The 99,134-nt window shown below is 68.3% G+C and carries 88 protein-coding genes and 1 riboswitch; of the genes, 42 read left to right on the top strand and 46 right to left on the bottom strand.

The genetic code is table 11. The annotated features are described in order from the left end of the window. Nucleotides 1-212 (bottom strand): DUF6764 family protein (locus HOV91_RS09500; protein ID WP_312884535.1); only part of this gene is annotated, 212 nt, incomplete at its 3' end. Between the two features lie 187 nt (nt 213-399). On the opposite strand from HOV91_RS09500, the gene lppU reads away from it, so the two are divergent. Both lppU and HOV91_RS09510 read left to right on the top strand, forming a co-directional pair. After that, on the top strand, nt 400-1,023 hold the full coding sequence (gene lppU, locus HOV91_RS09505) for an LppU family putative lipoprotein (RefSeq protein ID WP_174185078.1): 624 nt from the start codon (nt 400-402) through the stop codon (nt 1,021-1,023). 56 nt (nt 1,024-1,079) lie between these two features. Further along, nucleotides 1,080-2,531: an MFS transporter gene (locus HOV91_RS09510; RefSeq protein ID WP_174185079.1), complete on the top strand. Its 1,452-nt coding sequence runs from the start codon at nt 1,080-1,082 to the stop codon at nt 2,529-2,531. 51 nt (nt 2,532-2,582) lie between these two features. On the opposite strand, the gene HOV91_RS09515 is transcribed toward HOV91_RS09510, so the two are convergent. After that, a complete protein-coding gene (locus HOV91_RS09515; protein WP_174185080.1) occupies nt 2,583-3,257 on the bottom strand; it encodes a S1 family peptidase in 675 nt (224 codons plus the stop codon). Nucleotides 3,258-3,773: 516 nt separating this feature from the next. On the opposite strand from HOV91_RS09515, the gene HOV91_RS09520 reads away from it, so the two are divergent. From HOV91_RS09520 to HOV91_RS09560, 9 genes are all read left to right on the top strand, one after another. Next, nucleotides 3,774-4,628, top strand: coding sequence for an MlaE family ABC transporter permease (locus tag HOV91_RS09520; RefSeq protein WP_174185081.1), 855 nt, complete (start codon nt 3,774-3,776; stop codon nt 4,626-4,628). A 4-nt stretch (nt 4,629-4,632) separates the two neighbouring features. Then, on the top strand, nt 4,633-5,496 hold the full coding sequence (locus tag HOV91_RS09525; RefSeq protein ID WP_174185082.1) for an ABC transporter permease: 864 nt from the start codon (nt 4,633-4,635) through the stop codon (nt 5,494-5,496). Between the two features lie 8 nt (nt 5,497-5,504). Then, nucleotides 5,505-6,995: an MlaD family protein gene (locus HOV91_RS09530; RefSeq protein WP_174185083.1), complete on the top strand. Its 1,491-nt coding sequence runs from the start codon at nt 5,505-5,507 to the stop codon at nt 6,993-6,995. Then, nucleotides 6,992-8,035 carry an MCE family protein gene (locus tag HOV91_RS09535; protein ID WP_174185084.1) on the top strand — a complete coding sequence of 348 codons (1,044 nt, stop codon included), beginning with the start codon at nt 6,992-6,994 and terminating at the stop codon, nt 8,033-8,035. The genes HOV91_RS09530 and HOV91_RS09535 overlap by 4 nt, the downstream gene beginning before the upstream one ends. Continuing rightward, nucleotides 8,035-9,033: an MCE family protein gene (locus HOV91_RS09540; RefSeq protein WP_174185147.1), complete on the top strand. Its 999-nt coding sequence runs from the start codon at nt 8,035-8,037 to the stop codon at nt 9,031-9,033. The genes HOV91_RS09535 and HOV91_RS09540 overlap by 1 nt, the downstream gene beginning before the upstream one ends. Beyond that, complete coding sequence (locus HOV91_RS09545; protein WP_174185085.1) at nt 9,030-10,139, top strand: MlaD family protein; 1,110 nt, start codon at nt 9,030-9,032, stop codon at nt 10,137-10,139. Before HOV91_RS09540 ends, HOV91_RS09545 begins: the two co-directional genes overlap by 4 nt. An 8-nt stretch (nt 10,140-10,147) precedes the next feature. After that, complete coding sequence (locus HOV91_RS09550; RefSeq protein ID WP_174185086.1) at nt 10,148-11,239, top strand: MCE family protein; 1,092 nt, start codon at nt 10,148-10,150, stop codon at nt 11,237-11,239. Further along, the gene (locus tag HOV91_RS09555; RefSeq protein ID WP_174185087.1) at nt 11,236-12,414 is read left to right on the top strand and encodes an MlaD family protein; all 1,179 of its coding nucleotides are present in this window, start codon (nt 11,236-11,238) and stop codon (nt 12,412-12,414) included. The genes HOV91_RS09550 and HOV91_RS09555 overlap by 4 nt, the downstream gene beginning before the upstream one ends. A gap of 133 nt (nt 12,415-12,547) precedes the next feature. Next, nucleotides 12,548-13,348, top strand: a complete 801-nt coding sequence (locus HOV91_RS09560) for a hypothetical protein (RefSeq protein ID WP_174185088.1) — start codon at nt 12,548-12,550, stop codon at nt 13,346-13,348. Between the two features lie 76 nt (nt 13,349-13,424). Here the strand turns inward: HOV91_RS09560 and HOV91_RS09565 are convergent, their stop codons facing one another. The 6 genes from HOV91_RS09565 to HOV91_RS09590 all read right to left on the bottom strand — a co-directional run bounded on the left by HOV91_RS09565 (nt 13,425) and on the right by HOV91_RS09590 (nt 19,109). Continuing rightward, nucleotides 13,425-13,997: a ribonuclease H family protein gene (locus HOV91_RS09565; protein WP_174185089.1), complete on the bottom strand. Its 573-nt coding sequence runs from the start codon at nt 13,995-13,997 to the stop codon at nt 13,425-13,427. 10 nt (nt 13,998-14,007) lie between these two features. Continuing rightward, nucleotides 14,008-14,478: an SRPBCC family protein gene (locus tag HOV91_RS09570; protein WP_174185090.1), complete on the bottom strand. Its 471-nt coding sequence runs from the start codon at nt 14,476-14,478 to the stop codon at nt 14,008-14,010. Between the two features lie 128 nt (nt 14,479-14,606). Then, the gene (gene lhgD, locus HOV91_RS09575) at nt 14,607-15,791 is read right to left on the bottom strand and encodes an L-2-hydroxyglutarate dehydrogenase (protein ID WP_174185091.1); all 1,185 of its coding nucleotides are present in this window, start codon (nt 15,789-15,791) and stop codon (nt 14,607-14,609) included. Nucleotides 15,792-15,813: 22 nt separating this feature from the next. Further along, nucleotides 15,814-16,494, bottom strand: a complete 681-nt coding sequence (locus HOV91_RS09580) for a hypothetical protein (protein WP_174185092.1) — start codon at nt 16,492-16,494, stop codon at nt 15,814-15,816. Between the two features lie 357 nt (nt 16,495-16,851). Then, nucleotides 16,852-17,643, bottom strand: a complete 792-nt coding sequence (locus tag HOV91_RS09585) for a TIGR03084 family metal-binding protein (RefSeq protein WP_174185093.1) — start codon at nt 17,641-17,643, stop codon at nt 16,852-16,854. Nucleotides 17,644-17,753: 110 nt separating this feature from the next. Then, nucleotides 17,754-19,109: a DUF445 domain-containing protein gene (locus tag HOV91_RS09590; protein WP_174185094.1), complete on the bottom strand. Its 1,356-nt coding sequence runs from the start codon at nt 19,107-19,109 to the stop codon at nt 17,754-17,756. A 285-nt stretch (nt 19,110-19,394) separates the two neighbouring features. On the opposite strand from HOV91_RS09590, the gene lon reads away from it, so the two are divergent. Continuing rightward, nucleotides 19,395-21,725: an endopeptidase La gene (gene lon, locus HOV91_RS09595; RefSeq protein WP_246349953.1), complete on the top strand. Its 2,331-nt coding sequence runs from the start codon at nt 19,395-19,397 to the stop codon at nt 21,723-21,725. A gap of 227 nt (nt 21,726-21,952) precedes the next feature. Here lon and HOV91_RS09600 read toward each other — a convergent pair whose 3' ends face one another. Together HOV91_RS09600 and HOV91_RS09605 are read right to left on the bottom strand one after the other, a co-directional pair. Further along, nucleotides 21,953-22,405, bottom strand: coding sequence for a PaaI family thioesterase (locus HOV91_RS09600; RefSeq protein ID WP_174185095.1), 453 nt, complete (start codon nt 22,403-22,405; stop codon nt 21,953-21,955). Further along, a complete protein-coding gene (locus HOV91_RS09605) occupies nt 22,402-22,986 on the bottom strand; it encodes a TetR/AcrR family transcriptional regulator (RefSeq protein ID WP_174185096.1) in 585 nt (194 codons plus the stop codon). Before HOV91_RS09605 ends, HOV91_RS09600 begins: the two co-directional genes overlap by 4 nt. A gap of 216 nt (nt 22,987-23,202) precedes the next feature. Between HOV91_RS09605 and HOV91_RS09610 the strand changes: the two genes are divergently transcribed. The 3 genes from HOV91_RS09610 to HOV91_RS09620 all read left to right on the top strand — a co-directional run bounded on the left by HOV91_RS09610 (nt 23,203) and on the right by HOV91_RS09620 (nt 27,112). Further along, nucleotides 23,203-24,273: a DNA polymerase IV gene (locus HOV91_RS09610; RefSeq protein WP_174185097.1), complete on the top strand. Its 1,071-nt coding sequence runs from the start codon at nt 23,203-23,205 to the stop codon at nt 24,271-24,273. A 37-nt stretch (nt 24,274-24,310) separates the two neighbouring features. Then, nucleotides 24,311-25,306, top strand: coding sequence for an oxidoreductase (locus tag HOV91_RS09615; RefSeq protein ID WP_174185098.1), 996 nt, complete (start codon nt 24,311-24,313; stop codon nt 25,304-25,306). A gap of 321 nt (nt 25,307-25,627) precedes the next feature. Then, complete coding sequence (locus HOV91_RS09620; protein WP_174185099.1) at nt 25,628-27,112, top strand: alpha/beta hydrolase; 1,485 nt, start codon at nt 25,628-25,630, stop codon at nt 27,110-27,112. 12 nt (nt 27,113-27,124) lie between these two features. On the opposite strand, the gene HOV91_RS09625 is transcribed toward HOV91_RS09620, so the two are convergent. After that, on the bottom strand, nt 27,125-29,005 hold the full coding sequence (locus tag HOV91_RS09625) for an ABC transporter ATP-binding protein (protein ID WP_174185100.1): 1,881 nt from the start codon (nt 29,003-29,005) through the stop codon (nt 27,125-27,127). Nucleotides 29,006-29,188: 183 nt separating this feature from the next. Between HOV91_RS09625 and HOV91_RS09630 the strand changes: the two genes are divergently transcribed. The 5 genes from HOV91_RS09630 (at nt 29,189) to HOV91_RS09650 (ending at nt 34,645) form a co-directional block, all read left to right on the top strand. Next, entirely contained in the window at nt 29,189-31,978 is a 2,790-nt protein-coding gene (locus tag HOV91_RS09630; RefSeq protein ID WP_174185149.1) for an FAD-binding and (Fe-S)-binding domain-containing protein, read from the top strand. A 348-nt stretch (nt 31,979-32,326) separates the two neighbouring features. Continuing rightward, on the top strand, nt 32,327-33,268 hold the full coding sequence (locus HOV91_RS09635) for a DNA-3-methyladenine glycosylase family protein (RefSeq protein WP_217440032.1): 942 nt from the start codon (nt 32,327-32,329) through the stop codon (nt 33,266-33,268). A gap of 311 nt (nt 33,269-33,579) precedes the next feature. Beyond that, nucleotides 33,580-33,942, top strand: a complete 363-nt coding sequence (locus HOV91_RS09640; RefSeq protein WP_246349950.1) for a DUF1616 domain-containing protein — start codon at nt 33,580-33,582, stop codon at nt 33,940-33,942. Nucleotides 33,943-34,142: 200 nt separating this feature from the next. After that, the gene (locus tag HOV91_RS09645) at nt 34,143-34,367 is read left to right on the top strand and encodes a DUF397 domain-containing protein (protein ID WP_051047084.1); all 225 of its coding nucleotides are present in this window, start codon (nt 34,143-34,145) and stop codon (nt 34,365-34,367) included. Between the two features lie 80 nt (nt 34,368-34,447). Beyond that, nucleotides 34,448-34,645: a hypothetical protein gene (locus HOV91_RS09650; protein ID WP_174185102.1), complete on the top strand. Its 198-nt coding sequence runs from the start codon at nt 34,448-34,450 to the stop codon at nt 34,643-34,645. 48 nt (nt 34,646-34,693) lie between these two features. Here HOV91_RS09650 and HOV91_RS09655 read toward each other — a convergent pair whose 3' ends face one another. From HOV91_RS09655 to HOV91_RS09685, 7 genes are all read right to left on the bottom strand, one after another. Next, nucleotides 34,694-35,440, bottom strand: coding sequence for a succinate dehydrogenase/fumarate reductase iron-sulfur subunit (locus tag HOV91_RS09655; RefSeq protein ID WP_174185103.1), 747 nt, complete (start codon nt 35,438-35,440; stop codon nt 34,694-34,696). Nucleotides 35,441-35,442: 2 nt separating this feature from the next. After that, on the bottom strand, nt 35,443-37,383 hold the full coding sequence (locus HOV91_RS09660; protein WP_174185104.1) for a fumarate reductase/succinate dehydrogenase flavoprotein subunit: 1,941 nt from the start codon (nt 37,381-37,383) through the stop codon (nt 35,443-35,445). 25 nt (nt 37,384-37,408) lie between these two features. Further along, the gene (sdhC, locus tag HOV91_RS09665) at nt 37,409-38,239 is read right to left on the bottom strand and encodes a succinate dehydrogenase subunit SdhC (protein WP_174185105.1); all 831 of its coding nucleotides are present in this window, start codon (nt 38,237-38,239) and stop codon (nt 37,409-37,411) included. Between the two features lie 730 nt (nt 38,240-38,969). After that, nucleotides 38,970-39,257, bottom strand: a complete 288-nt coding sequence (locus HOV91_RS09670) for an Rv0250c family protein (RefSeq protein ID WP_174185106.1) — start codon at nt 39,255-39,257, stop codon at nt 38,970-38,972. A gap of 188 nt (nt 39,258-39,445) precedes the next feature. Then, a complete protein-coding gene (locus tag HOV91_RS09675) occupies nt 39,446-40,408 on the bottom strand; it encodes an alpha/beta fold hydrolase (protein WP_174185107.1) in 963 nt (320 codons plus the stop codon). 310 nt (nt 40,409-40,718) lie between these two features. Beyond that, nucleotides 40,719-42,668 carry an acyl-CoA dehydrogenase family protein gene (locus HOV91_RS09680; protein ID WP_174185108.1) on the bottom strand — a complete coding sequence of 650 codons (1,950 nt, stop codon included), beginning with the start codon at nt 42,666-42,668 and terminating at the stop codon, nt 40,719-40,721. 156 nt (nt 42,669-42,824) lie between these two features. After that, nucleotides 42,825-44,006, bottom strand: coding sequence for an ATP-binding protein (locus HOV91_RS09685; RefSeq protein WP_174185109.1), 1,182 nt, complete (start codon nt 44,004-44,006; stop codon nt 42,825-42,827). A gap of 165 nt (nt 44,007-44,171) precedes the next feature. Here HOV91_RS09685 and HOV91_RS09690 point away from each other — a divergent pair, with 165 nt between their 5' ends. The 3 genes from HOV91_RS09690 to HOV91_RS09700 all read left to right on the top strand — a co-directional run bounded on the left by HOV91_RS09690 (nt 44,172) and on the right by HOV91_RS09700 (nt 45,902). Beyond that, nucleotides 44,172-44,429 carry a hypothetical protein gene (locus HOV91_RS09690; RefSeq protein WP_174185110.1) on the top strand — a complete coding sequence of 86 codons (258 nt, stop codon included), beginning with the start codon at nt 44,172-44,174 and terminating at the stop codon, nt 44,427-44,429. 221 nt (nt 44,430-44,650) lie between these two features. Continuing rightward, nucleotides 44,651-44,819, top strand: a riboswitch (cyclic di-AMP (ydaO/yuaA leader). Nucleotides 44,820-44,897: 78 nt separating this feature from the next. Then, a complete protein-coding gene (locus HOV91_RS09695; protein ID WP_174185111.1) occupies nt 44,898-45,494 on the top strand; it encodes a C40 family peptidase in 597 nt (198 codons plus the stop codon). Nucleotides 45,495-45,497: 3 nt separating this feature from the next. Beyond that, a complete protein-coding gene (locus tag HOV91_RS09700) occupies nt 45,498-45,902 on the top strand; it encodes an RNA-binding S4 domain-containing protein (RefSeq protein ID WP_312884537.1) in 405 nt (134 codons plus the stop codon). A gap of 97 nt (nt 45,903-45,999) precedes the next feature. Here the strand turns inward: HOV91_RS09700 and HOV91_RS09705 are convergent, their stop codons facing one another. Genes HOV91_RS09705 through HOV91_RS09715 form a run of 3 tightly spaced genes read right to left on the bottom strand, consistent with a single transcriptional unit; the run spans nt 46,000 to nt 53,206 of the window. Further along, nucleotides 46,000-47,856, bottom strand: coding sequence for a fatty acyl-AMP ligase (locus HOV91_RS09705; RefSeq protein ID WP_312884538.1), 1,857 nt, complete (start codon nt 47,854-47,856; stop codon nt 46,000-46,002). Then, a complete protein-coding gene (locus HOV91_RS09710) occupies nt 47,853-52,913 on the bottom strand; it encodes a type I polyketide synthase (protein ID WP_174185112.1) in 5,061 nt (1,686 codons plus the stop codon). The genes HOV91_RS09705 and HOV91_RS09710 overlap by 4 nt, the downstream gene beginning before the upstream one ends. Further along, a complete protein-coding gene (locus HOV91_RS09715) occupies nt 52,910-53,206 on the bottom strand; it encodes an acyl carrier protein (protein ID WP_174185113.1) in 297 nt (98 codons plus the stop codon). The genes HOV91_RS09710 and HOV91_RS09715 overlap by 4 nt, the downstream gene beginning before the upstream one ends. A 151-nt stretch (nt 53,207-53,357) precedes the next feature. On the opposite strand from HOV91_RS09715, the gene HOV91_RS09720 reads away from it, so the two are divergent. After that, nucleotides 53,358-54,329 carry an MBL fold metallo-hydrolase gene (locus tag HOV91_RS09720; protein WP_312884539.1) on the top strand — a complete coding sequence of 324 codons (972 nt, stop codon included), beginning with the start codon at nt 53,358-53,360 and terminating at the stop codon, nt 54,327-54,329. 6 nt (nt 54,330-54,335) lie between these two features. Here HOV91_RS09720 and HOV91_RS09725 read toward each other — a convergent pair whose 3' ends face one another. Continuing rightward, nucleotides 54,336-55,313 carry an NAD(P)H-dependent flavin oxidoreductase gene (locus tag HOV91_RS09725; protein WP_174185114.1) on the bottom strand — a complete coding sequence of 326 codons (978 nt, stop codon included), beginning with the start codon at nt 55,311-55,313 and terminating at the stop codon, nt 54,336-54,338. A gap of 341 nt (nt 55,314-55,654) precedes the next feature. Between HOV91_RS09725 and fadD5 the strand changes: the two genes are divergently transcribed. Next, nucleotides 55,655-57,226: a fatty-acid--CoA ligase FadD5 gene (gene fadD5 / locus HOV91_RS09730; protein WP_174185115.1), complete on the top strand. Its 1,572-nt coding sequence runs from the start codon at nt 55,655-55,657 to the stop codon at nt 57,224-57,226. A 67-nt stretch (nt 57,227-57,293) separates the two neighbouring features. Next, nucleotides 57,294-57,899, top strand: a complete 606-nt coding sequence (locus tag HOV91_RS09735) for a cysteine hydrolase family protein (RefSeq protein ID WP_174185116.1) — start codon at nt 57,294-57,296, stop codon at nt 57,897-57,899. Between the two features lie 40 nt (nt 57,900-57,939). Here HOV91_RS09735 and HOV91_RS09740 read toward each other — a convergent pair whose 3' ends face one another. Beyond that, nucleotides 57,940-58,512: a TetR/AcrR family transcriptional regulator gene (locus HOV91_RS09740; RefSeq protein WP_246349951.1), complete on the bottom strand. Its 573-nt coding sequence runs from the start codon at nt 58,510-58,512 to the stop codon at nt 57,940-57,942. Nucleotides 58,513-58,607: 95 nt separating this feature from the next. On the opposite strand from HOV91_RS09740, the gene HOV91_RS09745 reads away from it, so the two are divergent. After that, entirely contained in the window at nt 58,608-59,291 is a 684-nt protein-coding gene (locus HOV91_RS09745; RefSeq protein WP_174185118.1) for a class I SAM-dependent methyltransferase, read from the top strand. A 60-nt stretch (nt 59,292-59,351) separates the two neighbouring features. On the opposite strand, the gene HOV91_RS09750 is transcribed toward HOV91_RS09745, so the two are convergent. Continuing rightward, nucleotides 59,352-61,724 carry a lysylphosphatidylglycerol synthase transmembrane domain-containing protein gene (locus HOV91_RS09750; protein ID WP_174185119.1) on the bottom strand — a complete coding sequence of 791 codons (2,373 nt, stop codon included), beginning with the start codon at nt 61,722-61,724 and terminating at the stop codon, nt 59,352-59,354. Nucleotides 61,725-62,056: 332 nt separating this feature from the next. Between HOV91_RS09750 and HOV91_RS09755 the strand changes: the two genes are divergently transcribed. After that, entirely contained in the window at nt 62,057-62,956 is a 900-nt protein-coding gene (locus HOV91_RS09755; RefSeq protein ID WP_174185120.1) for a polysaccharide deacetylase family protein, read from the top strand. Nucleotides 62,957-63,062: 106 nt separating this feature from the next. Here HOV91_RS09755 and HOV91_RS09760 read toward each other — a convergent pair whose 3' ends face one another. Together HOV91_RS09760 and HOV91_RS09765 are read right to left on the bottom strand one after the other, a co-directional pair. Then, nucleotides 63,063-63,821: an SDR family NAD(P)-dependent oxidoreductase gene (locus tag HOV91_RS09760; RefSeq protein WP_246349952.1), complete on the bottom strand. Its 759-nt coding sequence runs from the start codon at nt 63,819-63,821 to the stop codon at nt 63,063-63,065. Further along, nucleotides 63,808-64,605 (bottom strand): 2OG-Fe(II) oxygenase family protein, encoded by a 798-nt coding sequence (locus tag HOV91_RS09765; protein WP_174185122.1) that lies wholly within the window; start codon nt 64,603-64,605, stop codon nt 63,808-63,810. Before HOV91_RS09765 ends, HOV91_RS09760 begins: the two co-directional genes overlap by 14 nt. An 83-nt stretch (nt 64,606-64,688) precedes the next feature. On the opposite strand from HOV91_RS09765, the gene HOV91_RS09770 reads away from it, so the two are divergent. Then, nucleotides 64,689-65,288, top strand: a complete 600-nt coding sequence (locus tag HOV91_RS09770) for a DUF459 domain-containing protein (RefSeq protein ID WP_174185123.1) — start codon at nt 64,689-64,691, stop codon at nt 65,286-65,288. A gap of 133 nt (nt 65,289-65,421) precedes the next feature. On the opposite strand, the gene HOV91_RS09775 is transcribed toward HOV91_RS09770, so the two are convergent. Continuing rightward, on the bottom strand, nt 65,422-66,912 hold the full coding sequence (locus HOV91_RS09775; protein WP_217440021.1) for an ABC1 kinase family protein: 1,491 nt from the start codon (nt 66,910-66,912) through the stop codon (nt 65,422-65,424). Between the two features lie 105 nt (nt 66,913-67,017). Here HOV91_RS09775 and HOV91_RS09780 point away from each other — a divergent pair, with 105 nt between their 5' ends. After that, nucleotides 67,018-67,794, top strand: a complete 777-nt coding sequence (locus HOV91_RS09780; protein ID WP_174185124.1) for a GntR family transcriptional regulator — start codon at nt 67,018-67,020, stop codon at nt 67,792-67,794. 147 nt (nt 67,795-67,941) lie between these two features. Here the strand turns inward: HOV91_RS09780 and HOV91_RS09785 are convergent, their stop codons facing one another. The 4 genes from HOV91_RS09785 to HOV91_RS09800 form a co-directional block, all read right to left on the bottom strand. Continuing rightward, the gene (locus HOV91_RS09785) at nt 67,942-69,066 is read right to left on the bottom strand and encodes an NAD(P)H-dependent flavin oxidoreductase (RefSeq protein ID WP_174185125.1); all 1,125 of its coding nucleotides are present in this window, start codon (nt 69,064-69,066) and stop codon (nt 67,942-67,944) included. Nucleotides 69,067-69,284: 218 nt separating this feature from the next. Next, on the bottom strand, nt 69,285-70,628 hold the full coding sequence (locus HOV91_RS09790) for a WS/DGAT/MGAT family O-acyltransferase (protein ID WP_174185126.1): 1,344 nt from the start codon (nt 70,626-70,628) through the stop codon (nt 69,285-69,287). A gap of 134 nt (nt 70,629-70,762) precedes the next feature. Then, on the bottom strand, nt 70,763-71,428 hold the full coding sequence (locus HOV91_RS09795; protein ID WP_312884540.1) for a class I SAM-dependent DNA methyltransferase: 666 nt from the start codon (nt 71,426-71,428) through the stop codon (nt 70,763-70,765). Between the two features lie 263 nt (nt 71,429-71,691). Further along, nucleotides 71,692-72,609 (bottom strand): DMT family transporter, encoded by a 918-nt coding sequence (locus HOV91_RS09800; RefSeq protein ID WP_174185127.1) that lies wholly within the window; start codon nt 72,607-72,609, stop codon nt 71,692-71,694. A gap of 218 nt (nt 72,610-72,827) precedes the next feature. Here HOV91_RS09800 and HOV91_RS40805 point away from each other — a divergent pair, with 218 nt between their 5' ends. Continuing rightward, nucleotides 72,828-74,060 (top strand): phthiocerol/phthiodiolone dimycocerosyl transferase family protein, encoded by a 1,233-nt coding sequence (locus HOV91_RS40805; protein ID WP_174185128.1) that lies wholly within the window; start codon nt 72,828-72,830, stop codon nt 74,058-74,060. 288 nt (nt 74,061-74,348) lie between these two features. Here HOV91_RS40805 and HOV91_RS09810 read toward each other — a convergent pair whose 3' ends face one another. Then, on the bottom strand, nt 74,349-76,016 hold the full coding sequence (locus tag HOV91_RS09810) for a cutinase family protein (protein ID WP_174185129.1): 1,668 nt from the start codon (nt 76,014-76,016) through the stop codon (nt 74,349-74,351). A 244-nt stretch (nt 76,017-76,260) separates the two neighbouring features. Between HOV91_RS09810 and HOV91_RS09815 the strand changes: the two genes are divergently transcribed. Then, nucleotides 76,261-77,016, top strand: a complete 756-nt coding sequence (locus tag HOV91_RS09815; RefSeq protein WP_174185130.1) for an SDR family NAD(P)-dependent oxidoreductase — start codon at nt 76,261-76,263, stop codon at nt 77,014-77,016. Nucleotides 77,017-77,102: 86 nt separating this feature from the next. Further along, nucleotides 77,103-78,026: an RNA polymerase sigma-70 factor gene (locus HOV91_RS09820; RefSeq protein WP_174185131.1), complete on the top strand. Its 924-nt coding sequence runs from the start codon at nt 77,103-77,105 to the stop codon at nt 78,024-78,026. Between the two features lie 16 nt (nt 78,027-78,042). On the opposite strand, the gene dnaB is transcribed toward HOV91_RS09820, so the two are convergent. The 5 genes from dnaB to rpsF all read right to left on the bottom strand — a co-directional run bounded on the left by dnaB (nt 78,043) and on the right by rpsF (nt 82,740). Beyond that, a complete protein-coding gene (gene dnaB / locus HOV91_RS09825) occupies nt 78,043-80,415 on the bottom strand; it encodes a replicative DNA helicase (protein WP_312884541.1) in 2,373 nt (790 codons plus the stop codon). Between the two features lie 627 nt (nt 80,416-81,042). Next, nucleotides 81,043-81,495 (bottom strand): 50S ribosomal protein L9, encoded by a 453-nt coding sequence (gene rplI / locus HOV91_RS09830; RefSeq protein WP_174185132.1) that lies wholly within the window; start codon nt 81,493-81,495, stop codon nt 81,043-81,045. Nucleotides 81,496-81,512: 17 nt separating this feature from the next. After that, nucleotides 81,513-81,764 carry a 30S ribosomal protein S18 gene (gene rpsR / locus HOV91_RS09835; RefSeq protein ID WP_043734341.1) on the bottom strand — a complete coding sequence of 84 codons (252 nt, stop codon included), beginning with the start codon at nt 81,762-81,764 and terminating at the stop codon, nt 81,513-81,515. 57 nt (nt 81,765-81,821) lie between these two features. Further along, complete coding sequence (locus tag HOV91_RS09840) at nt 81,822-82,364, bottom strand: single-stranded DNA-binding protein (protein WP_174185133.1); 543 nt, start codon at nt 82,362-82,364, stop codon at nt 81,822-81,824. Between the two features lie 88 nt (nt 82,365-82,452). Continuing rightward, entirely contained in the window at nt 82,453-82,740 is a 288-nt protein-coding gene (gene rpsF, locus HOV91_RS09845; RefSeq protein ID WP_039803204.1) for a 30S ribosomal protein S6, read from the bottom strand. A gap of 214 nt (nt 82,741-82,954) precedes the next feature. On the opposite strand from rpsF, the gene HOV91_RS09850 reads away from it, so the two are divergent. Next, entirely contained in the window at nt 82,955-84,346 is a 1,392-nt protein-coding gene (locus HOV91_RS09850) for a glycosyltransferase family protein (RefSeq protein ID WP_174185134.1), read from the top strand. On the opposite strand, the gene HOV91_RS41040 is transcribed toward HOV91_RS09850, so the two are convergent. From HOV91_RS41040 to HOV91_RS09870, 4 genes are all read right to left on the bottom strand, one after another. Continuing rightward, nucleotides 84,343-84,423 (bottom strand): CGNR zinc finger domain-containing protein, encoded by an 81-nt coding sequence (locus HOV91_RS41040; protein WP_369009318.1) that lies wholly within the window; start codon nt 84,421-84,423, stop codon nt 84,343-84,345. The two genes, HOV91_RS09850 and HOV91_RS41040, sit on opposite strands and share 4 nt — an antisense overlap. Continuing rightward, entirely contained in the window at nt 84,424-85,047 is a 624-nt protein-coding gene (locus HOV91_RS09860) for a TerD family protein (protein ID WP_174185135.1), read from the bottom strand. It lies immediately after the preceding gene. Between the two features lie 92 nt (nt 85,048-85,139). After that, nucleotides 85,140-86,240 carry a DUF475 domain-containing protein gene (locus HOV91_RS09865; RefSeq protein ID WP_174185158.1) on the bottom strand — a complete coding sequence of 367 codons (1,101 nt, stop codon included), beginning with the start codon at nt 86,238-86,240 and terminating at the stop codon, nt 85,140-85,142. A gap of 158 nt (nt 86,241-86,398) precedes the next feature. Next, nucleotides 86,399-86,974 carry a TerD family protein gene (locus HOV91_RS09870; protein ID WP_174185136.1) on the bottom strand — a complete coding sequence of 192 codons (576 nt, stop codon included), beginning with the start codon at nt 86,972-86,974 and terminating at the stop codon, nt 86,399-86,401. A gap of 145 nt (nt 86,975-87,119) precedes the next feature. On the opposite strand from HOV91_RS09870, the gene HOV91_RS09875 reads away from it, so the two are divergent. The 6 genes from HOV91_RS09875 to HOV91_RS09900 are packed head-to-tail and all read left to right on the top strand — an operon-like array spanning nt 87,120 to nt 93,832. Then, complete coding sequence (locus HOV91_RS09875; RefSeq protein WP_312884542.1) at nt 87,120-88,334, top strand: hypothetical protein; 1,215 nt, start codon at nt 87,120-87,122, stop codon at nt 88,332-88,334. Between the two features lie 14 nt (nt 88,335-88,348). Beyond that, nucleotides 88,349-89,563, top strand: coding sequence for an HpcH/HpaI aldolase/citrate lyase family protein (locus HOV91_RS09880; RefSeq protein ID WP_174185137.1), 1,215 nt, complete (start codon nt 88,349-88,351; stop codon nt 89,561-89,563). After that, complete coding sequence (locus HOV91_RS09885) at nt 89,560-91,020, top strand: phosphoribosyltransferase domain-containing protein (RefSeq protein WP_174185138.1); 1,461 nt, start codon at nt 89,560-89,562, stop codon at nt 91,018-91,020. The genes HOV91_RS09880 and HOV91_RS09885 overlap by 4 nt, the downstream gene beginning before the upstream one ends. Next, on the top strand, nt 91,017-92,156 hold the full coding sequence (locus HOV91_RS09890) for a cysteine protease StiP family protein (RefSeq protein ID WP_312884543.1): 1,140 nt from the start codon (nt 91,017-91,019) through the stop codon (nt 92,154-92,156). The genes HOV91_RS09885 and HOV91_RS09890 overlap by 4 nt, the downstream gene beginning before the upstream one ends. 59 nt (nt 92,157-92,215) lie before the next feature. Further along, nucleotides 92,216-93,004: an HAD family hydrolase gene (locus tag HOV91_RS09895; RefSeq protein ID WP_174185139.1), complete on the top strand. Its 789-nt coding sequence runs from the start codon at nt 92,216-92,218 to the stop codon at nt 93,002-93,004. A gap of 30 nt (nt 93,005-93,034) precedes the next feature. After that, entirely contained in the window at nt 93,035-93,832 is a 798-nt protein-coding gene (locus HOV91_RS09900) for an esterase/lipase family protein (protein ID WP_217440025.1), read from the top strand. A 72-nt stretch (nt 93,833-93,904) separates the two neighbouring features. Here the strand turns inward: HOV91_RS09900 and HOV91_RS09905 are convergent, their stop codons facing one another. Next, nucleotides 93,905-94,303 (bottom strand): MerR family transcriptional regulator, encoded by a 399-nt coding sequence (locus HOV91_RS09905; RefSeq protein ID WP_174185140.1) that lies wholly within the window; start codon nt 94,301-94,303, stop codon nt 93,905-93,907. A gap of 47 nt (nt 94,304-94,350) precedes the next feature. On the opposite strand from HOV91_RS09905, the gene HOV91_RS09910 reads away from it, so the two are divergent. Further along, complete coding sequence (locus HOV91_RS09910; protein ID WP_174185141.1) at nt 94,351-95,148, top strand: MBL fold metallo-hydrolase; 798 nt, start codon at nt 94,351-94,353, stop codon at nt 95,146-95,148. A gap of 9 nt (nt 95,149-95,157) precedes the next feature. On the opposite strand, the gene HOV91_RS09915 is transcribed toward HOV91_RS09910, so the two are convergent. From HOV91_RS09915 to HOV91_RS09930, 4 genes are all read right to left on the bottom strand, one after another. Continuing rightward, on the bottom strand, nt 95,158-96,003 hold the full coding sequence (locus HOV91_RS09915; RefSeq protein WP_174185142.1) for a class I SAM-dependent methyltransferase: 846 nt from the start codon (nt 96,001-96,003) through the stop codon (nt 95,158-95,160). Between the two features lie 205 nt (nt 96,004-96,208). Next, entirely contained in the window at nt 96,209-96,973 is a 765-nt protein-coding gene (locus HOV91_RS09920) for an AIM24 family protein (RefSeq protein WP_174185143.1), read from the bottom strand. Between the two features lie 2 nt (nt 96,974-96,975). Continuing rightward, nucleotides 96,976-97,677 carry an AIM24 family protein gene (locus HOV91_RS09925; protein WP_174185144.1) on the bottom strand — a complete coding sequence of 234 codons (702 nt, stop codon included), beginning with the start codon at nt 97,675-97,677 and terminating at the stop codon, nt 96,976-96,978. 9 nt (nt 97,678-97,686) lie between these two features. Continuing rightward, the gene (locus tag HOV91_RS09930; protein WP_174185145.1) at nt 97,687-98,310 is read right to left on the bottom strand and encodes an AIM24 family protein; all 624 of its coding nucleotides are present in this window, start codon (nt 98,308-98,310) and stop codon (nt 97,687-97,689) included. A gap of 179 nt (nt 98,311-98,489) precedes the next feature. On the opposite strand from HOV91_RS09930, the gene HOV91_RS09935 reads away from it, so the two are divergent. Next, nucleotides 98,490-99,134 (top strand): TerD family protein (locus HOV91_RS09935; RefSeq protein ID WP_174185146.1); only part of this gene is annotated, 645 nt, incomplete at its 3' end.

Consider the following 99,134-nt stretch of genomic DNA (forward strand, 5'->3'; position numbering starts at 1 on the left):
GCGTTGGCGTAGCCCACCCCATCGATGCCGGTGGCCCCGGCTCGGCCGTAGCTGTCGGTCGCCGCGCGGCAGGCCGTCTCCCCATCGATGACGGTGACGTCGGTCCCGTGTTCGGAGCGGCAGTGCACATCGGTGGCACCGGCCACTCCCGGGAAGACGAGGGAGCCTCCGATCGCGGCGGTCGAGCAAACGATTGCGCTGATCAGCTTCACCGGGAACTCCTCTCGAACCAGAAATCCCACCATACCCAGAGCGATTGGCCGCGCGTCGTTTCCGGCTTCGGCTCGACGGGCGCTCGGTCGATGGTGTATTCATGGCGTGGTATTTCAAGCACAGCCATGGCAACTGCGGTTTACGGGGGCGTGAGTTCGCCGGCGTTACAGCTCGGGAGGACTGTACGTGTCTCGTCAACTGCCCTGGGGTCGTCTCGCCCTCGCCGGGCTCGCCGTAGTGGCGGGACTGTCGCTGGTCGGGTGCAGTTCCACGATCAACGGCACCGCGCAGCCCGCGGTGGACAACGGGACGATCGACGCGGTCGTGACCAGCACCCCGAAGCCGTCCTCGGGCAAGCCGACGCCGAGCACCGGCAAGCCGACCACGAGCAAGCCGAGCGGCAGCACCGATTTCGACGCGAACATCAACGACTGCGTGAAACTCGGCGGCACCACCACCAACGCCACCATCGAGAAGGCGTCGTGCGGTAGCCGCGAGTCGAACTACAAGGTGATCGACAAGAAGTCGAAGAGCTCGCAGTGCAGCAGCGATGCCGACAACTACTACGCCGAGACGATCAACGGCATCGAACAGGGTGCGCTGTGCCTGGACATCGACTGGGTGGTCGGCGGCTGCATGGACGTCGGCGGTGACGATCCCAAGCGCATCGACTGCACCGGCGCCGCGCCCTCGAAGGGCGTCAAGGTGGTGAAGCGCGTGGAGAACGCCGATGACGTCAGCGTGTGCGGCAGCGGCACCGGGTACGTCTACGACAAGCGCCGTTTCGTCGTCTGCGTCCAGGAACTCTGACCGGCACTTCCCGGTGACGGCCGCGCCCTGACGGGAGCGACCGCTAGGTTGGGTCGGTGAGCACCACCGAGCTTCCCCGGTTGCGATCCGGTACCGGTCGCTGGATCCTGGTCGCCACCATCCTCGGATCGTCGGTGGCCTCGCTCGACGCGACGGTGGTGAACATCGCGCTGCCGCGCATCGGGGAATCGCTGGAGACCGATGTGGCCGGGCTGCAGTGGACCCTGAACGGCTACACCCTCACCTTGGCTTCGTTCATCCTGCTGGGCGGCTCGCTCGGCGACAAGCTCGGGCGTCGCCGCGTCTTCGTGTGGGGAACCATCGCTTTCGCGATCGCTTCGGTGCTGTGCGGGGCCGCGACGACCATCGAAGTGCTGGTCGCGGCGCGGATACTGCAAGGTGTCGCGGGCGCGATGCTCACGCCGGGCAGCCTGGCCCTGATCTCCTCGTCCATCGATCAGCGCGATCAGGGCGCGGCGATCGGCCTGTGGTCCGGCTTCGGCGGTGTCGCGGGCGCGCTCGGACCTTTTCTCGGCGGCTGGCTCATCGAACTCGCGGGGTGGCGGGCCATCTTCTTCCTCAACGTGCCGCTGGCCGTGGTCGTCGTGCTGGTCGCGCTGCGACATGTGCCGGAGAGCCGCGATCCCAACGCGGCCGCCCGGCTCGACGTGCCCGGCGCGCTGGTGGTGGCGCTGGCCCTCGGTGCGCTGACCCTCGGATTGATCGACACCATGCCCTTGCTCATTGTGGCCGGTGTCGGCTTGCTGGGGGCGTTCGTCCTGATCGAGCTGCGCAGCGACCACCCATTGGTGCCGCCATCGCTGTTCGGCTCGCGGGTGTTCACCGCGGCCAACCTCGTGACGTTCGCGGTCTACGCCGCGCTCGGCGGCGTGTTCTTCCTGCTGGTGCTGGAACTGCAGCTGGTGGCGGGATACTCGCCGCTGATGTCCGGCGTCGCGACCGTGCCGGTCACGCTGATCATGCTGTTGCTCTCGGCTCCCGCCGGGCGCTGGGCGCAGGTGCACGGGCCGCGCATCCCGATGACCGCCGGTCCGCTGTTCGCGGCAGCGGGCCTGGTGCTGTTGCTGCGCATCGGACCCGACACCACCTACCTGATCGACGTGCTGCCCGGTGTCCTGGTCTTCGGGCTGGGTCTCGCGGTGCTGGTGGCTCCGCTCACGGGTGCGGTGCTCGGGGCGGTGCCCGCGAGCGAGGCGGGCATCGCCTCGGGCGTGAACAACGCTGTGGCGCGCACAGCGCAACTGCTCGCGGTGGCGGCGCTGCCCGGCCTCGCAAGTATCTCGGGCGCTCTGGGCGACCCGGCCGCCTTCGACGACGGCTTCGCCACCGCGATGTGGCTGTGCGTGGGACTGCTGGTGCTCGGCGCGGCCCTCGCCGCCGTGCTGCTGCGGCCCCAGCGGCGCCCGGCCACCTTGGACAACGTGGATTGCATGCCGCAGTGCGCGGTCGCGGGTCCGGCGCTGGCCCCGGCATCGAGCGAGAAATGAGCGGCCCGAACGGATCGCTGTCCGTTCGGGCCGCTCATCGGACGGTGTCCGTCAGATCGGGATGTAACCCGCGCCGACGCCGCCGCGCGCGTTGACGTCGGCCATGATCGCGCTCAAGTTGGTACCGACCTCGGGACCGAAGCAAGCGATGGCCAGGTAGGCGTTCACCATGCCCACCAGCGTGCTGCCGACGACGACCGGCGCACCGGAGTCGCCTTCCACCACGCACATCTGGCTCCAGGTCTCGACGTTCGTCCGGAAGATGTCACCCCAGGCGATACCGCAGGTGTTGCCGGTGGTGCGCCCTTCCTTGCAAACGATCTGCGGGAAAGTGGCCGGTCCGCCGATTCCCGTGATGGTGACGTTGCCGACCCGGTTCACCGGGGTGATCTTGCCCGGATCGAACTGGATGACGGCGTAGTCGAGATCATGGTTGGAGTAGGCGAACCGGCCGATCACGCCCGCGCCCCGATCGGCCTCGGCATAGACCTGTGCGCCCGGGTCGCCGCAGTGCCCTGCGGTCAGTCCGACCAGACGTCCCGCGTTGTCGTGGCCGACAGTTGTGACCGTGCACTCGAACTGGTTGTCGATGATGATCCCGGATCCACCGCCCAACACCGGCGGGCCCGTTTGGGCGTTAGCGGCCCCTGCGCCCGTGCCGAGCAGCGCCGCGCCAAGGGCGACGGCGAAGGCGGCGTTGGCCACCTTGGCGAGTTTGCTGAACATGTCCCTCCAGACGTCGGAAGCCCGCACGATATCAATCTGTCGCACCCATCGTGTCAGTAAACGACCTCGGGCGCGTCACCTACTACCGGGTTGTCCCCACTGTTCGGCGCTTCAACCTCACTCCGTACATCTGTGATCAGATGTATCCCATGCGCCCATAGCATTCCGCTATCGCAATTGTGAAAATCTCGTGTCCATTAGTGTCCGGGTGATAGTAAGGAGGCGATGTGTTGGTCTTCGGAAACAAATCTGATTTTCGATGACTACCCTCCGAAATAATTCGCCGAACCACCGGGATAGATCCGGGATTCGCGCAGCTAGGGCTGTAGCTTGTGCCAGAGCTCGGGTCGCTACCTTTGGGGTCGTTCCCAATGTTTCACGGCCTTTCCGGAGACGGTGAGCGACATCTATGACTGCGATCACAAGTCGGTGGTGTGTTCTGCACTACTCCGTAGTAAGGTGCGTCAAGCAAACGAGTCGCCGGGGCAGCCAACCGGCGCCGAGGAGGGTTAGCCAGTGCAGTCGACCGAGAGTCCACCATCAGGGTCACGCTTCAGTGATGCGGCCGATTGGACGAGGTCTTACTGGCAAGATCATCCCAAGCGTTCGCTGGAGACCTTCGGCAGGCAGATCACGATGGGTTTCGCGGCCGTCGCGGAACTGTTCGTCTCGATTTTCCGCAGGCGCTTTCCCTTCGGCGAGTTCGTCCGGCAATGCGCGTTCATGGCCAGTGTCTCGGCGGCACCGACGCTGCTGGTCGCCATCCCCATCGGCGTGATCGTCTCCATCCAGGTCGGCTCGGTCGCAGGCCAGGTGGGCGCCACCTCGTTCATCGGCGCGGCCAACGGCCTCGGCATCATCCAGCAGGGGGCCCCGCTGGTCACCTCGCTGATGATCGCGGGCGCGGTCGGTTCGGCGGTCTGCGCCGACCTCGGCTCGCGCACCATCCGCGAGGAGATCGACGCCATGAAGGTCATGGGCGTCGACCCGCTGCGCAGGCTGGTCGCACCGCGGCTCGGCGCCGCGATGCTGGTGAGTGTGCTGCTGTGCGGCTTCGTCGTCTTCGTCGGCTTCTTGACCGGCTACATCTTCAATATCTTCGCGCAGAACGGTACGCCGGGTTCCTATGTCGGCACCTTCTCGTCGTTCGCCGTGACCACCGATCTTCTTGTCGCGCTGGGGAAATCGCTGATTTTCGGTCTGCTCGCGGCAATCATCGCCTGTGATACCGGATTGAACACCCGGGGTGGTCCGGGCGGTGTCGCGAACTCGGTGAATTCCGCGGTGGTGAGCTCCGCCATCATGCTGTTCGGGGTGAACCTCATCATCACCCAGGTTTACAACGCACTATTCCCGTCACAGGTGGTATGAGCCGGTGTCATCAACCTATGTTCCGCCGCTGCTGCGGCCGCTCCAGACGTTCCGGAAAACCGCGCAGGCGCCGGTCGATCTGCTCGCCAGGCTCGGCCACCAGGTGTTCTTCCTGTTGCGCTCGATCGGCTCCATTCCCCTGGCGCTCAAGCACTACCCCAAAGAAGTGTGGCGCCTGCTCTCGGACGTCACCTGGGGCAACGGCAATCTCGTCGTCGGTGGCGGCACCATCGGCGTCGTCCTCATCCTGAGCGCCTTCGGCGGCATGACGGTCGGCATCCAGGGCTACAACTCGCTGAACCTGCTCGGCCTGAGCCCGATCACCGGTGCGATCTCGGCGTTCGCGACAACCCGTGAACTCGGCCCGCTGCTCGCGACGCTGGCCTTCGCCGCCCAGGCGGGCTGCCGGTTCACCGCGCAGCTGGGCGCCATGCGCATCTCCGAGGAGATCGACGCGCTGGAGTCCATCGCCATCCGGCCGCTGCCCTATCTGATCAGCACCAGGATGTTCGCGGCGATGGTGGCCATCATCCCGCTCTACTGCCTCGGCCTGACGATGGCCTACGTCTCCTGCGCGGTCACGGTGCAGCTGATCGGCGGCACCGCCGCAGGCACCTACCAGCACTACTTCTATCAGTTCCTCATCCCGACCGACGTCATCTATTCGCTGATCAAGGCGATCCTGTTCGTCGCGATCACCACGTTCATCCAGTGCTACTACGGCTTCTTCGCCTCCGGTGGCCCCGAGGGCGTCGGCGTGGCCGCGGGCCGCGCGATCAAGATGTGCATCATCGCGGTCGTTTTCGCGAACCTGTTCATGACATTGGCGATCTGGGGTGTCAACCCAGGCATTCGGATCTCGGGGTAAATACCAAGATGATCATCGATCCCAGTGGGCGCGGGCCCACCATGCGGCAGCTGCTGATCGCGGGAGTGTGCGGTCTGGTCGTCTTCGCGCTGGTGCTCGGCTTCCTCATGCTGCGCTACCAGGGTTACTTCCAGGAGAAGATCAACGTCACCGCGAACCTGACCACCACAGGTGACGGACTGCCCGAGCAGGCCGACGTCAAGTTCCGCGGCGTGCTCGTCGGCGCAGTGAAGACCGTCGACGTCGCGGCCAAGGGCGAGCTGCAAAAGGTCCGGATCGAGATGAAGCCGGAGTTCGCCGGCGACATCCCGGCCAACGTGACCGCTCGCGTGGTGCCGAGCAACCTGTTCGCCGTCACCTCCGTGGAGCTCGTCTTCAACGGCCCCGCCGACCAATACCTGCACGAGGGTTCGGTCATCGAGGAAGACCGCAGCAAGGGCACCATCGCGCTGCAGGACACGCTCACCACGGTGCGCAACATCCTCGACAAGATCGATCCGGTGCAGTTCGGCCGGGTGCTCGGCACCCTGTCGCAGGCGCTGGACGGCAGCGGCCGGATGCCCGGCTCCACCGTCGAACGGCTGGACCGCTGGCTGCTGGCCGTCGACGAGTCGATTCCCGACCTCGGTGTGCTGCTCGGTGACTTCTCCGCGTCGTTCAACGCGCTCAACCAGTCCGCGCCGGAGCTGGTCGACGTGCTCGGCAGCTCGGTGCAGACCGCGCGCACCATCGCCGATCGCCGCAGCGAGCTGGTCTCGCTGATCACCGGCACCGGCGGGACCATCGACACGGTGAACGACCTGTTCGCCCGTAATCCCAACGTCGGCATCGAAGTCACCGCGGGAACGAACGACATGTTCGGCGCCCTCGCCGCGGACCCCGAGGCGATCACCAGGTCGCTGCTCAACCTGAGCGAGACCATGCGCCGGATGGACACCACGTTCACCTGGGGTCCGCAGAAGCAGCAGGTCTGGGACGCCGGTATCACGCTCACCCCGTACCGTCCCTACACGGTGGCCGACTGCCCGCGCTACGGCGAGATGGCCGGCCCGAGCTGCTTCACCGCTCCCGCCGTCGCGGACGTCGGCGAGCTGCCCGAACAGCTGAAGCCGCGGGCGCTCGAGTCGGCCGCCGGACTGCCGCCGGTGGTGCCGATGCCCGGTCTGCCGCTGATTCCGGGTGTCACCACACCGGACCCGAACCGCGCCACCGCGGCCGCTCCGACCGGCGGCGTGCCCGCGCCCTTCGCGGGCACCCCGCTCGAGGGCCTGTTCCCGATGCTGCCGCCGGGCCTGCTGCCGCCCGCCGCCGCTCCGGCGCCCGCCGCTCCGGCCGCCGCGCCCGAGGGCACGCCGTCGGCCGCGCCGATCTCCTACCGGGGCGACTCGGCGATCACCGCGCTGCTCGGCCGCAAGCCGACCACCGCCGAATATCTGCTGCTCAGTTCGATTCTGAAGGGCGGAACCATGCAGGTGTCCGACAACGGTGCCCGACGATGAGCATTCGCAAACCGCTGATCGGATTCAGCATCTTCGCCATCGTGTCCGTCCTGGTCACGGTGGTGGTGTGGAACACGCTGGCGCGCATTGTCAGCGGTGACACCTACACCTACTCCGCGACGTTCTCCGACGTGCTCGGTCTGCACGAGGGCGACGACGTGCGCATGGCGGGCGTGCGGGTGGGCAAGGTCGAGAAGATCGAGCGGGCCCGCGACGCGAATCTGAAGAAGTCGGTCGCGAAGGTCACCTTCGTGGTGCAGCGCGACCAGACGATCTACAACGACACCAAAGCGCTGGTCCGCTACCAGAACCTGATCGGCCAGCGGTACGTGGCGCTGGCTCCGGGCACGGCGCCCGACCCGGCGCCGCTGAAGGACAACGGTTCGATCCCGATCGACCGGACCGAGCCGTCGTTCGACGTGTCCGGTCTGCTCAACGGATTCCAGCCGCTGTTCCAGGTGTTGCAGCCCGAACAGGTCAACCGGCTGTCGGAGACCTTCATCCAGGCGTTGCAAGGTGACGGCGTCTCCTTGAGCGCGTTCATCGTGCAGGCCGCTCAGCTGGCCACCGACTTCCAGCGCCGAGACGCGATCCTGTCCGATGTGATTACCAACCTGTCCGGCGTGATGTCGGGGTTGGCCAAACGAGGTGATGAATTGGAGACCCTGGTGACCCAGACCCGGGCCTTGATCGGCGGGTTGTACGAGCAAGGGCAGTCGTTGCTCGCCTCGACCGAGCAGATCGCCACCGCCACCACGTCGCTGGTCGGCATGATGGACCAGATCCAGCCGAGCCTGCGCACCGCGCAGAACTCCACCAGCGCGGCGCTGACGCTGTTGATCGACAACGGCGCCAAGCTCGACCAGGCGGCGATCGACCTGCCGAACGTGCTGTCGGCGGCGGGCAGGCACACCTCCGAAGGTGGTTACGCCAACGCCTACCTGTGCGGGCTCGACCTGTCGCTCTACGGCGTCCTCTTCCCGCGCGGTCTGTTCTCCCAGATCGGTGGCACCTCGCACTCGGCGGTGTGCCGCCCATGATGACGAAGCTCAGGTCCAGGTTCGACAGCAACCGGTACTTCTGGTTGGGCATCGTCGGCGGCGTCCTCATCGTGGTGCTGCTGCTGGTGTCCAGCGTCTACAAGCTCATCGGCGTCGGCGAGCAGTCGATCAAGGCCGAGTTCGTGCAGGCCGCGGGCATCAAGGTCGGCGACAAGGTGAACGTCGCCGGGGTGTCCTCCGGCCGGGTGGTCGGCGCCGAACTCGAGGGCAGCCACGTGCTGCTCACGCTGAGCGTCAGCGACGACGTGAAACTCGGCCCGGACGCGCGCGCCTCGATCAAGATGGCCACGCTGCTCGGCGCCAGGTACGTCGATCTCGAGCCGGGTGACGGCTCGGGCCTGAAGGGCAAGCGCATCCCGGTGTCCAACACCGCGGTTCCGTACAACTTGGCCGACGTGGTGCAGTTCGGCACTCCGAAGTTCGAGGCGCTCGACACGAAGAAGCTGTCGGACTCGCTGAACCTGATCAACGCGCAGATGAACGGGTCGCCGCAGCTCACCGCGCAGGCGCTGGACAGCGTCGGCGCGCTGGCGAAGGTGATCGACAGCCGCAGGGCCGAGGTGGACAGCCTGCTCAAGGACCTGGACCGGGTCACGAGGATCCTCGGCGACAACCGCAACAGCATCCTGCTGGTGATCACTCAGGGCGAGGCCATCGCCAACCGGGTGATGGAGCGTCAGGCGCTGCTGCGCCAGCTGCTGGACAACATCGCGTCGCTGACCAAGCAGCTGGAGGCGATCGGCGCGGAGAACAACGAGCAGCTCGGCCCGACCATCGCGCAGCTGAACACCATGGCCGAGGGCCTGCAGAAGAACAAGGACAACCTGGATCGGATGCTGTCGATCATGCCGCCGACCCTGCGCTACCTGGCGAACTCCTGGGGCGGCAGCGGTCCGTACGGCGATGTCGGCCTGCCGTGGCTGTTCCCGGACAACTGGTTGTGCTTCGCCCAAGTTATCGAGGGGTGCCAGGGATGAAATTCCGCACGGGCTTTCCGCTGAGGACCGTCGCGAGGGCGCTCATGATCAGCGCCGCGGCTCTGACGGTCGGCAGTTGCTCATTGCTGCCGAGTTCGGTGAACGACGCGCTGGGCACCACCTTGCAGATCACCGCGGATTTCGACAACATCGCGGGCATCTACGAGGGCAATCCGATCACGGTGCTCGGGCTCGACGTCGGCAAGGTCGACAAGATCGTGGCCAAGGGCACGCTGGTCGAGGTGCACATGTCCATCGACAAGGACGTGAAGATCCCGAAGGACGCGATCGCCGCGATCGTCTCGCCGTCCATCGTCACCGATCGGCACATCGAACTCACGCCCGTCTACACCGGCGGCGCGACCCTGAGCGACGGTGCGCACCTGCCGAAGGCTCGCACCAAGACGCCGGTCGAGCTGGACACGATGATCAAGACCATCGACCAGTTCGCCGCCGCGCTGAAGCCGGAACCGGGCCAGGAGGGCATCGGCCCGCTGTCGGGCCGGGTGCTCTACCCGATGCTCAACGGCAACGGCGAGAAGATCCGCGACACTCTCAACGCGCTGTCCAACGCGCTGAAGGTCGGTGTGGACAACAAGGACGCGGTCTCCAGCATCATCATCAAGCTGAACGACCTCACCACCATGCTGGCCGAGAACGACCAGTCGGTGCGCGATTTCAGCAACCGGGTGACCCAGATGACCGGCCTGCTCGCCGAGCAGGCACCCGGCCTGCAGGCCACGCTCGATCAGCTGCTCGCCTTCCTGCAGAACACCAGCACCACGCTGACGCAGTACCAGGATCAGCTGTCGGGCAGCGTGACCGGCCTGACCAACGTGACCCAGCAGCTGCGCGACAACGCCTACGGCCTCACCGAGGTCGCCGACCTGGCGCCGATGGTCATGCAGAACGTCGACAACATCGTCAACCGCGAACACGGCTACGTCCGGCTGCACGCGGTGATCGGCACCGCGCTGTCGGGCGAGATCGTCAGCCTGTTCTGCGAACGCATCCAGATGAAGGCCGACGGTTGCCGCACCGGAAACATGCAGGACTTCGGACCCGACTACGGGCTCACCGCCGCACTGCTCGGACTGACGAAATGACGTACCGAATGACGATCAAGGCACGCAGGGCGCTGGTCGCCGTCGCCGCGGTGGCCGGTGTCGCGGTCACCTCCGGTTGCGGGCTCACGGTGGAGAAGCTGCCGCTGCCGAAACCGGGGATGGCCGGGGAGACCTACACCATCCACGCGGTGTTCGAGAACGCGCTGAACCTGCCCGACCAGGCGAAGGTGAAGATCGGCGGTTCGGACGTCGGCGTGGTCACCGACATCAAGACGAAGAACTTCCAGGCGATCGTCGACCTGACCATCAGCAAGGACATCGAGCTGCCCAAGGGCAGCACGGCGGAACTGCGCCAGGCCACCCCGCTCGGTGACGTGTTCGTCGCGGTGTCCAAGCCCAAGACCGAGCCGGGCGCGGACATGCTGCGCGACGGCGACACGCTCACGATCGACAGCACCTCCGCGGGCGCGACCGTCGAGCAGTTGCTCATCTCGGTCTCCATGCTGTTCAACGGCGGCGGCATCGCGAGCCTGTCCAAGCTGGGTTCGGAGCTGGATTCCATTGTCGGCGGCCGTGGCGAGCAGCTGGCCCACCTGATCACCGAGATGACCGGCGTGGTGGGCAGTCTGAACGCCAACTCGGCCCGGGTGGACAGCGTGCTCGGTGAATTCAGCACCCTCGCCAACACCATCGAGGCCCGGCGGTCCGAACTCGGCGAGGTGGCCGACACCCTGCCCCAGATGATCGGCGCGATCGCCGAGAACAACCGGGCCATCGGCGATCTGCTGGACAAGTTGTCCATCGCCAGCGCCGCGCTGGGCAATTACGCCGACACCTCCACCGCGCAGCTGAACGGCCTGCTGGAGAACACCCAGCAGCTGATGGACGCGATCGCCAAGACCGGTGACAACTTCGGCGTGCTGCTCGATCGGCTCCGCGTGCTGCGGCCGAAGGTGGACGCGACCTTCCGCGGCAGCAGTTTCGCGGTGTACGCCACCGCGACCAATCTCGACATCAGCGCGCTCACCGATCCGGAACACGGCAAACTCCAGGACCTGCACGACCTGCAGGACTTCGCGGGCAGCCTGCTCCAGGTATTGCAGCTGGTGCAGGGCCGGGTGCAGGGAGGACACCGATGACCTCGGTGCGCAAACTATTCGGAAGCAAGATCTTCCTGTCGAACCTGGGTTTGGTGCTCGTACTGCTGGTCGGCGCCGCCTACCTGATGGTGAACGTCATGCGGGTGAACCCGCTGCGGTCGGACTACACCGTCACGGTGAACCTGGACCGCTCCGGCGGTCTGCAGCCGGGCAACGACGTGACCCTGCGCGGGTGGCGCATCGGCAAGGTGACCTCGATCGAGCTGACCGATCGCGGGCAGGCCATCGCCGCCACCGCGCAGATCGAGTCGAAGTACAAGCTGCCGGTGGACACCCAGATCGCGGTGCAGGCGCTGTCCGGCGCGGGTGAGCAGTACATCGATTTCCGGCCGAACACCGAGCAGGGGCCGTACCTGGCCAATGGCGCGGTGATCAAGTTCGATCCGGAGAAGATCCACACGCCGACGCCGGTGTGGTCGGTGCTGGACAACTCCAGCGCCCTGATCGCGCAGATCAATCCGGACCACTTCCAGGTCATCCTGAACGAGCTGGACATCGCGCTCAGCGGAGGGCCGGATCAGCTGCGCGGCCTGGTCAACGGGATCAGCTTGGCGATGGCCGGCTTGGACTCGTTGCTGCCGCAGACCACGAATCTGATCACCAACCTGCGCACCATCGCCGCCACCACGTCCAACGCGCAGCCCGATCTGGCCACGCTGACGCGCAACTCCGGGGTGCTGTTCGAGCAGTTCAACAACGCGAACGCGGAGCTGCAGCGGGTACTCGACCAGGCGCCGGGCCAGCTCACCAGCCTCGGCGCGGTGGTGGACCGGACCGCCGACCCGATCACCAGTCTGGCCGTGAACTTCCAGGCGATCACCAAGGCGGCGCAGCTGCGGCTGCCCGCGCTGCGTGCGCTGTTCCCCTCGCTCGCGCTCGGCGGCGAGGCGCTGGGCGTCCCGGCGCACGGGAACGAATTCCACGCGATGATCGATATCTGGCCCCGGCCGTTCTGTACCTACAACACGCCGAAGATCCGCAACGAGGTCGTGCAGGACGGCACGATTCCGAAGTGGAACTACTGTGAGAACCCGCCGCCGGGTCAGCAGATCCGCGGTGCGGCGAACGCACCGCGGCCGGACGTGCCGAACAACGGCGCGCACATGCCCCCGGGCGTGGATCCGAACGAGCGGACCCTTCCTCCGGTGCGGTGAGTCGTACCCGGCCAGGCGGTCCACCCGTCGGCCGGGCATACTCGCCGGTGGAAGCCCGTAAGGTTCGCTGTCGCGGGCCGCTGAAGCCAATCGGTGCGCACCGACGCGCTCCGGGAAAGTGCAGGTTTTATCGATGTCTACCGACGACGCCGAGAACGACAAGGACGCCGAGACCAAGGCCGCCGCCGACCAGGACACCGACGCGGTGGCCGGGAAATCGGAGGATGCCGCAGGCGCGGCGAAGCCCGAGCTGTCCAAGGCGGAGAAGGCGGACAAGCCCGAGGCGGGCAAGAAGTCGACAGCGAAAAGCGGCGCCCCCGCGGCGGCCGCACCGGCACCGTCCGGCAAATCCACCTCGCTTCCGCTCGTGGCCGCCTTCGTGGCCGGCGTGCTCGCGGTCGCGGCGATCACCGCCGTGGTCGTGTTCTTCCTGCAGGGCAAGGACCGCGGCGACAAGCTCGACGCGATCCGCGATTCGACCAGCGCCGCGTGCGCGTTCGGCAAGGACGTCTCGGTCTACGACTACTCGAAGAACCTCGACGACTACTTCACCACGGTGAAGGCCGGTTCGACCGGCGAGTTCCTCAAGGAGTTCGACGACGCCACCAAGGCGCTCAAGGACGCCATGGTGCAGGCGCAGGTCAAGTCCTGGGCCGACGACGTGCAGTGCGGTTACCAGTCCGGTGACCAGACCTCGGCGAAGGTGCTGGTGACCCTCACGCAGTACCGGACCAACTTCACCCAGGCCAACCCCGAGCGGCAGTTCGTCGTGGTGATCGCCCAGCTGCAGAAGTCGGGCGACAAGTGGCTGGTCGAGAAGCTCGATTCGCCGATGCTGAAGGGCGCGGGCACCGGCCTCCCCGGCGCTCCCGCGCCGGGCGGCACCCCGCAGCCCGCACCGTCTGGTCAGCCCGCACCGCAGCCGGGCAACTAGCCGAGCGCCTCCGGCGGTGGGCCGAGCCACCACCGCCGGAGGTCATTCGGGCGGCCTTCGGCGATTCGCGCACGAATCAGAACAGCGTCAGAGTCTGTGGCGCCGACGGCGCGGCCGCCTTCCCCGCGGCCTTGTCCTTCGGCGCTTCCGGCGCCGTCGACGCTTCCTCCACAGTCACCGCGAGCATTTCCACGGTGTTCGCCTCGGCGACAGCCGCGGTGACCGCGGCCTGCCGAGCCGCTTCTCCGGCCAGCGCATCGGCTTGCTCGTTGAAGTAGTTGCCGACATGGCCGCGGACCCAGCGGAAGCGGACCGGTCCCGGCCTGCTCGAGATGGCCCGATCGATCTGCCGGACGAGTTCGACGTTCTTCACCGCGCCGCCGGTGGACGTGCGCCAGCCGTTGAGCCGCCACCCCGATACCCACTCCGACGCGCACTTGATCGCGTAGAGCGAATCGCTCTCGATGAGCAGAGGTTCGGACCCGGGATGGGCGACGATCGCTTCCAGCACCGCGCGCAGTTCCGCGACCTGGTTGGTTCCGGACGCGGCTCCTCCGCTGGCGGAGGAACCCTGATGATTGACCCAAGCCCAGCCGATGGCGCCGCCGGGATTGCGGAGGCAGGATCCGTCGGTGCTCACGATGATCATGGGTGGCACCCTACGCAATCCGACCGACAAGATCGGTACCGTGGAATTCCTCTATCTCCCTCCGTAACCGGGATTCCGTACGCCGTAACGCCGATTTGGCCATCGCGTCGACCAACCCCGCGCCCAGGCGCCCCACCACTGTGCGCGGCGGACTGTACTCCACCTCGGAGGTGAGCACCGAGCGTCCGTAACCGAGCGGGTCGAAGCGCAGCCGCAGCGTGCCGGAGAAGCGCCCGCGCAGTGTGTACCCGATCACCGCGTTGTGGCGGTATTCGGTGATCTCGCAGGTCGAGGCGGGCTGTAGGAGCGCGAGACGGGTGGTGGTGGCGAAGACCGCGCCGAGTCCGCGTTCCTGGTCGCCGGTCGGCACGAAGTCCGCGATGCCGAACATCCAATCCGGTACGAAGAGATGGTTGTCGGTGTAGCTGAAAGCGACCTCGACCGGCGCTCCGACGTCACTCGCGTACTTGATGTGGCCCATAGGCCCTCCCTGTCCCACGACTGGCGTTAAAAGTACTACAGCTCTCCTATTTATTCGAGGGCTCGGCATGATTTGGTATGCGGTAATGCCAGATAGCGACCGGGCGGTCGTTCAGGGAGCGCGGTCGGTCAGAGCTGGTCGACGATGTGCTCCGCGATCGGCATGGCCGAGGTCGCCGCAGGTGAGGGGGCATTGAGCAGATGAACCGTTCGCTCGGTGCGCTCGATCATGAAGTCGTGCACCAAGGTTCCGTCGCGCAGCACGGCCTGCGCGCGAATACCGGCCTCGCGCGGAAGCAGATCGGCGAGCGTCAGCTCCGGACAGTAGCGTCGGCACTGCGCCAGGTACCCGCGTTTGAACAGCGAGTTGCGCAGTTCGCGCAGCCCGGTGCGCACGTTCGCCTTCGCCACCCGGTGAAATCCGGGGAACGCGAGCACCTCTCGCGCGTCCCTGGCATCGAAGCTGCCTTTGCGATAGCCCTCCCTGGCAAGACCCAGCACCGCGTTCGGCCCCACGGTCAGCGTCCCGTCGATCGTCGGACTCAAATGCACGCCGAGGAACGGCAATTCGGGATCGGGTATGGGATAGATCAAGGTGCTGACCAGGCCACTGCGCTCCCTCGGCAGCTGGTAGTACTCACCGCGGAAGGGCACGATGCGAAAGTCGGTGCGCAGCCCGGCCGCCCGTGCCATCCGGTCGGCCTGCAGACCGGCGCAGACCACGAGTCTGCGCGCCGTCCACGAGCCGGTCGGCCCGGCCGCGGTCACCGCGTCCGTGGTCTCGGTGAGCGTGGTGACCTCGGCGCCGAACACGAATTCGCCACCGGCGCCGCGCACTTCCTCGGCGAGCGCCTCGGTGACCCGGGTGAAGTCGATGATCCCGGTGCCCGGGACGAACAGTGCGCCGACACCGGTGACGCGCGGTTCGCGTCGCCCGAGTTCGGCGGCATCGATCAGCTCGACGGCCACGCCGTTGGTGATCGAGCGTTCGTGCAGCGCGAGCATGCGTCCGTACTCGACGTCGTCCGTGGCGACCAGCAGTTTGCCGCAGATCCGGTGCGGAATATCGTGCGCCGCCGCGAATTCCGCGGTCCAGCGCGCGCCACGGCGGCACAGTGTTGCCTTCAGGCTGTTCGGCGGATAGTAGATCCCGGAGTGGATGACGCCGCTGTTGTGCCCGGTCTGATGCGTGGCAAGGTGCTGCGCCTTCTCCAGTAGTACCAGTCCGGCGCCGGGATAGCGTGCCAGGATGCGGTGCGCGGTCGCGACGCCGACGATTCCGCCGCCGATGACGCAGAAGTCGTAGGCGCTCATGCCGAGCAGGGTAAGCGGTGGGTCACACCCGCACGGAATCCCCTGCGTTCTGCGGTGTGGCGAGCACCGGTTCGGTGGCGTCCCGCTTCCGGTCGCCGACCGGAGGTGGCGTCGGGGCGGGCGTGGCATGACGATTCAGGCGCAGGTCGTGCTCGCCGATCGTCGGGTCGGACAAGGCCACGCGCACTTCGCCGCTCCGGGTGTCGAGATCGGTACGCATGGTGGTCACGGTGGACGCGCCCGGCTGCTCCGGAGCGGGGGCGGAGGGGAGGAAACCGGTGAGCACCGTGATCGCGTTCGTATCCACAGTGACCGAGACGGTATCGGTCTCGACCTTCGCGACCTGCGCGCCGAGGTACGCGTCACCGAGGCGGAGTTTGCCGCCGAGTGGCACGGGCGCGATCGGCGAATCGACGGGTGCCTCAGCGGTTTCCGGCTCGAGGGCACGCGGAGCGGAGACCGCGGCGGGCAATACGGAACTGCTGGCGGTGAGTACCGGATAGGAGATGGTCGCGCGCGGATGGCCGGGCGCATCCGGGGTGACCGGGACGACCGGTGCGGCGAGCCGGGTATCCGGGCGCTGGGTATCGGCGATTTGGTGCACGACGTAGGCGCCGGCCGCGGCGGTCAGGCTCAAGCTGGCGGCGCCGGCGAGCACGATGGCGGCATGCCGAGCGACTTGGCCAGGTCGGTGTGCTGTCACGATGTGCTCCTTTCCCCGCGACGCTGCTCCCCACAGACGCCCAGCTCCTCTGGAGCTGTACGCCCGTTCAGGCTACCTCCGTTGTCGCGGAGTCTGTCGCGTCGAAGAGAGCAGGATCACACGGCGGGACCTGCTCCGCACGAGCCCGCACGAGCAAACGGCACCGGCCTAGGTGGCGTGGATGTTTCCGTGCGCACACCGGGGGGTAAATATTCGTTTAGCTGGCGAGCGCCATTCTCGACTGCCACCTCGAGACACCCGGCCAACGGCGTCCGGCCGTCGACATGAACACGGCGCACCCAAGTGTGGCGCTCGCCCGCTCCCGAATCGTCGCCGATCGGGTCGGGTGTGGGCGGGTCAGGCGAACTGGCCCGCTGTCCTTCCCGCACCCGTCGGGCCCGCGAAAGCCTGTGCGATCGTGAGCCATTCCGCGGCGTCGTCGCCCTGCGTCACGATCGCCAGGTCGTCCGGATGGCGGCGCTGGGTCACCAGCAGGCAGAAGTCCAGCGCCGGTGCGGTCACCCGCTGCTCGGCATCCTCGGGACCCCATGCCCAGATCGTGCGGTCCGGCGCGGTGAGTTCGACGCGGAACTCCGCTGCGGGCGGGGTCTTTCCGTGCACCGTGTAAGCGAAGTTCCTGGTACGCACGCCGATATGGGCCACGGTGCGCAGCCGCGCGGTGGGCGTGCGGTGCACGCCGATGGCGTCGGCCACGTCCTGGCCGTGCGCCCAGGTCTCCATGATGCGGGCGGTGATCATCGAGGCCGGGCTCATCGGCGGGCCGAACCAGGGCAATTTGACGCCCGCGGGCGTCGCGCGCAGCGCGGCGGTGAGCGAGGCGCGTCCGCGCCGCCAGCGGTCGAGCAGGTCGGCGGGGGGTTCGGTCGCGGCTTTCTCGGCGGCCTCGTCGACGAACGTGAGCGCGCGGGGCCCGGCCTCGGCCAGCAACTTCTGGAAGCCGTCGGCGTCCGCGGTGGCGATCGTCGCGATCTCGTCGGTCCAGGCCAGGTGACCGATCTGGTGGGCGATGGTCCAGCCGGGCGCGGGTGTGGCCAGCGCCCACTCCGCCGGCGCCAGCGGGCCGACGAGTCGTTCCAGGTCGGCGCATTCGTCGGCGAAGTCGCCGAGCAGCGCCTCGAGGTCAGCCATCTGTTCCCCTGCCGTTCCGGGCACACCGCCTCGTGTGCCGCCGGAACCAGCATCGCAGCGAGGTCAAAAAAAGGCAAGCATGCTTGTTTTATCTTGCGGCGACGGCTCGGCTACCAGCCGAAAACCACCAGGTGGACAGCTCCCACGGCGAGACCGAGCACCGCACCGTGCAGATACAGCAGCCAGGCGTCCTGTTCCACCGACGCGTAGAACATCTCCATGAACTCCCCCGGCGTGAGGTCCCGCAACTTGCGCGCCGCGAAGTCGTCGATGGTCTTGGCCTGCTCGCGGGTGAACTCCTCGTCTTCCACCAGGGTCGGCGCCAAGCCGACCGCGGCGCCCGCCGCGCCCACCGTGAGGTTGTCGAACTGGCGGCGCCCGAACGCCGCGCGCACCAGCGTGCTGGTCGGGCCGAGCTGACGACTGATCTCGTCGGCGATCAAGCGCTCCAGCAGCTGTCTGGTCTTGTCCCCGTTCGGGCCCTCCAGCAGTTCCTTGGACAGGTTCGGCAGCGTCAGCACCTGATAGGCCAGGATGTGCGCCAGGTCGGTGGCCGCCTGCGTCTGTCGTTTGGCCAGCAGCGCTTGTTTCCACAGGTACTTGTATCGCGGTTGCGGATCGCCCGGCTCGAACACCATCTTCACCGCGATGACGTTCACGATCACGCCGATCGCCGCCGAGGCCAGCAGCACGATCACCCAGCCGGGGACCCAGCCGAGCACCGGGATGTGCTGGTGCACATGCAGGTACAGCGCGAGCAACACGCCGAAGGGCGCGCCGAGCAGGCCGATTCGCACCATGAAGCGCAGCTCGGGCGCGGCGATGGTGGTGGTCAGGTCCTTCAGGATGGTCGGATTCTCCCGCAGGTAGCGGATCACGAAGCTCTTGATGTCGATCAGTTGGTCGACGTTGTCGCCGAGTGAGGCGAACGCACGGCGGGACAGTGCGGGCAGTTCGCGATCCACCCGCTGGTAGATCAGCTGCTTGGCGGGGCGCGGCACGGTGCGCCACAGGTCCGGGTTCTCCCGGTACATCAGCTCGTCGACCAGCGGTCGCACCTGCTCGCGCGCGAGCAAGGCGATGTAGTCGGCGATGCCGTCGAGATCGAGTTCGTGGATGAAGTCCCTCGGACTGCCGATCCGCATGAGGGCCTTGTCCACGCAGATGCTGGCCATCTTCTCCGCGCGCGCCGGGATGAAGCCCTGGAATCCCAGGCGGCGGCCGTCACCGGAGAAGGTCGGCAGCACCTGGACCCGGCGCGGGAAGTACGGATAGAGCACGTGCAGGCCGGGGACGCGGACGCCGCGGAACAGGATCGGCCAGAACAGCATGAGCACACCGGTCCAGTTGGTCAGCCAACCGGCCAGCGCGCTGAAGACCGGAAACGTGATCAGGTCGACTACGAACTTCGGCTGCCCGGTCAATCCTTCCCAGTCGACGAACACGCCGGCGGCGAGCGACGACATCGATGGGACTCCCTAAGCCGATCCGGCGGTACCGCCGGTATGCGATATCAAGGCCCCCACGTTCTCATTGCCTTGGACGGGGTGTCAACGCGAACGGTGCGCGTGGTCCGGCCGCGCGGGCGCGAGTCGCCCCTTCGCCCTCAGCGAACGCCGCATCGGCGCGGAACAAACCCGGATAGCCGCGGGTTGAGTAGGCAACGCTCAACTTTTGGAAGGGTCGAAGACGTGACTACACCACAGAACCTGCCGGTGCTGTTCCTGACCGATCCGATCGTGCTGCCGGGCATGGTCGTGCCCATCGAACTGGACGAATCGGCGCAGGCCGCGATCGATGCCGCGCGCGCCGCAGGCACCGACGCCGTGCTGCTCGCGCCACGGCTGAACGAGGGATACGCCACCTACGGCGTGGTCGCCACCATCGAACAGGTCGGCCGCATGCGCGGCGGAGCACCGGCGGCCGTGCTCAAGGCCGAACGGCGCGCCAAGATCGGGCACGGGGTCACCGGCCCCGGCGCCGCGCTGTGGGTCGAGGCCGAGCCGGTCGAGACGCCGACGCCGGACGGCCGCACCAAGGAACTGGCCGCCGAATACAAGAAGCTGGTCGTCTCGGTGCTGCAGCGCCGCGAGGCATGGCAGGTCATCGACGCGGTCAACCAGCTGACCGACCCGTCGGCCATCGCCGACACCGCGGGCTACGCCACGTACTTGACCTTCGAGCAGAAGCGCGAACTGCTCGAGACCCCGGACGTGGCCCAACGGCTCGCCACCCTGATCGAGTGGACCAAAGCGCACATCGCCGAGGCCGAGATCAGCGAGAAGATCAGCGAAGACGTGCGCGAGGGCATGGAGAAGAGCCAGCGCGAATTCCTGCTGCGCCAGCAGCTCAACGCCATCCGCAAGGAACTCGGCGAGGACGAGCCGGACGGCGCCGACGACTACCGCACCCGGGTGGAGCAGGCCGACCTGCCCGACACCGTCCGCGAGGCGGCGCTGCGCGAGGTCGGCAGGCTGGAGCGAGCCAGCGATCAGAGCCCGGAATCCGGCTGGATCCGGACCTGGCTGGACACCGTGCTCGAGCTGCCCTGGACGGTGAAGACCACCGACAGCACCGACGTCTCGGCCGCCCGCGCGGTCCTGGACGCCGATCACCACGGCCTGGACGAGGTCAAGGACCGCATGGTCGAGTACCTGGCCGTCCGCGCCCGCCGGGCCGCTCGCGGCTTGGAGGTGGTCGGCGGACGCGGCTCCGGCGCGGTGCTGGTGCTGGTCGGCCCGCCCGGTGTCGGCAAGACCTCGCTGGGTGAGTCCGTGGCGCGCGCTCTGGGCCGCAAGTTCGTTCGCGTCGCCCTGGGTGGCGTGCGCGACGAGGCCGAGATCCGCGGCCACCGCCGCACCTACGTCGGCGCGCTGCCCGGTCGCATCGTCCGCGCCATGAAGGAAGCCGGATCGATGAACCCGGTCGTCCTGCTGGACGAGATCGACAAGGTCGGCTCCGACTTCCGAGGCGATCCGGCCGCCGCCCTGCTCGAGGTGCTCGACCCGGCGCAGAACCACACCTTCCGCGACCACTACCTCGATCTGGACCTGGACCTGTCCGACGTGCTGTTCATCGCCACGGCGAACGTCATGGAGACCATTCCCGGCCCGCTGCTGGACCGGATGGAACTGATCACCGTCGACGGTTACACCGAGGACGACAAGGTGGCCATCGCACGCGACTTCCTGGTGCCGCGGCAGCTCGAGCGCAACGCGCTGACCGCCGATGAGGTGTCCGTCAGCGAGGAAGCGCTGCGCGAGATCGCGGCCAACTACACCAGGGAGGCGGGCGTGCGGCAGATGGAGCGGCTGATCGCCAAGGCGCTGCGCAAGGCGGCCACCCGGCTGTCCGAGCGCGAGACCGTGCCCGCCGCATCAGGTTACGACCCCGAGCTGGGTTACCAGGTCGATACCGAGGTCCTGACGATCGGCCTGGGCGACTTGACGGACTACCTGGGTCGTCCGCGCTTCACCCCCGACTCGGTCGAACGCACCGCCGTCCCGGGTGTGGCCACCGGCCTCGCCGTCACCGGTGCGGGCGGCGACGTCCTCTACATCGAGGCGAACGCCGCCGAGGGTGAGCGCTCGCTGACCCTCACCGGCCAGCTCGGCGATGTCATGAAGGAGTCCGCGCAGATCGCGCTGACCTACGTGCGCTCGCACCTGGAGGAGATCGGCATCGAGGCGTCGGTGCTGGACCGCAACATCCACATCCACTTCCCGGCCGGTGCGGTGCCCAAGGACGGACCGTCCGCGGGCGTCACGATGGTCACCGCTCTGGTGTCGCTGGCGCTGGGACGGCAGGTGCGATCGGACGTCGGCATGACCGGCGAGGTCACCCTGAACGGCCGCGTGCTGCCGATCGGCGGCGTCAAGCAGAAGCTGCTCGCCGCCCAGCGGGCCGGATTGAAGACGGTGTTCATCCCGGCGCGCAACGAGCCGGATCTGGACGACGTCCCGGCCGAGGTGCTGGCCGCACTGGATGTCCGCCCGGTCGCCGACGTGGCCGACATCCTGGCCTACGCCATCGAGCCGGTCGCCGAACCGGCGCTGGGCCCGGCCTTTGCCGCGACCGCCTGACCTGGGGAGAACGGACCGGGCACGGAACATCTCCGTGCCCGGCTCTTCGGCTGTGCCTGACCCGCCCGGTGCGACCACCGCGCGTCGGATACCCGTCCTGAGCGATAGGGGCCATGCGGCACGGCGTGTGCCGCAGCCTGAGCCGCACATCAGTTCCGGCCGAGTGGTGTAGCGGTGCTCAACGCGCCCTACCCGGTGTGGTCGGCGACGGAGGCGGCATTGCGCGGTCAAGGAGCGGTGTTCGCGCTGGTCAAATCGGTTTCGGCGAGTCGGGTGGTACCTTGGGCCACCGCGCACAGGACCGGTTCGCGGTCCGGGCTCTCGGCGTAGATCGAACAGTGGGCAACCGCTTGGCGCCGAGTCGCGCCCGTGACGGATGCCTCGACGCGCAAACGCGTGCCCGCGGCGGGACGGAGGTAGCTCACCGTGACACCGCCGGTCAGCACGTTCGCGCCGAGAACCGTCCCCGCGGCGAAGGTGAGGGCATTGTCGGCGGCGTAGGCGAGAACGCCGCCGTGCACGTAACCGAACTGCTGGGTCAGTTCGCGGCGCAGCGGGATGACCAGGGTCGCGGCGCCGTCGCCGAACGCGGTGATCTCGGTGCCCACCAAGGTCGCGAAAGGCTGTGCGGCCAGGATCCGCTTGGCGCTGTCCAGGTCGAGGGTCGTGGCGGCGCTCATCGGGAGACCTCTTTCGCGGCTCGGGTGCGATCGGCGGCGAGGGCGAGCCAGGCGGCGTCGGCGAGTTCGCCCGCGACATCGGCCGGGGCGATGCGCATTTCGCCGCCCAGCCACTGCCGGGTGTATTCCTGCGCGGGGCCGAGCCACAGCGCGTAGACCAGATCGATGGGAAGGTCGCGCACCGCACCGTATCCGGCGTGCGTGCGCCACCAGCGCGTCACGTCGGACATGAAGCGGCGATTGCTCTCGCTCTCGCGTACCCCCGGCGGCCGTGCGGAGGTGAGCACCGTTGCCCGATACTGGTTCTCGCTCACCCAGCGCAGGTGCTCGCGCACACCGGCGGTGACGCCTTCGTGGGCGTCGGTGCTGTCGGCGACCACCGCCCAGAAATTCCGCTGGTAGTCCACCAGCGCGTTGGCCCATACCTGCCGGTACAGGTCGGCTTTGTCCGGGAAGTGGTGGTAGAGCGCCCCGACGCTGGCGCCCGCGGCGTCGCGGATCTGCGTCAGCGTCGCGTCGAGCGCTCCGTGCTCGGCGAATTGTCGTTCGGCTGCCAGGAGCAACCGATCTCGAATCTTCATATACAGAATTTAGTTCTGTTTTCCCGACGTCGCAACGCCGCGTCGATCGCGGTCGTGCCTGCCGCCATGTGGCTCGGCTCGTGCAGGGAGGCCATCGCCGCGGCTGGGGCGGGGGTAGCTCGGCCTTCGTCTGGCGCGCGACGCCCCGGCGAATCCGGTGGTCCGATCGCGCCGGAATTGCGGCAGCTTGTCGGGGCCGTGGGGTAAGAACGGGATGTGGCCAGGTGGCTGTTGCACGTCGATCTCGACCAGTTCCAGGCGGCGGTGGAGTTCCGCCGTCATCCGGAACTGCGGGGCCTGCCGGTCATCGTCGGCGGCCACGGCGACCCCACCGAACCGCGCAAGGTGGTGACCTGTGCGTCCTATCCGGCGCGTGCGTTCGGCGTGCGGGCGGGCATGCCGCTGCGCGGCGCCCAGCGCAAGTGCCCCGAGGGCGTGTTCCTTCCCTTGGACATGGCCGCCTACGAGGACGCCTCTGACGAGGTGATGGCGCTGCTGCGGACGTTTCCCGGGCGAGTCGAGGTGTGGGGCTGGGACGAGGCATTCCTGGCCGCTGACACCGACGACCCGGAGGCCCTGGCACAGCAGGTGCGCACCGCCATCGCCGGACTCGACCTGACCTGCTCGATCGGCATCGGCGACAACAAGCTCACCGCCAAACTCGCCACCGGGTTCGCCAAGTCCGCGGGCAAGTCGTCGGCCGAGCCCGGCGCCGACCCGGGCGCCGCCGCCGGTGTCTTCCGGCTCACGGCCGCGAACTGGACCGAAGTGATGGCCCATCGCCCGACCGACGCGCTGTGGGGCATCGGCAATCGGATCGCCGCGCGCCTCGCCGACCTCGGCATCCAGACCGTGGGCGATCTGATGGCGGCCGACCGGCATCGGCTGGCCGCGGAGTTCGGACCGAATACCGGCCCGTACCTCTGGGTACTCGGCCACGGCAAGGGCGATACCGATGTCACCACCGAACCGCGAATCCCGGTGGGCCGCAGCAAGTCCGAGACCTTCCCGCGCGATCTGACCGATCCGGGCGAGATCCGCGCCCACGTCGCGCGGCTGGCCACCGAGGTCGCCGAGGAGATGGCCGCCGCGGGCCGGGTCGGCACCCGCGTCGGCGTGACGGTGCGCACCAATACCTTCTACACCCGCAGCAAGCAGGAGAAACTGCCCGAACCGACGATCGATGTCGCGCGGATCGCCGAGACCGCGCTGCGGATCATCGACCGGTTCGACCTCGACCGCCCGGTTCGTCTGCTCGGCGTGCGGCTGGAACTCCTGCCGCGGTAACTCCCGGACCGGTCCGGACACTCGTATGCTCGTCCGCATGGAGTTCTGGGCGATGGTGGCACACGAAACGGATAGCGGGATCGTCCTGACCCGGCAGCAGGTCGGCGAGAGTTTCCTCGGGCCGGGCGACGTGACGATCAAAGTGCACTACTCGAGCGCGAACTACAAGGACGGTCTGGCGATCACCAAGGGCGGCGGGGTGGTGCGCAACTACCCGATCGTTCCCGGCATTGACCTCGTGGGCGAGGTGGTCGAGTCCGCCGACGACGATTTCGCACCGGGCGACCCGGTGATCGCGCACGGATACGAGATCGGCGTCTCGCACAACGGCGGTTTCGCCGAATACGCCAGGGTGCCCGCCGAATGGGTGGTCAAGCTGGAGGACCTGAGTCCGCGCGATGCGGCCACGCTCGGCACGGCGGGTTTCACCGCGGCGCTGAGCGTGCTGGCCCTGCTCGAGCGCGGCCTCACCCCGGACGCGGGCCCCGTGCTGGTCACCGGCGCTACCGGCGGCGTCGGCAGCGTGAGTATCGACATCCTCTCCGGCCTCGGCTTCGAAGTCATCGCTTCCACCGGCAAGACCGACGCGGCCGAACTGCTCAGTGAGATCGGCGCGAACGAGGTGATCGGCCGCTTGCCGGAGGACCCCGACGCCAAGCCGCGGCCGCTCACCAAAGCGCGGTGGGCCGCGGCTGTCGACAGTGTCGGCGGCGCATCACTCGCCTACGTGCTCAGCGCCATCGGCTACGGCGGCGTGGTCGCGGCCAGCGGCCTCACCGGAGGTGCCGAACTGCCCACCACCGTGATGCCGTTCATCTTGCGCGGCGTCGCCCTCGACGGCATCGATTCGGTCAACCTCCCGATCGAGCGTCGCAGGGAGGTGTGGTCGCAGCTCGGCAAAGAACTGCGCCCGCAGCATCTTTCGGCCCTACAGCAGCATGCCCCGATCACCGACGCGGAGAAGGTGCTGCGCGCCATGCGGAAAGGCACCCACTCGGGCCGAACCGTGCTCGGCGTCGCGGGCGAATTCTGATCGTCACCGGCGCGTACGCGCCGGTACACGGCGGGCTCCCCTAGGCGTCGATGCTCGGGAGAGCCTGACGCCCGACCGGTAGTCGGCCGATGGCGCATGTGTCCGATCGCCGAAGCCCGGCTCGATGCACTCGACCCGGGCTTCCTCGGTTTTCGGGCCGGATGTACACCGCTGTCGAATGCGCGCCCGCACGCGGGAAGAGGTTGCCACCATCGGACGCCCAGATCCGATACGGTTCTTTCCGCATTCACCCATGTGCCCGCTCCGGTCGAGAGGCGAACTCTGTTGTCCGCGAAGCTGTTCTGGCGTTCGATTTCGGTCATGGCGGTATCCGTGCTGCTGGCGGCGCCCGCCTACAGCGGTGCCGAGCCGGTGCGGGACGGCTACCCGGCCGGCTTGGACCGGTTCTATCGCCAGCAGCTCGAGTGGAAGCCGTGCGGTGTCGAGAATCTGGACAAGGCAGGCGGCGAGTGCGCCGACGTCCTGGTGCCGCTGGACTACGCGCATCCCGGCGATCGCACCATCACCGTCGCGATATCCCGGGTGAAAGCCGGCGATCCGGCCCGGCGGCGGGGAGTCCTGCTGTCGAATCCGGGCGGTCCCGGCGGGCCGGGACTGGACAGTGTGGACCTGCTCGGGGACGTGCTGGCACCGGACGTGCTTGCCGGTCACGACCTGATCGGGATGGACCCGCGCGGGGTCGGTGAGTCCGGCCGGACGCCGCGGTGCGGGTGGCCGGTCGGCGAGATGGTCCGGTCGGCGGGCCTGGATCCGCTGGGGTTCGCGCACGACACCGTTCAGTCCGCGGGCATGGCCGCGAGCTGCGTCGTTCGTGATCCGATCATGCTGCGGCAGCTGACCACCCGGAACACGGCGCGCGACATCGACATCGTGCGGGCCGCGTTGGGCGAGCAGAAGATCAACTTCTACGGCTTGTCCTACGGTACCTACCTCGGGGCGGTGTTCACCCAGATGTTCCCCGAGCGCACCGATCGGATCGTGCTCGACAGCGCGATCGACCCGGACCGCTACTGGACGGGCTTGGTCCAGGATTGGGGCCCCGCCGACGAGATCGCGCTGGACGATTGGGCAGTGTGGGTCGCGGCCCGCGACGACGAGTTCCGGCTCGGCGCGACGCCGCGGCAGGTACGCGCGACGGTGGAGGATCTGGTTCGCGTCGTCGCTCGTCAACCGGTCGTCATCGACGGGTTCGCGATCGACGACCATTGGTTTCCGTTCATCCTGCACGCCTTGCTGACGAACTTCCGGCTGAACGAGGCGTTGGCCGCGACAGTGCGTGAGATCGCCGATGACGCGGGCGGCCCGCCGACGACCTCCCGCACGCCCCGGCTGCGCGCCATCGTGCAGGCGCTGCGGGACAACGAGAACTCCGTGCTGGCGCAGATCGCCTGCGGTGACGTCGGCGCACCGATCGATCCCACCTGGTACTGGCGCAACATCGAACAGACCAGGGCCACGCAACCGGTGTTCGGCGCGCTGGCGGGCAACATCCAGCCCTGCGCCTTCTGGCCTCGACCGGTCGAAGCGCCCACCGTGGTCCGCAACGCGGTGCCGGCCCTCATCGTGCAGGCGACCGGAGATCCGCGCACGCCGTACGCCCATGCCGTGCGCCTGCACCAGTATCTGTCCGAGTCGCGCATGGTCACCCTGCAAGACGTCCGCATCCACATGACATTCCGGCCCGAGTTGAGCAGCTGCGTGAACAACGCGATCAACGCCTACCTCGGCGCGGGAGCGCTGCCGGACACCGACACCACGTGCACCGCGGACCTGACGGCGAGCTAGCCGGACGGCCGTTCAAGCCGCCGCGGTGACCGGCTCCTCGGCGAACTGGGTGCGGTACAGCTCCGCGTAGCGACCGTCGGCGGCCAGCAGCTGGGTGTGGGTACCGCGCTCCACGATGCGGCCCTGCTCCAGCACGAGGATCTGGTCGGCCGCGCGGATGGTGGACAGCCGGTGTGCGATCACCAGCGCGGTCCGGCCTTCCAGCGCCTCGCCCAGCGCCTCCTGCACGGCGGCCTCCGAAGTCGAGTCCAGCGAGGCGGTCGCCTCGTCCAGGATCACCACGCGCGGTTGCTTGAGCAGCAGGCGCGCGATGGTCAGACGCTGGCGCTCACCGCCGGAGAGCCGGTAGCCGCGCTCGCCGACCACGGTCTCCAGTCCGTCGGGCAACGACGCGACCAGCTCGCGCAGCCGGGCGCGCTCCAGCGCGTCCCAGAGCTCGTCCTCGGTGGCCTCCGGCCGGGCGAGCAGCAGATTGGCCCGGATGGTGTCGTGGAACAGGTGCCCGTCCTGGGTGACGAGTCCGACCGTTTCGCGGATCGAGCTGGTGGTCAGTTCGCGCACGTCGGCGCCGTTCAACCGGACCGAGCCCCCGTCGACGTCGTAGAGCCGGGAGACCAGCTGGGCGATGGTCGACTTGCCCGCGCCGGACGAGCCGACCAACGCGATCAGCTGGCCGGGCTCCGCGCGCAGCGACACGTCGTGCAGCACCTCCACCCCGCCGCGCGTGTCCAGGTTCGCCACCTCCTCCAGCGAGGCCAGTGACACCTTGTCGGCCGAGGGGTAGCCGAAGCTCACCCCGTCCAGCTCCAGCGCGACCGGGCCCGCCGGAACGGGACGCGCGTCCGGCGTGTCCTCGATCAGTGGTTTCAGATCGAGCACTTCGAAGACCCGCTCGAAGCTCACCAGCGCGGCCATGATCTCCATCCGGGCGCTGGCCAGCGCGGTCAGCGGGGTGTAGAGCCTGGTCAGCAGCAACGACAGCGCCACGACCGCGCCCGCGTCCAGCTGCCCGCGCAGCGCGTACCAGCCGCCGAGCCCGTACACCAGCGCGATCGCCAGCGCGGACACCAGCGTGAGCGAGGTGACGAAGACGGTCTGCAACATCGCGGTGCGCACACCGATGTCGCGCACCCGCCGCGCCCGCAGGGCGAATTCGCCGGACTCCTGCTCCGGACGGCCGAAGAGCTTGACCAGCGTCGCGCCCGGCGCGGAGAACCGCTCGGTCATCTGCGTGCTCATCGCCGCGTTCAACCGGGCCGCTTCCCGCTGCATGTCGGCCAGCCGGTTGCCCATCCGGCGTGCCGGGATCACGAAGACCGGGAGCAGCACGAGTGCGAGCAAGGTGATCTGCCACGAAATGCTGACCATCACGCCGAGGGTGAGCACGAGGGTCACCAGGTTGGCCACCACGCCGGACAGCGTGTCGCTGAACGCGCGCTGGGCGCCGATGACGTCGTTGTTCAAGCGGCTGACCAGGGCACCGGTCCTGGTCCGGGTGAAGAACGCGACCGGCATCTTCTGCACGTGGTCGAACACGGCGGTGCGCAGATCGAGGATGAGCCCTTCGCCGATCCGCGCCGACATCCATCTGGTCGCCAGCCCGAGCCCCGCGTCGAACACCGCGAGCAGGCCGATCACGAGCGCGAGGAGGACGACCACGCGTGGCGCGGCGCCGCCGACGATGTCGTTGACCACCCGGCCCGCCAACACCGGCGTCGCCACGGCGAGCACCGCGGACACGACGCTGAACAGCAGGAACGCGCTGATCCTCCGGCGGTGCGGCCCGGCGAACCGGATGATGCGCTTGGCGGTGGCGAGGCGGAACGGCCGTTGTTCCCGCGGCGCGTTCGCCCGCCGGTACATCTGACTCCACGCCACGGATTCGATGCTCACGTTGTTCTCCCTCTCGCTGCCCACCCCATCAAAGACCTGGCCACCGACACTAAGACCTGAACAATGGTTGAGATCAAGTCGATTCCGGCCACCCGCTGGTTTCGCCGACGGCGAAACCGGCCGCTGTCCGCTCCGCCGTTGCCGCGAACCCCCACCTAGGCTTACGAGGTGACCGAGAACCGGATGGCGGCACTGCGGGGCAGTATCGCGGGCGAGGTCGACACGTCCGACCGGCGTCGTGCCGAATACGCCTCGGACGCGTCGAACTATCGGGTTCTCCCGGCCGCGGTCGTCTTCCCCCGAACCGACGAGGACGTGGCGGTCACCCTCGAATTCGCCCGCGGCCATGGGTTGCCGGTCACCGCCCGTGGCGCGGGAACGTCGGTGGCGGGCAACGCGATCGGCTCCGGGCTGGTGCTCGACTTCAGCAGGCACATGAACCGGATCGTGGCGATCGATCCGGCCGAGCGGGTCGCGACCGTGCAGCCCGGGGTGGTGCTGGCGCGATTGCAGCGTGCGGCTCGTCCGCACGGCCTGCGCTTCGGACCGGACCCATCGACGCAGAATCGCTGCACGCTCGGCGGCATGATCGGCAACAACGCCTGCGGACCGCGCGCCGTCGCGTGGGGCCGCACCTCCGACACCGTGCGCGCGTTGCGCATCCTCGACGGCACCGGCGTGGAACGCACGCTGGCCGCCGACCTGTCCTCGGTCCCGGGCCTGGCGGAATTCAGCCGGGCGAACCTCGCGGTGCTGCGCACCGATCTCGGGCGCTTCGATCGGCAGGCCTCCGGTTACGGCTTGGAACACCTGCTGCCCGAACGCGGCGCCTCGGCGGCGAAGGCGTTCGTCGGCAGCGAGGGCACCTGCGGCCTGCTGCTGGACGCGACGGTCGAACTGGTCGGATTACCCGCGGCCACCGTGCTGACGGTGCTCGGCTATCCGGACATCGCCACCGCGGCCGACGACGTCGCCGCCGTGCTCGCCTGCGCGCCGATCGCGGTGGAGGGCATCGACGCGCGGCTGGTCGACGTGGTCCGCGCGCACCGGGGACTGGTGCCCGACCTGCCGCGCGGTGGCGGTTGGCTCTTCGTGGAGACGGCGGGCGCGACCCCGGCCGACGCGCTGGCCGTCGCGCAGCGACTGTGCCGGAGGGCAGGCGCGATGGACACCCGGATCGTCACCGATCCCGGCGCCGCCGCCGCGCTCTGGCGCATCCGGGCCGACGGCGCCGGGCTGGCGGGCCGCACGCCCGACGGGCAGCCCGCATGGCCGGGCTGGGAGGACGCGGCGGTCCCGCCCGAGCGGCTCGGCGCCTACCTGCGCGATTTCGCCGCGCTGACCCGCGACCACGGCGTCGACGGGCTGCTGTACGGGCACATCGGCGACGGCTGCATCCACGTCCGCCTCGATCTCCCGATCGCCGACGCGCCGCGCCGCTTCCGCGCTTTCCTCGTCGACGCCGCGGAATTGGTCGTCCGGCACGGCGGTTCGCTCTCCGGCGAACACGGTGACGGCCGAGCCCGCTCGGAACTGCTCTCGGTGATGTACTCCCCCGCGGTGCTCGACGTCTTCGCCGGGTACAAGGCGCTGTTCGATCCCGGTGACGTCCTGAACCCGGGCGTGCTCGTCGCACCGCGCCCGATCGACGCCGATCTCCGGCTGGCCGGACTGCCGCGCGTGCGGCCGTCGAACGGCTACGCGTTCGGGGAAGACGGCGGCGATGTGGGCATCGCGGTCCATCGCTGTGTCGGCGTGGGGAAATGCCGCGCCGACGGCGGGTTCATGTGCCCGTCCTACCTGGCCACCCAGGACGAGAAGGACAGCACGCGCGGGCGTGCGCGGATTCTGCAGGAGGTGGTGCGCGGCGCGCTGCCCTGGTCGTCGACGGCCGTGGCCGAGTCGCTCGACCTGTGCCTGTCCTGCCGGGCGTGCCGGTCGGACTGCCCGGCGGGCGTGGACATGGCCACCTACAAGTCGGAGACGCTGTATCGCCGTTACCGTCATCGGCCGCGGCCGATGGATCACTACTCGCTCGGCTGGCTGCCCCGGTGGCTTTCGGTGGCAGGCCGGATGCCGCGGGTGGTCAACGCGCTGGCCGGACGGGCCGCATTGCGCCGGGTCGGTTTGCGAGCGGCGGGGATGGATCCGCGGCGAGACGCACCGCGCCTGGCCCGGCGCAGTTTTCGCCGGATCTGGCGCGACCTGGACGAAGGCGCTCTGCTGGCGGAGTCGTCCTATGCGCCCGAAGCGCGGGCGGGGGTGGGTGGTTCCGGCGAGGTGATGCTGTGGATCGATACCTTCACAGACGCGTTCGACCCGGAGATCGCGCTGGCGGCGGCCCGGCTGCTGGCCACGCTGGGCTACCGCGTCCGGATCCCCGAGCGCCGCGTCTGCTGCGGGCTCACCTGGATCAGCACCGGACAGCTCGATGGCGCCCGTGCGCGGTTACGGGCGACTTTGACGGCACTGGAAGACCACGTCCGATCGGGCGGCCTGATCGTCGGTTTGGAACCGTCCTGCACCGCGGTCCTGCGTGGCGACCTGACCGAACTGTTGCCGGACGACCCGAGAGCCGCCCCGACCGCCGCCGCGGTGCGCACCCTCGCCGAGTTCCTCGCCGAACAGCCCACCTGGCGCCCACCTACGCGAATCGGGCAATCCGTGGTGGTCCAGCCGCATTGTCACCAGCACGCGATTCTCGGATTCGAGACCGATCGCCAATTATTAGCCAGTATGGGTGTGCGGGTGACGGAAATCACCGGATGCTGCGGTATGGCGGGAAACTTCGGAATGCAGGACGGCCATTACGACATTTCGGTCGCGGTGGCCGAGAACGGCATGCTGCCCGCGCTGCGCGCCGCGGGCGAGGACACGATTCTCCTCGCCGACGGCTTCTCCTGCCGCACCCAGGCCACTGCCCTTGCCGGGCGGCAGGCGCGACATATCGCGCAATTCCTCCTGGGGCGGTGACCCTTTCGCGCGCCCGCGCGGACGCGAGCGGGCGCGCGGCGTGGTTCAGCTACCGAACGGCAGGGTGCCCGGCGGAATCTGGTAACCCGAACTGCCCGCGAAAACCCCACCCCAGGCGTTGAGCAACCAGTTGAGCACATTGGTGATCATCCCAGAACCTCCGTCATGGCTTCTGCCAACTATTTGCCGATCGAAATCGATATCGCCCCGAATCACGCGCTGTTACATCCGATAGCGAGAACTCCGCTTATGCGCGAACGGTATGAAAAGCCTTATGGTGTGGCTCGGATGATAATCCGCGCCACCCGACCGGAGGGGGACGCGCCCCCGCGCGTCGCACCGGGCAGAATGATGCGGGTGCGCAGCGTGACGGTCGAGCCGGCAGCGAGCCGGACCGTGACCACGGATCGTCCGATCGATCTGACGTGCACCGTCGCGCCGCTCGGCCGCGGCGCAGGCGATCCGTGCCACCGAGTGACCGCCGACGGCGCGCACTGGCACGCCTCCCGTTTGCCGACCGGGCCGGTCACCTACCGATTGACGCAGTCCGGCCCGTGCGCGGTGCAGGCGCGTGCCTGGGGGCCGGGCGCGGCGGAATTCCTCGACGGCATCGAGCGTCTGCTCTGTCTGGACGAGGACGTCTCGGCGTTCCTTCCCGATCATCCCAAACTCGCCGACGCCCATCGCCGCTTCCCCGGCCTGCGCATGCTGCGCACCGGTCTGGTCTTCGAAGCCCTGGTGCCCGCCGTGCTGGAGCAGAAAGTGCACACCGTCTCCGCGCGGGCGTCGTGGCGCAAGCTGGTGCGGCGGTTCGGCGAACCCGCTCCGGGCCCCGCGCCGGAGGGAATGCTGCTGCCGCCGGACGCCGACACCTGGCGGCGCATCCCCTCCTGGGTCTACCACCGGGCCAATGTCGGACCGCAGCGCGCGCAGACCATCGTGCGCGCGGCACGGATCGCCGAGTCGTTGGAGCGTGCGGCGCGGGTCGATCCGGCCGAGGCGGCGCGCATGCTGCGCAGCGTCCCCGGTATCGGGGTGTGGACCGCCGCGGAGATCGCGCAGCGGGCTTTCGGCGACGCGGACGCGCTGTCGGTCGGCGATTACCACCTCGCCGCCGCTGTCGGCTGGACCCTGCTCGGCCGTCCGATGGACGACGACGCGATGGTCGAATATCTGGAACCGCTGCGTCCGCACCGCTATCGGGCGATTCGCCTGCTCGAAATCAGCGGCCAATTCCACAAACCGAAGTTCGGCCCGCGCACCCCGCTGACCGACCACAGCTGGCACTGAAGCGTTCACGCACATCCGGCAGCGCAAACATTTTTCCCAGTTTTGCACTGTCTTTATCAGTTTCTCCGGGCGGCGGCAACGCGAAACTAAGGGTAGCGCCATCTCCGTATGCACCTCGGCACGAGCGGGGGCGCAGTCGGATCGCAGGGGCTTTCGGTATGGCGCACCACTAATTGTCGAACTACAACTGCAGGGGGTTGTCGGTGAAGCAGAGGCCACTCGGGGATACACCAGGGTCCAGATGCCAGTTCTATCGGCGCGAATGTGACCTTCCCGCCGTTGTCGACCCACCGGAAATCGGTCGGATCGTGATGCGCGCCGGATCGGTCTGGGCGTTGACCATGCCGAGCAGCCTGGGGCAGGCGGTCAAGGCGCACATGCAGAGCAAGAGCGTTCAACTCGGCCCGATCCTGGCCCACCCGCGTTCGAATCGGTGGACCTTCCTGATCGCGCCGGACCTGCCCGAAAGCGATACGCGCCTGTTCGCGGAGTTGTTCCGGCTGGACGTGTCGGTTTCTCGCACCGGATCGACGATCGCGTTGCCGTCTCCGACGGCGTCGGTCGGCGCCATCCGCCGGTGGATCGTGCCGCCGCGCAATCGGTTTCGCCCGTCCGGCCGTGTGGTGGTCGCGGCTATCCGTGCGTGGGCCGAGCCGGCGCAGCGCCGCCGCTGAGGGCTCGCGATACCGCTGCGTGTTCGGCCGGAATCGTCGTGTCCGGCCGACATCGCAGGCCGGGTTATCCGGCCTCGTTGTTCGCCCGACAGTGCCGTTCAGCGGCGGTACTATCGGGCGCGCGTGAATGCGTCCAGCCGGTGTGCTGGATTCTCGGTCCGTACAGGTCTGCTCCGGCAGACAGCGAAGGAGTCCAATTCGTGAGCATTCAAGGCAACGCGAACATCGACCTGACCGGCGCCACGTGGCGGAAGGCCGGAGAAGGGTCGGGCAACGACAGCGTGGAGGTGGCGCTGCTCGCCGACGGACACGTGGGCCTACGCAACGGGAAGGACCCCGACGGGCCGGTGCTGGTCTTCACCCCCGGAGAGTGGGCCGCTTTCACGGCCGGGGTGCACGACGGTGAGTTCGATCGGCCGCGTTAGGCCCTCGAAGATCACGAAATGACGGATATTCGGCAACGAAAAGATGTTTGCCCCGGCTGAAATGCGGGTAGCTCTTATTCGTGGACCGTGGGCTCAAGAGCTCCCATCCCCGGTACAAGAAATTGCGGCCGGACGATTGGGTGGAATGGCTGATCGTCGCACTGTTGTTCGCGGTGTCGGCGGTCGGAGTCTTCGTCCTCACCAACTCGCTGTGGTCGGCGCTGCTGGTCGGCCTGCTGGTGTGGATCGTCGCCCTCGGTGTAGTGGCAATGCTGTAAGGGTGCGCCGACCGGCCGGGATTCTTCCCGGCCGGTCGTCTCGTCGTCCTAACGACGGAACAGCTTGTTACCCAGCCACACCACGGGGTCGTATTTGCGATCGGCCACGCGTTCCTTCATCGGGATGAGCGCGTTGTCGGTGATCTTGATATGTTCCGGGCAGACCTCGGTGCAGCACTTGGTGATGTTGCACAGGCCGAGCCCCTGCTCGTCCTGGGCGAGTTCGGTCCGATCGCCGACGTCCAGCGGATGCATCTCGAGTTCGGCGATCCGCATCAAATAGCGCGGCCCCGCGAACGCTGTCTTGTTCTCCTCGTGGTCGCGTACCACGTGACAAGTGTTCTGGCACAGGAAGCACTCGATGCATTTGCGGAATTCCTGCGAACGCTCCACATCGATCTGCTTCATCCGGTACTCGCCCGGTTTGAGGTCGGCGGGCGGCGTGAACGACGGTATCTGTCGCGCCTTCTCGTAGTTGAACGACACGTCCGTCACGAGGTCCTTGACCACCGGGAAGGTGCGCATCGGCGTCACGGTGATCACCTCGTCCGCACCGAAAGTGGACATCCGCGTCATGCACAGCAGCCGCGGCCGCCCGTTCACTTCGGCCGAACACGAACCACACTTGCCCGCCTTGCAGTTCCAGCGCACCGCCAGGTCGGGCGCCTGCGTGGCCTGTAACCGGTGGATGATGTCGAGCACCACCTCGCCCTCGTTCACCAGCACGGTGAAATCGTGCAGTTCTCCGCCGTCGAGATCGCCGCGCCATACGCGGAATTTGGCGTCGTAACCCATCGTTACGCCTCTCGCTCCGTCGAATGCCCGGCCGCGGCCGGGTGCCCGGCGAGTTCATCCGGTGTGTAGTACTTTTCGAGCTCGCCGAGATCGAAAAGGGCGAGCAGGTCCGATCGCATCGGTTGTTGTTCCTTGCGCGTCACCGTGACGTCGGGGATCGGCTCCCCGGCCGTGCCCGGGTCTACCGCGCAGACCAGGAGCTTGTTCCGCCAATCCGGATCCATCGACGGGTGGTCGTCCCGGGTGTGCCCGCCGCGGCTCTCGGTCCGCAACAGCGCCGCGTGCGCCACGCATTCGCTGACCAGCAGCATGTTCTGCAGATCGAGCGCGAGATGCCAGCCGGGATTGAACTGGCGATGGCCCTCGACAGTCACGTGACGGAATCGGGCACGCAGCTGCGCGAGCTTGTCGATCGCCTCGCGAACCTCGTGCTCCTTGCGGATGATGCCGACCAGGTCGTTCATCGTCTGCTGCAAATCGGTGTGCAAGGTGTAGGGGTTCTCCCCCTTGCCGTCGGCGGGCGGATCGAACGGCGCTACCGCGGCCGTCGCGGCCTTGGAGACATCGTCCTCCGAGACCGACGGCCGCGAGTTGAGCTGTTCCACATAGGCGGCGGCGCCGAGGCCGGCCCGGCGGCCGAACACCAGCAGGTCCGACAGCGAGTTCCCGCCCAGCCGATTCGACCCGTGCATGCCGCCGGAGCACTCGCCCGCCGCGAACAGGCCGGGCACCGTGGCCGCACCGGTGTCCGGGTCGACCTCCACCCCGCCCATCACGTAGTGACAGGTCGGCCCTACCTCCATCGGCTCCTTGGTGATGTCCACGTCCGCGAGTTCTTTGAACTGATGGTGCATCGAGGGCAGCCGCCGGACGATCTCCTCGGCAGGCATCCGGGAGGCGATGTCCAGGTAGACGCCGCCGTGTTCGGTGCCGCGTCCGGCCTTGACCTCTTCGTTGATCGCGCGGGCGACCTCGTCGCGCGGCAGCAGATCCGGCGTGCGCCGCGCCGAGTCGTTGTCGCGCAGCCATTGATCGGCCTCTTCCTCGGTCTCGGCGTACTGCCCTTTGAAGACCGGCGGAATGTAGTCGAACATGAACCGCTTGCCTTCGGTGTTCTTCAGCACCCCGCCGTCGCCACGAACGCCCTCGGTGACGAGGATGCCCTTCACGCTGGGCGGCCAGACCATACCGGTCGGGTGGAACTGCAGGAACTCCATATTGATCAGCGTCGCGCCCGCGCGCAGCGCCAGCGCGTGCCCGTCGCCGGTGTACTCCCAGGAGTTCGAGGTCACCTTGTAGGACTTGCCGATGCCGCCGGTCGCCAGCACCACCGCCGGGGTCTCGAACAAGATGAAGCGCCCGGATTCACGCCAGTAGCCGAACGCGCCGGAGATGCGATCGCCGTCCTTGAGCAATTCGGTGATGGTGCACTCGGCGAACACCTTGATGCGCTTCTCGTAGTCGCCGGTCTCCGCGAAATCCTCCTGCTGCAGCGAGACGATCTTCTGCTGCATGGTGCGGATGATCTCGAGACCGGTGCGGTCACCGACGTGCGCGAGCCGCGGGTAGGTGTGACCACCGAAATTACGCTGGCTGATGCGGCCGTCCGCGGTGCGGTCGAACAGCGCCCCGTAGGTTTCCAGTTCCCACACCCGGTCCGGCGCCTCTTGAGCATGCAATTCGGCCATGCGCCAGTTGTTGAGGAACTTGCCGCCCCGCATCGTGTCGCGGAAATGAACCTGCCAATTGTCCTTCTCGTTGGCGTTGCCCATCGACGCCGCGCAGCCTCCTTCGGCCATCACGGTGTGAGCTTTGCCGAACAGCGATTTGCAGACCACGGCGACGGACAGGCCGTGTTCCCTGGCTTCGATGACCGCCCGCAACCCGGCGCCGCCCGCTCCGATCACGACGACGTCGTACTTGTGCCGTTCCACTTCTGCCATGCAGAGAAACTCCTCGATTTGGCGGTCAGTCGATGAACCGCAGGTCCGAAATCGTGTTGCTGGCAACCAACATCACGTAGAAGTCGGTCAGCACGAGCGTGCCGAGGGTGGTCCAGGCCAGTGCCATGTGCCGGGTGTTCAGCTTGGAGACCTGAGTCCAGAACCAGTAGCGCACCGGATGCGCGGAGAAGTTCTTCAACCGTCCGCCGGCGATATGCCTGCACGAGTGGCAGGACAGCGTGTACGCCCACAGCAGGATCACGTTGCCGAGCAGCACGATATTGCCGAGGCCGAAACCGAAGCCGCCGGATTTGCCGTGGAACGCGGCGATGGCGTCGTAGGTGTTGATCACCGAGACGACCACGGCCACGTAGAAGAAGTAGCGGTGCGCGTTCTGGATGATCAGCGGCAACTTGGTCTCGCCGGTGTACTTCGCGTGCGGCTCGGCCACGGCGCAGGCGGGCGGGGAGAACCACACCGACCGGTAGTAGGCCTTGCGGTAGTAGTAGCAGGTCAGGCGGAAGCCGAGCAGGAAGGGCAGCACCACGAAGCCGAGGGGCAGAATCGCGGGCAGCTCGCCGAAGGGCGTCCCGAAATGGCTCGAGCCCGGCACGCACGACGTGCTCAGGCACGGCGAGTAGAAGGGCGTCAGATAGTGGTAGTCCGGAACCCAATATGCCGTGCGCACATACGATCTGATCAAGCCGTAGACAAGGAACGCGCCAAGGCCGAGCACCGTGACGAGTGGGGGGATCCACCAACGGTCGGTGCGCAATGTGCGTTCCGAGATTCGGGCCCTTGTTCTGCTGAATACGCCGTTGCCCGCTTCCGGGGCGGCGGTCGGTGCGGCACTCACAGGTGGATGCCTCGCTGATCTTGTGTGCGGGTGGTCATCGTTACCTCCGCAATCGAATGTGATGCTGAGCACCATACGACACGTCCGCTATTGGTCGAACGGGGTCTCGACAAACCCGCGCCGCCGTCAACCGTATGATTTACGCCACATCTGGTGCGCCGCATGATTGCTTACGCCGCGTAGCGGGCCAACCGGACTTTTCGAACTCGATTCGTGCGGAACGAGTTTCGAGTGGTCCCGAGTACGGGGAGGGTCGGGGCTCGAATGGCACATCGAGTGGCCGGACTTCGCAGCGGCGGCAACGGTTGGGCACTGCTCGATGACAGGAACGAAACGAGCTTTGCGCGGCTGTTTGCGGAGGTGGGCCGGTATGCGCTCGGTCCGGGGCGGGTCCATCTCAGCGCCGGTGTGGGCGGCGGGGCTCGGCCCGGTTGCGATGGCCTTCATGGCCGGTCGCACCGCCGTCGGTTGCGATTTTGCCGTCGGGAGCCCGTGCGTCGACGCGACGGCCCATCGCGTGGTTTGCTGCCGAGCTGCCCGCACTCGGGAGAACGCTAGGTCTGAAACTGCTCGTTCTCGGCCGCGGCCGGAGCACCGCCGAGCGGGGTGCAAGTCGGCGGTCGCCGCGGGCTCAGGCCCTCGCGGGGCGGGTCGCCATCACGCGTGTGGCCGACACGGCGAGTCGGACCGGGACGCACCGAATTGGGCGGCGCGTGCCGCCCAACCCGGGTTACTTCGTCCGTGGCCGGGAGTGGAAGCCCAGCCCCTCGTCTTGCGCACCCATCCAGGCGGCCTCGTCGGATTTGCTGTCCGGGACGTAGATGACGTCCTGGGGGCGGCGTCGTACCTCCGGCGGCGGAGACTGCTCGAGTTCGTCGGCGTCGATGACGAGGCGCTCGAGATCGTTCTCCAGCCGGCGCACCGTGCTGGCGTCGCCGAACTGGGTGCGCAGTACGCCGATGGATTGCCGGAGCTGGCCGACCGCGTAGCGTAGGTCCGCAAATTCGCTGCGAGTCATCGATTCCTCCTGATTTCCTGGCGGACATGCCAGCTCGGTGCCGTGACGCGCGGTTGCCCTCTGCCTCGGACCGCGCGACACCGAGCTGTGTGACCCACCACACAACGTGATCTACAACACAGTACCGAAAGAATCCGCTCCTGGCTCGTGCGCGGCCGAAATCCGATAGTGGCGCTCGCTGCCGAAGGTCAGCCAGCGGCCATGTAGTCGGTGTGGGGGCGTACCGTGGCGAAGGCGCGTTCGACGAGCGCCGCGATGGACAGCGCGACCTCTTCGGCCCGCTCCAGCATCACGCTGTGCCCGGCGCCCTCCAGGCGCACCAGTTCGGACCCGGCCAGTTGGGAGGCCAGCGCCACCGAGTGGGCGAACGGCACGATGAGGTCGGCCGAGCCCGCCAGCACCAGCGCGGGGATGGCGCCGAGGCGGTGCAGTGTCGCCGTCTCGTCGAAGGTGATCAGCGAGTGCAGGAAGCCGGCCATGGTCAGCAGGGGCGTATCGCTCAGCATGGCGGTGGCCAGTGCGGCCATCCGCGGATTCATCTTCCTGGCGCCGGAGTTGGCTTCGCGCAGCAGCGGCGCCAGCACGCGGCGGGTCAGTCGCTGGGAACTCCGCATCGCACGCGGAGCGCGGAGGACGGCCGCTTGCAACGAGGTCACCACCCGGCGGTTCAGCAGGCGCGCGAGCCCCACCTCGGTGATCGCGTTGGCCGCCCCCGCGAGCAGCCCGACGCCGGCGATCCGGGTGCCGATGGCCTCCGGGTACAGCCGGGCGTAGGCGAGCACCACCATGGCGCCCATCGAGTGGCCGACCAGGATCACCGGCCCGGTCGGCGCGACCGTCCGCAGCACGGTGTCCAGGTCGTGGCCCAGTTGCTCGATGGTGTAGGTCGAGGGATGCGCCACGCCGGAAGCGCCGTGGCCGCGATGGTCGTAGAACACCATCCTGGTGTCGCTTCGCCACAGCTGCAGCAGGTGTTCACGCAGGTAGGACCAGGATTCGGTGTGCAGGCAGTGGCCGTGGACGAAGACGACGGTGGCGGGGGCATCCGCGGCGCCGAAGACGCGGACCGCGAGGGGAACACCGTCTTCGGTCGACACTGTGACGCGGTGGCCGTCGTAATCGGCGGCGCGGCGGGCGCTGAGCGTGGACATGGCACTCTCCTGGGGCGAGGCGCCCGGCAGGCGCTTCTTGCCCGGTTGTCGAGCTGAATTTCCATATCGTTAACGGCCCACACCTGCCGTTATGCACACGTTGCCCAACTGAGGCTGCCGGTCGATCGCACGGTCGCCAAGGCATTCGTCCGGATAATCTACGGAAGGATAGGCGAATCAATAGAGTGCTTTAGATTTTGCCGATGAGGCACGCACAGGATCCGCCCCGCGCGAGTCGCGAGGCGGATCTGCGGCTTTCTAGGAGAAGTCCGATACTGCCGAATAATGCACTGGTGACGTCCCTCGCCGCTCAGGCTCGGGTGCGCGTCGAGGGCAGGAACGGGCGCAAGAGGTTCTCCTCGGTCGACGGACCCATCTGCCACTCCGCGATCCACGGCCCGGTGCCCTCGCTCGGATCCAGCACCCCGTCCTCCAGCCACTCGTAGCGGCCGTCGAGCACGCCGCGGGTGAGGGTGCGGTCGTCGTCATCGGTGTTCTCCCACAACGCGTCGAACAGCTTGCGCACTCGCAGCCGCGACTGCCTGCAGAAGGTGTCGGCCAGCTCCTCGGCCGCCTTGCTCTCCGGCGCTCCCGCGGCGCGCATCGACTCGGCGCGCATGCAAGCCGCCGACATGGCGAACAGCTCGGCGCCGATGTCGACGATCCGGCCGAGGAAGTTCTGCCGGTATTCCAGCCCCGCCTGCCAGCGGCCCATCGCGTACATCAGCGACCGCGCCTGCTTGCGCGCACTGCGCTCGATGAACCTCAGGTGCCGGGCCAGCACCCCGAATTCGGTGTAGGTCGCCGGCACCGTGCCCGCTCCCACGGCCAGCTGCGGGAACCACTTGGCGTAGAACCCCGTCGCGCCGACCGCCGCCTTCGCCTTGTCCTTGAACTCGGCCTTCCGGTCGACCAGCGCGCCCGCGGCCGCCATGTGGGCGTCGGCCATCTCCCGGGCGATCAGCAGCCGCATGATCTCGCTGGAGCCCTCGAAGATGCGGTTGATCCGCAGGTCGCGTACCAGCTGCTCGGCGGGGACGGCCCGCTCGCCCCGCGCGGCGAGCGACGCGGCCGTCTCGTAACCGCGGCCGCCGCGGATCTGCACGAGTTCGTCGGCGATCTGACAACTCATCTCGCTGGCCCACAGCTTGGCCAGCGCCGCTTCGATCCGGATGTCGTTGCGTCCCTCGTCGGCCATGGTGGCCGACAGGTCGAGTGCCGCTTCGAGCGCGAACGTGGTGGCCGCGATGAACGCGATCTTCTCGCCGACCGCGGCGTGCTCGCCGACGGGCCTGCCCCACTGCACGCGCTGGGTGCTCCACTCCCGCGCGATCTTCAACGACCACTTGGCGGCGGCGGTGCACAGCGCGGGGATGGCGAGCCTGCCCGCGTTCAGCGTGGTGAGCGCGATCTTGAGCCCGTCGCCCTCCCGTCCGATCAGGTTGCGCTTCGGCACCCGGACGTCGTGCATCCGGGTCAGGCCGTTCTCGATGCCGCGCAGGCCCATGAAGGAGTTGCGCCGCTCCACCGTGATGCCCGGCGAATCGGCCTCGACCACGAACGCCGAGATGCCGCCGCGATGCCCCTCGCTCTTGGGCACCCGCGCCATCACCACCAGCAGTTCGGCGACCACGCCGTTGGTCGTCCACAGCTTCACGCCGTTGAGGACGTAGGCTTCGCCGTCTTCGGTGGGGGTCGCGGTGCTGGCCATCCTGGCCGGGTCGGAGCCGACATCGGGCTCGGTGAGCAGGAACGCGCTGACCGCTCCGGCGGCACAGCGCGGCAGGAACTCGGCCTTCTGCTCCTCGGTGCCCGCCAGCTTGAGCGGTTCGGGCACGCCGATGGACTGGTGCGCGGACAGCAGCACGCCGAGACTCGGGTGCGTCGAGCCGACCAGCATCAGCGCGCGGTTGTAGCCGAGCTGGGAAAGGCCCTGGCCGCCATACGATTGCGGGATCTTCAGTCCGAAGCAGCCGAGTTCGGCCAGGCCCTTGACGTACTCCTCCGGGATCCGGCCCTCCGCTTCGATCACCGAGCCGTCCATGGACTCGCACAGTGTCCGCAGCCGGGCCAGGAACGCCTCGGTCCGCTCGCTGTCCTCGGCCCCCGGCTGGGGGTAGGGATGGATCAGATCGAGCCGGAACCGGCCAAGGAACATCTCCTTGGCGAACGAGGGCTTGGCCCAGCTCGTTTCGCGGGACTCCTCGACCAGTGCGCGGGCCTGTTCTTCGGTGGCGTCGACTTTCGCGGCTGTCGCCATGATGTCCTCCCTCGGACGTGAGCAGGATCACATCCGAGTGTAGGAGGGTTTGTTACCCACCGGTAGCCCTGCTGGTCGACAGATATCTACGAATATCTAGTGATCATGGAAGACAGGCGAATACCGAGCAATCGACCGGCCCCGGCCGGGGGGCGGTCAGACCGAGCGCAGATACCGGCCGAAGTGCGGCACGGTGAAGCCGATCGTGCCGCGCTCGGCGGAGTAGATGAGGCCCTTCTTGATCAGGCCGTCGCGAGCGGGTGAGAGCGAGGCCGGTTTGCGGCCGAGTTCGTTGGCCACGGCCGCGGTCGCCACCGGACCGTCGTCGCCGGACAGGTCGGCCATGGCACGCATGTATTCCCGTTCCGCCGGTGTTGCCCGCTCGTAACGGGAGCCGAAGAACCCGACCGCCAGCTCCTCTTCGGCGGCGGGCGAGGCCACTTCGACGTCCTCGGCGGTAATCGGACTCTCCGGCGCCTGATCCCACGTGGCCTTGCCGTACGCCTGCACGAAATACGGGTAGCCATCAGCTTTGCGATACAGCGCGTCCAGCGCTTCGTCGGTGAACTTCACGTCTTCCCGTTGCGCGGGCGCGATCAGCGCTTGGTCCGCCGATTCCCGGTCCAGCCGATCGATGCGATGGTAGCTGAATAGTCGCTCGGAGTAGCTCTTCGAGGCGGACAGCACCGCGGGCAGATGCGGAAGACCCGCGCCGACCACGATCAGCGGCGCGGCGTCCTGGCTCAGTTCGTGGCACGCGCCGCAGATCGCGGAGATGTCCGCCGGTCCGAGATCCTGCATTTCGTCGATGAAAATCGCGATGCCGACGCCGATGTCGCCGGCCAGCGCCGCCGCCTCGACCAGCAGTTCCACCAGATCGATCTCGATGTCGCCGGAATCGGCCCGTCCGCTCACCGCCGGGACGTCGATGCCGGGTTGCCAGCGTTCCCGCATGCCCTTGTCCGCGGTGGCGCGCAACGCGAAAGCCTTGAGGATGCCGAGGAAATCGTCCACCCGTTCCGGATTCCGGTGCGAGGTGGCGATCGCCCGCGCCGCCATGTGCAGCGCCGAGGACAGTGGGCGGCGCAATTCCTGGTCCGGCCGCGCTTCGATCTTGCCGGTGCCCCAGCCGCGCGATATCGCGGCCGAGCGAAGCTGGTTGAGCAGCACGGTCTTTCCCACTCCGCGCAGACCGGTGAGCACGACGCTGCGTTCCGGTCGGCCGCGCGCGACGCGTTCGAGCACTATGTCGAAGGCCGTGAGTTGTTTGTCGCGCCCGGCCAATTCGGGTGGGCGCTGTCCCGCGCCAGGGGCATACGGATTGCGCACGGGGTCCATGCCCCGACACCGTAGCGCGTTCGGTCCGAATAATCTGGGCACGTCTACGGCGTGTCCTAGAGAGCCTTAGCGGACGGTATTGCACTATGGCTCTCGCCGCTGGTCGTCACGTCTGCGGCGGTTCGCCAGAATGGTCGCGCGTCTATCGCGCGGGAACGGAGGGGCATGTCCGACGAACCGACTTCCGCCAGCATCGCCGAAGTGGTCGGGTCCTGGAACGTTCCGGCCGGCGCCACGGTGGCCGAGCGCATCCGTTCCAACATCCTCGTTGCGATCGAACGTGGCTACGACGATCCGCAACTGGTAGCCGATCTCGCGGTCGGTCCGCTGGTCATGGCGCTGGGCAGGCTCGAGGTCGAACTGGCCGATGCGCGCCGCAGGATCGATGAGCTCGAACGCGCGGTGCGCGACGCTCGAGCCTGAGCGGCGCGCCGCCATCCCGGCGCGCGATGTCCGTTCGGTGACCTGTCGCCGTGAGACGAGATCGGTTCGTGACCCGCGCCCGCGACCGTTTTCCGCCGATCTTGCGCGGGTTACCCCGGAGCCCGGAAAAGATGCAGCTCTGTGCGCTGGACAACACCGCGTCGGCACCGTAATCTTCTCGTGACTTAGTGGAACCAGTCGCTTCGTAAGAGAAACGGCGCCACGAGTTACCGCCTAAACGGCTGTCGGGGCCAACCGGTCTCGGCTGTCGTGCCGGGGACCCACAGGTTCGTCTGGGGTGAATCCTTGCGGCCATTTCGGCCGCGAGGTAGGGCCGCTCTCCCGGTCCGAACCCGTCAGCTAACCCGGTCGGCGGAAGAGCAGCAAGATCGGAGACGTAGCTCGGTGGGTAAACACAGCTTGCAGCGGGATTCTCGGGTACCGAATTCCGTCAAGGGTGCGATAGTCATGGGTGCGGTGGCCGCGACCGGCGCCATGCCCGCGATTCCGGCCATGGCCGCGACCATCAACGTTCCCGGGGTCGGCAACTTCGACGTTCCGCAGGAATGGGAACAGCCGGTCCAGCAACTCAACCAGCAGATTCAGCAGGCGCTCGCGGCCGCTCCCGCCGCCCCTGCCCCCGGACCGCAAGCGGTCGCTCCCCAGGCACCCAATTTCGCGCCGATGCTGCCGGGCCTGTTCGGCCAGCAGCAGAGCAACACCGCCGGTGAGGTCGCCCTCGACGCCGCCAGGACCAAGGTCGGAGCCCAGTACTCCTGGGGCGCCGCCGGACCGCGCGCTTTCGACTGCTCCGGTCTCGTCCAGTGGGCGTTCCGCCAGGCGGGTGTCGAACTTCCCCGCACCAGCTTCGAGCAGTCGCACGTCGGCGCTCCGGTTGCCTATCACGACCTGCAGCCGGGCGACATCGTCATCACCAACGGCGGCGGTCACGCGGGCATCTACGCCGGCGACAACAAGCTCCTCAATGCGGTGCAGTCGGGTACGCCGGTGTCCTACACGCCGCTGCGCCCCGACATGGTGGTCACCGCACGCCGTATCGTCTGACGAGTGGCCCGCGCCGAATCCGGCATCCAGAACACCCCGACCCAGGCCCGCGTCGATTCGTGGACCTGGGCGGTGCGTCTGTTCAAGACAAGATCCGCTGCCGCGGAGGCGTGTCGCGGTGGGCACGTTCGGGTGAACGGCGCCCCGGCCAAGCCCGCGCAGTCGGTACGCCCCGGTGACGAGGTGCGCATCCGTGCGGGCGGCGTCGAGCGCATCGTCATCGTGGAGCGAATCGTCACCAAGCGTGTGGGCGCGCCGATCGCCGCGCAATGCCTGATCGATCGCAGCCCTCCTCCGCCACCCCGCGAAATCCTGGCCAGCATGCCGCGCCGGGATCGCGGCGCGGGGCGGCCCACCAAACGAGAGCGCCGCGAGACCGATCGCCTCATGGGCCGGGACGAGTCCTGAACCGCCTGCCTCCGGTTCGCGTCGCACGAACCGCGAAGGCGGTGGGGCCAGGTGCTCTCGCCGACATCGCACAGGTGATCGGGCTTTACGGTCGGTGTCAGATCATGGCGACCGGCTGTAGCTGGCCTGCGAGGTAACGGGCCCGGCATTCGCCGCGGCGGAGCTTTCCGCTGCTGGTCTTGGGAATGCGTCCCGGCTCTACCAGCAGTACAGCACCGGGCATCACCTCGTGTGTGGACGCGACCGCGGTGCGGATGCGGCGGGCCAAGGCGAAGAGTTCGGTGGGTTCGCCGCCGTCGCCCGTGACGAGTTCGGCGACCACCACCAGGTCTTCGCGCAGTCCGTCGTCATGCCCGAACGCCGTCACATGCCCTGCCCTGACCTCCGCAGCGCATCCCTGCACCGTGGCCTCGATGTCGGCGGGATAGTGATTGCGTCCGTCGACCACGATGACGTCCTTGCGGCGTCCGGCGATGTAGAGCTGGCCCTCGTGCTGGAATCCGAGATCACCGGTGCGCAGCCAGCGAACGACACTGCCGGGCAGTGTGGCGCCGAAGATCTCCTCGGTGGCATCCGGCCTGCCGAAATATCCGTCGCACACATTGCTACCGGCCACCCAAATCTCGCCGACTCGTCCCGCGGGCCGCACGGTCCCGTCCACCGGATCGACGATCCGCAGCTCTTGTCCGGCCGGTGCGCCGCACCCGACCAGCGCCACACCGCCGCGGGATTCCGCCGCGTCCGGTAACACGACCGCGCGCCCTTCGGCCAGCGCGGCACGGTCGAAGTGGTGCCACACCGGGGCCTCGTTCTGGTCGCAGACGGTGACCGTGAGGGTGGCCTCGGCCAAGCCGAAGCCAGGGGTGTGCGCGTGATGACGGAAACCGTACGGGCCGAAGGTCTTGGTGAATTCGTCGAGCGCATCGGCGCGGACCGGCTCGGAGCCGTTGAGCAGGATGTCCAGTCCGGACAAGTCCAGCCCGGCCCGCTCGGCCGGGGTGGTGCCCGAAACCGCGAGCTTCAACCCGAAATTGGGGCACCCCGTGGTACCGGCGCGGTAGTCGGCGATCGCGCGCAACCAGCGGATGGGGCGCTTCACGAACTCCGCGGGTGCCAGCGTGACGCCGTGCACGCCCAGGAAGAGGGGCAGCGATAGGCCCAGGATCAGACCCATGTCGTGAAAGAAGGGCAGCCAGGTCACGACGGGCCGATCGGCTGCGGTCGAGATGGCGTGCCCGAGCTGCGTCAACGCTGTCGCGAGGTTCTCGTGCGTTACCCGGACGCCCGCGGGGGAACTGGTCGATCCGGAGGTGTACTGCAAATATGCCAGCTCGTCGGAAACCGGATCAATGACGGATTCGGTCGCGATGTCGAGCGCGGGGGAATCCGCGCCCGGCGCGATGAGATGTGTCTGCACCGAGCCGGACACCGGATCGGCGACGCCCGCCGTCGCCAGCACGGATCGTGCGGCGGGCACGATCTGTCCGGCCGAATCCCATTCGGGTACGGCCGGATGCGGCGGCAAGGCGAGCACGCGGCCCAGTGCGGGACCCAGGGTCGGCGCGGTGTACTCGTCGTGGGCCGACAGCAGGCTGAGCGTGGGCCTGGCGTCGGCGAGGACGGCGTGCAGGCGGTCGCGATTGCGTGCGCCCGCGGCCGGGAACAGCGGCACGGCGACCCGGTTGCTGTACAGGCAGGCGAGAAAGGCCACCGCGTAGTCGACTCCGTGGGCGCAGAGGATGGCCACTCGGTCACCGGGGGCGCTGTCCTGCCGTAGTCGCGCGGCCAGCGCGGCAGCAGCGGCGTGCAGGCCGGCGTAGGTCAGCGTGACGGGCACGCGTTCCCGCACTCGAAAGCGCAGTTCGGTGCAGGCCGGTTCGTCCGGCCGGGTGGCAGCCCACGCGGCCACGGCGGTCGCGAGACTATCGCCTGCCGGGCGGTCGGCGGTGGTCACGAAGTCTCTCCGGGGTTCGCGGCGACCCGATCGAGCAGGGCCGCCCCCAGGGCGGTGATGGTCGGGTGCTTGAACAGTTCCGCGGTAGCGATCCGGACGCGCAGCCGGGATTCCAGATTCCGTCGCATCTCGATCGCGAGCAGTGAGCTGAGCCCGAGGTCGTTGAAGTCGGCCGCGGGGTCGATGTGCTCGGCGGGCAGGTCGAGCGTGCTGGCCAGCACGCGGCGGATGATCGTGGTCAGCGGTTCGGCAGGCTCCGGTGGCGCGGGCGCGGTGTCCCGGGTGGGAGCTGGACTCGAATCGAGCCTCGGCACGAGCAGATTCGCCAAGCGCAGCGCGATCGGCGACGTGTCGGCGGTCGGGGTGTGATCCAGCGCGAGCAGATACGGGCCGTCATAGCGCAGAGCTTGGGACAGTACGGCGCTTCCCCGGCGCAGGTCGAACGACCCGATGCCCGCTCGCCGCAGATGAGCGGCCCCGCCGGCCGCCGCGGCGAGGCCGGAATCCCACAGGCCCCAGCCGATGCTGAGAATCCGTCTGCCCGGATCGTGCTGTGCCAGGGCGTCCATCGCCGCGCTGGCGGCGGCATAGGCGGCCTGCCCCGGCGCTCCGAGCGCGCCGGTGGCCGAGGAGAACAGCAGGACGAAGTCGGTGGCGTCGGTGGCGGTGAGTTCGATCAGGTTGGCCGCCGCGGTGGCTCGTGGCAGGAACATCCTGGCCAGCTGACCTGCGGTGACCGCGTCGAACGCCGCGTCCTCCAGCGCGCCCGCCGCGTGCACGACGCCGCGGATCGCCGAGTCGGAGGCGCGGATGTCGCTCAGCGCGTTGGCCAGGTCGTCCCGATCGGCGGCGTCGCAGCGCACCACGACGATGCGGTCCTCCAGGCCGTCCAGCAGTGCGGGCACCGGGCGGGGCGCGCGGGTCAGCACCACGACGTCTCGTGCGCCCGCCTCGAGCAGCCAGCGCACGGCGACCGAACCGAGGGCGCCCAGCCCGCCGGTGACGACGTAGGTTCCACTCGCGTCCACCCCCGCGACCGGCAGCGCTCGCGCTCGCGCGGGTGTGAAGCGCCGGACGGCGATCTCGCCCGCCGACAAGCGCGACTCGTCGGGGACCGCGCTGTCGGTGGCTGTCACCAGGCCGGTGAGCAGCGCTACGTTCCTTGGGTCGGCATCAGTCCAGACCAACCGCACGGTCCGGCCGGTCTCGAGCTGCAGCGAGCGCACGAGCCCCGCGATCGCCGCGGCCTCGACCGAGGTCGGCGGGCCCGCTTCCGAGGCCGGCGAGTGCGCTCGATCCCGCGGCAGAACGACGGTCACGGAGGCGGTGGCGTCGTGAGCGGAGACCAGTTGCAGCAATTCCAGAACCCGACCGGTCGCTACGGCGGCGCTGGCGCTCGCCGCGGAATCCGGGGGCCAGACCACCGCGACGGCGTGACCGCCGTCGCGCCCGGTCAGCACGGCGGCGACGAGCGAGCGCGCTTCGTCGGGTTCGCGGGCGATGCGTTCGGTGGGCACCTCGGCGCCGAGTGCGCGGGCGAGCCGGACCGCGAGGTCGGAGGCGCCGACCACCACCGCTCGCCGTACCAGGGGCTGGGCAACGGGGGCGGCACCGAGCCCGAGCGTCTCGGGATCACGCGTTGCCCATGCCTCCTGGCGGAAGGGCGCGGCTTGCGCGTCGTGCTCGGCGCGAGTCGCGCGGACCGCACCGAGTTCCTCCTCGGTGCCGGGACTGGCGTAACGGATGTGCACACCCGAGAAGGCGAGACATGGCACGCCGTGCTGATCGGTCGCGATGACGTCGCCCACCAGTCCGGTCTCGCCGCGCTCCCGGATCAGCGCGTGCACCTCGAGCACGTGGCGATTCGGCTCGTTCGACAGCCAGGCCGAGTCCATGCCGGTCGGCAGCGGAATCGATGTCGCCGGCAACTCGTCGAACACCGCGGCGGCGAGCACGTGCAGGCAGCCGTCCAGCGTTGCGGTGCGGTCCAATTCGGCGGCGTCGAACAGGCCCAGCGCCCGGCCGGTGCCCGCGGCGATACCGCGCAGCGCCCGGAATCGCGGACCGTACTCCAGCCGCCTGCGGCGCAACTCCTGGTAGAAGGCGCCGGTGGTGATGACGCGCATATGGTGGCGGGCGGCCCGATTTGCGTCGACCACCCGCATCCATGCGACGATATCCGCGGGTGTGGGGTCACCGGCGGGCCGGGCCGAAGCCAGCGTCCCGGTGCCCGTGACCTCCGCCCGCACGCTTTCCTCCGCCCCCGGCCCCCGATAGACCACCTCGGGCAGTGCGCCCGGATCGGTCCACTCGTGCACGGCGAAGTCGGCCAGGGTGGCCGCACCGGCGGTGTTCCTGGCGAGGTGCAGCAGCCGCCGCAGCCAGAAGACGGCGGGCACGGTGCCCTCGCCCTGCACCACGTGCTGGGTGAGATCCTCGGCCTCGAAGGCGGTTTCGGGGATGTGCGCGCTCGCTGGTCCGGCCACCAGCAGCGGGAACTTCCGCCTGCGCCACCTTCGCGGTGCGGGCGTGCCGAACGGGCCGAGCGCGGACCAGTCGACCGGCCGCCCCTCCAGGTACAGCCGTGCCAAGCCGGTGAGGAAGCCGCCCGCCTCGTCGTCGCGCAGCGCCATGGCATGCGTGCTGTCGCGGAAGTCGGGATACTCCCGCACCGCCGAGAGCAACACCGGATGCGGGCCGATCTCGACCACCGTCGCGATCCCGTCGTCGGCCGCGCACTCCATGGCGGCGGCCAATTGCACCGTGCCCGCCGCATTCTGGGCCCAGTAGTCGCGGTCCATGACCGCCGTGGTCAGCTTCGCGCCGCGCCGGGCCGTCGAGTAGACCGGCACGCGCGGCGTCAGCGGGGTGATCTCGGTCAGCGCCGCGACGAACGGTGCGAGCACAGTGGCCACCTGCGGACTGTGCGCGGCGAAGTCCACCGCGAGCCTGCGCGCGAACATGTTGCGGCGGATGGCTCGGCGCACCAGCGTGTCGACATAGCGTGGCGTGCCCGACACGACCACCGACCTCGGGCCGTTGACCGCGGCGACGGCTACCTCCGCGCGCATCGGCTCCACGAGTTTCGCCGCTTCGTCCGGGGCGGCCTCCAGCACCGCCATCGCGCCGTGGCCGTCCAGATGGGCCAAGGTCGCGCTGCGCAGCACCACCACGCGCGCCGCGTCCGCGAGGGACAGCGCGCCGCTCACGGCCGCCGCCGCGATCTCGCCGAGGCTGTGCCCGGCCACCGCGTCGGGCCGAATTCCCCACGCCGCAAGCAGTTTCACCAGAGCCACCTGGAACGCGAACACCGCGGGCTGCACCAGATCGGTGGCTTGCGCGTGGCCCGCCGAGGTGAAACCGTGCCGCGGCGTCCAGATCCGCGGTCCGCCCGCCGCCACGATCGCCTCGGTGGTCTCGGCGAGCGCGGCGGCGAAGACCGGATACCGCGCCGCCAGCGCGCGGCCCATCTTGGGATGCTGGCCGCCCTGCCCGGAGAACAGGAACAGCAGGCCGCCGCGGCGGCGGTGCGCGACGGGGCCGAGCGCCGCCTCGGCGTCGCCGCGGCCGAAGGCTCGCAGCCGGTGCACCGCGTCGCCGTGGTCCTGCGCGAGGATCGCGGCCCGGGTCGGCTCGGGAAGCAACCGGGCCGTCGACGAAACCAGCGCGCGCAACGACGGCCGGGCCTCGTCCACCGCGTCGGCCAGCCGCAGGGCGCGCTCGCGCAGTTCCCCCTCGTCGCGTGCGGTGAGCGGCAGCAGCACCGGGAAGTGTTCGCCACCCTCGGGCGGGGCCGGCGTGACGCCGCGCAGCACGATGTGCGCGATCGTGCCGCCGAATCCGAACGAGCTGACGCCCGCCACCCGTCGCGGGGCGGGCACGGGGCCCCAGTCCACCGGTTCGGCCGGCACGCGCAGCCCCCGTTCGGCCAGGTGCAGCAGCGGGTGCTCGGTGTGGACGTTGATCGTCGGGGCGATCACGCCGTGGTGGATGGACAGCGCGGCCTTCACCATCCCGGTGACACCTGCGGCGGCCTCGAGATGCCCGATGTTGGACTTCACGGAGCCGATCCAGACCGGATCGTCCGCACCGTCGCCCAGGGCGGCGGCGAGTGCGCCGACCTCCACCGCGTCGCCCAACGGCGTTCCGGCGCCGTGGCATTCGATGTAGCCCGCGCGCCCGGGCGGATACCCGGCCCGCGACCACGCGGTGCGCAGCGTCTCCTGCTGCGCGCGGCCGTTCGGCGCGTACAAGCCGTTCGAACGGCCGTCGGACCCGACGGCGGTTCCGACGATCTCCGCGTATACCCGGTTGCCCTCGCGCACCGCGTCCGCGCTGCGCTGCAAGACCACTACGGCGCAACCGTCACCGCGGGTGTAGCCGTCCGCAGTGACGTCGAACGGCGCCGACCGGCCACCGGGGGAGAGGAACCCGCCCTCGGCCAAATAGTCCGAAGTGTGCTCCAGCAAAACGAGATTGATCCCGCCCACGATGGCGAACGGGACCGTGCCGTCGGCGAGCAGCCGGACCGCGAGGTCCACCGCGGCCAGCGAGGACGAGCAGGCGCTGTCGAGCACCAGGCTCGGGCCGCGCAGATCGAGCACATAGGACAACCGGTTGGCGATGATGCTGAGCGCGGACCCGGTCACCGCGTAGGGGGCGTCGTGACCGGCCCGGCCGAGCACCGCGATGCCGTGGTCGTATCCCGACGCGCCGAAGACGACGGCGGCGCCGCAACCGCGTGCGCGATAACCGATCCCGGCATCGTCGAGCGCCTCCACCGCGACTTCCAGCGCGAGCCGCTGCTGCGGATCCATGACCGCGGCCTCGCGGTCGGAGATGGCGAACCAGTCGTTGTCGAAGGACTCGACGTCGTCGAGGTATCCGCCGCGCCGGGAGCCCAGCCGCCCCGGGGGCGGGGTCGACGTCGCGTCCCGGCCCTCCACCAGCAGCTGCCAGAACTCGGCGACGCTCGCCGCTCCGGGCAGTCGGCAGCCGATGCCGATGATGGAGACGGGTGGATGCGAGCCGACGGAATCAGAAGGCGCGCCACTCATCGCATCGCGAGATACTCGACAAGCTGTTCGATGTCCGGATGGTCGTAGATCGCGGTCAGCGGAACCTCGACTCCCATGGCATCCTCGAGTTGGGCGGTCAGCCTCGCGAGCTGAGTGGAACTGAGGCCGAGATCGGTAAAGGGCGAGCTGGTCGACACCGCGGCGGCGTCGACGCCTAGTAGATCCGCGACAGCCAGAACAGCGGCACAGGTGAGCGCGGTGCGCCGGTGACAGCCGAGCGAACCTTCGTTCTCCTGCGCACCGCTGTGCCCGTCCGGAAGACTGGGCCGCATCGCGTCCTCCCTCCCCGTCTCCCGGCCGTTGCTACCCCACTGAAGAACGGTACCCACGCGATTATGCCGGAGAAATCGCGCGGGGCAAGGTCGCGTTTCCGCTGCCTGTCCGGTCTTTCGCGAACCGGAGGGGATCACATACCGTGGCGTCGTGACCGAACCGGACAGCGGTGCCGCCGCCCGTGCCGAACGCACGCCGACTCTGCCCACCTTGCTGCGCTGCTGCGCCGCGCTGGCGGCCACGCCGGGCCGGTTGTTGCGGCCGCGCCGTCCGGACACCGCGCTGCTGGCGAGCCTCGAAGCGCTGCCGCCGCCCGCCGCGAGCGCCGCGGTCCGGTTGACCGTGCTGACGCAGGCCACCATGTCCGCGCCTGCCACCATCGTGGCCGAGGGGGTGCGCAGCCTGCGGGAGATGCGGCTGTCGATGGCGGCGTTCCTGGTCGAGCACCCGAAGGCGCGCTTTCTGATCGATCCGGCCCTGTGCGCGGGCGTACACGACCGCGTGCTGCCGGAACTGCCGTTCCCGGTCCCGCTACTCGTCGCGCCGGACAAGCCGGTGCTCGGTCTGTCCGACGCGCTCGCCGCGCACGACATCGCCGGCGAGGACATCGATTTCGTGGTGCCCACCCACCTGCACTGGGATCACGTCTCGGGCCTGCTGGAATTGCCCGCCGCGGTGCAGATCCGGCTGCCCGGAGTCGAATACGACTGGGCGATGGGCGGTCCGCACGCACCGGCGGGCGTGGCGCGCGGCCCGCTGCGCGGGCGCGGCTTCGACCGTTTCGAGCTGGACGGACCGCCGGTGCTCACCTTTCCCCGCAGCAAAGACCTGTTCGGCGATGGTTCGGTGCTGCTGGTGGATCTCGCGGGTCACACGCCCGGCAGTATCGGCGTGCTGCTCGCGGTGGACGACGGCAGCCGCGTGCTGTTCGCGGGCGACGCCGTCTGGAGCAAGTTGCAGGTCGATCTGCTGCGGGAGAAGGCGCCGATGCCGGGCAAGCTGTTCGACGCCGACCGGGACGCCGCCTTCACCACCATCCACCGCCTGCACGCGCTGCCCGACGGCATCGAACTCATCGCGAGCCACGACTACGCCGCCGTCGCCGCCCGCGCGGCCAAGTGACTCCGGTCAGCCGACCACTACGGTCCCGGCGAGACGGGCCGTGATCAGCTCTTCGGCCTCGGTGACCATCCGGCCGATCAACTCCGCGCAGGTCGGGATGTCGTGGATCAGGCCCTGGCACAGGCCGACCGACCAGATGCCCGCGTCCAGATCGCCTTCCTCGAACACCCGGCGGCCGCGCGCTCCGGCGACCAGGTCCCGCACGTCGTCGAAGGTGCCGCCGGCCTTCTCGATCTCCACGACCTTGCGGCTGATCTCGTTGTCCGCCACCCGCGCCGTGTTGCGCATGGTGCGGAAGATGAGCTGGGTGTCGCGCTCGGAGTTCGCGACGATCTTCTCCTTGACCTTCTCATCGATCGAGGACTCCTGCGTGCACAGGAACCGGGTGCCCATATTGACGCCGTCCGCGCCGAGGGCGAGCGCGGCGACCAGGCCGCGGGCGTCGGCGATGCCGCCGGAGGCGATCATCGGGATGCTCAGCTCGCGGGCGGCGGCCGGGATCAGCACGAGGCCGGGGACGTCGTCCTCACCGGGATGGCCCGCGCACTCGAAGCCGTCGATGCTCACGCCGTCCACGCCGATCCGCTCGGCCTTCAGCGCGTGCCGCACGCTGGTGCACTTGTGCAGCACCTTGATGCCCGCGTCCTTGTAGTAGGGCAGGAACGGCTCGGGGTTGCTGCCCGCCGTCTCGACGATCTTGACGCCGCTGTCGATGATCGCCTGCACGTATTCCGCGTACGGCGGCGGGTTGATCGACGGCAGGATGGTGACGTTCACGCCGAACGGCTTGTCGGTCAGCTCCCTGGTGCGCTCGATCTCGCGGCGCAGGTCGTCCGGCGTCGGCTGGGTCAGGGCCGTGATGAAGCCGAGCCCGCCCGCGTTGGCGACGGCCGCGACGAGTTCGGCGCGTCCGACCCACATCATGCCGCCCTGCACGATCGGGTGTTGCACCCCGAACTTCTCGGTGAACCTGGTCCGCAGCATGCGCTTCTCCTATACCTCGCGCGGGCGTGCCGGTTCGCCCGTTGGCGTTGATGGTGACATGGGAATCGCCTCGCGTTCAACTCATAAGTGAGCCGAGGTTCGCATGTTTGATGATCTTCCCCAGTTTGATTTCGGTCTTGCCCTTTGCGCGTGTCAGCGCAAATACGCTGCTAGGAGGCTGATCGTAAGCGCTGGGAGCCGGTCCAGGCTGATTAACCCGGATTCATCTCGCAATCCCTTGCCGGGCGATTAAGTTAGTTGCTATTCTGCACGCGATTCAGCCCGTCGCCGCCGTCGGACAACCCGGCGGGCCGATGACGGTCCGAGAGGAGTTCGTGGCAATGACCACCGGGGCAGCAGCGCTCGACGAGCCGATCAGGTCGCGGCGCAACCACTGGAACAACCAGATCGCCGTACACGCGCAGATGCGCCCGGACGCGGTTGCGGTGCGATTCCGTGGCGTGGACACCACCTGGCGGCAGTTGCACGAGCGGTCGCTGAAGTTCGCCGACGGATTGGCGCGCCGGGGTGTCGGGTTCGGCGACCGGGTGCTGATCCTGGCGTTGAACTATCCGGAATACCTCGAAGCCGTGTTCGGCATCAACGCGCTCGGCGCGATCGCGGTCCCGGTCAACTTCCGGCTCACGCCGCCGGAGGTCGCCTACATCGTCAGCGACAGCGGAGCCAAGGCGATCGTCACCGACACCGTGCTGCAGCCGCTGGCCACCGCCGTGCAGGCGCAGGCGCCCGCTCTGGAGACCTGCGTGGTGATCGGCGGCGCCTCCGGCGACGGCGTGATCGGCTTCGACGACCTGCTCGCCGAACCGGGCGATCCGCACACCCCGCTGGACATTCCCGAGGACACCCCCAGTCTCATCATGTACACCTCGGGCACCACCGGCAGCCCGAAAGGCGCGGTGCTGACCCACGCGAACATGAATGCCCAGGCGCTGACCTGCATCCGGGCGCTGGCGCTGCAACCGGAGTCGATCGGACTGTGCACTTCGCCGCTGTTCCACATCGCCGGACTCGGAAGCCTCGCCCCGGCTTTCCTGCTCGGCTCGAAGACGGTGCTGCATCCGCTGGGCGCCTTCGACGCGGGTGAGTTCCTGGACGCGCTGGAGCGCGAGCAGGCCACCTCCGCCTTCTGCGTGCCCGCCCAGTGGCAGCTGGTCTGCGACCACCCGACCGTGAAGGACCGCAAGCTCGCGCTCGAGGTGCTCAGCTGGGGCGCCGCGCCCGCCTCGGACACGGTGCTGCGCGCGATGGCGGAATCCTTCCCGAACGCGTTCAACGTCGCGGTGTTCGGGCAGACGGAGATGTCGCCGATCACCTGTGTACTGGAGGGCAAGGACGCGATCCGCAAGATCGGCTCGGTCGGCAAGCCCATCCCGACCATCCAGGCGCGCATCGTCGACGACGAGATGAACGACGTCGCCCCCGGCGAAGTGGGTGAGATCGTCTACCGCGGTCCGACGCTCATGCAGGGGTACTGGAACAAGCCGGAAGCCACCGCCGAGGCGTTCGCGGGCGGCTGGTTCCACTCCGGCGACCTGGTCCGCCAGGACGAAGAGGGATTCGTCTACGTGGTCGACCGCAAGAAGGACATGATCATCTCCGGCGGCGAGAACATCTACTGCGCCGAGGTGGAGAACGTCCTGTTCGCGCACCCGAAGATCCGGGAGGCGGCGGTGGTCGGCCGTGCGCACGACAAGTGGGGCGAAGTGCCGGTCGCGGTGGTCGCCCTGCACAACCCCGACGACGAGCTGACTCTGGCCGAGCTGGAGCCCTTCCTCAACGAGAACCTGGCGCGCTACAAGCACCCGAAGGACCTGGTGCTGGTGCCCGAGCTGCCCCGCAATGCCAGCGGCAAGGTGGTGAAACCGCAATTGCGCAAGGACTATTCGTCCTGAGCGCCGAGTGCGTTCGTTTCACGTGAATCGGACGATGCGCGCGGGCGCGGATGCGTAAGGTCGTCGCATGGCGATCCGACGCATCCGCGCCGCCGTGCTGGCGCTGCACTGGCAGGTGAATGTCATTCGGCCGGAAGGCTTTTTCGGCCCCATGCTGGCCGCGCCCGTGGCGACGAGCGGGGTGGTGGCGCGTGCGGCGGACTTCCACGCCGCGGCACTCGCGGAGGGAACGCCGGTGATCTTCACCCGGTTCACCATTCCGGTCGGCGAGGGTGAACTTGTGCGCAACACCGGATTCATGCGCTCGGTGGGTGCGGCGCAGACCGAGTTCCGGCCCGACTCGCCCGGCGCCGCCATCATTCCGGAGATGGCGGCGCAGCCGACGGAAGTGTTCGACAACCAGAAGCTCTCCGGTCTGGCGGGCAGCAAACTGCCGGAGTGGCTGGCGGACCAGGGCATCGAGACGCTCTTCGTCACGGGTGTCGCGACCAATCTCACCGTCGAGCAAACCGCTCGGCACGGCACCGATCTCGGGTTCACGGTGCATCCGGTGGCCGACTGCGTGGCCGCCGCCACCCCCGAAGCGCACGAAGCCGCGCTGGCCAACCTCGAGCTCGTCACGGCGGGCACGGTGAGCGCCGCCGACGCATTGGACCGCATCAGCTCTCGCTGATCCGCGATTGGCATCCGAATCCGCTGGGTAGCTCGGCCCGTCAGACGTCGCCGCTCAAGCCGGGCCCGACCAAGCGCACCAGACGGCGGTACGCCTCCTCGGCCGAAAGCGGCGGATGCGGCTCGGCGATCGCCCCGAGCAGGCCGACGACACCCCAGGACAGGAACGTCACGGTGGTGGCGAACTCGTCCTCCGGCATCGTCAGCCGAGCGCGCAGCCGCTCGGCGAGGATCTGCGCGACCATCACCCGCGTAGTGCGCAGCAGCACGGCGCCGCTTTTGCGGCCGAGCAGTGCCCGGTAGATGTCGGGATGCTTTGCGGCCAGCTGGAACAGCGTGCGGACCGGCGCGAGCAACTCGGGAGCGTCGGCTTCGGCCTCCGCTGCGGCCATGGCCGTGCGCAGGTAGTCGGTGCTGCTGCGCAACAGGAGGTCGTCTTTGTCACGGTAGTGCGCGTAGAACGTGGAACGTCCGACGTCCGCGCGATCGAGGATGTCGCGGACGGTGATCCGGTCGTAGGCGCGTTCGACCATGAGCTCGATCAACGCCCGGTGCAGCAGGGCCCTGGTGCGCCGGACCCGGCGATCGTCGGTGTCCTGTTCTCCCGGCATCATGCCTCCCGGACAAATGTCCCCTATGCGTCCGGTTCCGGACGAATCCCGTGGCATCGCCCCTGGTCGGCAGCGTGAGACTGGCCGATGCTGAACTCATGTCCGGAAACGAACCCCAGTCTGCCACCGATTCGCGCACCGAGGTCGGCGTGCTGCTCACCCAGCCGCGCCGCTACCGCGCGTTCAAGTCCGCCTTTCTGCTCGGCCGGGGCGGACGCCTGAACGCCCGGCTCGCCGGCTTGGCCGGTCCGGCGGCCGACGCCGACGTCATCGATATCGGTTGCGGTCCCGGCGACCTCGCTCGCCTGCTGGCTCGCCGGGTCGGCCGGGTCACCGGAATCGACCCGTCACCGCGGATGATCGACTACGCGAACGCACGCTCCCGCTACGTGGCGAACTGCCGATTCGAACTCGGCGCGGCGCAGGCCCTGCCCCTGCCGGACGCGTGCGCGGATCTGGTGACCTCGACCTTCGTGCTGCACCACATCCCCGCGGCGCACCGCCGCGACGCCTTCGCGCAGATGTTCCGTGTGCTGCGGCCGGGAGGTCGGCTGTTGCTCGCCGACACGTATCCGACCGGCCCGGTGCTCTCCGCCGCCGTGCGCGTCATGGCTCGGTTCGCGGCCCATCGCACCCACGACACCGCACACGATGACGGTGATCCCTTGGCGGCCATCGATATCCGGCGGTATCGGGACGCGCTGGGCTCGGCAGGATTCGAGGACGTCCGGTTCGTCACGGTGCGTCCCGCGACCGGTGTCCTCGTCGCGACCAAGCCATGACGGCCGTATCCGGCGAAGGCTGTCGATAGCCTGCGGCTGAGCGGTGGCGCGGCAGCCGCCTCAGATGAGATCCCTCTTCGCCATCCAGCGCATCGTGGCCCACCCGCAGAACACCGGAAGCCAGCAGGTCAGCACCCGGTACAGCAGCACGGAGGGCACGGCGATGTTCGCGGGCAGGCCGAAGGCGGCCAGGCCGCCGATCAGGGCGGCCTCGACCGCGCCGACACCGCCCGGGGTCGGCGCGGCCGAGGCCAGGGTGCCGCCGATCATGGTCACGATGGTGACGGTGATGAAGGTGGTACCGCCGCCGAACGCCTCCACGCTGGCCCACAGCGCGCCTGCTTGCCCCAGGGTGATCGCCGCGCAACCGAGGACGATCACCGCGGACCGCTTGGGGTCGCGCGCGAGGTCGGCGAGTTCGCCGAGCACCTCCTGTAGCTGCGGCCGGACCGCGTTGTTCAGCCAGCGGCGCAGTTTCGGCACGAACATGAACGTGCCGACGATGCCGACGCCGACACCGGCGAGCAGATACAGCACCGTGGCGTCCGGGACGAAGTGCGACAGGTCCGTCGAGGTGCCCGCCAGGATGCTGAACGCGAGCAGGAGGCTGATGTGCGTGATCACCTGCACGGCCTGTTGCAGCGCCACCGCGGCCGTGGCGCGCACCGCGCCCACCCCGCCCTTCTGCAGGAAGCGCACGCTCAGCGCGAGCCCGCCCACCCGCGCGGGCGTCGTCGTCGCGGCGAAGGTGTTCGCGATCTGCATGATCACCAGGTTGCGGAAGCTCACCGCGCCGGACGCGCAGGCCCACAGCGCCGCCGCCGCGCCCACGTAGGTCAGCGCCGAGACCACCAGCCCGAGCAGCGCCCACCACCAGTTCGCCGTTCGCAACTGGGTGAAGAAGGTCGGCACGGCGCTGATGAACGGGTAGGCGACGTACACCAGTGCGATCAGCAGGACCAGCTGGATGATCTGGTTGCGGGAGAACCGGGTGATCTGCTCGGCTTCGATCCGATCCTGACCGGTCTGTTTGCGCACCTCGTCGCGGGCGTCCGACAGCGCGGTCTTCCACGCCGGGACCGCTTTGCGAATCCCGGTCGGTATGGCCGACTTGGTCAACCGGCTCGCCGCGGCGAGCACGCGCGCTTCGCCGAGGGTTTCGATCGCCGCACGCACCGCGGGCTCCTTGCCGAAGATCGCGGTGGTCGTCACGAGCAGCTGGGCGATGTCGGATTGCAGTTGCGCCTCCGACGCCCCGTACTCGGCGTTGCCGAAGCCGCCGAACAGTGTGGCGCCGTCCGCGACGCGGATGTCGGCCGGGCGCAGGTCGCCGTGCGAGATCTGCTTCTGCTGCAAGGCGTCGAGTGCGCGCCACACCCCGGGCAGCACGTCGGCGGACTGCTCGGTGATCGCCGTACCGCACGGCTGGGTGCGCGCGTACAGCACCCAGCCACGGGAGAGCGCGGCGACCGCGACGGGGGCACAGCTGCCGAGTCCGAGCTCGCCGACGGCGATCGTCATGAGCGCGCGATGCTCCACCGCGCGGTGCATGGAACCGTGCATGGCCGCGGTCTCGCTGGATCGGAAGGTGAACCAGCGCCACAGCTGCCGCAGCGCGCCGAAACTGCGCTGATTCTTGCCGAACATCTCGACGATCAGCTCGCGCTCGGGCCCCTCGGTGGCGGCGGCGAGCACCAGCGGCCCCCGGCCCGCCGGATGCACCACGGTGAAACCGGTGACCGTGTGACCGCGTTTCGCGAGCAGCCGGACGGCGGCGTCGAGCGGGACCTCCAGCGCGGGCGTGCCGACCACGAGCACGATCACCGCGCCGACCAGCCACCCGACCGCAAGACCGAACATCGCTCGCGCGGGGACCACGGTACTGACCACGAGGTGCATCGGAGCGAACGCGAGCAGCAGGAACCACAGCCAGCGGCGCGGGCGGATGGGCAGCCACGGGCTGGCGACGGTGAGCATCGCGGCGATCATCGCGATCCAGCGCGGGTCGTCCAGGAACTGGGACAGGAAAGTGTCCAACCGATCCGGCACCTGCAGATGCCATTTCGGCGCGGACAGTCCGGTTCCGGTGATGGACAGCAGCAGTCCGGCCACGGCCCCGGCCGCCGCGTAACCGGCGAGCAGCTTCCACTGCCTGCCGATGATCAGCTCGATCAGAATCGCGAACGGCAGCGCGAGAATCGCCATGCCGTAGACCAGGTACACCAGGTTGGACTGGTCCGGATTGAGGAAACCGACGATGTTGGAGACCGAGCGCTCCAAGGCCAGCCATTCCGGGCGGGTGATCAGCGAGGCCGCGATCACCACGGCCACCCACAGCGTTGCGAGGACGACCCGGACGATGTCGCTGGTCCGCCGGATCAGTGGCTGTAGCAGGCTGCCCGTGACCGGGATCTCCCGCCCGTCCACTCGCATCTGTTCCGCCTCTCCGGGTCTTCAGGCCGTACCAGTGGGTGGCTCGGGGCCTGCGTACAGGTCCTGCTCCCCCGCCTCCCCCCGACCTTCGGACCGTACTAGCGGGGTGACACGGGACCCGCGTTCAGGTCCTGCGTCGGGGCCACTCCGGTCCCCGGCAATTACCCAGGTGCGTACGAGATCAGTTGGTAGGTTCGCTGCACGATACCGGCCTGCGCGCTCGCGGAGGTTCGCGTAACCCGCCGGTGTCTCCAGTCGGCAGCGTGCTGTGCCCGACATCACTCATCTCCGAGGTTGATCCTCACATTAGTGTCAAGTTCGAGCATGGGGGCATGGACAACGAACTCTTCGATTACAGCCCGATCATCGATCGTCCGCCGCTGCGGTGGCCCGGTGGAGCGCGGGTCGCGTTCTATGTGGGGCTCAACGTCGAGCACTATCAGGTGGACCGGGCGTCCACCAGCATCTTTCCGGGGACCGCCGGGCTCGCGCCCGACCCGCTGAACTACGGCTGGCGCGACTACGGGCCGCGGGTGGGCATCTGGCGGGTCATCGAGGTGCTCGACCGGCACGGCATCCGGGCCAGCGCGCTGCTCAATTCCGACGTCGTCGAGCACAATCCGCAGATCGTGGCGGCGGGGGTGCGACGGGACTGGGCGTGGCTCGCGCACGGGAAGAACAACTCGATCCTCCAGCCGGACCTGCCGCCGGACGAGGAGCGCGCGTACCTCGCCGACGTGGTCGCGACCATCGAGCGCGCGACCGGCCGCAGGCCGCGCGGCTGGATGGGGCCCGCGCTCACCGAGTCCTTCCGAACCCCGTCGCTGCTGGCCGAACTCGGCCTCGGTTACGTCCTGGACTGGACCAACGACGACCAGCCTTACCCGCTGTCGGTACCCGGCCTGCTCAGCGTCCCCTACTCGGTGGAACTCAACGACAACACGCTCTTTCTCGGCAAAGCCACCAGCGGCCCGGACTTCGTGCGGATCGTTCGCGATCAGCTCGACCAGCTGTACGCGGAGTCGGCCGACAGCGGGCGCGTCATGGCGCTCGCCCTGCATCCGTTCGTGATCGGGCAGGCATTCCGGATCAAATATCTCGACCAAGCGCTCGACTATGTGGCGAACCACGCCGGCGTGTGGCTCACCACCAGCGATGAGATCGCCGACCACTACGCGGCCGCATCGGCACTTGCCGTATACGCGCGAGCCGAAGACGATCGGGTCACGTAACCGATGCTCGGTTGGAGCCGCCGAGCAGCAAGCAGGCGACCGATGCCGATCTCGCCCGGCGGCTGTGGACGCTGTCCGAGCAGGCGACGGGGCTCGGCACGAGCGGTCAGGGCTGAGCGTCGGAGAACCCGCCCGCCCGGTCCGATTCGACGCCGACCCCGTATACCCCACCGGACCGGTCGCTCGCGTCGAGCTCCACGATCGCCCGCGCGACCTGCTCGGTGGGGACCAGGGCGGGAAACGAGGTGGGCGCGATGGCGTTCACGCGCACGCCGAACTCGGCGAACTCGGCGGCGAGCATGCGGGTCAGCTGGTTGAGCGCGGCTTTCGACGCGGAGTACAGGGTCTGGCCCGGGTAGACCTCCGAACCGGAGATGCTCGAGACGTTGACGATATTGCGGTTGCGCGCGCGATTCTCGGCACCCGCGTGCAACCAGCACCGCTGTGCCAAGCGCGCCGAAAGGCGCAGCGGTACCGCCACGTTCAGGGTGAAATGGGGATCGAAGTCCGCCAGCGCCGCGTCACCGTCGACGACGCCGCGCGGATGCAGCCGGATGTGCGCCGCGTTGTTCACCAGCAGGTCGACCCGGCCGAACCGGGCCAGCGCCAGGTCCACCACCCGTTCCGCCGCATCCGGCTCGGTCAGATCGGACCGGACCACGAAGACGCGTGCGTCGTTCTCCGGCACCGCGGCCTGCGGCGCCAGCGGATCGACGTACCACTCCAGCTGCGAGGGCACCGCCGGTGTGCGCGTGCGGCACACCGCGACGATGTCGTAGTCGCGGTAGTAGGCCCGGCAGAAGGCGTCGCCCAGGGTGCCGCTCGCGCCGGTGAGCAGGCAGACGCGGCGTTCACCAGTAGACAATCTTGTCTCCTCCCCAGCGCCGTTCGGCATCCGCTCTGGTGCGATGCACCCACATCACGACGCTGTTGCGGTCTCTGACGTTGTTGCCCGCGAACGTATGCCAGCTGCGCGGGGTGACCTCGAACAGCAGCAGCGAATTGTCCAGCGGCGGAACCAGCACCACCGACGGCAGCGTGGCCCCGTCGGCGACGTGGTCGTAGAGCGCGGTCTCACCGCCGTCGCCCGGCTGCCACCCCGGATTGCCGAGATAGAACAGCACCGCCACGGCGCGCACGGTCTCCCGCGCGACGACGCCCGGCGCCCGCGCCCCGGTCTTGATGTCGACCGTGTCGTCGGGCAAACGCACTTCGTCGCGATCAGGCGGCGGCCCGGGGAACCAGGCGGGGTTCAGGTCGTTGTGCGGCCAGCCGAACGGGCTGCCCGGCTCGTGATGGTGTATCGAGCCCTCGATGTCGCCGGTCGCCTCCGCTCCGCCGAGCCGGGCGACCAAGTCGTGCCACTCCCGCGAGCTGAACACCCCCAGCGGACCGTCGCGCAGGTCGGTCAACCGGATGCCGTCGGCGCTGTATCCGGCGGTGACGGTCTCGAACAGGCCGGGACGCTCCCGGCGAACCCGCCGCAGTTCCTCGGCCAACCGCCGGTAGAACTCGGGAACGAAGACGTCCCTGGCGTACACGTGCGGAAACGGGTGGCTGCGGCGAATCCAGCGCCGATGGGCGAACAACTGCCCGAACCACTGCGCAACCGGCGGCGTCGCGAGTTCCGGCCCGCTTGTCACCATCATTCCCTCCCGGTCGAACCCTTCGCGATCATATTGCCCGTGACCGGTGCGCGCGGGCCGGTGCGCGCGCTGCGAGGATCGTGCGGGTGAGTCGTGATCTGCGTGTGTGTTTCGTCGGAGATTCGTTCGTCGCCGGTGTCGGCGACCCGCGCTGCCTGGGCTGGGCAGGCCGGCTCGCGTCCGCCGCGTACGCGCGCGGCGTGCCGCTGACCGCGTACAACCTCGGGGTGCGCAGGCAGACCTCCGCCGAGATCCTGGCGCGTTTCCTGGCCGAATGCTCGCCTCGGTTGCCGGAGGGCGTGGACGCCCGGGTCGTGCTGTCGTTCGGCGTGAACGACGCGGTGTACGAGAACGGCGGTCCGAGGGTGGCGCCCGAAGAGTCGGCGGCCAACCTGGGCGAGCTGCTCGCGCGGGCGGCCGATCGGGGCTGGCGGGTGTTGCTGGTGGCTCCGCCGCCGGTCGCGGACGACGTGCACAATGCCCGCATCGCGGCGCTGGACGAGCGGTTCGCGCGGATCTGCGCGGCGGCGAACGTGCCGTACGTGCCCGTGCACCAGCCGCTGCACGGCAATCCGGTGTGGTCGGCGGAGGTACGCGCCGGCGACAGGGCGCATCCCGGGACCAGGGGTTATGACGAGATAACCGCGCTCATCGCGCCGCAGTGGCACGCGTGGTTGTCGCGGTGACGCGTCCCGCCGGACGCTTCCGCCCACCTGAGATCCGACTGTCTGGGACAGGCGGCCCGAATGATCTTTTCGGGAGCGCGACTTCACCCGTCCGGCAGCGTATCGAATGGGTCTGCGCGCCTTGATGATCGGATCACCCGATCGGCAGCCCCCGCTCCCCCGTCTCGAACCGCTGCCTGCGGACGGTGGCCAGGTCCACCGTGGGCGCGGGCGCGGTCGGCAACTCGTCCACGCTGAGCGCCTCACTCAATTGCGGTACCCAACGGACGATTTCGTCGCGAAAGGACCCTTCGGTCTCCAGTTGGCCGAGTACACCCACCAGCGTGAGGAACGACCGAGCGAACGGTGTGAAGTACGCGGGCATGGTCATCTGCCGGATCACGTTGGTCAGGCGAGGGTTGGTGGTGCGCAACACCTGTCGGCGCAGCCAACGGGTGGTGAGCCGATAGGTGGTGTGCCGCAGCGGTTCACCGCACGGGGTGATCGTGGCGTAGAGCGCCTCGCTGTCCAGTGCCCGTCCGGTTTCCACGAAACCGTGCCTGCGCGTGGCCGCCGCCAGTTCTCCCGGGCCGCCTCGGAAGATCGCCTCGCAGCAGTCGAGCGTGAGTTCGTCGAAACCCGCGGGCGGCCAGGCGCAGCACGCGCCGAAATCCATCACCCCGAGCCTGCCGTCGGGCAGCACCCGGAAGTTGCCCGGATGCGGATCGGCGTACAGCAGACCGTGCCTGCCCCAGCCCGAGGTCACGAAGCGGACCATGAGCATGCCCACCCGATCGCGCTCGGCCTGGGTGCCGGAGGCCACGATGCGGGGCACCGGCGTGCCGTCGATCCATTCGCTGATCAAGACGTCACCTTGCTGGGCAACCACATTCGGTACGAAGAAGTCCGCGTCGCCGGCATAGGCGGCGGCGAAAGCACGCTGATAGCCGGCTTCGGCCGCGTAGTCGAGTTCCGCACTCACCGACGCGCAGATCGCCTCGGTCACCGCCTGCACGTCCGCGCCGGGCAGGAATACCGATGCCAGATAGGAGATCCGGCGCAGCTGGTCCAGATCGCGCGCCACCGCCTGCCTGCCGCCGGGATACATCACCTTGACCGCGACCGGTCTGCCGTCGTGCCAGACCGCTCGGTGCACCTGGCCGAGCGATGCCGCCGCGGCGCGGCGATCGTCGAATTCTCGAAAGTTGGCACGCCACTGGGCGCCCATGCTCTCGGCCATGGCGGCATGCACGGTGTGCGGCAGCATGGCGGGCGCGGCGTCCTGCAGCCTGCTGAGCGCGATTCGGTACGGCTCGGCGAGGTCCGGCGGCAGCGCCAGCTCGTAGATGGCCAACAGCTGCCCCAGCTTCGCGACGCAGCCTTTCAGCTCGCCGAGCACCTCGAAGATGTGCTGTGCGGTGCGGAGCTGGATGTCGCGATTGACTTCTTCGGCCGATCTGCCGAGCACCCGTTTGCCGACGCCCGCGGCCTGCCGCCCGGCGAACGCGATCGGCAGCGCGGCGAACTTCGCGCCGCGGACAACGCCGTGAACAGGAGGTTTGCCATCGGACCTCGGCGCGAAAAGCCGGGATCGCCTACCCGTCGACCCCTCCGCGGGGCGCTCTCCGAAGGGTCGGATGGTCATGACTCACCTCACAGTCGCGCGGACCAGTGTGACACAGGTGCAGTACCGCACAGTAGGGATTAGACTGTCTGGGACGTGTTCGCAAGCATTCGAAAGGTGACTTCGATGGGATCCCAGACGGTGGTCGCCGACGTTGCCGACGAGTTGGCGCGCCGGGTTGCCGCGGGGGAATATCAGCCGGGGGATCTCATGCCGTCGGTTCGTCAGGTGGCCGAGGAATTCGACATGAACCGCGCGACCGCACAGCTGACCTTGGGCCGGTTGGAGTCGTACGGTTTCGTCGAAGCCCGGCGCGGCAAGGGATTCACGATTCGTGACGTCCGGGAGGCCGGTGGGGTCGAGGTGTACGGCCAGTTGTTCCGGTTCTCGATTCCCATGCCCGACATCGCGATAGAGATGTTCCGCGACATCGTCGACGTCGAGCGCAATCTCGTGCTCGAAGCGCTGCTCGCCTACACCGGTGGCGAATACCGGATCGATTCGGCCGAAATAAAAGCCGCCATCGATGAACTCGAATCAATTGCTCGCGACGATGATCCGGACTTGCGGCAGCTCTTGGCGCTCGAGGTCGCGTTGGTGCGCCGGTTGCTCACCGTGCTCGGTCTTCCTATGCAGCGCGCGATCTTGAACTCGATCGGCGAGATGGTGCTCGAGGTGCCGGAGGCGGTCGAGGCCTACTTCGCCGGTGCGCCGGACCTGCACGTGCTGGTCTGGCGCGCGCTGGCCGCGGTGTGGGATTCCGGCTCCGGCCCGAGCGAGGCGCAGCTCGCCCTGTTCGAGGATCTGTTCGGCATGTACCACGAGAAAGTCATCGTGCGGTTCGAGGAATCGGTGGGCGGGGTCGAGGAGCGCGCCGACGAGACCACCGCCGCCACGGCCTGATTTCTCATACACTGCATAATCCGTCTGAGACGGCCTCGTCGGCGGCGGCACGCGACGGCTCGTGGTCGCGTGATCGAACGCGGACCCAGGTGGGATGCCGGCGGAGATCCCGCACGGCATCGCCGACCCGTGGATCCGCGCTCGGGATCAGGCTCCGCCGTTGAGCTTGTCGAGGCGCTCGCACGCCTCGACATACTCCTGGATCAGCCGGTTGACCACGTCGGCGGAGCGCTCGACCCGGTTCATCATGCCGACGATCTGGCCGACCGGATTGAAGTTCACGTCCTTGGCGGCCTCCGGATAGCGGTGGCCACGCTTCACGCCGTCCAGCGCGACCATCATCTGCAGCGGCATCGGCAGCGGGTCGGGAGTGTCGGCCTGCTCCCACGCGTCGGTCCAGTCGTTGCGCAGCATGCGGGCGGGCTTGCCGGTCCACGCGCGCGAACGAACGGTGTCGTGGCTGGTGGCGTCGATGTAGGTCTGCATCTGCGCGGGCGGCACGTTGGCCTCCTCCACCGTCAGCCAGACCGAACCGGTCCACGCGCCCGCGGCGCCCATCGCCATCGCGGCGGCCACCTGGCGGCCGTTGCCGATACCGCCCGCGGCCAGCACCGGCAGGTCGCCGACGGCATCGATGACCTGCGGCCACAGCACCAGCGAGGAGACCTCGCCGCAGTGGCCGCCGCCCTCGGTGCCCTGGCAGACCACGAAGTCCAGGCCCGCTCGCTTGTGGTTGAGCGCGTGCTTGACCGAACCGCACAGCGCGCCGATCAGCCTGCCGGAGTCCTGCACCTGCTTGACGACGTCCTCCGGCGGGGTGCCGAGGGCGTTGGCGACCAGCTTCGCCTTCGGATGCCGGAGGATCACTTCCACCTGCGGCCCGGCGGTGGTGGCGGTCCAACCGAGCAGCTGGTTGTGGTGCTCGTCTTCCGGCAGCTTGGGCACGCCGTGGTCGGCGAGGATCTTCTCGGCGAAATCGCGGTGGCCCTGCGGGACCATCTCGGCGAGCTTGGCTTCCAATTCCTCCGGGCTCAGGCCGTCGATGCCCTTGCCCTCGTACTTGGAGGGGATCACCAGGTCGACGCCGTACACGCCCTGCACGTGCTCGTCCAGCCAGGCCAGCTCGACCTCGAGCTGCTCGGCGGTGAAGCCGACGGCGCCCAGCACGCCGAGTCCGCCCGCGTTGCTGATCGCGGCCGCCACGTCGCGGCAGTGGGTGAAGGCGAAGATGGGGAATTCGATCCCGAGCCGTTCGCAGATTTCGGTACGCATGGCGTGCTGGTCTCCCTAACTGCTCCGCCGCGAACGGCGCGGCGCAGGTGTACTAGAACGAGTTGCATAACTGGCGCTCGGCGCGGCGCGGCCGCGATACCTCGAGTTCGCCGCGAGCCGCTGATATCGCCATGCAGCGGCCGCGGCGTCCTCGGATGGGCCTCGCACCATGCATCGACAGTAACACGTTCTAGTTTTCCGGGGAATGCACCGCGGTGTCAGACGGCGGCCCGCTCCAGTTCGGCGAGCGACTGCTCCAGGTGATCGAGCAGGCGGGGCAGCTGCGGCACACTGCGGCGGCACCCGACCAGGCCGAAATCGAGGTGGTCCGCGTTGGAGGTCACCGTGATGTTCACCGCCTGACCGTCGAACGGGATCGACAGCGGGTAGCTCGCGTCGAGCCGCGCACCGTTCCAATACATCGGTTCGCGGGGGCCGGGCACGTTCGAGATGACGAGGTTGAAGGTCGGATTGGTCAACGGAATCAGCGCGGGCACGAGGTTGAGGGCGAGCGGGCTGAGCATCAGCGCCGACAGCGCCATCGTCTGGTTGGCCGACAGTGTGCGGTAGATGTCCTTGCCGTCGCGCATCGACGCGCTGACCACCTGCAACCGGTCGAGCGGATCGGCGATGTCGGTGCCCAGGTTGCACAGCACCGCCCCCACCTTCACGCCGGCGGTCTCGTCGTCCTCCTCGCCGCGCAGCGACATCGGCACCATCGCGATCAACGGCTTGTCGGGCAGAGCGTCTCGTTCGCTCAAGTAGCGCCGCAGCGCGCCCGCCGACATCGTGAGCACCACGTCGTTGAGCGTCGAGCCGGTGGCCTTCTTCACCTGCTGCAACCGATCCATCGGCCAGGACCGCACCGCCGATCGGCGCGCGCCCCCGATCGGCACGTTGAACATGGTGCGCGGGGCCGTGAACGGCAGGTTCGCCTGCTGCCCCAGCAGGGCGGTACGAGCGGCGCGCAGCATCGAGGCGCCGGAGGTCGCCGCGGAGACCAGATTGCGGGCCGCGCTCCCCGCGCCGGTCGCCGACCTGCGCCTGCCCCGCGGCAGGTGCCACGGCACCCGAGTTGCGCTGGAGGCCGGATCGCTGGTCAGCGTACGGCGCAGCAGGCGCTGTGCGGAGACGCCGTCGATCAACGCGTGGTGCATCTTCGAGTACAGCGCGAACCTGCCATCGGCGAGGCCCTCGATCAGATGGAACTCCCACAGCGGGCGATGCCGGTCGAGCAAACTGCTGTGCAACCCGGAGGCCAGGTCGACGAGCTGGTGCATCCGCCCCGGCCCGGGCACGGCCAGCCGCCGCACGTGATAGTCGAGCTCGACCTCTTCGGCGTGCGTCCACGCCATCTGCGGCGCTCCGAAGATCGTTGCCGGATGCTTGCGGAAGATCGGATCGACCTCTGTGCTGTCCAAGAGTTTGTCGTGGACCTGCGCGGCGAAGTCGTCTCCCGCCCCCTCTGGCGGCTCGAACAGTTGCAGCGATCCGACATGCATCGGTTGCTCGCGGGATTCGGCGAGTAAGAAGATGGCATCGACCGGCGCTATGAATTCCATGATGAGTCGCCCCCTGACGACACGGTGCAAGTGTGTGGAGTTCAGATCGACCACGTTGTCGGTGGGTCCGCGCAGCCGGCAAATCGCCGCGACACGACGAACTTACCCGGACGGGATGGACCGTGCTCGGTGAATCACCGATCCTTCGCAGCCAGCAGGTAGGCCTGCCCGAACCGCTCGTCGGGCTCCGGCTCGCGCACCATGCGAGCCTTCATTGTGAACCCGGCGGCGCCGAGCAACCGCGCGAGCCGTTTGGGCGCCCAGCGGTACGCGCGAGTCACCTTGTGGTCGAATGCTTCCACCGCATCGGGCAGGTCGGCCGTCTGGAAAGCCAGCAGTACGTGCCCTTTGTTCGCGAGTACCCGATAGAACTCGTTCAACACGTGCGGCACGCGCTCGGGTGGGGTGTGGATCAACGAGTACCACGCGACTATGCCGCCGAGCGCCTCATTGCCCAGCGGTAACTGCTCCACCGAACCTTGCGCGAAGGACAGCTGTGGGTACTCCACGCGAGCCAGCTCCACCATTCGCGGCGAGAGATCGATGCCGAACACTCGCGCACCCAACGAGGCGAGATGGCCGGTGATCCGTCCGGGGCCGCAGCCGAGGTCGGCGATCGGTCCGCGACCATTGCGTGTCACGGATTCCACGAACGCGCCGAGCATGGCCCGGTCCAGCGTCGCGCCCGCGAGATGGTGCCGGAAATGCTCGGTATAGAACTCGGCGATGTCGTCGTAGGCGGCGCGGGTAGCGGCCACGTCGGAGCGTTCGTCTGCGCAGTCTTCGATCGGATCCAGCACCCTGAGCAGCGTATTACGGACTCGTTCCGCGGGAGCGAATGCCTGGGTGACGGCGAGCCTGTCCTCGTATATGTATGTGGTGCCGGGTGATCAAACCGCTTGCTCGGCCACCGCTTCGGGATCGCCGGAACCGATTCGCCGCAACAACTCTCCGACCATCGTTCGAGTGGCGGGCACAGTGATCGACGCGGGGGAATCCTTGGAGGCGGGGCCGCGAGCGTGCGGCGCGTTCGAATTTTCCGCGTGCCCACGCCCCCTGGCGATTACCTGTCGGGCAATTGGACGGCTGCCTCCGGTGTAGGGGGCGCGGGCCGGTCCGCAGCAGGCGGCTCGTCGCGACCGCGTGCCGTTCCGAGCACCGAACCGAGGATCACCAGCGGGAAGCCGATTGCCATGCCCGCGGTCAGCGGCTCGTCCAGTGCCGTAACGCCGAGCAGGATCGCCACCGCGGGGTTGATGTAGGTGATCACCGTCGCGCGCGCGGGGCCGACCTCGGCGATCAGCGCGAAGAAGAACAGGAACGCCGCGGCCGTGCAGAGCACCGCCAGGCCGAGGACCGACCAGGCCGCGTCGGCGGTGACGCGCGCAGGCCACAGCCAGCCCGCGAACGGCGCGTAGATCGCCGCCGCCAGCAGCAGCGACCCGGTCACCACGCCCAGCGGCGGCAGATCGGCCAGCGCGCGACTGATGACGATCGGGCCCACCGCGTATCCGATCGTGGTCAGGCCGATCGCCGCGATGGCCGCCGGATTCCCCAGGTCGACATCCAGGCCGACCAGCGCGGCCACACCCGCGAATCCGACGAGCAACCCGATCACCCGGCGCGCGTCGAACCGGTCGTGGCCCAGCACGGTCACGATCACCACGGCGATCAGCGGCACCGCCGCGATCAGCAGGCCGACGGTCGAGCTGTGCAGCGTGGTCTCGGCGTACCCGATCAGGAACCACGGACCGGTGATCTCCACCAGTGTGTACAGCAACAGCGGCCGCCACCGCCGCAGCACCGGAGCAAGCACGCCGCGGTACAGCGCGATCGGCAAAAGCAGCAGCCCGCCGATCAGGGTACGGCCGAACGCGACCACGATCGGGTCGAGATCCTCCACCGCGATCCGGATCATGGCGTACGGCACGCCCCAGATCACGCCCATGGCCAGGAACAACGCCCACCCCCGGCGCGTCATCGCGGGACCGCCGTTCGATGCGGACGGTTCGGTTCGAATGGAATCCGCTCGCTTCCCACCACCCGGAGCCTATCCAGGTGATCCGATCATCCGACAGATCGAATTCCCGCTCGTGACAAGGCCGGCGCATCCCGTCCCGTTCGACCGATTTCGGCGAATGTTGCGCGCCGACAGAAGGTTCGGGCTAATCTCGCCGGGAGCGAAGGGAATGCATCATCGTGGTCGACGTGATCCGCCGGCTTGCCCCGAGCGAGGAGATGTTCGCCGCGGGCGAGGTCTTCATCGGCTATTCGGCCCGGGTATCCGGTCGGCTCGACCTGCGCGCCTTGACCGCTGCTTTCGAGGCCGTCGCCCGTGCGCATCCGATGCTGCGCGCCCGCATCGAGGCGTCCGACGGGGGTGGCCACGTCTTCGCGGCTACAGACGCCACGCCCGAGATCTTCCTCGCCGACGCGGACCCCGGATTCCCGCTCACCGGGGCGAAATTCGACCAGCGCGCGGGTGTCTGCGCCCTGTGCGTGGTGCGCGACGGCGACACCGCCGCCGTCACGCTCATGATCCATCACAGCATCGCCGATGCGTATCACGCCTTCGCCGTCGTCACCGAACTCTGGACGGGGTACCGGGACGCGGTCGGCGGCCGTGCGCCCGAGCTGCCGGTGCACGCGTTCCCCGAACCGATCGAAAACCTGCTCGCGGCGCGGGGCATCGAGAAGATGGCGCTGCCCGGCTCCGTGCCCGCCGGTGAGTCCTCCGCCACCGCACCGTCGCTTCCGCCGCCGCGCGACGACGAGTATCCGATACTGCGCACCACCCGCTGCCTGCTCACCCGGGACGAGACCGCGGCGCTGGTCGCACTGGGGCATCGCGAGAACGTGACGGTGCACGGTCTGGTGTCGGCGGCTCTGCTGCGGACCGAGGCCGAGATTCGTGAACTCCCGCTGACCGGGCTGCTCTACCTGTACTCCGTCGACCTGCGCACCAGGGTGAGCCCCGAGATCGCCGCCACCGAAGGGACGAACGTCCTCGGTTTCGCCAACTATCTGTCGCCCGCCTCCGACGTGACGCTGGTGGAATCGGCCCGCGGCATCAGCGAGGCCCTGCACGCGGGCTTGACGGCGGGCATCGTGCAACGCACACCCTTGAGCATCCCCGACATGGCGGCCGCGCCGATGCCCGCCCTGCCCGGCGTGGTCATCGCGACGAACTGGGGCACTATCGCGCCACTGCCCGAGCAGGACGCGCTGCGCATCGTTGACTTCCACTCCACCATGCTCGCCAAACCGGACCTCACCGGTCGTCGCCCGCAGCAACCCGGCGGCGGCACCTGCGTCATCAGCACCTACGACGGTCGGCTGAGCGTGGAGATCCACCACCCCGAGGAATTCACCGATCTCCAGCGCCGCCGCATCGAAGTGCTGAAGCGCAACCTGCTCAGCGCGTCGTCCTGACTGCGCGGTGTCCATGAAGCCGGCGCGCGGCGTTCAGCAGCCAGTCGCGCCGGTGCGACGGCCGACGAATGCGCGCGGCTGCGCTGTTACGGTCGGCCCCTTCGCACGAAGCGACGCCGGTGCCGAATCACGGGTGGCTCCCGCTCGACCGGTTCCGGCCACCTCGGGGTCGTCGCTATAGGTTCGGCAGCTCAGGAGTGATTTCTCCGGGCCGACGGCGGCCTGGTCTGAAGACACCGCGGGCTCGCGATCTCGCCTGGGGGCGGTGATCGCGAGCCCGCGGGTCGATCAATTCGACGCCTGCGCGGTGGAACTGGTGCTCGGCGCCGTGGATTGCGTTGTCGTAGTGGTCGACTCGGTGGTGGTCGTCTTCGGGGACTCCACCGGCGCCGCGACCGCGGACGGCGCAGGCGTGGTGGTGACCTGCGGCGTCGTCGTCGCACTCGAGGTTTCCGACGGCGGCGTCGCGGTGGTCGCCCCGCCGGTGGTCGTCGGCGCGGCGCCGGTGGTCGTCGGCGCCGTGGTGGATGCCGCGGCGGATTCGGTCGTCGGCGCCGCCGAGGAGGTCGTCACCGCCTTGTACACCGCGGCGAGGTCGGCCTCCTGCGGCTTGGACGTCGGGTCCACCTGCTTACCCGCTTGCGCCTGCTTCGCCAGGTGGGTGAGCCAGGCAGCCGCGTACTCGGCGGAGGTCAGCGGCTTGCCCGCGGCGGGGTCGGCGTCGTGCCAGTAGTCGAAGTGGTGACCGGAGTGATTCGGGCCGAGCGTGAGATTGTAGGGGTCGCTGAGGATCACCGGGATCGTGTTCTGGTTCGTCACGATGAGGCCGATGATCTCGTTGAGCACCTTCTGCGGCAGGTAGGCCAGCGGCGACATCTGTTCGGTGGAAATCGCGTCCGCCTTCGCAGGCGCCTTCGGCTGCTCGCCCGGCTTGTACGCCGGATCCGACACTCTCAGCAGTACTTGCAGGAAGGTCTCGTCGCTCTGCATCCAGTTCGGCTGCGACTGGATATCAGCGAACGCCGCCAACGCGATCCTGCCGAGCACCACCGCGACGTCCTGCCCCGTAGCGGGCGTGAGCCCGTCGCGTTCGAGCGCGTCGACGTTCAACTGCCTGCCCACGTTGACCACCAGCTGCAGCAGGGAGATGTTCTCCGGCGCCGAGCAGGTGAGATCTCCGTCGGAGCAGAACGAAGCGATCTTGCCGTTCAACGCACCGAAATCACCGCTGGTGCCCTGCACCGCACCTTGACCGGGAACCGGGTTCTTGCCGTTCTGATACTGCTGGTCGAAGCCGTCCGGGTTACCGAAAGGATCCTTCGATCCGGGGAACGGCCCGTCTCCGGCCGAGCGACCCGAGTCTGCGAGGATGACGACGCCCACGACATCGTCCGGATCGACGATCCCGTACTCCCCGTCCTGACCGGGTTCCTGATGGCCGATCTTCATCGCGACGCGACGGACGACGTCGGCGCCCTCGCTGTAGCCGACGATGGAGAACTTGGTGTCGGGGCAAGCCTGCGCGATCTCCCGCATCACCTGCTCGGTGTTCGCGACACCGGCGTTGACGGCGTCCTCGTAGGTGGCCATGTTCGCCGGGTACGCGATGTAGACCGCAGCGTACGCGCCGGGATCGACGTCATCGGCCGGTGCGTTCACCACCGGGTCGACCCACTCACTGCTGTGGTCACCGGACAGCGCGGCGGGCAACGGATTCCCGTTGGCATCGACGAGCATCTTCGTGGTCCCGGCCACCGGGGTGTCATTGCGACCGGCCACCGAGATGGTCACCATGTCGTGGCATTCCGTAACCGACGACGTGAGCTGCGTATCCCTATTTTCCGGCGCAGCTGTCAGTGCCAACGAGGCGGCGACAACCGCCGCCACCCCCAGCACTGCCGGCGCGGCGACCGCCGAAGCGATGCGATGCCGCGCGAAGAACTCGCGAAGAGCCATGTCCTGATCCCCATTCCATACACCGACAAAGTGGACGGACAAGCCCCCCGACGGGCCATACGTCACCGAGGACGTCGCCGCAAGGGACCCGAGCGTTACTCGGCAGTTCGATCAGGAGCGGCCGGCGAGACTCCTGCCCCGCTTGTTTCGGCCCGCATGTCACAGCCGGATGGGCTGTCTCGTCTCGGGTTCCGAAGACCGGTTCTGTGCGGAACCACACACCTCTCACAGCAAGGAGCTGATCATGAACGAGCAGAAGGTCGCGCTGATCACCGGGGCGAACAAGGGAATAGGCCGTGGGGCTGCCGAGCAACTCGCTGCGCTGGGCATGACGGTCCTGCTCGGCGCCAGGGACGGGGGGCGCGGCGAGGAGGCCGCGGCGGCGCTGCGCGCGGCAGGCGCCGACGCGTACGCGCTCACCCTGGACGTCACCGACGCGACCACCGTCACAGCGGCCGCTGAGCAGGTGGAAGCGCGTTTCGGGCATCTCGACGTGCTGATCAACAACGCCGGGATCACCGGCTCCGGACAGGTTTCGCCCATGGAGGCGTTCGACCAGATCCCGAGCACCGTCGATGTGGACATGGTCCGGGCGGTGTTCGAAACCAACGTCTTCGGGGTGATTGCGGTGACCAACGCCATGCTGCCGCTGCTGCGGCGGTCACCGGCGCCGCGCATCGTCAACGTCAGTTCGCATGCCGCGTCGCTGGCCCTCAGCAGCGACCCGGACGGCCCCTTCGCAGCCCTGCTACCGTCGGCGGCGTACTCGCCGTCCAAATCCGCGCTCACCGCGCTGACCGTGCAGTATGCCAACGAGCTGCGCAAGGACGGCATCCTGGTCAACGCCGTCGCCCCCGGCTACGTCGACACCGACAGCAACAATCACACCGGCGTCCTGACCGTCGCGCAAGGCGCCGCGATCCTGGTGCGCTTCGCGACGCTCGACGCGGACGGCCCGACCGCCGGGTTCTTCAGCGCGGAGGGGCCAGTGCCCTGGTGAAAGTCCACCCGGTCCGCGGCGGGCGAGCGGCACAGCCCGCCTCGGCGGGCGTGCGTTGATCACACACCACTTCACGAGGAGCTGACGTGACCCGGATCGAGGAGTTCGAAGACCTGCGGCCGCTGCTGTTCTCGATCGCCTACCGGATCCTGGGCAGCACGAGCGAGGCCGAGGACGCGGTTCAGGAGACCTGGCTGCGCTACGAGGCATCTCCGACCAACCCCGTCTCGGCCAAGGCATTCCTGTCGGCCACCGTGAGCCGGATCTCGATCGACGTGCTGCGGTCGGCCCGCGTCCGGCGCGAGCAGTACGTCGGGCCGTGGTTTCCCGAACCCTTGCTGACCGACCCCTACCAGGACCCGCAGCGGTCGGCGGAGCTGGCCGACTCGGTGTCCATGGCGGCCCTGCTGCTGCTCGAACGGCTCAGCCCGCTCGAACGAGCGGTCTTCGTGCTGCGGGAAGTGTTCGGCTTCAGCTTCGGCGAGGTCGCGGCGGCGGTAGGGCGTTCGGAGGCGGCGTGCCGCCAGCTCGCGGTGCGGGCACGCCGCCACATGGACCTCGGCAGGCCCCGCTTCGAAGCCGACGGCATCGAGCGCGCGGAACTCGCCGGACGCTTCCTCGACGCGTTCCGCGACGGCGACATCGAGGGGCTGACCGCACTGCTGGCCGCCGACGTCCAGATGGTCGGCGACGGCGGCGGCAAGGCCCCGCAGTGGGCCGACCGGTTCGTCGGCGCCGAGAACGTGAGCCGAGCGCTCGCCGCGCTGTGCCCGCTGTTCGCCCGAATCGGCGCGAAAGTGGAGTCGCGTCAGGTGAACGGCCAGCCCGGCGCGATCTTCCGCGACCGGGACGGCAAGGTCCTCAACACCTGGGTACTCGACATCCTCGACGGACAGATCCAGACGATCCGCTCGGTGAGCAACCCCGACAAGCTCGGGCACGTGGGTCCCGTAGGTGACGCCTGGGCGGCGCTGCGCGAAGCGCAACAGGACCTCCGGCCGGGAGACTGACCCTACGCGGTCATCATCACCCGCGGGCCATGTCCACGAAGCGGGACAGATGCAGCTGATGGGCGACGGTGATCGTCGCGGTGGGGCCGTTACGGTGCTTGCCGAGGATCAGGTCCGCCTCACCACCGCGCGGGTCGTCGCGCTCGAACGCATCGGGGCGATGCAAGAGGATGACCATGTCCGCGTCCTGCTCGAGGCTTCCCGACTCGCGGAGATCGGACACCATGGGGCGCTTGTCGGTTCGTTGTTCGGGACCGCGGTTGAGCTGGCTGATCGCGACGACCGGCACTTCGAGTTCCTTGGCGAGCAGTTTCAGGTTCCGGGAGAAGTCCGAGACTTCCTGCTGGCGGGATTCGACCTTCTTGCCGGAGGTCATCAGCTGGAGGTAGTCGACCACAACGAGTTTCAGATCGTGACGTTGCTTGAGGCGTCGCGCTTTGGCGCGGATCTCCATCATGGTCAGGTTCGGCGAATCGTCCACGAACAGCGGCGCCTCGCTGATCTCACTCATCCGCCGCGCCAGCTTGGTCCAGTCGTCGTCGCTCATCCGCCCGGACCGCATATCCCCGAGCTTGATCTTCGCCTCCGCCGACAACAAACGCATGACGATCTCGGTCCGGCTCATCTCCAACGAGAAGATAACGCTCGCCAAGCCATGCTTGATCGAGCAACTGCGCATGAAATCCATGCCAAGGGTCGAATTATGCGTCGGGATCATCGAGCGCCCGGCCAGATACAGGTGGTCGGAGTTGTCCACTTCCACACAGCGCACCGGCACGCTATCGATCCGGCGTACGTCGACGATGAATCGCGAGTCCGATCGCACGGCGCTGCGGCTCGCACGCCGTTCCTTGTGCAGTATGGCCTTTCGATGAAGACCGAACACTACGTCGTCGGTGGCGAACGTGACGGTGTACGCGGTGGACGATTCCTCGGAACGCCCAGCGACTCGCTCGGTGGAAACATGGCAGTGGTAGCCGAGGCTGACGATCAGTTCGCGCACGTCTTCGGCGAGCCGGGCATTCGTGACCGAGAACTGGACGGAGCCTTCGTGTGTCACAGTTCCGTCGGTGTCCAACAGTCCGGCCAGGAGTGCGCGGCGCTGCTGCTCGGAAGCCCGCAGGTAGTCGGTCGGGATGTGCTCACGTGCGGCGATCGGCTCGTCCTCGGGCAGTCCGAGCTGATAACGCGGGGGAGCCGATCGCGACGGCGCGGCGACGATCCCCTCGGCCTCGATACGCGCGATGATCTCTGGATCGGCGCAGGTGAGCTGGGCGGCGGCGGAGGTTCCGCCGCCGAGCCAGGCGCCCAGGGTATAGGGCGGCACCGGCAATGTGCGCGGGAGCAGTTGCAGGGGGCCGGTATTGGTGACCGAGTGGTTCGGCTTGCGATCGGCGGTGTCGCTGCGCAGCGTCTTCGCGATCTCGACGGTGGTGCGCACTTCGGCGCGTGCCCGCCTGGAGCGGCGAGACGCTCTCGTCTCCGTACGCCACTGGTGCTGTTCGTCCGCGACCAGCACGGCGCCGTCGGAGAACTCGACCTCATAGCAGGGACGGCCCGTCATGACCTCGGTGGCGGCCACGACCCGGGTGGGAAGGCCGTCGGCATCCAGCAATTCGTCGCCGACCCGGACCTCTCCCATGGTGGTCCACCCGGTGGGCGTGGGCAGCGGAGTATCCAGGGCCAGCGCTTTACCCACACCGGGCCTCGCCGCGACGATGATCATCTGGCCTGGGTGCAGGCCGTTGGTGATCTCGTCGAGTTCGGTGAAACCGGTGGGGACGCCGAGGGAGATGCCGCCGCGGCTGGCGATGGAGTCGATCTCGTCCATCGTCGGCTGGAGCAGTTCTTCGAGGGGGAGGAAGTCTTCGCTGGTGCGGCGTTCGGTGACCTCGTAGACCTCGGCTTGGGCGCGGTCGACGACCTCGGCGATGTCCTGGCCGTCGGCGCCCGCGTAGCCGTACTGGACGATCCGGGTGCCCGCCTCGACCAGGCGGCGCAAGATGGCCTTCTCCGCGACGATTTCGGCGTAGTAGCTGGCGTTGGCCGCGGTCGGCACGGTCTGGGTGAGTGTGACCAGATACGGCGCGCCGCCGATGCGCTTGAGTTCGCCACGGCGGTCCAGGCCGGCGGCGACGGTGACCGGATCGGCGGGTTCCCCGCGGCCGTAGAGATCGAGGATCGTGTCGTAGACGGCCTGATGGGCGGGACGGTAGAAATCGCCGGGACGAATGACTTCGACGACGTCGGCGATCGCGTCCTTGCTCAACAGCATGCCGCCGAGCACCGACTGCTCGGCCGCCATGTCGTGCGGGGGCTGGCGGCCGAAGTCTTCGCCGGGAGGTTCGGGGGGAAAGTCCGTGTGTCCGCGGTCATCGGTGGCTGTCACCAGACTCGACCGTCCTCTCTACCCCACGACCGGGTTCCACCCTGTTGACTCGTTCTACTCCGTGGCACCGACACCTTCGGCATAACCGGTGGCCAGGGGCTCAGCTACCGGCGCGGCACCCGCGCGTGCACCCTGTTGGGAGCGGCTCGCGTACGGCGTTGCGACGAACCTAGGCGACCCCATGGGGATGCGCCAAACCACACTGTGCACACAGCTGTGGATAACTTGGGGAGAGTTCACCCAACCGTGTGCAGCCCCTGTGTACAACTTGGGGAAAACCCAGGTAGGCGCGCTCAAACCCGCAGATAGATAGTGACTTCCACAGATTTCCACGTGTGGATTAATGAAGTCCCGGCGTGTCGGCCAAGTTGAACAGCCGGGCGTGTTGGGTTAACAGCGCGTGAGCCGCATATGGCTTGAATCACATTGCGAACGGTCGGTTCGGCCGGTAATCCACAGGTTCGGGAATTGCGGTGTCGGCGGGGTGGTGGAAACCCCGAATTGCCCCTTATGGCACTATCCGCCATTAGGCAAACAATTAGCAATCAATCCGAACCCGAGGATGCGGGCACCGCCGAGGACCACTCCCGATGACAGACGGGAGCGGTCCTCGACGCGCTCCTCGAATCAGGCGGCGTCGACCGTCAGGGTGAACTTGGCCACCACATCCGGGTGCAGGTGCACCACGATGGCGTGCTTGCCGGTCGTCTTGATGTGCGCCTTCGGCAGCTCGATGCTGCGCTTGTCGACGACGGGGCCACCCGCCGCCTTGACGGCCGCCGCGACGTCCGACTGGGTCACCGAGCCGAACAGCTTGCCGGTGCCAGCGGTCTTGACCGACAGCGTGACCGACTCCAGGTTCTCGATGGCCTGCTTCAGCTCGTTGGCGTGATCCAGGTCGCGAACCCGGCGGGCTTCCTGCGCCCGGCGGATGCCCTCGACCTGCTTCTGCGCGCCACGGCTGGCCACGATCGCCAAGCCGCGCGGCAGCAGGTAGTTGCGGCCGTAGCCGTCTTTGACCTCTACGGTGTCGCCGGGGGCACCGAGGTTGTCCACATCAGCAGTCAGAATCAACTTCATTTGTGTGCCTCCCTTTCTCAGCGAGCCGTCGACACGTAGGGCAGCAGGGCGACCTCACGCGAGTTCTTGACCGCAACCGCGATATCGCGCTGATGCTGCACGCAGTTGCCGGTGACGCGGCGGGCGCGGATCTTGCCGCGGTCGCTGACGTACTTGCGCAGCAACGCCGTGTCCTTGTAGTCGATGTTGACGGTTCCGGTCTTGCTCTCCTTGCAGAACGAGCAAGCCTTCTTCTTGAGCACCTTTTCGCGCGCGGGCGCTTTAGGCATGGTCTTGTACTCCGTAATCAGTGATGGCCCGAATCGAGCGGGCCGTTGTGGCCGTTCTCAGAACGGCGGTTCGTCATCCATGCGGCCGCCGCTCCCGAAGGAGCCGGCCGCGGGCGCACTGCCCCAAGGGTCGTCCTCGGCACCGCCGGAACGCCCACCGCCACTACCGGAGGAGGCGTAGCTGCCACCGCTGCCGGAGCCCGAGCCGGACCCGAAGCCGCCGCCACCGCTGCCGCGACTGGTCTTGTTGACCTTCGCGGTTGCGTAGCGCAGCGAGGGGCCTACCTCGTCGACCTCGAGCTCGACGACCGTGCGCTTCTCACCCTCGCGGGTTTCGTAGGAGCGCTGCTTGAGTCGTCCGCTCACGATGACACGGGAACCTCTGGTCAGGCTTTCGGCGACATTCTCCGCGGCCTCGCGCCAGATATTGCAGCGCAGGAACAGCGCTTCGCCGTCTTTCCATTCGTTCGAATTACGGTCGAATACCCGCGGGGTCGACGCGACGGTGAAATTCGCCACCGCCGCTCCCGCCGGCGTGAATCGAAGCTCCGGGTCGGCCGTCAGATTTCCGATGACGGTGATGACCGTGTCGCCTGCCATGTGGTTCCTCCTGCTCGGTGTGCAGTCCGCGTCTCGCTGTTGCGCTAGAGCCTAGGCACAGACTCCGACGCAAACGAGGGTTGCCGGACTACTTGTCGTGGCGCAGAACCTTGGTGCGCAGCACCGACTCGTTGAGACCGAGCTGGCGGTCGAGTTCGCTCACGGTGGCGGGCTCGGCGGTCAGGTCGACCACGGCGTAGATGCCCTCGGCGTGCTTGGCGATCTCGTAAGCGAGCCGGCGGCGGCCCCAGATGTCGACCTTGTCGATCTTGCCGCCTTCGGTGCGAACGACACTGAGCAGGTTGTCCAGCGACGGACCAACAGTGCGCTCGTCCAGGCTCGGATCGAGGATGACCATCACTTCGTAATGACGCACGGACCAATCACCTCCTGTGGACTAGGAAACGGCCACGGACGGTCCGTGGCAGGAGGGTCGTTGCGTCAGCAACCCGAACAGGCTACATGAGCGGCACCGGAGCAGCGAAATCGCCCCGTCGGCCAGGCGGGCGCGCACGCGATCGGCCCGCGTGTTCGCCTTCGTAGGGAGGGGAACGGCGGCATCGCCCGCCGGGTCCGCTTAGGGTGGATCCATGCCGACCGGACTCGCCGCCCGCGATCTGCCCGCAGGGCGTGTGCGACGCCGCGCGGCGCTGGCCGTGGTGGTGCTGTTGCTCTGCGCCGTGGTCTTGGCGCTGGCATACGCGAACAAGGCGCGCTGCGCGGGGGCCCCGTTCGACCGGGACGGTCGCAGCACGGTTTTCGATGTCATCAAGGATTCCGACGTCTGTTATTCGGACATCCAATTCCTCTGGCTCGGCCGGGATATCAACGAGCACGTCTTTCCGTACGTGCGCGGCGGTATCACCGAAGACGGTGCGCTGGTCGGCGGCGCGGTGGAATATCCGGTGCTCAGCGGCGTGCTGATGTGGCTCGGGGCGGTCGAGGCGGACAACGACGCCGATTTCCTGCGGTACTCCGCGCTGCTGCTCGCGCCCTTCGCGCTGCTGACCGCGTGGATGCTGGCTCGCCTGGCCGGCGCCGCCGCCCTGCTGTGGGCGGCCGGACCGCCGCTGGTGCTCTACGCCTTCCACAACTGGGAGCTCCCGGTGGTGTGTACCGCGGTTGCGGCCGTCTACGTGATGGCGGCGCTGACCCGCTACTCGGTGCGCACCAGGGGGATCGTGGCCGCGGTGCTGCTCGGTCTCGGGTTCTGCCTCAAGCTGTACCCGGGGATCTTCGTGTTGCCGCTGCTGGCGTACGTGCTGACCGGAGGCGTCGAGGGCGACCCGCGGGATCCGGATCGGCGGCTGGACGTGCGCGGCGCCGCGCTCACCGCGGCCGCGGCGGTCGGCACCGTCGTCGCGGTGAACCTGCCGTTCGCGCTGGTGGGGTACGAGGGCTGGCGCGCGTCGATCACCTTCCAGCAATTGCGGCAGGCCGACATCACCACGAATTCCGTCTGGTACTGGGGCATCCGGCCGATGTTCGGTCCGGACGCGCTCGGTGAGGCGGCGTTCCAGCAGTTGGTCTCGATCGCCTCGCCCGTGCTGGTGCTCGTGGCGTTCGCGCTGGCCATGTGGCTCGGCTGGAAGCGTTACCTGACGACCGGCGTCTTCCCGTGGGTCGGGGTGAGCGGGGCGATGCTGTGTGGATTCCTGCTGTTCCACAAGGTTCATTCGCCGCAGTACACCCTGTGGCTGGTGCCGTTCCTGGTGCTACTGGAGGTGCCATGGTGGCTGATCGGCAGCTATCTCGTCGCCGACGCGGCCATCGGGGTCGGGGTGTTCCGCTACTTCTACTCGATGGGGTCGGGTAACTCCGTAGAGCTGATGGAGAACATCGTTCAATTCGGGGTGTGGGGACGCGCGAGTCTGCTGATCGTGTTGTTCTTCGTGTTCCTGTGGGCCGCGCCGCGCGGGCACCGTTCGACCTCGCCACGGGTGTCGCGATCCGACCCCCGCAATCTGGTCCCGGTGGTCTAGGGGCCGCCGTGCCGGGCGCGGAAGGCGGCGCTTGTGGCGCGGTTACCGCACAGCGTCATGTCGCACCGGCGGCGCACCTACTTGCGCGCGCTGTGCCACTGCATGCCCCACTGGTATGCCTGGTCCAGTTCGCGCTGAGCGCCGTGGACGTAGTGCACTTCCCGGTGCACGGTGATCCCGGCTCCCTGGTTCTGTAGCAGGGCGATGGCGCAGGAACGGGCGCCGTCCACCGGCGAGTCGAGGCGGACCTCGACCTGCGGGCCCGCGGTCGGGTGGAGCGTCACCACCCCGTCCGCTGCGGCCCAGTTGGGCACGCCCTCGTAGATGAAGGCGAAGATCAGGATGCGCTTGAACAGTTCGGGCCTGGCGAGGTTGATGTGCATGTTCTCGCCGGCGGTGCCGGTGCCGCTGCGATCGTCGCCGTCCAGCACGATGTAGGGCTCGGCGTCCAAGGCGCCGAAATTGCCGCCGATCGCCTGCACGACGCCCTTCGCGCCGTTGGCGAGTTCGTAGAGGCAGCCGAGGTCCAGGTCGACGGGCTTGGAACGGCGGAAGAATCCCCGGGGTCCGCTCGACCAGTTCAGGTTGACCCGCATGGTGCCCTGCTGCTCACCCGGCTTGGTCAGGTTGATGCTCGGTGTCGCTTTCGACAGGGTCACCTTGGACAGGTTGACGCCGCCGGGGTTGCCGTCGATCGCCATGGCGCGATCCCCCCTCCGTGGAAACGAGAGCGGCAGCGGCCATCCGTCGGATGGGGCCGCTGCCGCACGGGTCTTCGGCTGCTTGCCGGGGATCAGCCTACCGGCGTCGGTTCCCGTTCGCTGTCCACTTCCTCTTCGTCCGCACCGCGGTTGCGGACGACGCTGGTGATGAACGCCGCACCGATGAACGCGACGCCGATCAGGCCGGTGATGAGCTCGTTGACGTGCACCCCGATCGAGATGAGCAGGATCGCCGCCAGCGCGCCGATCGCCCAGTGCGCGCCGTGCTCCAGGTAGACGTACTCCGCCAGGGTGCCCTTGCGGACCAGGTACACCGTGATCGACCGGACGAACATGGCGCCGATCAGGCCGAGGCCGAGCGCGATGATGATCGGGTCGGAGGTGATGGCGAACGCGCCGATCACGCCGTCGAAGGAGAACGACGCGTCGAGCACCTCGAGGTACAGGAACAGGAAGAAGCCCGCCTTACCGGTGGCCTTGGCCAGCTCGGAGGGGCCGCCCTCGGTGTACTCCTCGGTGTGGAACATGGAGCCGAGCCCGTCCACCGCGATGTAGGTGATCATGCCCAGCAGGCCGGCGACCAGCACGGTCGAGCGGTGCGCCTCGTCGGAGACGAACTCCGCGGTGAGGATCAGGCCGGTGCCCGCGACCACCACCGAGAGCATGTCCAGCTTGCCCGCCTTGGCCAGCGGCCGCTCCAGCCAGCTCAGCCAGGTGACCTCGCGTTCCTCGAAGATGAAGTTCAGGAACAGCAGCGCCAGGAACATGCCGCCGAACGCCGCGATCTGCGGGTGCGCGTCGGTGAGCAGTTTCTCGTAGCTCGGGCTGCCGTCCGGGAAGGTCAGCGCGTCGTCCGGGGGCGGGTTGAGTGCCAGGTCGAAGGCTTCCACCGGATTCAGGCCCGCGGTGATCCACACGATGGCGAGCGGAAAGACCAGCCGCATGCCGAACACGGCGATCAACACGCCGATGGTGAGGAAGATCCGTTGCCAGAAGGCACTCATGCGTTCGAGCACGGTGGCGTTGATCACGGCGTTGTCGAACGACAGCGACACCTCGAGGATGCCGAGGATGACGACGAGCGCGAGGGCGGTCGGTCCGCCGTACAACACCGCCACGACCAGGGAGACCGCCGTGACGAGGAAGGACATGCCGAATATGCGCAGGACCACGCTGGGACCTTTCATGAAGTGAAAACGAGGCGGCGACGTTTGCTACCAGCGTGGCTGCTGGATCGCCGGTTGTCCAACGCTGCCCCTGGGCGCCGGTATGCCAGGGTCGCACGACGAAGGGGGCCCGTCTCCGGGCCCCCTGCGAACAGCGAGGTACCTCAGACGTTCACACCGTAGTCACGGGCGATGCCGGCCAGCCCGGAGGCATAGCCCTGGCCGATGGCGCGGAACTTCCACTCCGCACCGTTACGGTACAGCTCGCCGAAGACCATGGCGGTCTCGGTCGAGGCGTCCTCGGTGAGGTCGTAGCGGGCCAGCTCCTCGCCGTTGCTGCGGTCGACGACGCGGATGTAGGCGTTGCGGACCTGGCCGAAGGACTGCGACCGGGAGTCGGCGTCGTAGATCGAGACCGGGAAGAAGATGCTCTCGATCGTGGGCGGGGTGTTTGCCAGGTCGACGTTGATGACCTCGTCGTCGCCCTCACCTTCGCCGGTCCGGTTGTCGCCGACGTGCTCGATCGCGCCCTCGGGGGAACGCAGATTGTTGAAGAAGACGAAGTGCTGGTCGGACAGGACCTTCTTGTCCGCGCCGGTCGCGATGGCGCTGGCGTCGAGGTCGAAGTCGGTGCCGGTGGTGGTCCGCACATCCCACCCGAGGCCGACTGCAACAGCAGTGAGGTTAGGCGCCGCCTTGGTCAGCGAGACATTGCCGCCCTTGGACAAACTGACACCCATGCGGGATTCCCTTTCAATAGTCCGTCATTGGTTCCCAGCATGTCCGAATCGCCGGGTACGCCTTACGACAGTAGTAGGTTTCCGCGAACTTGCGTAGGAACCGGCGCAACCCTCGGCGAACAGGAAGATCTCCTACCATCGCAGCGTGGCAGGGCGCAGGCGCGGTTGGTTCCGTTCGTCGGGAGACGACGCGTGGATCGAGCATGCCCGCGCCACGCTCGCCACCGCCTTCCTGGACATGGACCGGCGCCAGAGCGCGGCCGACGCTGCGGTGCACGCCGCCGATGAGGTCTTCCCGGAGCGGGGCACGGGCGCGCGCTGGGAACCGGTCCGCCACAGGTGTTATGGCGCGGGGGAGGTCTACCTGACGTTGAGCGCGGAGCTGGAGGCCGCGCAGCGCGGCGGCCCGCCGATCCCGCAGGCGCGGCAGCGCGTCGACGCCGCGGTCGGGCAACTGACCGCCGCGGCGCACGCCGTCGACGAGTTCTATCGCGGCGACCAGAGCAGGCTCGAAGAGGCGGTGGCCGTGCTCGGCGCGGTGCCGCAGCTGGTGCAGCGGGTGAAGGCCGCCGCGGCCGGGGTGCGTGCGCACGCCGTCGACTCGGAGTTCGCGAACTATCCCTCGGTGCGCGAACGCGCCGCCGCGGTCGATGAGGCGCTGGTCACACTGGAGGCGGCGGGGGTCGACACGCCGGCGGGCACAGTGCGGGAGACCGCCAACCGGCTGGCCGCGCTCACCAAGGAGCTGACGGATGCGTTGGCGCAAGCCCCATCTCGAGCGGCGGCCGCGAACACCGCGATATCGTCGGTGACAACCCGGCTTGCCGCCGTCCGGACCAGGGCCGAAGGCGTGCCGCCCGCGTTCTCGGCGCTGCTGCGCGAGTTCAACGCTGCGAGTTCGGCCGATCTGGCTAACAATGAGCGGGAAAGCCAGCGAGCCATCGAGGCCGCGGACGCGGCCCTCGGCAGGGCGCGTGCGGCGGCAGAGAACAATCCGGAGTTTGCACTTGATCTGACCACATCCGCGCGCGGGTTCCTCGCCGAGGCCGAGCAGCGGGTCGACGCCGTGACCAAGCGGCTCGCCCTGCTGCGTGCGATCCGGGCCGACCCGCAAGAACAGGCCAAGGCCGTACGATTCCGGCTGCGGGACGCGCAGATGCTCGCGGTGAGCCGCGGGCTGGTCGCCGAATGGGGTTCGGTGCTCGACGCGCAAGCAGCACGGATCGACCGAATCAGCGAAACACTGTCGGGGCGTCATCCCGACTACTGGGCCTATGTGGCGGAACTGGATGCCGTCACCGAATTCATAGCCGGAGTAGTGGATCGAATGAGAAAACAAGCAGGACCACGACGAGAATGAGGAGTGGGGCAACGATGACCGCAGGCATCGCCGTCCAGCAGGAGGTTTCCCTGCGGAAGCGAATGCCGCTGCGCCACTTCCGGCAGTTGCACGGCCCAGAGGCGAGGCGACTCTTCCACCGGCAGCCCGAACCGTTCGGCGACGACCACACCGATCGCGAGCTACTCGCGATCGGCCTCGGTGCGACGCTGTACGCGCCCGCGACCAGGCCCGACCTGGCGCTGACGATCGGCAGGCGCGCCACGCACGGGGTGTGCTCGATGGTGATCGACCTGGAGGACGCCGTCGCCGATCACGAGGTGGAGTACGCCAAGCAGCAGACCGTCGCCGCCCTCGATCTGCTGGCGGGCAGCCACGACGCCAATCCGCTGCTGTTCGTCCGGGTGCGCGACGCGGAGACGATCACCGAGCTCATCGAGCAGCTCGGACCGGGCGCCAGGGTGCTCACCGGGTTCGTGTTCCCGAAGTTCGACGGCGTCACCGGGCCGGACTACCTCGACGCGCTGAACGCGGCGGCCCAGCGGGTGCAGCGACCGCTGTACGGGATGCCGGTGCTGGAGTCGGCGGGGCTGGTGCACCGGGAGACCCGCGATCACGAGCTCACCCAGATCGCGGCGCTGCTGGCCGCGCACCGGGAACGGGTGCTCGCGGTGCGGGTCGGTGCGACGGACATGTGCTCGACCTTCGGCATCCGGCGTGACCGCGACCTGACCATCTACGACGTGCGCGTGGTCGCCGACGTCATCGCCGACATCGTGAACTACCTGGGACGTGCGGACGGGACGGGTTTCGTGATCACCGGGCCGGTGTGGGAGTACTTCGCCGACCACGAGCGGATGTTCCGGCCGTTGCTGCGGACCGCGCCGTTCGAGGAGTCCGACGCGGTGCCGTTCCGGCAATACCTGGTCAGCCGGGATCTGGACGGTTTGCTGCGGGAGATCACGCTGGACCGGGCCAACGGCATTCAGGGCAAGACGGTGATCCACCCGTCGCACGTGGCCGCTGTGCACGCGCTGTCGGTGGTCACCCACGAGGAGTACTCCGACGCGCTGGACATCCTCCGCGACGATGTCGGCGGCGTGGCGGCCTCCGGCTACCGGAACAAGATGAACGAGATGCGGCCGCATCGCAGCTGGGCGCGACAGACCCTGTTGCGCGCACGGGTGTTCGGCGTGGCGAACAAGGGAGTGTCGTTCGTGGATCTGCTGACGGCGTTGGTCACCGTATGAGCCGGACGACCGCCGAACTCGGTGGCAACGAAATATTTTGGGCGACAAGAACTCTGGGCATCGGCCTGCATCGCGATCCGGTGCGGGAACGCGATTCGGATCGGCTGCGTTCGGCGCGGCTGCCGATCACGGCACTGGTGCAGCCGGGCGTTCGGCGCAACAATCGGCGCCGGGCGCACCTGCTGGTGTCCACCGTGCTCGGCAAGCACCTGCCGACCGATCCGCGGATCGTGCTCGGGGCGGGCGATCATCTGGGCGATCTGGTGCGCGCGGTGCTCGGGGATCGCGAGGCCGTCGTGCTCGGGTTCGCCGAGACCGCGACGGGGCTCGGCCACTGTGTGGCGGCGCGGATCGGCGCGAGTTGCTATCTCCATTCGACCCGGCGCGCGGTGCCGCACGCGCAGACCCTCGCCGGGTTCGAGGAGGGGCATTCGCACGCCACCTCGCACCTGCTGCAACCGGCGCCGGCCGACATCTTCGTCAACGATCTGCCGCTGGTGCTCGTCGACGACGAGATCTCCACCGGAGCCACCGCGATCGATGCGGTGCGCGCGTTGCACGCTTTCGCGCCGCGCGCCCATTACGTGCTCGCCTCCCTGGTCGACCTGCGCGATGCGGCCGATCGTGCCGCATTCGACGCTGCCGCCGCCGAACTCGGGGCACGCATCGACACGGTCTGTCTCGCCACCGGCCGGGCGTCGCTGCCGGAAGGGCTGGTCGACGCGGTCGGCGCCCTGCCCGAACCACGCCTCAATCCGACGGCCGGACAGCCCGGTTCGTTCCGACGGGTCGAACTTCCCTGGCCCGCTGCCGTTCCGGAGGGCGGCAGGCACGGAATCCTCGCTTCCGACACCGGCGCGTTCGAGGCGGCGCTGTCGGACGCGGGCGAGGTGCTGACCGCCCGGCTCGCCGCCGACTTCCCCGGCCGGGCCGCCATCGTGCTCGGGCACGAAGAGCTGATGTACTTGCCGCTGCGGTTGGCGGCGCTGCTGGCCGAGTCGGGGACGCCCACGCGCTTCCAGACCACCACGCGTTCGCCCGCCTATGTGCTGGACGAGCCGGGATATCCGTTGCGGCGTGGGTTCCGGTTCGTCGCACCCGAGCCAGGTGATGCCGCGCCGCGCTACCTGTACAACGCGCAGTGGCCGGTGGATTCGCTCGACCTGTTCGAGGCCGATCTGGCGGGGCTGAGCGGCCTGATCGCCGATCCGGCTCCCGCGGGTGACGACGCCGTCGACACGAGCACGGACGCCGACCTCGCCGCGCACGATCCGGTGCTCGTCGTCGTGGTCGATTCGCCCGCCGACACCGCGGCGTTGACGGCCGAGAACGGGCTGGTCGACGTGCTGACCGCCTCCGGATCGGACGTGCTGCTCGCGGTGCTGCGGGAAGCCGACCCGCGGCGGCTGCACGCCGTACGCGCGTCGTCGGAGGTACTGGACGGGAGCGGGTCGTGACGAATACCAGCGTGGGCGCGCTACCCACTCCGCTGCACGGCCCGCAGTTCGGCTCCTATGCGACCGACGAGGTCTCCTGGCTGCTGAAGGACCTGTCGCACGTCGATCTCGAGGCCGACGTCGCCGAGCGGGAACGCAAGATCCAGGCCGGGAAGGCGCACTACGCGGAGTCGCTCCCGATCGAGTATCAGCCGGACGCGTCGTATCGCTCGCTGTTCGACGAGGTGCTGGCGGAAAGCGCCGAGCGACTCGCGCTGGCGGTGGCGACCGTGTCCGAACTGGTGGTCGCCGAGCGCGGCGAGGACATCGTCCTGGTGTCGCTGGCGCGCGCGGGCACGCCGGTCGGCATCCTGATGCGCCGCTGGCTGCGAGCGCGTTTCCCGAGCATCGAGGTGCCGCACTACGCGGTGTCGATCGTGCGGGATCGCGGCATCGACGCCGTGGCGCTGGACTATCTGGCCGAGCACCACGATCCGTCCTCCGTCGTGTTCGTGGACGGGTGGACGGGCAAGGGCGCGATCACTCGCGAGTTGACCGAGGCGCTGGACGCCTACCACGCGGCCGGGGGCGCCCGGTTCGACGGCGAGTTGGCGGTGCTGGCCGACCCCGGCCACTGCGTGCGCACCTACGGCACCCGCGACGACTTCCTGATCGCCTCGGCGTGCCTGAACTCGACCGTTTCCGGCTTGATCTCGCGCACGGTCCTCAACGACACGCTGATCGGCCCCGGCGATTTCCACGGCGCCAAATTCTACCGCGAACTGGCCGGTGACGACGTGTCCGGGCGTCTGCTGGACACCGTGAGCGGCGCTTTCGACGCGATCCGCGACCGGGTGCCCGCCGAAGTGGCCGCGATCCGCGCGAGCGACCGGACGCCCACCTGGACCGGCTGGGCGTCGGTGGAGCAGGTGCGGGAGCAGTACGGCATCGCCAGCGTGAACTTCGTGAAGCCCGGCGTCGGCGAGACCACGCGGGTGCTGCTGCGCCGGGTGCCGTGGATGGTGCTGGTGCGCGAGGCCGACGCGCCGGAGCACGCGCACATCCGTATGCTCGCCGCGGCCCGGGGTGTCCCGGTCGAAGTCGTCGCCGACCTGGCATATTCGTGTATGGGATTGATCAAGGACGTGCAGCAGTGAACCTATCTCCGAGAGCACACCGAAGACACGCGCTGATCGCGACCGACCTGGACCGGACGATGATCTACTCGCGTAACGCCTTCAGCACCGCCGAGGACGTGCCGACGGTCTGCGTGGAGCATCTGGATGGGGCGCCGCTGTCGTTCATGACCACCACCGCGGCGCTGCGGATGCAGGCCCTGACCGAACCCGCCGCCGTCGTTCCCACCACCACCCGCACCATCAAACAGTTCGAGCGTATTCGACTACCCGGGGCGCCGTGGCGCTACGCGATCACAAGCAACGGCGGGAACATCCTGGTCGACGGCGTGCCCGACCTGAGCTGGCGCATCGATATCGATGCCGAGGTCCGAGCGGGCGGCGCCACCCTGTCCGAGGTGACCGAGGAACTGCACGCCCGCATCGACGACTCCTGGGTCACCAAATTCCGCGTGGCCGACCATCTCTTCTGCTACCTCGTGGTGAAGCCCAAGGACGTGCCCGAGGGATTTCTCGCCGAGTGGGACGAGTGGTGTCGTTCGCGGGGCTGGTCGGCCTCCCAGCAAGGCCGCAAGATCTACTCCATGCCGCTCGCGGTCTGCAAGAGCCGCGCGGTCGCCGAGGTGCGCAAGCGCCTCTGGGAAAGCGGGGAGCTGACCGACGACGCCCGCACACTCGCCGCGGGCGACGGCGCCCTCGACGCCGAGATGCTCCGCGCCGCCGACTCGGCCATCCGCCCCCGCCACGGCGAACTCGAACAACTCAACTGGACCTACCCGAACCTCACCGTCACCCGATCCACCGGCATCCTGGCCGGCGAAGAAATCATCAATTGGTTCTTCCAGGAAGCCCCGCCGTCCTCCGAGTAGCCGGCACGGCATCGAAACGGTATCGGTGCAGTGGTTTTCGAAGCCACAAATGGAATTTCCACGTTTCACCGTGCCCGGATGAGCCCTCGCGCTATTTTCTGTCTGCTCGCAGTGCGACGAGCAGATCGGAGTCTATTCATGCACATCACATCCATTACGCGCCGCCTCGTTTTTGCCGCAATCACCCTGGTCGCGACAGCTACCGCTGCGCTCGGCGTCGCCACACCACAGGCGGCCGCTGCGCCGGCGCGAGATCCCATCCTTTTCGTCCACGGATGGCAGGGATCGGCGTCGGACTGGAATTACATGTGGGCCCGATTCCTGGACGCGGGATACTCCGCGGATGAGATGGCACGATTCACCTACAACACCACCCGGTCGAACAAGGACATCGCGCTGGAGGTTCAAGCGCAGGTCGACGCGCTGCGCGCGAAAACCGGTGCCGCCGAGGTCGATATCATCACCCACTCGATGGGCGGCCTCAACAGTCGCTGGTACCTGAAGAACCTCGGCGGCCTCGATTTCGTCGACGACTGGGTCTCCATCGGCGGCCCCAATCACGGCACCGACACCGCCAACGGATGCCTCGATGTCTCCTGCGTGGAGATGCGGCCCGGCTCCGCCTTTCTGGCCGAACTGAACAGCACCGACGAAACCCCCGGCCGGGTGAACTACGGCACCTGGTGGTCACCGTGCGACGAGATCATCAACCCCGACGCGAGCACCATTCTCAGCGGCGCAGGCAACACCCAGACAGCGTGCATCGGCCATGTCGCGCTGCTGTCGTCGTCGACGGTTTTCGAGGGCGTGCGTGACTTCGTGAAGTAGTCGGCTGAGCCCCGGCCCGGCCCGGCCCCGTCTCGCATCCGCGAGGCGGGGCCGAATACTTGGTTCGCGGACTTATAGCGCGTCGGCGGCGCTTTCGAAGGTGGATTTGAAGTCCGGGCATTCGACCAAGGGGTCGTGGGTGCAGGTGGCGGCGTGGCGGAGGCTGTCGCGCATGCGGATGAGGCGGGCGATGTCGTCATCGAGCTGGCGGGCCTTCTGCGCCATGCGGGTGCGCAGTTCGGCGTCGGAGGGGGAGGCGCGCAGGAAGCGGGCGATCTCGGCGAGGGTGAAACCGGCGCCGCGGGCGCAGGCGATGAGGGCGAGGCGGCCGAGGATGTCGGGGTGGTAGGTGCGGCGCAGGCCGTTGCGGCCGGTCGCGGCGATGAGCCCGCGTTTCTCGTAGAAACGCAGTGCGGAGGGCGCGAGGTTCGCTTGTTCGGCGACCTCGGCGATATCGAGCAGGTCGGTCATCGCGTCTCCTTGACTTGAACCGCGCTTCAAGTCACAGACTAGCTCCCATGACAGTTCATCACCTCAATTGCGGCTCGGTACGGCAGATCGAAGCCACCTACGACGGGCCGGCGCCCGCCCACGCGGTGAACCACTGCCTGCTGGTCGAGACCGCGTCCGACGGTCTGGTGCTGATCGAGACCGGCATCGGGCTGGACGACGTCCGCGACCCGGCGGGCACGCTCGGCGCCGACTGGGTCGCGCTCTCGCAGCCGGTGTTGTCCGAGGACGAGACCGCCATCCGGCAGGTGCAACGCCTCGGCTACCACCCCGCAGACGTGCGGCACGTCATCCTCACCCACCTCGACGTGGATCACTGCGGCGGGCTGCCCGACTTCCCGCACGCGCGGGTGCATGTCCTCGCCGCCGAACTCGCGGCGGCGCAGGCCGAAGCCCCGAGCTTCCGCTACCGCCCCGCGCACTGGGCACACGACCCGCACTGGGTCACCTACCCGTCCGACCCGACCGGAAAGTGGTTCGGCTTCGACGCGATCCAACCGAAGGATCTGCCGGAGGACTTCCAGCTGATCCCGCTGGGCGGACACACCGCAGGTCACACCGGGGTCGCCGTTCGCGACGGCGAACGTTGGCTGCTGCACTGTGGCGACGCCTACTACTACCATCGCGAACTCGACCCGCGGCCGCAGCCGCACCCGATCCTGGACATCGTGCAAACCTCCTCCGAGGTCCACCACGACCTGCGAGTGGGCACCCAGGCGCGGCTACGCGAACTACACCGCGACCACGGTCACGAAGTCACCTTGCTCAGCGCGCACGATCCCTGGGAATTCCAGCGCCTTCGCTGAGCCGCGGGATCATCGCCGCTGCCAGCACTGCGCCGTATCGCCGAGATTCCACCACGAGACGTAGTCCGGGTCCTGGTCGAGCAGCGTCCATCCGGCCTCCAGCGTGTCGAAGAACGCGCTGTCGGCCGTGCGCCCGCCGCGTGGTTCGCCGATGTAGACCAGCGACGAACCGCCTGCCTGCTGATAGGCGGCGAGAGTGGTCGAGGCCATCGGGTTCTCCCAGCCGGGCGGCCAGCAGAGAAACAGCACATCCCCGGCATGGGCGGCGACCAGATCGGCTGTGGAGGAAGGCGGCGTGGCGGTGGGATGCCATGTCGCGGTCTGCCCGGCGGCGGCCGGAAACGCCGTGTTGGTCGCGCGATCGGGTGGATGCGAGTCGAAAGCGGTTGTCGGAATGCCGATGCGGGCGAGCTGATGCGCCCAATAGCCGCGGCCCGAACCCACTTCCAGTACCGGCCTGCCCTGCGCGGCATCCGCCACCCACCGCAGCGTCGCAGGAGAGGGAATCGCGTAGGCGTAGGCCGCCTGCAACACAATCTGCGCGTAGGCCAGTCGCGCACTACCTTTTGGGTTCCCGCCGTTCACCTCGCGACGGTTGGCGCGCTCCCGCGGACCGGGCGATACCGCGGCGGCGACGATGTCCCAGTAGGGATTCGTGCTGAGGCCGCCGGTCAGGTAGTGCAGCAGGTGTAGGTCGAACGTGGCGTCGGCGATGTCGTCTCCGGTGCCGGGCAACCGGCACGCGGTGGACCAGTAGTCGGCCACCCGCGGATACGCTGTCGCGAAGGTCGATTCGTCTCGGACCAGGTTCGTCAGCGCCGTGCGACGCTGTGGCGAGAGCGCCAAGTCAGCCATGACCCGATTCTGCGCCGACCGTGGACCGGCACCGGTGAACATCGAGTCGAGTTCACCGTTCCGTCGCGAATCCTTTGCTGTCCGTATGTGATACGCCTGTCGGCCCGAGTTACTCTGACGCGGCTCGCCCGGTCTCCCTGCGCATCAGCCGCCGCGCATCGACATCAGTCCGCCGCGGATCGGCGAACGCGAGTGATTCCGTGGCTCAGTACTGCTGCTGCCCGGCCAATTGCTGCGCGATGAGCCCTTGCAGCCGTTGCAAGCCGCTGACGGTGATGCCGCTCTGGATCTGTCCCTCGATGGTGCGCACCAGCATCGCGTCGCTGAGCACCTTCTCGCTGGACTGGATCAGCACGGTGCCCGCGCCGGTGAACTCGAACTGACGCTCCTCACCGGAGTTGACGCCGAGGCGCGCCGCGCCGGCGGCCAGGAAATCGGTGACCCACCGCTGGTCGTAGTGGTGACTCGGGGAGGGGCAATCCGCCCAGCCGACCAGCGATTCCGGGTCCACCCGCAGCGGCGGCTCGGCGAACATGACCGGCCCGTTGGAGGAGGCGAGGAACTTGCCGGTGCCGATCAGGGTGAGGAACCCGGGCACGATGGACTGGTTGAGCGACAGACCCGGCTCGAAGGCCAGCAGGTTGGCCGCCCGGATGGTCAGGTTGCCGTTGTCCTCGAGGTCGTAGGAATTGATGTCGTAGCCGCGGTCGCCGATGATCAGCTTGCCATGGCCCTCCGCGACGACGTAGTCGCCGGTGAACAGCGGCGCCGAGAACTGTTGCGACACCATGTGCAGCAGCCCGCCGTGCAACCCGTGGCTCAGCGTCTGGAACCGCATGTCGCCGTAGTAGGCGATCATCGCGCCCTTGCGCATGAACCACGGCTTGTTCAGATCGATGCAGTACGCGTAGCTGTTTCCCGGGATGTTGTCGCTCTCGCCGAGATTCATGGGATTCAGGATCTGGGACATGCTCACAACTTCTCTTCGGAGGCCTGCACGTAGACGACGCCCTGCCCGACGCAATGCAGCTGCATCGCCTCGCCCGCGCCGCGGCCGACGGCATCCCGCCAGCTCATCGCCGACTTGAGCTCGGTCTGCACATTGCCGTAGGCGGCGACGAACGCCTGCGGATCGACCACGATCGGATTCGGGCCGCCCACTTGAAGTTCCAGGAACCCGCCGTGCGCGAGCAGCACCGCGGCGCCCTGCCCGGACAACTGGGTGGTGAACATGCCCTGCCCGGTCAACGCGCCCGAGGCGGCGCCGCGCAGCGCGCCCATCAGCCCGCCGCCGCCACCGCCTCCGCCGCCCGAACTCATCACCGAGACCACCGAACTCTGCAATCCGGCGGTATTGGCCAGCAGTCGCGAGGCCTCGACCCGCAGCGCCGCGCCCGGCTGCATGTGGACTACGTGGACCTCCAGGCCGGCGAACCCGTAGTGCACCTCGCCGTTGCCCTGCGCCAGCATGGTGCGCTCGTGCTCGCCCGCCATCGCCCGGCCCGCGATACCCATCAGTCCGCCCATGCCGCCCATCCCCTGGGCTCCCGGAATCTGATGGGGCGCAAAGGAAACGTCGCCGGTGTAGAACAGCATCGCGCCGTTGCGAGCGACCACTCCGCCCGCCATTCCGACGTCGACCTTGACGACTTTGCCGTTGACCTTCTCGAACACCGCTCGCCCCTACCGTTCCGCCGGTTGGATCAACACCACGCCTTGGCCGTCCCAGCGCAGCGAGAACGCCTCGCCCGCGTCCTGGCCGACGAAACTGCGCCACGACACGTCGGAGACGAAGGACTGGTTGAGGTTGCCGCGCGCCGCGACGAACGCGTCCGGATCCACGATCAGCGGGTACTGCGGGGAGACCTCCAGGTGGATGAGCGGACCGCCCGCCGAGAGCAGCGCGACCTGACCCTGACCGGAGACGGTCGTGGTGAACAGGCCCTGCCCGCTGGACGCGCCGCGCAAACCGGCGAAACGCACGTCGGTGCGCAGGTTTCCGGCGAACGCGAGCAGTTGTTGCGACTCCACCTGCAGCGTCTCGTTGTTCAGGTTCACGACGGTGACGTGCTGGCCGCTGACGGCGAAGAACACCCGGCCGTGCCCGGCGCACTCCATCAGCGACAGTTTCTCGCCGGTGGCCCGGCGCTTCAGCCCGGCGAGCACACCGTCGCCGCCGCCGAAACCGGCCGATTTGAACTGCACATTGCCTTCGTAGGCGATCATCGAGCCGGAGATCGCGCGGAGGCTGGTTCCGGCCAGATGGGCCTCGACCACCTTCTTCGATTGCTCGAACAGTTGCGCCATGGAGTCTGCCTGCTGTCTCGTTCGGGAACACGGTGGGATCGCCGCATTCCATCTGCGTGCCGTCACCCTAACCGATGCTCGCGCGGGTGTCGGAGCAGCGCGTCCGTTCACTCCGAGCGGCGCGGAGCGCGTTTCTCGTAGAGTGTCAGGCGAACGCACCGACAAGCGAAGGGTCGAACTTGTCCGCAACTCTCGCCAAGGGCCAGAACGGTCCGCTGGCCACCAACGACGTGGTGATTTCCGTCCAGCTCTCGGCGCCGGCGGATCTGTCGGCACTACTGGTCACCGAGCGGGGCAAGGTCCGTTCCGATGCCGACTTCGTCTTCTTCAACCAGCCCAGCGGTCCCGGCGTCAATCTGCAGCCCGCACCGGCAGGCCAGCCCGCGTCGCTGGCGGTGTCGCTGAACGCGGTGCCCGCCGACATCGACCAGATCCGCGCGGTGATCACGCTGGACGACGCGAACAGCAATTTCGGCAGGTTCCCCGCCCCGATCGCGATCGTGTCGGACGCCGCGGGTAATCAGTTGTACGAGTACCGGATCGAAGGGCTGAACACCGAGTCGATCGTGATCGCGCTCGAGCTCTACCGCCGCCAGGGTGCGTGGAAGGTGCGTGCGGTCGGACAGGGCTACGCGGGCGGTTTCGCCGCGCTGGTCACCGACCACGGCGTCTCGGTCGACGACGCCCCGCAGCCCGCGCAGGCGCCGCAGCCCGCGCAGGCTCCGCCACCGCCGCCGCAGCAGCCGGTTCAGCAGCAGCCGCCGAACTACCCGCCGCCGCCGACCACCCCGGCGTACCCGACCCAGCAGCAGGCGCCGCAATAC

The organism is Nocardia barduliensis (genome assembly GCF_013315795.1).
Classification (GTDB): domain Bacteria; phylum Actinomycetota; class Actinomycetes; order Mycobacteriales; family Mycobacteriaceae; genus Nocardia; species Nocardia barduliensis.

Excerpts from the sequence above, each read along its gene's own strand:
- HOV91_RS09515 (WP_174185080.1), bottom strand. The coding sequence starts at position 3,257 with ATGTTCAGCAAACTCGCCAAGGTGGCCAACGCCGCCTTCGCCGTCGCC.
- HOV91_RS09530 (WP_174185083.1), top strand. The coding sequence starts at position 5,505 with ATGATCATCGATCCCAGTGGGCGCGGGCCCACCATGCGGCAGCTGCTG.
- HOV91_RS09535 (WP_174185084.1), top strand. The coding sequence starts at position 6,992 with ATGAGCATTCGCAAACCGCTGATCGGATTCAGCATCTTCGCCATCGTG.
- HOV91_RS09540 (WP_174185147.1), top strand. The coding sequence starts at position 8,035 with ATGACGAAGCTCAGGTCCAGGTTCGACAGCAACCGGTACTTCTGGTTG.
- HOV91_RS09545 (WP_174185085.1), top strand. The coding sequence starts at position 9,030 with ATGAAATTCCGCACGGGCTTTCCGCTGAGGACCGTCGCGAGGGCGCTC.
- HOV91_RS09550 (WP_174185086.1), top strand. The coding sequence starts at position 10,148 with ATGACGATCAAGGCACGCAGGGCGCTGGTCGCCGTCGCCGCGGTGGCC.
- HOV91_RS09555 (WP_174185087.1), top strand. The coding sequence starts at position 11,236 with ATGACCTCGGTGCGCAAACTATTCGGAAGCAAGATCTTCCTGTCGAAC.
- HOV91_RS09560 (WP_174185088.1), top strand. The coding sequence starts at position 12,548 with ATGTCTACCGACGACGCCGAGAACGACAAGGACGCCGAGACCAAGGCC.
- HOV91_RS09565 (WP_174185089.1), bottom strand. The coding sequence starts at position 13,997 with ATGATCATCGTGAGCACCGACGGATCCTGCCTCCGCAATCCCGGCGGC.
- HOV91_RS09570 (WP_174185090.1), bottom strand. The coding sequence starts at position 14,478 with ATGGGCCACATCAAGTACGCGAGTGACGTCGGAGCGCCGGTCGAGGTC.
- lhgD (WP_174185091.1), bottom strand. The coding sequence starts at position 15,791 with ATGAGCGCCTACGACTTCTGCGTCATCGGCGGCGGAATCGTCGGCGTC.
- HOV91_RS09585 (WP_174185093.1), bottom strand. The coding sequence starts at position 17,643 with ATGGCTGACCTCGAGGCGCTGCTCGGCGACTTCGCCGACGAATGCGCC.
- HOV91_RS09590 (WP_174185094.1), bottom strand. The coding sequence starts at position 19,109 with ATGTCGTCGCTCGCCGCCGGCGTGTTCGTCGACTGGGAAGGATTGACC.
- lon (WP_246349953.1), top strand. The coding sequence starts at position 19,395 with ATGGTCGTGCCCATCGAACTGGACGAATCGGCGCAGGCCGCGATCGAT.
- HOV91_RS09600 (WP_174185095.1), bottom strand. The coding sequence starts at position 22,405 with ATGAGCGCCGCCACGACCCTCGACCTGGACAGCGCCAAGCGGATCCTG.
- HOV91_RS09605 (WP_174185096.1), bottom strand. The coding sequence starts at position 22,986 with ATGAAGATTCGAGATCGGTTGCTCCTGGCAGCCGAACGACAATTCGCC.
- HOV91_RS09615 (WP_174185098.1), top strand. The coding sequence starts at position 24,311 with ATGGAGTTCTGGGCGATGGTGGCACACGAAACGGATAGCGGGATCGTC.
- HOV91_RS09620 (WP_174185099.1), top strand. The coding sequence starts at position 25,628 with ATGGCGGTATCCGTGCTGCTGGCGGCGCCCGCCTACAGCGGTGCCGAG.
- HOV91_RS09630 (WP_174185149.1), top strand. The coding sequence starts at position 29,189 with ATGGCGGCACTGCGGGGCAGTATCGCGGGCGAGGTCGACACGTCCGAC.
- HOV91_RS09635 (WP_217440032.1), top strand. The coding sequence starts at position 32,327 with ATGATGCGGGTGCGCAGCGTGACGGTCGAGCCGGCAGCGAGCCGGACC.
- HOV91_RS09640 (WP_246349950.1), top strand. The coding sequence starts at position 33,580 with ATGCGCGCCGGATCGGTCTGGGCGTTGACCATGCCGAGCAGCCTGGGG.
- HOV91_RS09655 (WP_174185103.1), bottom strand. The coding sequence starts at position 35,440 with ATGGGTTACGACGCCAAATTCCGCGTATGGCGCGGCGATCTCGACGGC.
- HOV91_RS09660 (WP_174185104.1), bottom strand. The coding sequence starts at position 37,383 with ATGGCAGAAGTGGAACGGCACAAGTACGACGTCGTCGTGATCGGAGCG.
- HOV91_RS09670 (WP_174185106.1), bottom strand. The coding sequence starts at position 39,257 with ATGACTCGCAGCGAATTTGCGGACCTACGCTACGCGGTCGGCCAGCTC.
- HOV91_RS09675 (WP_174185107.1), bottom strand. The coding sequence starts at position 40,408 with ATGTCCACGCTCAGCGCCCGCCGCGCCGCCGATTACGACGGCCACCGC.
- HOV91_RS09680 (WP_174185108.1), bottom strand. The coding sequence starts at position 42,668 with ATGGCGACAGCCGCGAAAGTCGACGCCACCGAAGAACAGGCCCGCGCA.
- HOV91_RS09685 (WP_174185109.1), bottom strand. The coding sequence starts at position 44,006 with ATGGACCCCGTGCGCAATCCGTATGCCCCTGGCGCGGGACAGCGCCCA.
- HOV91_RS09690 (WP_174185110.1), top strand. The coding sequence starts at position 44,172 with ATGTCCGACGAACCGACTTCCGCCAGCATCGCCGAAGTGGTCGGGTCC.
- HOV91_RS09695 (WP_174185111.1), top strand. The coding sequence starts at position 44,898 with ATGGGTGCGGTGGCCGCGACCGGCGCCATGCCCGCGATTCCGGCCATG.
- HOV91_RS09710 (WP_174185112.1), bottom strand. The coding sequence starts at position 52,913 with ATGAGTGGCGCGCCTTCTGATTCCGTCGGCTCGCATCCACCCGTCTCC.
- HOV91_RS09715 (WP_174185113.1), bottom strand. The coding sequence starts at position 53,206 with ATGCGGCCCAGTCTTCCGGACGGGCACAGCGGTGCGCAGGAGAACGAA.
- HOV91_RS09725 (WP_174185114.1), bottom strand. The coding sequence starts at position 55,313 with ATGCTGCGGACCAGGTTCACCGAGAAGTTCGGGGTGCAACACCCGATC.
- fadD5 (WP_174185115.1), top strand. The coding sequence starts at position 55,655 with ATGACCACCGGGGCAGCAGCGCTCGACGAGCCGATCAGGTCGCGGCGC.
- HOV91_RS09735 (WP_174185116.1), top strand. The coding sequence starts at position 57,294 with ATGGCGATCCGACGCATCCGCGCCGCCGTGCTGGCGCTGCACTGGCAG.
- HOV91_RS09740 (WP_246349951.1), bottom strand. The coding sequence starts at position 58,512 with ATGATGCCGGGAGAACAGGACACCGACGATCGCCGGGTCCGGCGCACC.
- HOV91_RS09745 (WP_174185118.1), top strand. The coding sequence starts at position 58,608 with ATGTCCGGAAACGAACCCCAGTCTGCCACCGATTCGCGCACCGAGGTC.
- HOV91_RS09750 (WP_174185119.1), bottom strand. The coding sequence starts at position 61,724 with ATGCGAGTGGACGGGCGGGAGATCCCGGTCACGGGCAGCCTGCTACAG.
- HOV91_RS09755 (WP_174185120.1), top strand. The coding sequence starts at position 62,057 with ATGGACAACGAACTCTTCGATTACAGCCCGATCATCGATCGTCCGCCG.
- HOV91_RS09765 (WP_174185122.1), bottom strand. The coding sequence starts at position 64,605 with ATGATGGTGACAAGCGGGCCGGAACTCGCGACGCCGCCGGTTGCGCAG.
- HOV91_RS09775 (WP_217440021.1), bottom strand. The coding sequence starts at position 66,912 with ATGACCATCCGACCCTTCGGAGAGCGCCCCGCGGAGGGGTCGACGGGT.
- HOV91_RS09780 (WP_174185124.1), top strand. The coding sequence starts at position 67,018 with ATGGGATCCCAGACGGTGGTCGCCGACGTTGCCGACGAGTTGGCGCGC.
- HOV91_RS09785 (WP_174185125.1), bottom strand. The coding sequence starts at position 69,066 with ATGCGTACCGAAATCTGCGAACGGCTCGGGATCGAATTCCCCATCTTC.
- HOV91_RS09790 (WP_174185126.1), bottom strand. The coding sequence starts at position 70,628 with ATGGAATTCATAGCGCCGGTCGATGCCATCTTCTTACTCGCCGAATCC.
- HOV91_RS09800 (WP_174185127.1), bottom strand. The coding sequence starts at position 72,609 with ATGACGCGCCGGGGGTGGGCGTTGTTCCTGGCCATGGGCGTGATCTGG.
- HOV91_RS09810 (WP_174185129.1), bottom strand. The coding sequence starts at position 76,016 with ATGGCTCTTCGCGAGTTCTTCGCGCGGCATCGCATCGCTTCGGCGGTC.
- HOV91_RS09815 (WP_174185130.1), top strand. The coding sequence starts at position 76,261 with ATGAACGAGCAGAAGGTCGCGCTGATCACCGGGGCGAACAAGGGAATA.
- rplI (WP_174185132.1), bottom strand. The coding sequence starts at position 81,495 with ATGAAGTTGATTCTGACTGCTGATGTGGACAACCTCGGTGCCCCCGGC.
- rpsR (WP_043734341.1), bottom strand. The coding sequence starts at position 81,764 with ATGCCTAAAGCGCCCGCGCGCGAAAAGGTGCTCAAGAAGAAGGCTTGC.
- HOV91_RS09840 (WP_174185133.1), bottom strand. The coding sequence starts at position 82,364 with ATGGCAGGCGACACGGTCATCACCGTCATCGGAAATCTGACGGCCGAC.
- HOV91_RS09850 (WP_174185134.1), top strand. The coding sequence starts at position 82,955 with ATGCCGACCGGACTCGCCGCCCGCGATCTGCCCGCAGGGCGTGTGCGA.
- HOV91_RS09860 (WP_174185135.1), bottom strand. The coding sequence starts at position 85,047 with ATGGCGATCGACGGCAACCCCGGCGGCGTCAACCTGTCCAAGGTGACC.
- HOV91_RS09870 (WP_174185136.1), bottom strand. The coding sequence starts at position 86,974 with ATGGGTGTCAGTTTGTCCAAGGGCGGCAATGTCTCGCTGACCAAGGCG.
- HOV91_RS09880 (WP_174185137.1), top strand. The coding sequence starts at position 88,349 with ATGACCGCAGGCATCGCCGTCCAGCAGGAGGTTTCCCTGCGGAAGCGA.
- HOV91_RS09885 (WP_174185138.1), top strand. The coding sequence starts at position 89,560 with ATGAGCCGGACGACCGCCGAACTCGGTGGCAACGAAATATTTTGGGCG.
- HOV91_RS09895 (WP_174185139.1), top strand. The coding sequence starts at position 92,216 with ATGATCTACTCGCGTAACGCCTTCAGCACCGCCGAGGACGTGCCGACG.
- HOV91_RS09905 (WP_174185140.1), bottom strand. The coding sequence starts at position 94,303 with ATGACCGACCTGCTCGATATCGCCGAGGTCGCCGAACAAGCGAACCTC.
- HOV91_RS09910 (WP_174185141.1), top strand. The coding sequence starts at position 94,351 with ATGACAGTTCATCACCTCAATTGCGGCTCGGTACGGCAGATCGAAGCC.
- HOV91_RS09915 (WP_174185142.1), bottom strand. The coding sequence starts at position 96,003 with ATGGCTGACTTGGCGCTCTCGCCACAGCGTCGCACGGCGCTGACGAAC.
- HOV91_RS09920 (WP_174185143.1), bottom strand. The coding sequence starts at position 96,973 with ATGTCCCAGATCCTGAATCCCATGAATCTCGGCGAGAGCGACAACATC.
- HOV91_RS09930 (WP_174185145.1), bottom strand. The coding sequence starts at position 98,310 with ATGGCGCAACTGTTCGAGCAATCGAAGAAGGTGGTCGAGGCCCATCTG.